The organism is Polyangium jinanense (assembly GCF_028435265.1).
GTDB lineage: Bacteria > Myxococcota_A > Polyangia > Polyangiales > Polyangiaceae > Polyangium > Polyangium jinanense.
Window position 1 is genome coordinate 1 of record NZ_JAGTJK010000021.1, and the last position, 115343, is coordinate 115343.

Below are 115343 nucleotides of genomic sequence, written 5' to 3' on the forward strand. Positions count from 1 at the left end.
TGCTGGGGGATGTTGGGTTTGAGAGAGCTTAGCAGTTCCGCAGACGGCGAGGGCGGTCGTAGCGTTGAGCAACGGCATTGCTGGCAAAGATGCCATTCGAGACGCGTGCCCCGCGAACGAGGGCCCGGAGGGTGGTAGCTCCAGGCCCTTCCTTATTCGCCGTGGTGGCGCGATCCGTCGGAACATCATGCGCCCCTGGGTAAACTCACGCGGCGGGCATGAAACCCCCCGGCGCAGTCAACCTGGTTGGGGTTGGCGGTCAACCTGGTTGCGGTTCCTGGTCCTGGTCGACCTGGTTGCGGTTCCTGGCGGTTCCTGGTCCCAAGACGCGTGCCCCGCGAACGACCGAGGGCCCGGAGTGTGGTAGCTCCAGGCCCTTCCTTTTCGTCGTGGTGGCGCGATCCGTCGGAACATCATGCGCCCCTGGGTAAACTCACGCGGCGGGCGTGAACCCCCCCGGCGCGGTCAACCTGGTCGGGGTTGGCGGTCAACCTGGTTGCGGTTCCTGGTCGGGGGCAAACTCACGCGGCGGGCGTGAAGCCCCCCGGCGCGGTCAACCTGGTTGGGGTTGGCGGTCAAACCTCGTTGCGGTTCCTGGTCAGCGGTTCCTGGTCAACCTGGTTGCGGTTCCTGGTCGGTTGGTCAACCTGGTTGCGGTTCCTGATGAATGCGCCCGTGTGGAACCACGTCTTCGTGAGCACCGGCGGTAGATGAAAGCCTCCTCCGTCGGCGTCCAGAGGGACATCCCCCTCTTGGATGTCTACCTAGCGGCCCCGAGCACGCGCTCGATCTGTTCCCGATCTTGGGTCGGGAACAATATCCTGAGGAACGGACGATCGGTGTCGCGCCTTCTATCCAGAACGTCCAGAAGACACTCCAGGTAGGTCGTCAGAGTTCCTTGGTCCAGTAAAGGTAGACCAATGTGATGAAGTACTACCGTGTCTCGATCGATCCAAGACAGATCACTCAAACAATCAACCAGCGCGTCCCAGTTGTTGCCGAAGTACTCTGGAAACGAGAACTTATGTGCCAAGACCCGAAAGAGATCCTCTCGCGATCGAATCTCGGCTCCGTAAACGACAACGTGATCGGGTGCAATCTGGTGATTGCCGTACTCGAACCTGGTAGCACTGTGCATTGGTAACCTCAATCCAGCCGGATGAAACTTCCGTAATGATCTGGCGTGTAGTAGATCTCGCCACCGTCGCCCACCACGATGCGCTGTGGCCCGGGACCGGACACACCTGGTGTGGGATGAACATACTCCCGGTAGTAGTCAGGGCGTTCAGACGGCAGTTTGCCCTCCCTGTTTCTGAACACAGACCCATCATTTTTGTGAGGAAAAGAGCCCTTCGAACGAATTCGGTCTAGAGTGGGCTTCAAGTCGACAGTGCCCGTCATAGGAGCAGCTCCCTTAGGCTTGACGGTAACACCTGACACAAGATGAGTCTCCGACTTCGCTGTTTTGGTGGCGTCTGTTTCTAGTACCTCCTTCTTGCCAGCGCCGCCGCCTGCTTCTTCCCCATCCTTTGGTGAAACCCCCCGGCGCAGTCAACCTGGTTGGGGTTTGGCGGGGGTTTGGCGGTCAACCTGGTTGCGGTTCCTGGTCCTGGTCAACCTGGTTGCGGTTCCTGGTCCCAAGACGCGTGCCCCGCGAACGACCGAGGGCCCGGAGGGTGGTAGCTCCAGGCCCTTCCTTTTCGCCGTGGTGGCGCGATCCGTCGGAACATCATGCGCCCCTGGGTAAACTCACGCGGCGGGCGTGAAACCCCCCGGCGCGGTCAACCTGGTCGGGGTTGGCGGTCAACCTGGTTGCGGATCCTGGTCAACCTGGTTGCGGTTCCTGGCTTGCCGCGGTCAACCTGGTTGCGGTTCCTGACGTACCGACCGCAACGTCTCGGCCGTATTCCGGCTGCGCTTCCACTGCGCCACGCTCTCCGCCCACTCTGCTGCCCTCCTTCGTACCATCCGGACCTCCAGCGAACTGACGCCAGGATGGGCGGCGGCGAAAGAAGCGGCCAGACGCAGATGGTCGGGTGCTTACAAATAGCCGGCACGACCCACGTTACAGTTTCTCGGCGCTGATCCAATATCCCTGCGGACTCTCCCACGCGGCCGACATAACCGTCACTTGAAGGTGGAGCACCTCTTCGTATGGCTCAGTGCTTCTGTCGACTCGTGACACAGTACGCGCGCCACGGCTTCGTGCGCCTCGGCTCCCTCGTCCTGTTCCTCAGGCCGCTCTTGCGCGGTTCGTGAGATCAGGTCTAGTTTTCGTGACGGCGCAGTGCCGGATCACTTGTCCCGAACTCGACATAGTTCCTTCTTGCTTGATTCAAGCTCACCGCATTGGCGCCGCCTTCGCGATCTGGCATTTGATCCTGAATTGGATCGTCCTCCCATCCGCATACGTCACAGATTTCATAATGCCCCCGATCTGGCAGTGTGAGAAGGCCACAGCAAGGGCATGCGCAAAGCTGCTCACGGGCCATACTTTTCCACCTGTGCCTTCCAATATGCCATTCCATCTACTTCAGGACGAAACAGCGTCTCAATTGTCCCGTCCGGCTTTCCTGTTGCGAACTCGTTGGTCCGGACATTATATCGGAATCGTGTTCCTTCCCTTGGCGTAAAACCCAAGACATCTCCTCCCGGCACTGGATCCGAGTTGAGCAGATTACGCGCCCGTTTCGCGTACCCTTCCTTGGTGATGTTTCCAGCGCCCCACTCATGCTTATGCTTGTCAAAGTGTTTGTCGAGTTTTTTCTGCGACGCGAACTGGTTCGCTCGCCATTTAGGCGGGGCCAGCAACTTCGTCGGCTTGGGCCCCGGAAGCATCCGAAGGCGGCTCGCCAGCGATCTCGCTGCATTAAAGGCCTTGACGAGACCCTGAACAACGAGGGTTGCACCCATTTGAATGCCGCTGGCAGCCATTTGCAACACGGAACTCTGGGGGCCACTCGTGCTTTTTCCTCCCACGATTCCGTAGGGACTAGCTCCTTCCTGTGAAAAATTGTGGTCGAGTTCCGAGTTGACAATGCCGGCGAGTAACGCGAGCTTCTCGGCCAGCTTGTCGAGGTGCGTTCTATCGGAGGCACCCGATTCTGCGCTCGTACCGTTTCCTTCGGCGTTGCCCGTTCCCTTGCCGCCCGGTCCATGGTGCTCGCCTGAACCCTTCGGGACATCCGCGTCGCCCGGTCGTCCGGAGCCCGGCGGAGCCGGCGGAGATGGAGGAGGGCTTGGGGGCGAAGGCGGGAGCTGCGGCTTCGGTGGCTGCCCGGTTCCAGTGCCGCCTTTAACGTAGGTACCTGCTTTATGTCCGGGTTGATTGAGATAACCGACCCTCGCACCTTTGGGGATACGCGCCGTAGGTGGGTTCTTGCGCAGCGCATCGATCTGCTCCTGCGTGAGACGAGGTGCTTGGGCGTCCGTGCCACTAGGATCAATTAGTCGAATTGGGTTCCCATTCACATACGTATACAACCCCGGCCCATCCACCATTCCCGCGGGATCCGCTGCCGTCCACCTCCCGAGCCAGGGCGCATAGTACCTCGCCCCGTGATAGTAGAGCCCCGTCTCCTCGTCCTTCTCCTTGCCCGTGTACCTGTACCTCTTCGCGCTAACCTCTACCCCACTCGCCACGGCGTGGTAGGCCGTCGTCCCGTACGGATGGTACTCCTCGTAGCTGATGACGAGCCCGTCCTCATCCAGTTCGAGCGCAGCCGAGCCGAGGTGATTCCCAAGCTGATACCGCACCCGTGACGTCACCACGAGGTTCGGATCCGACGCATCGACCGTCTTGGTCTCCACCATCATGATCCGCCGCGCATCATCCATCACGTGGAGCGTCTCCCGCTCCAGCACGACCCCCCCGAGTTCATGCCTTCGATACACCTCGAAGGCCCCGAGGTAGATCCTCTCCTCGACGATCCCGCTATGCTCCCAGACCTTCCGCACCCGCTGCCCGCCGGCATCGTACGTGAAGTAGACCGTCCCTCCACCGCCCTTGTCCACCTCGCGCTTCTGATCCTTGAAATCCCACACGATGCCGTCGAGATGCGGCACCGACGTCATGCTCCCGTGCTCGTCGTACGTATACGTCGCGGAAAACTCGGTCTCGTCATCCCCCGGCAAGCTCGTCCCGAGCAGCCTATTGCTCGTCGCCGCGATGTCGTACCGCCGCGTCCAGCTCCCCGTGCTGCCCTGCGCGGCATGAATCATCTTCAAGATGTTGCCGACCGCGTCGTACTCGAAGCTCTCGGCATAGTTCCGCATTGCCTGCGGATCATTCGGATTTGCCGCATTCACCAGCGGAAACCCATTCTGATCCTGTTGGATGTCCGAATTCTGCCCCGAGTGCTCCCGCCCCGTGGCCACGATTAGCCGGTAGATCGCATCATACTCGTACTTCCAGACCGGCTCGACCAGCTCGCTGTTGTGGTAGAGCTCGTCCTGCGCCAGATCGGCAATCTCGACGATGTTGCCTACCGGATCATACGTGTATCGCAGGTCCTGCAGGAGCTCACTGCCCGAGGTCCGCGTCGTCTTGAGCCGCGTCAGCCGGTAGGTCAGCGGGTCGTAGCTGTACTCCGTGATCACCCCGTTTCCGTAGACGATCTTCTCACGCTGCCCCTTCGCATCGTAATCGATGTCATCGACAAACGTCGTCCAGGCGCTCGCGCCCCGAATCCGCGCTTCCACCTTCTCCAGCAGACTCGCCTCGTTGTACGTCGGCTTGATCTCGCTCTGGTCCGGCATGGTCAAACTCGTCGGCCGATTCAGCGCATCGTACGCCGTCGACTGCGTGAACACCTCCGTCTCGAGCGCCACCGTGCCCGACCAATCGAGCTGCGTCGAGTAATTCTGCGCGAGCTGCCGCTGGCTCTCCAGCAAATTCCCCTTGAAATCATACTCGACCGAGGTGACGACCCCGGCCCCATCCTTCACCTGATACACCTTCCCGCGCAGATTCGCATCCTCCGGATCCGTCTGCCCCTCGCCGTACACCGTCACCTCGGCGAGCACCTCCGGATCCGACCCCTTCTGCACCCACAGCCCCGTCGGCCGATTCAGCGCATCGTACACCGAGCGCACCACGTGCCCCCGGCCATCCCACCCCCGAATCGGATTCCCGAGCACATTCGCCAGCGTCCGCCGCTCTCCAGAATCGCAGCTCTTCTGGTACAGCGTCCGCCCGAGCATGTCGAAGACATACTCCATCGCCGTATTCCCACGGGCATCCACGATCTTCCGCGGATTCCCCTCGATATCGAGCACCGCCTTCGTCGTGTACGGTTCCGGGCCCCCGTTATCCTCGACCCCGCGCACCGGCCTGCCCAGCACGTCGAAATGCACCAGCGCCGGCGTCCCCGCATGCTCCTCGGTCAACTCCGCCGCCCGCTGCTCCTGCGTCGAAGGCGTCGGCGTCGCGCTCGGCTGCCTCGCGGCATACCAGGGGTTGCCCGTTTCGAGCACCGTATCGTTCCCGTCCCAGCTCGCCTGCTCCCAGGGCGTGAACGTCACCCGCGAATGCGTCCCGTTCGGCAGGTCCGTTTGGATGAGCCGGCCGAGCGGGTCGTAACGCAGGATGGGCGTCACGCCCCACTCGACGAGCTCCTTTTCGTCCTCGTATTCGTGGGTGGCCGTGAAGAACGGCTCGTACTGCTTGACGGGATTGCCCTTGTTGTCAATGACCACGCGCCCCGTGCCCACCCATCGCGGCGAGGCGGTGGCCAACACTACCGCGCCGTTCTCGTCCTTGACAAGCCCCCCGTTCTCGTCGCGCACCGGCGCCGGACCGGGCTCGGCCTGCACCTTCTTCAGGATCTCACGCCCGAGCCCGTCGAGGTACGTGTAGCTGTGCTGCCACGGCGTCAGCGCATCCCCGTGCCGCTCGCGCGCGGCGGCATGCACGACGTTGGGTTTGCCCGTCGTGCGCCAAACGTCGAGGTCGTACTCGAACGTCGTGGTTGGGTCCTCCAGCGTGTCCCCGTCGTTCGAGCCGACCTTGCCCATCACGGCCGTCGACATGACCATCCCGAGCTCGTCGAGCTTCACGGCACTTCGATTTCCGTTCGGGTCGGTGACGAGCGTGGGCCCGAGGACGCGGTAATCGTTTGTCGCGGTGACAGTATTCCCGAGCGAGTCCTCGGCGGACGTCATGAGCAAGTCGTGGGTGTCGTACGTGATGGTCGTGGGATTGCCAATCGAATCCAGGATCTCGACGGTTAAGTAGAACTTGTTCGGATCGAATACCTGGCGGCCGGTTCGCACCCAGCAATTGCCGTTCTCCTCGATGTACCCGCCCTCGGTGAGCATGGCCGAGGTCACGCGCGTGCCGTAGGCCGTTGGGCGTCGCCTCGTAGGAGATCGCAACGGCGGCGTTCGCGGCGCCGAACACCTCGCTGAACGAGAAGAGCGTGCTTCATGTCCTGCGGGATGTTCCGCCCTGTGTACACAATGCTCGCCGAGCGTATCACGTGGACGAATGGATCGACCTCGAGCGCCAGCATATGCACCACGCGAGGATCAAGCGCTTGCCTCCGCCCGTGCCCAGAAGGGTGATGAGTACGCCTCTGCCGACCTTGGCAACTGCGACGGCCTCGACGCCTGCCATCCTGAACACTACCTCGTGATCATTCTGATAGCTGAAGGACGGCGTCGGAAGTGTCCCAACCCGGGGACCGCCATACTCTCTCACCACGCAGACGCAACCGCGTAGTGCGTGCTATCGCCGTCCTCCGCCATCGGTGTAGCACTTTTAAGTGTCGAAATCTATTGGTGGGCCACCACATGCAACAGGAATCGCCTAAACTCCGGCCAATCCGCGAAGCCATTTTTGTTCACTCCGCTGATCGGCACGCGAACGACACTACCATTGTGTAGCAGCAGATCGACCCAGCGCACGGTGTTCTTGTCTTCGAATGGTAGTGTGCGAACAATGTCGCGGTACATATGTCTCTCCCACGTTCTGGCTTCTCGTAGGATATAGAAGGCTGTGTCCGTAAAGAAAACACAGTCCGACTGATGGACGTACCATCCCAAAGGGTATTCGTCGTGTCCAATTGGCGGAGGTGGGTCTTTGTCCTCTAGGTTTGCGTCAAAGGGCTTAAACCTGTCCTCGAAACTTGAGAATGTCTTCCTGGCCCAGTATTGCGTGTTTTCTTTTTCTGTCATGGGACCCATGAATGTTACCTCGGAGGAAGGATTACTTCGATAATGTGGTGCATGCCTTCTTGTCTAACCGAATAGCCTGGGCGCGATGCCAATGCACGTAAGAGTTTTTCGTTATAGAAGACCGCTTTGAACTGCATGCGCGTGGCACCATATGTGCGTGCCCTTTTTATGAGGCCAGCCATCACCTTAAATGGTCCATCAACCATGCCCTCGATGTAGCCCACTTCGACTTTCATTACTCCATCTTTTACCGACCAATAAGCATGGTCGGTAATCCACCACCCACCTTTGCCTTTGATTCCGAAGTCCTCTTTTGTTAAAATCCCCGACACCTCGGGCGTCGAGGGTTTGGGGGCTGGGAGCATCTTTCTGGTCGTCAGCCACCTGGAGAGTCGCAGCGCCTTTCCAATGATCTGGGCCACAGCTGATGCCCCTAACTGAACGCTACTCGCTACGACCTGCAACGCCGGATTCGCTGGACCATTCGGATTTTTGCCTCCTACAATGCCATAAGGACTCGCGCCGTCTTGTTTGAAATCGTGCGAAAACTCGCTATTGATGAGCCCAGCAAGTAACGCCAGCTGCTCAGCGCTTTTCTCAAGTTTAGTCCTGGGCTGTGCGAGCCCCCCCGATTCTGCGCCTGTACCTTCGGCGTTGCCCGTTCCCTTGCCGCCCGGTCCATGGTGCTCGCCTGGCCCCTTCGGGACATTCGCATCACCCGGTTGTCCGGAGCCCGGCGGAGGTGGAGGAGGGCTTGGGGGCGAAGGCGGGAGTTGCGGCTTCGGTGGCTGGCCGGCTCCACCGCCACCACCGCCACCTTTAACGTAGGTACCCGCTTTATGTCCGGGTTGATTGAGATAACCCACCCTCGCACCTTTGGGAATACGCGCCGGAGGCAGTCTATCGAGCTGTTCCTGCGTGAACCGAGGTGTTTGGGCGTCCGTGCCGTTAGGATCAATTAGTTGAACTGGGTTCCCACGCACATAGGTATACAAACCCGGCCCATCCACCAACCCCGCCGGATCCGCACTCGTCCACCTCCCAAGCCAGGGCGCGTAGTACCTCGCCCCGTGGTAGTAGAGCCCCGTCTCCTCATCCCGCTCCTTGCCCGTGTACCTGTACCTCTTCGCGCTTACTTCCACCCCGCTTGCTGCTGACTGGTAGGCTGTCGTCCCATAGGGGTGGTATTCCTCGTAGCTGATGACGAGGCCGGCCTCGTCGACTTCTAGGGAAGCGGAGCCCAGATGGTTGCCAAACTGATACCGGAGCCTCGGCGCCGGCGTGAACGGCGGCGCGTTCGTGTCGACCGTCTTCGTCTCCACCATCGCAGTTCGCCGCGTGTTGTCCATCACATGGAGCGTCTCCCGCTCCAGCACGACATTCCCGAGCTCGTGCCTCCGGTAGATCTCGAACCCCCCGAGGTAAATCCTCTCGTCGACGATCCCGCTATGCTCCCAGACCTTCCGCACCCGCTGCCCGCTAGCGTCGTACGTGAAGTAGACCGTCCCCCCGCCGCCCTTGTCGACCTCGCGCTTCTGATCCTTGAAATCCCACGCGATGCCAGCGAGATGCGGCATCGACGTCATGCTCCCGTGCTCGTCGTACGTGTACGTCGCCGAATACTGCCCCGGTGCATCCGCAGGCAAGTTCGTCCCGAGTAGTCGATTGCTCGTCGTCGCAATATCGTACCGCCGCGTCCAGCTCCCCGTGCTGCCCTGCGCGGCATGAATCATCTTCAGGATGTTGCCGACCGCATCGTACTCGAAGCTCTCCGCGTAGTTCCGCATCGCCTGCGGATCATTCGGATTGGCCGCATTCACCAGCGGGAACCCATTCGCATCCTGCTGGATATCCGCATTCTGCCCCGAATGCTCTCGCCCCGTCGCCTCGATCAGCCGGTAGATCGCATCGTACTCGTACTTCCAAACCGGCTCGACCAGCTCGCTGTTGTGGTAGAGCTCCTCCTGCGCCAGGTCGGCGATCTCGACGATGTTGCCTACCGGATCGTACGTGTACCGCAGGTCCTGCAGAAGCACGTCATCCGACGTCCGCGTCGTCTTGAGCCGCGTCAGCCGGTAGGTCAGCGGGTCGTAACTGTACTCCGTGACAACCCCGTTCCCGTAAACGATCTTCTCCCGCTGCCCCTTCGCATCGTAATCGATGTCATCGACGAACGTCGTCCAACCACTCGCACCCCGAATCCGCGCCTCCACCCTCTCCAGCAGACTCGCCTCGTTATACGTCGACTTGATCTCGCTCTGGTCCGGCGTGGTCAAGCTCGTCGGCCGATTCAGCGCATCATACGCCGTCGTCTGCGTGAACACCTCCGTCTCGAGCGCCACCGAGCCCGACCAATCGAGCTGCGTCGTATAGTTCTGCGCGAGCTGCCGCTGGCTCTCCAGCAAATTCCCCTTGAAATCATACTCGACCGAAGTGACGACCCCGGCCCCATCCTTCACCTGATACACCTTCCCGCGCAGATTCGCGTCCTCCGGATCCGTCTGCCCCTCGCCATACACCGTTACCTCGGCGAGCACCTCCGGATCCGCCCCCTTCTGCACCCACAGCCCCGTCTGCCGATTCAGCGCGTCGTACACCGAGCGCACCACATGCCCCCGGCCGTCCCACCCCCGAATCGGGCTCCCGAGCACATTCGCCAGCGTCCACCGCTCTCCAGAATCGCAGCTCTTCTGGTACAGCGTCCGCCCGAGCATGTCGAAGACATACTCCATCGCCGTATTCTCACGGGCATCCACGATCTTCCGCGGATTCCCCTCGATATCGAGCACCGCCCTCGTCGTGCACGGCTCCGGGCCCCCGTTATCCTCGACCCCGCGCACCGGCCTGCCCAGCACATCGAAATGTACCAGGGCCGGCGTCCCCGCATGCTCCTCGGTCAACTCCGCCGCCCGCTGCTCCTGCGCAGAAGGCGTCGGCGTCGCGCTCGGCTGCCTCGCGGCATACCAGGGGTTGCCCGCCTCGAGCACCGTGTCGTTTCCGTCCCAGCTCGCCTGCTGCCAGGGCGTGAACTCGACCCGCGAATGCGTCCCGTTCGGCAGGTCCGTTCGGATGAGCCGGCCGAGCGGGTCGTAACGCAGGATGGGCGTCACGCCCCACTCGACGAGCTCCTGTTCGTCCTCGTATTCGTGGGTGGCAGAAAAGAACGGCTCGTACTGCTTGACGGGATTGCCCTTGTTGTCAATGACCACGCGCCCCGTGCCCACCCATCGCGGCGAGGCGGTGGCCAACACTACCGCGCCGTTCTCGTCCTTGACAAGCCCCCCGTTCTCGTCGCGCACCGGCGCAAGACCGGGCTCGGCCTGCACCTTCTTCAGGATCTCACGCCCGAGCCCGTCGAGGTACGTGTAGCTGTGTTGCCAGGGCGTCAGCGCATCCCCGTGCCGCTCGCGCGCGGCAGCATGCACGACGTTGGGTTTGCCCGTCGTGCGCCATACGTCGAGGTCGTACGCGAACGTCGTGGTTGGATCCGTGAGCGTGTCCCCGTCGTTCGAGCCGACCTTGCCCATCACGGCCGTCGCCACGACCATCCCGAGCTCGTCGAGCTTCACAGCGCTGCGATTGCCGTTCGGGTCGGTGACGAGCGTGGGCCCGAGGACGCGGTAGTCGTTTGTCGCGGTGACCGTATTACCGAGCGGATCCTCGGCGGACGTCACGAGCAAGTCGTGGACGTCGTACGTGATGGTCGTAGGATTGCCGAGCGGATCCCGGATCTCGACCGGCAAGTAGAACTTGTTCGGGTCGAACACCTGACGGCCAGTTCGCACCCAGTACTCGCTGTTCTCCTCGATGTACCCGCCCTCGGCGAGCATGGTCGAGGTCACGCGCGAGCCATAGGCCGCGGTCAAGAGCCCGGGCGTGAAGGCAAGCGCGTACGTCTCGTAAGGCAGCGCGAGTGCGTCGATGGTGCCGAAGGGCAGCGCCGCGGGGGAAGAGCCGGACAGCGTCGTGCTGTCGTAGTAGACCTGTCGTACCCGCTCGACCAGGCGCTTTTGCATCGTGCTGCTGTTGGGCGTCGCCTCGTAGTCGATCGCGACGGCCGCGTCCGCGGCGCCAAGCACCTCGCTGAACGAGAACAGCGTGCTTCGTGTCGTGGAGAGCCCCGTGAGCTCGTACGTTCGCGTCTCCTTGGGCACTCCGAGGCGGTACCAGCTCGGCTGCTTGTCCTCGTTGACCACGTCGCTCTCGGTCAGGGTGGCTAAGAGTCCCTGCTCGGGCATGTCCTGCGGGATGCTCCGCCGGGCGTATGCAATGCTCACTGAGCGCTCCACGTGCCCGAACGGATCCACCTCGAGCACCAGCGTGTGCACGACGCGCGGGTCATCGGGATCGCGCTCGTAATGCACCTCCACGCTCTCGCGAACCCACGCGTGGAAAGACCCGAACGCCTTCGCCGTCGCCGATTGCAGGCGCCGGATCTCCGCGCAGCTCTCCGTCACCACGTACGGGTGCGACTCCGCCTCGGAACCATCGAGCGCGTAGACCTCCGTGCGGAGGATTTGCCCCTTGAGCGCCCGGCAGGCCTCACGCAGGTCCCTCGGCGACAACCCCGTCTGCAGCACGGCATCGGGCAATTCCGGTCTCTGCCCGTCACCGGCATAATACTCTTTCTCGAACTGCTTCGCGATCCGGCTCCTGTCGATGAACGCGCCCGTATGGAACCACGTCTTCGTGAGCACCGGCGGCAGGTGGAATTCCTCCTCCACCGGTGGAGCCTCCGCGAAGAGCCCCTTTCCGCGCTCGGCCGAGAACGACTCCGCGTCGTATTGCTCGACGAGGCCAAACCCCCGGAACTCTCGCTCCGCGCCGTCGTAGTACCCGTGATGATACTTGTACGTACTGACGAACCGCGCCTTGCTGACTGCGTCGAACGTCTCCACACGCGTGAGCACGTGCACGGGGAACGACAGCCGCGTCACCCACGGCTTTCCAGCCTTCAGATCCTCCAGGTAAAACTTCGTCGAGGGCGCATACTCGAGCTTCGTCTCGGCCCCGAGGTTGTTCTTGACCGACGTGAGTAGATACGGCTTCTTGCTGCCCAAAAGATCGATGTACCGCATCGGCGGCTTCGCCACGCCCCGCCACGGCGATGACCACACGAGACACGCCGTACCGGACCCGAGCAGATCGACCACGCCCACGGTGGACATGGAATCGGCCGTCGGGAACCCCGGCATTCGCACCGGCTCACTCCAGCCGTTCCCCGCCTGGTTGAACACGATGACTGCACCTTCGCCGGCTACGTACACGATATCCGTGGTCCCGGTCCCATCGATATCGCCGAGGCGAATCCGGCGCGGATCGAACGTGTGCGAATCATCGAACAGCGGCGCCTTGCTCATCTGCACCTTGGCGCCGAACCGCCCATGCCCGAGGTTCGGCCAGTAGCAGATGCTCCCATTACGGACGCGCACGATGTCGGGCAAACCGTCCCCGCTCATGTCCGCCACGAAGATCGCCTGCGTCATGTCCGCGAACACGAGCGTCGGGCTCTTGTCCTCGTCGTAGACCTTCGGCAACACCCGCGGCGGGCCCCATCCGCCCTTGCCGAGCGACGGGTACCAGAGCTGTACGTGATCGGTCGTGACCAGAATGTCGTCGAGTCCATCGCCGGAAAGGTCGATGAAACGGACCCGCGGGTCATTCCAGTTGACGTTCGGCTGCGAGGGGAACGGCACGAAGGGCCCCCAGCCGCCCTCTGGCGTCCGCTCGTGATAACCCGAGGTCCCCTCTGGTGTGAGCTCCACGAGGCATTGCCGCCCCTCGCTCCCGACGTCGAGGAGCTGCGCTCCGCCGCCCGACGCCATGGCCGGCCGGCTCGCGAGCAAGCGCGCCGGCGCGAGGTGCCCATCACCGAGGTTTTGCTTGTAGTAAAATGCCCCCTGCTGCTCGCAGAGCACGCCGGGAATGCCCTCGCCATTGAGATCGACCCATCGTGCGGTTTGTCCGTCCACACCGCCAGGTAGGTCTTCGAGGCTTCGTGGATCGAGGAGTTTGACGGCGGTCTGGAGCTCGGGCAACGAATACCCGAGATCGAGCGGCGGCAGGGACTTTTTCGAGTAGCCGCTCTGCGTCTTGATGTACCCCGACTGCGTGACCGAAACGAGCCGGGTGAGCGCCGGCCCCTCGGCATACGTGAAGTCGGTGGAGCGCACGAGCACCGGATCCTCACCGAGCTCGGGGAAGTGGTGGAACATCAGCACCCGCCGGCAAAGGCGGTACGTGCGGATCTCGAAGGTCGAGCGATAGCTCGAGAACGGATCCTGCCGGCAGGGCCATGGATTCTCCTCCGCGGGCGTCGGCGCCACGGCACCGTGCTCGCCGTAATCGAAGACGACCTCGAAGAGGAAGTCCTGTGCCTGGAAGGGCACTGTATTCCCGTACCGGATCCGCTTCAGGTAGCGGTTTACGACCGGCGCGTCCCCCGAGAGCCGTTGCCTCTCGTAGACGGCATTCGGCACATTCGCGAAGTCCTCAGCCTTGTAGTCATATACGATGACGTTCCCGAGCGCGTCCTCGGTGCGCTCGAGCAGCCACGAGAAGACCTTGGTCGGGGCCGCAGGGCTCGTGATACGAGCCCCCTCGGACTGGCCATAGACGCTCGTGACGTTGTCCTTCGTCGTGGCTCGCCAGTAAACGTTGCCGTCCCCCTTCTCCGTGACGCGCTCGATGCGCGCGAAGAGGCCTTCCACCCGGGGGCGATACCGCTCGATGCGCTCGACAGCGTCGTCCTTCGGGACGTCGCGCACCCAGTTGCCTTGCCCCTCCTCATCGAGCTTGGGCACGAGGTCTTCCGCGCCCGACATGATGAACACGTCGGATTCGCGGAAGTCCTCGTACTCGGGCAAACCACGCTCGGTCTTACGAGAGATCGAGGGCACGGAGAGCCGAAAGCCCACACCAAAGGGCCCATTGCCACCGCCGGAATCGTACGCGACGGCGAGCTCGGGCCCGAACCCGCCGCGGCCAGGCGACACCGCAATCGGGACCGTGAGGGATCCCGTGCCGCTCACCAGGCTCGCGGCGAACTTCTCGCCGAGTCCACGAACCGCGCCGCCCCCCTTCGGAAGCGACGGGCTCGGGGCCTTGACCGCCTCGGGCGCGGTCGTCTTGGGCTTCGGTGCAAAACCTTTCTGCTCCATGGCGTGCCCTCTCTCCTGTTTCAGCGTCGCTTCCGAGCCTATTGCTGCTGGTACTCGCAGACGATCCAGATGTCTTCGAGCTTCGTATCCGCCAGCGTGACTACCTTCAATTTCCAGGGCGCGCTCTCCGCGAGGATTGGCTCTGCGGCCGGCATGTCATCCACCAGCAGAAGGTCGCCATACTCGCTCTGAGAAGTCTTCAGCGTCAGGTTCGGCGTACCCGAGAACGGTGCGCCTGGCGATTGGAGCTCGGCCGATAGCTGGGTGGCCGCGCCGCCCGATCGCTTGGCGAAGACACGCACCCTCGTGATCTCGAGGTTGCGCTCCCCGAGCAGCGGTTGGAAGAGCCGCGAGCCGAGTGGCAACGAAAGGACATACTCGACCGGAGCTCCCTGGCCCGTGATGAACACGTGCCATGCGTCGGGGAAATCCGTCTTTGCGCTGAAGAGCCGGAAGCCGGTCGGGCCGTCAGCGGTACCCAGCGCGTTCAGCGCCGCCGTCTTGAGATTCTCGCCGCCCTCCCGCGCCGTGTAACGCACGTGCAGAACCACGTCGTGCACAGCCGTCGGGTCGAAGCGGTTCGTCCCCTTGTCGAGCTCCATTCGCCACGTGCTGTCCGAGCCCGCGCCCTCGAAGGGCAGATACCGTTCGTCGCGGAAGACCAGCTCGAAGAGCCCGGCGTCGCTCTGGCCACTGCTCGTCACGATGGATGGGATGGATCCATAATGGTCGAGGAATCGAGCATCGGGCCCGGATGCGCCGGTCTTCCGAGGATAGTTGGCGGCCAGGCTCGGGGTCGAAGCGACCTCGCTGTTCATCCTCACGCTGCTCTTCAGCAACGTGAGCTTGCTGTTCACCCCGGCATAGGGTCCGTTCACGACCGGCACCGTCATGCTGACGGACTTGATGCGCCTCAAGTAATGCCCCGGCCAATCCTGATCGAAGAGCGCCTCGGGCAGCTCGACCTCGCATTGGCCCGTCTCGCGCAGCTTCAGGAGCGCCAGCGGGGCAACCTCCGCGAGCGAGACGTGCTTCGTGATCTCGTACTCGCGCCTGTTCTGCTCCAGGTACGCGACCTCCATGCGCCGAAGGTCGTGCTGGAGCTTCTCGCCCATCATCAGGCCCTTCTTCATGCTGTCCCAGGGGACGAACTGGACGTAGCTCGCCTCAGGCTGCGCAAGCTCGAACTGGAACGCCCGTTCGGCCCGCTTCGCGAGCTCGTACGCCAACTTGTAGCCCTGGAAGTACACGGCTGAGGCCTGCGATACCATCCAGTCGTAAAGCTCCTCGTTCGTGTGCTTGGTGCGCAGGTACTCCTCGACCTCTTTCGCGTTCTTGACGGAGAGCTCGTGGTTCTGGAGCTCCTTCTTTGCGATATCGAGGCGGATCTCCCCGGCGACGATCTGCCGATCGATTTGCTCGAGCTCCTTCTGCGCAAGCCGCTCCTGGAGCTTCCACTCCTCCCAGCGACGCTTGTAGCTGGCCGCCGTCGCACTCCGCGACGCATCCGCGTGGTGCATGCTTGCAAGCAGGGAGTGGAACTGCGCGCCGGCGTCCAGAACGCCGCCAAGTTGGACGCCGCCGAACTCGCTCTTCACCTCCGGAGGGAACGGTCCCCCAATCGTAATTTGAGGAACCAGCTTCAGCACGGAAGCGAAGGTTTGTGCGATCCCCGCATTCATGGTCTCGAAATTGGCCCAACCCGTGAGATTCGCCTGCATCTCCTCTTCCGGAATCATGTACTCGATCCGGTTATAGAACGTCAGGCGCTCCTCGATGACCGCCCGCGAGCGTCGAATCGCCGCCAGCGACTCCATGGCCTCGTCGACCTGGCGCTTCCTCGTCTCGCGCACGGCCGTGAGCACGTCGAGCTCGTGCCTCGATCGCAAGATCGAGAGCGTCTCGCCGTCCCGTTTTTCGAGCGCCGCGAGGAGCGCGCCACCCATGGCAATCACGCTGCTCGTGAACTCCAGCGCCTTGGGCTGGAGCACCGAGAAGCGGTAGAGGGGCAGCGGGACGTTGACATCCGACAGCAGGGCGCCAATGTCCACCCCGGCCGCCGTCGCCTGCACGAGCAACGCCGGATCGATCGGCGGCTCGAACAGCGGGAGCTGCCGCACCGTGCCGTCGATGTTCATGCAATGGCGGATCTTGAACAGCCTATCCGCCACCGTGTCCCAGAGCCCGAGCAGCTTCTCGTTTTGCGGCACGCAGAAATAGAGCGTCAGGAGGGCCGGCGGTGGCTCGCGTCGCGTGCATAGGGCGTTCGGCGCCGGCGGCGGCAAGATGCTCTCGACGACGAGCGCATTCGAGAACTCGTCGATGCCTGGCTCGAGGTCCGCATACGTGCGGTCCGATGCGGCCTTCTCCTTCACGAGACGCGGGCGCTCACCGAGAATCTGCGCGGCCAGGATGTAGAGCTGCGTTGCCTCGTTGATCGACTCGAGCGTATCGCGCTGGAACAAGCTATCGCCCCAGGAAAGGAGGTTCTCGACGTACTTCATCACGACCGCCTTCTGGTAGGCGAGCGGTCGCATACGTGCGATCAGGTGCGGATTGAACGGCGTCTCCCGCCAGCGTGCGATTTGCGCCACCATGTCCTGCGTGGCTCCCGATTCGGAAGAGAGCCCGAAGAGCTCTGCGATGAGCTGGGCATTCGGGTTCTCGACGCTCGTTTGATTGCCCGAGAGTTCTTCGAGCTGTGCCTGGATCGAGGCGAGGTCGACGTTCTCGCGGAAGGGACGCACGTACCAGTAGCGCTCCGGCCCGTCCCCAGGCGCCCCGCCCGTCGGGTCGAAGATGTAACGGAACCAGCGGTCCGCCTCCTCGAAGCGGCTGTTCTTCGACAGGCGCGTGGCGATGAGGAAGGGCGCGTGGAAAAACAGCTCCCAGTTGTATTGCGAGTATGCGCCTCCGTAGGAGAAGTCGACCGTCTCCTTGGGGAAGGGCTGGCCTGCATGAGCCTGCGGCGCGTAGGACCCCTCGATGGGTGCCCAACGGCCTTGGATCGGCGACTCCTGCTCGGACCAGCGCAGCAGCCCGTCCACCCCTCCCTTCGCGACGAGCCGCGTGAAGTCGCAGGTGTAGGGATGGTAGAACAGGTGGAATCGGTAGAATCGCTCGATCTCGTAGTCGACATCGAGATCGAGCTTGGGCTCGTTGGCCCACTCGAGGACCACTTCATCGAGGTCGTTTGCTGCATCGCCGACGATTGGCGCCTTCCCATTGGGGATGACCTTCGCGAGATCCTTCCACGCAGTCGCCGTGCGGCGCTGAAGATCCATGAAGAACACTCGCCCGAAATCGCTGAGGAACAGAGACTCCTGCGAGCGGTGCGGGCTCAACTGGACGAATTCGCGATTTCTGTCCTGGAGCATCCAGTACCGGTCCCCCGTCCTCCTGAGCACCGGGGCGCTGATCGACCACTTGTCCCCCGATGCCGAGCCCGATGTGTGCATCGGAAGCCTCACGGCCTGCGAAATCCCCTGCTGCTCGACCTCCTCCTCCTCGTTGTAGAAAGTAAGGAGCGCCTTGTCCGAGTCATAGATCTCTCTCAAGCCCATGAACAGCGGCGTTGCATACTCTGGAGCCCAGCCATGGAACCACATACCCTCGTCCCAGGCGTCGTCCTTGGTGAAGGTTCGTGATTCCGAGGCGGCCTCGATCACCCCCGAACACGGCCCGATTTTGAACCTCCCTGCGACCGCGTACGTAGCCAGGTAGCTGATCTTGATCCCGTACCAGTTCACGAGGCAGGTCACCGTCAAGTCCGTGCCGGTGCTCTCGACCATGAAGGAAATCCACTTGCGCTCGATCGTGGGGCGCACGGTGATGCCCAGATTCGCGGTGGTCTTGATCGGCCCCCAAGCGCCATCTCGGAGCTCGCTCCACGCGAGCGTGATCCTCCAGTACTTGCGCGTAGACGAGTCGTCTTTTTGGGTGCCGTCAGCTCGCTCCTCGAAGATGGGCCAAAGCAGATGCAGCCTGCGGTTCCAGATCGTGGCGAGCAAGTGGTCCCCCGGGATATCGAGGTCGATCTTCTCCCACGCCGTCCAGTACTCCGAATCGATCCGCTTGCGATAATAGTAGCGGTGCGGCGGCGCGGCCGTCCTCGCGATCACGTGAAGGACATCGACGTCGTCTTCGAGCTCGTGGCACATCGCTGCCACGTCGAGCCGCCCCACCTCGTGCAGGCTCTCGAGGTACTCGAGGTAGGCAGATTCGGCCGTCTCCGCGTTGATCTCGCCCTGGAGCAGCCGGCTCTCCAGCGTCTTGAAGAACGGCGTCTTGTCGTCTCGGAGCTCCGGCTCGATCCAGTTCTCCGGATAAAGGAAGACCTTGCGGTTGGCCTCCCAAACGCGATAGCTCTTCAACCATTGCCATTCACGGGCCGCCTCCTCGTCGAGCTCGACCTTGTCTTTCTCGAGCAGGAGGAATGCGCGCTGGACGAAGGTCTGGACGGAGCTGATGGCCTGCTTGATGCGGGAGGTGAGCTGGCACGGGCTCATCTCCACGTCGATGAGCAGGTCCTCGAAAAGCTCGTTCGGACTCGCGTAGTCCCGCTTCGCGACGAGATATCCGACGAGCGCGTTGCGCTGCTTCTCGCGCAGCACGTCGCGCAGCGGGCGGGCAACCTCGCTCCAGCGCGCGTCGTCGTGCTTGGCACGCGCCACGCGCTTGATGTCGAGCGCGACATCGGCATGGGTAGCGTCCTCGACATCGGCCCAGAGCGTGCCTTGCGCGGCGGACGCGCCGAGGCGGCCGAGGAGCTGGAAGGCGCGGTGGAGGCAGAGGAGCCCCTTCTCGTCGCGGAGATCCGATAGCGTGAAAGCAAAAGTCACCGTGATGAGGTGCTCGACGCCGTCACGCGGCCAGCCGGTGCGCGCCGAGAGTTCGTCATAGAAGGCCGCGGCTTGCCCCGCATTGCTTTTCGCGAAGATGGCCAGCAGATCCTCACGGCCATTCCGCAGCGTGTCGCGGAAGGAGGCCAGGTCGACGAGACGCAAGAGCTTTGCGAAACGCTCCTGCCGGTCCGAGTCTGCGTCTTGCTCCCCGAGCAGCAGGGTATTCAGATCGAGCGTTGCGTCCGTCGGGTACGGCGAGGCCAGCTCCGACGCGTGGAGCTTCAGCCGCTGGATGACCAGCGCGGCCTTGTGAAGGAGCCGGACGGCGTTTTGGCGTTGCGCCTCCGTCGCGACAGCGGGCGGGACGTATTCGACTGCCGCATTCATTTCCGGCAGGAAATCGGATATCGCGGAGGCCGCCTCGATGGCAAAGGACCCGAGCGCCTCCGTGAGCAGGTGCTCGACCATCTCGGCGTCGAGCTTCATCTCGGTCGCGAGCTTCTGCTTGACGACGCTCTCCGCCCGCACCCTGCGCTGATGGTTGAGCAGGTACGCAAGGGCATACGCGAACCGCTGGTCTACGTCCGCAAGGAGCGGCCCGCCCACCTCGCTCGACAGACCGACGAGTTTGTCCTTGGCCTTTGCGACATCACTGCCGAAGAAGGGGGTCAGATGCAGATCGATGAGTGTGCGCTGCTCCGTCCGCGTAAGCGCCGAACGTCCGTTGATCACCGCAACGATCGCTTCTGCCTTCGCGGCGCGCTCGGCTCGGGTTTCCCCGGCGAGGAGCTCCTCCAGACGCCCGCGGGTAGAATCGCCCTCGGGATCCGGGACGACAACCGTTTCGGCCACGACCTTGTCGAGGGCCGCCTTGATGTCCTCCACGATCCGCTGGAGGACAGCATCGGAGAGCGCCGCTTGCGTCCCCGGCGGCGGGGCGTGCCGGACCAGGAAATGCAGCTCGGCAATGCTGAACCTGGACCGCCGCACCTTCGCCACGAGTTCGACGAACGCCCGCGTGGTGGCCGGCACGGCTAGCGTTTCGGAGTCCACCGTGAGCGCTCTGAGGCCAGAGAGCGAAAGCAGCACGAGGAGGTCGGGAATACTGAGGCGCAGACCCCTCGCCAGCGCGACGATACGATGAAGCCGCGAGAGGTTTTCCACGGTCAGGAGCGCGTCTGCGGTGAGCGGGCTCGTGACGCCAATGTGCTTCTCGGCAACTTCGGGCATGACGAGCAGCGCCAGTTCCACGGCGCTGATGCGCAACCCCGCGAGAATGCCCGCGGCATGATTGAGGAGGAGCAGGGGATTCTGCGGATCCGGCTCACCAAGAGCCGCCTCGAAAGCTGGATCGGCCGTGAGGGCCTTGTTCAGGAAAAGCTCCTCGTAGAGCGACTTGCCCCACTCCTCGCTCGAACGCGTCCCGATGTTCCCCCAGAACGAGAGGAGCACGGGCAGCGGCAGATCGAGCTCCTTCCGCAATGCCACGATACCAGCCACGTCGCGCACGACCTTCGCGTCGATGTCCGTCGCGCCGAGGGAGGTGAGCGTCCAGTCGAGCTCGGTGATGCGGAAGCCGAGCCGCTTGCGCAGGCGAAGGAAACGGTGGATCCGCCCGAGGAGCGCTGCGTCGAGCCCGTCCAGCAATTTCGTATCGATATCGCAGCCCGTCTCGGGGTTCAACTTCACCGTTGGCGAGGCGGCCGGATTCACGTATTTCGTGGCGAGCAGCTCCCGAAGTTCATTGAAGGAAAGCCCTGCCTGCTCGAGGAACCGCGGGACGGGCGCGAGCTTCTGGACCCAGTTGACCTCCGGCATTCCCCAGCACGCATACGCCGTGGGGGCCCCCGAGGTTTGTTGCGTGACGATCTCCCACTCCCGCTTCGACATGCGCAGGCGCTCGCGCGCGATCTGGTCGCTGACATCGCCAGAGGGCAGCTTCATTGCTTCGACGAGCTCGTGCCGGGGAACGCCGAGATGTTCGAGGTAGACTCGTGCCTCTTCATCCCACAGGTGGAACGGCAAATCGAAGGGATGGACCGCAGCGGCGAGCCCGGCGTAGGCCGCATTGCGCGCCGCGAGGTATTTCACCTCGGGCTCGGCCAGAAGCTCCTGCGGCGTCCCCGCGCTCGTGATGTCCTGCGTCCCGAGATAGTCCAGCCCATCCAGCTCGTTGGCAACGACGGCCTCGAGGATCTCGTTGACGAGATCGATATAAGGCAGGGTCGTGTCCGTGTTCTTGCAAGAAAGGAGGAGCCGCGCGATGTCCGGCCTTCGTGCAGGAGGCGCATCCGTGTCCCCCGGAAGAGCACCGATGAGGACGTCCCGGGCCGACCAGTAGGCTGGGTTTTGCTCGGTGCTCTCCGGCGTCTCGATTTTCGAATCGTGGCGGTCGAGGAACTCGAGCAGATCCACGAGGTAGGCCGCGGGGCCATACACGGACCTGCAATGCTCGCACACGCAGCCATCCAGAGAGCCGAAGAGGGAGGTCCAGTCCGCGATGTTCTGTTCCTCGTTGGGGGTGGCGAGCGTCACGAGGTCCGGGAGGGTCGCGATTTTCGGCCCATGGAAGCTGCTGCCGTACTTGGCGAAGAGCGCGGTGGAAGCGGACGCGATCCAGCAAGCCCTGCCGAAGATCGCCTCGGCTCGTTCGATTCCAAATTCGGAGCCGAACTTGGCGACGAAGCGGCGTTTGCCCATGCGGTGGATGCGCTGCGCCGAGTGGAGATCGGCCTCGAGGAGCGGCTTCATCTCACGGTGCCGCGGCGTGATGTGGAAGATCCGCTCCATCTTCTTCAGCCGCTCGGTCGTGGCGGCGACATCGCTCACGCCCGTCATCGCGCCGCTCGTTTCCGCGAGGTACTTCGATACGCGCATCGAGCCGAACTCGAAATTCGGGTTGTGCTCGAAGAACACGCGAATACCAGACCCGGCCACCTCGTCCCGGATGACCCGGTCCGCGATGACCGCGGTGGGGAAGGCCGCCTCCATCGTGCTCAGGAGGACGTTCGCGTAATTCTCCCGTCGATGTTCTGGCTCTGTGCCCGGCGTATCCTGTGCGGGCCCAATCGGCGCTTCGCCGCCAATATCGAAAATCGTGAACCAGTCAGTTTTGTCGTATTTGGCGATGTCACGAATACTCGTCAGGGTACCCGCGCTGAAACGCGAAGCGAGCTCACGGATGAGCCCCGCGTGGTAGCGCGTGAGCGCGCCGAGCTGCATCACGAGCTTGAGCTTGTCGATGGTCGCGGGATCCTCGAAACCCTCACGCGCGGAGAGCTTCGTCCAAAAGTCATCGACGGTCCCTTTCCCTTGGTGTTCGATGACCGCGCGCGCGAAATCCTCCTCCAGTCCCCCGAGCTCGACCCCGTTGAAGATATGGGCAAGCGAGCTGGGGCCACCCACCCGCGATCCGGCAGCGAGTGGTGCCATTCTGACGACGAATTTCTCGATGATGTCGTCGATGTTCGCGGTCGGTAGAGAAGGAATGATATTCTCTCCCATGGCCTGCTCGAGTGCGCGCCGGAGGGTGCTTCGGCGCTGCGAAAGGAGCTCGCGACGTGTCTGGGGCAGACCTTGCCGCAGGAGCGCGTAGACAAGCGCCACATTGACGTCGGGATGGTAGTCGACATCGATCTCGTCCTCGAGACGAACCGCCTTTACGAACAGGTCGACGAGATCGCGCTCTTCGCCGGTCCTGCAAGCCACCAGATCGATCAGGGTCGAGATTTCTTGCAGCTCCAGTACCCGTTCGGGATCGATCAGCACAGCCCGGCTGAAGACAGACTCGACGTGTTTGGCCACCCTGTGGACCTCGGAACGTCCGCGCGATCTCGCGTTATTTGCCACGAGGTCCACGTGCGCCGTGGCGGGAGCACGACAGACTTTTACGGCGACCGTCGAATCTGTCGTCACAGTCGCCCGTACCAGGAGATTGGCATGGGTACCGTTCGCCGGCGTGTAGGAGATGCAGAACTGCCCCGACGAATCCGTGGTATCGTTACCCAGGGGCAACTCATTCAGGAGCGGCGGCTCGGGCGGCTCGGGCGTCGGAGGTGTCGTATTATACACGACGTCATAGGCGGCGACCGGCTTTCCAACGAGAGGTGAGCCATCCGAGTCCGTAAGCCTTCCTCGCACGACCAGCTCGGAGGGTTGCCCCTCCCTGGTCGCACCGAGGTCGACAGCGATGCGGATGCGCTGCGCTGCGGCAGACGGCTGCCAGGTGACGGTCAGCGGCTCGAGCTGCTGCCAGGTGACGGTAGGCGGCTCGAGCTGCGGCGTGGCCGTGAAGAGATGAAACTTGAGAGCAGGCCTGCGCGCGAAAAACAGCGAGTCGAGGTACGTGTCGGTCACGGTGATGGCAAAGTCGCCAACCTCGTCGGTCTTCGCGACGGCTACGAGGTCCCGGCAGATGCCTTCCCGATCCCACAGCTCGACGCGCACGGCGTCGACACCTTTGCCCGTTGCCGCATCGACGATCCGGCCGTGGAGCCGGTAAGCGATATCCGTGACGTTCTCCAGTTCGAGCTCCTCATTCATATGCTCACCGCGCTCCTTTGATCGAGTGACGCCGCCTTCACAGAGGCGAGCAAAGCCATGCCAGCCCGAGGCATAGACCATCGGGCAAGGCGCCCCACGAGCACACCACGGCCCCTGTCGTCGCATGAATTGCGGCGAGCACGAGCTTCGACATGCGCACCACAATCCGCGAGATAGACGCGACCCATGCCCTGCGTCCACCTCGTGGTGGCGATGCACACGCCTCTTGTAGACCTATCGATACATACCCCGGGGCGAAATGTCGCCCCGCGTATTCATGTTCTCACCTTTTGCAAAATGGACCACTCCCGCCCTCGAAGAGCGCCGAGAAAAACTCTGCGCATCACGAGGTAGGCACCGACCGCGCGGCGACGCGATGCACGACGACCCACGGTCGAACCTCACGAATCGGCAGGAATAAAATTCCCTGTCCTACCGAGGTGCGAACGCGGGGCGGCGGCAACGTTTATAAGCCACACGTCGGCCAGGCTCCCGAGCATCGGGCGCCCGCATTTTCCTACAGATGTAATTGGCAGACGGCTGGGGTTCCGTCCAGGGGATTGATCTGGGTCCGTACGGTTCTGGAGGACATGTGGGTACGGTGTGGTCCCCTGTCACCCAGGCCGGAATGCCAATCGATGCTGGAACGGCCATTTTCGAGCACGCTTCCGACTGCGGGGGGCGATGCTCGGATGGCGTAGGACACGGAATGTCCTATGCGTTGGGTCGTTCAACGATCATTTTAAAAGTCAAGGTCTTCAACACGTCGAGGAGGGCGTGAGGGGCGGTGATGACCTTGCCGTGGCGCTCATTGCGGGTCGCCGGACGCCAGGGGGTCGGAAGTGGCACCTGGTCGCGCGAAAGGGCGTGCGCCGGCGTCTGCGAGACGCGGATCCAGCAGGTTACGCCGGGTCAGGGGTGACGGAATCCGAAGCGGAGGCGGGAGCAGGGGCGGGAGCGGAAGCGGAGGCGGGGTAGGGCCAGGGCTCACGGCTCCACGCGGCAGATGAGCGCAATCCGGTTGGGCGAGTGCGCCACCGGCCCCTTTCCATAGTACCGCACCATGGCCTGGTCCTCCGACAGGCAAGACATGGTCGGCGTATTCGGCTTTTCGACGTAGCAAAACCCGTTCGCCACGGCCTCGTCCATGTTGTCGCTGTGCTGACAAGCGACGAGCGCCTCCCCGGTGAGCCTCGGGATTTCGCACAGGCAGCTATCCTCGAAAAGCGGGGCGACGAGGGCCCGAAGGTGCGCGTTCTCCGGGGACGGTGGCACCTCCCACGGGCCATTGCAGTCGCAAATGCCGTCGCGATGCTCCACGACGACGGTGCACTCGGGCTGCCCGTCGCCGTCGAGAGGCAATGTCTCGTCGAGGCAGCGACCGGCGATCCACGTGTCTGCGGTGCCGCCAAGATCGATGCCGAGGATGGAAAAGGGCGACGACTCCGTATCCACATCCACATTCGCTCCGCAGCCGGCGAGGGCCAGGATCAGCGGAACGACGGAAGCTCTGTTCATCAAGATCATGGCGTACGCCATAGCATGCCGCCGCACGCCAGGCTATTTCGTTGCCCCCTCGACGAGCGCGCGCCAACGGTGGTGGCATACATGCCACCCTGTTGCCGTTGAGAAGCGACGCCTGCCGGTGAACGTTCCTCGCTTTCGGGAGCAGGTTCCTCATCCTGCTTGGCGTGGCGAGCCGGTTGTAGTGGACATCGTTCTCCCTGGGCTGGCGAAGGATCGGCCACCGCGTGGCGAAGGATCGGGCCTCCCTCACCGTGCGAAATTCATAGAGATCGACCCTCGGGCAGCGGTATGTTGCTCTCATCTCCGTGCCTACCCTGCTCCGCGTCGGATCTCTCGGCTCACGCTTCGCCCTCGCCTGCATAGCGCTCGGCGGGGCCCTCGGCCTCGGCAGCGGCTGCACCTGCTCGGGCTCGGACCAGGCCGCCGTCGATGCGGGCGCTGCGTTGCCGTCGGCCTCGGTCGCATCCGCTCCTTCCGCGACGACGCCGCCTCCCGCCGCGAACGTCGCGTCGATCGGCCCGCGTCAAGGCGCCGTGCTCGCGCGTGGCGTGGGCGAGGACGCGCTCTACGTCGCGGACGAGGATCACAACGTGCTCCGGCGCGTGGCCTTGCCCTTGTCGCCGGCGGGGACCGGCACGGCGCTTCCCATGCCGGGGCCGCCCGCGCAGGTCGTGACCTTGCCCGGGCGTGTGCTCGTGACCATTCGCGATCCGGGGCTGCTCGTGGAGTTCCGCGCCGAGCCCGGCGGGTCGCTCGCCGAGACATCGCGCGTAAAACTCCCGGCCGATGCGTGGGGGCTCGCGGTGACGGCGGATCAATCACTCGCGATCGTGACGAGCGCCTGGACGCACAAGATCAGCGCTGTCGATCTGCGTAGCCACGAGGTTCGCTGGACGGTCGACGTCGCTCGGGAGCCGCGGGGCATCGCGCTTCGGAAGGACGGGCAATCCGCGTACATCTCGCATCTCACCGGCGGGCCGCTCACCCGGATCGACGAGCTCGGGAGCAGCACGCCCACGGTCCGGCGCGTCGATCTGCCTCCTTCGCCGTTGCGCACGCCCGTGGGGAAGACGCTCAATGCGTCGCTCGGGTATGCGCTCGCGTTTTCTCCCGACGAGAGCCTGCTTTTCGCGCCGCGGCACGCGCTCGGCGCACTGGGGGAGATTGCGTGGTTCGGGGCGGCCACGGTCGATGTGCTCGTCACGGGCTCGGACAAACCCCTCGCGCCGCTCCATCGCGAGCACACCACGCTGATTCGGGCCGTGGGGGAGGGGCCGGCGCCCGAGCTGCAAATCCCCGGCACGAGCCTCGCTCCCCTCACGCAGCCGCGCGCCATCGTGTATCGGAGCCGCACCGACACGCTGCTCGTCGCGGGCGAAGGCGACGATCGGCTGGTGGAGCTCGACGCGCTCGCGGTCGATCCGACCCTCTCCGTCGTCGCCACCTACGAGGTGGGGAGCGAACGGGATCCCGCGCTGGGAATCGCGAATCGGGGCGGGGCGCCCGCAGGGATCGTGCTTTCGGAGGACGAGGCGACGGCGTTCGTCTTTTGCGGCGCGACGTACGATCTCGTCGCCATTCCGCTCGCGCCGCACCCGTCGCGCGGCGCGTTGCATAGCGATAAGCCGCCCGCGCCGACGCTCGTTCGTCTCGCGGAGGATCCGCTCGGCGGCGACGCGGCCCTTGGCCGCCGGCTCTTTTACAATGCCACGGACCGTTTGATGAGCGGAGGCCTCGGTTGCGCCGGCTGCCATCCGGAGGGGCGCGACGATGGGCACGTGTGGCACGAGGCGAAATTCAATACCGAGGACGGGACGAACGTGAATTTCGTCGGTTCGGCCGAGAACGTGCCCGAGACCGATCGGGTGCGCGGCATACCGCGCCGGACGCCGATGCTCGCGGGTCGCGTAAAATCGCCCGGTCCGTACGGCTGGGTCGGCGAGAGCCCCGATCTCATGGCGCGGCTGCGCGCGGGCTTCGGCCTGCATCGGTGGGGAGGCGTGCCGAAGCACGAGCCGCAGAACCTCGACGCGCGCGCCATGCGCATCGCCGCGTTCGTGCGGGCGGGCCTCCGGCCGCCGCCGCGCGAACAGCGCGCGCTCGATGCGGTCGAGCAGCGCGGAAAAGAGGTTTTCATGAAGGACGCGGTGCAATGCGCTCGTTGCCACGTCCCCGAGACGGAGTACACGGATCGGCAGGTCTATCCGCTGCCGAGGCTCACGCGCCGGTCCAATTTCGATGAATTGAAGACCGGTGAGCTCCGCGTCCCCTCGCTCCTGTACCTCGAAGGTCGGGCGCCGTACCTGCACGACGGGAGCGCGGCGACGCTGGACGAGCTCATCGCGAAGAACAACGATCGCATGGGAAAGACGAATCAACTCTCGAGGGAAGAGCGAGACGCGCTTGCCGCGTTCTTGCGCACGTTATGAGAGCCATCCCCCTCCCCATTCTCGCGCTCGTGGCGGCGGCGACCGCGTCCTCGCCGGCCCCGGCACAAGCCCCGCCCGCCGCGTCCGCTTCGGCGGCGGCGCCGGGGGATGCGGTTTCGCTCGAAGTGGATCCGCCGGGTACGGAAAAGACGAAAGCGCCCACGTTCGATGAATGGGCCAAAGCGACGAAGGTCCGGCTGACGCGCACGGGCCCCGCCGCGGCGCCTTGCACGGCGTATCGCGTGCGGGAATGGCTCAAGGTGCGATGCCTCGGGACGAAGCCGCATGCGATGGTGGTGCTCGGCGGGGACGCGGCCGAGGTCTCGTTCTGGATCGATCGCGACGAGCGGCAGGGCGGCGAGGTGCAATTTCCGATGCGGCGTGGTGATCGCCGCGTGGTGCAAATCTGGACGGGCGGGGTCGACGCGGCGGGGGTGTTCAAGGCGAAACCCTCGCTGGTCATTCAAGAGCATTGGCTGGAAGATCGCGCGGCACCCACCGTGACGGCGATGTGAACGACGGAGACGCGGAGGCGAAACGATGTCGGTGAAACGATGGACGAACGCATTACACGGGGCGCACGCGGGGGCGGTCGCCATGGCCCCGTTCGCGTGGGTGACCGCGTGTCTCTTGGCCTCCGTGAGCGCCTGCGGCGGCGCGGGTGAGCCGCCGCCCGCGGGGCCCTCGAATGTCGCGGCAAACGCCGACCAACCCGCGGCGCCGGCCGCGACGCCCTCGGCAAAGGCCGAGCCGGCGCCGAGTGCTGCCGCCACCACAGCCGCGCCGGACAACACGGCGGGCCCCGTGGCCAGCGCGGCGCCGGCAACGACCGCGGCGCCGGCGGCAACGACGCCCGCTCCCGCGAGCGTGCCGGACACGGGCGGCTGTCCGGCCGGGATGGTCCGCATCAAGGGCGGCAGCTTCAAGCTCGCCGCGATCAAGGCCCAGGTGACCGTGAAGGATTATTGCCTTGACGTGAACCTGGCCACGACGGATCAATATGCGGCGTGCGTGCAATCGAAGAAGTGCAACGACGGCGCCGTCAAGGTTTGTGATCCCTCGACGTACGGCGTGGAAGGGAAAGGGAACCTGCCGATGATCTGCATCGATTTCGTGCAGGCCACCGACTATTGCAAAGCGCAAAACAAGCGCCTTCCCAGCGGCGAAGAATGGGAGTGGGCGGCGCGCGGCGGTCCGGAAGGTTTTACGTATCCGTGGGGGAACGAGCCGCCCGCCGAGCAGCTCTGCTGGTCCGGAAAAACGAAGCGCGACGGCCCCTGTCCGATCGGGAGCTTCCCCGCCGGCGCGAGCCCGCAAGGGGTGCTCGATCTCGCGGGCAACGTCTTCCAGTGGACCACCACGGGCAACGATGTCGTGAGCTCGGCCCGCTTCGGCCGCGGCGGGAGCTGGCGCGACAGTGGGGACGAGGTCAAGGCGGGGAAGACGGCCGTGTTCAAGACGACGTACCGCTGCGGCTTCCTCGGGGTCCGCTGCGCCATCAGCGCGCCCAGTACGCCCTGACGCCAATCAAAATCCCGCGTCTTTCTCTTCACGCGCAAAACGTTCGAGCTCGCCGAGGACCCATCGCGCGGTCTCCTCGGCGCCCGCACCGTCGAAATGCAGGCCGTCGGGCCGGATGGGCTTGCCCTCGCTCTCGACACGGCAAGCGGGCGTCGGGCAGACGTGCCCCATCAAATCGAGGACGGGCCATCCACGCTTTCGGGCGGCGCGCTCGAGCATACCGTTGAGGCAATCGACGCGGGCCGGGACATTTCCGTAACGCCAGTCCTTGATCGGATACGGGACCCGCGTCAGCACGATGCGACCCGCGTTCGTGCCCATTCCGTCGGCCAGTGTGAAGATGCGCTTTTCGTACGCGTCCTGCCAGGCCGGTTCGCAGGCCTTTTCATTGAAGAAGGCGCCACCCATGACGAGGAGCGTCATGTCGGGGTGGAGCTCGGCGGCGTCCTCGATCCAGTGCTCCGAGCAGCTCGTTCCCCGCACGGGTTTTCCGTTCTCGATGCGTATCTTGGCCTCGAAAATGGAGCAACTGCCGACCCCACGAACGGCGACGAACGCGCCGGCCTCGTCCTGCCGATACCGCAATGCCATGCCGAGGAAGCTCGCCACCGAGTCGCCGACGACGAGAAGGCGGAGTGTGTCCGGCGGGAGTGCCTCGCGGGGCGGGAGAGCGGCGGTCGGTACGGAGAATGGCGTGGGGTAAACAATGGGCGGAGGCGGCGGCAGAGGGGACGACGCGGCGGTGGAGGCTTCTGGGGGGGGCAGCGGTGGGGTGGGCGCGGGGGGGCGGCGAAGGAGGAGCCATGCAGCCGCGGAGAGCCCGAGCAAGCAAGAGAATGCGAGGACGAGGTGGAGGGACGTACGCACGCGAGAGGCGAGCCGCCGGGGGCCCAGGGGAATGGGCCGCGGCGCCACGGTCGCACTTCCTTCACGGGAGCGCAAGGTCGGCGGGGGCCCCGCGTCGGATCACGACTTTCTTGTTGCGGCGCTCACCCCTTTTGAGGTATTCGTGAGCATTGGCCTTCACCACACGAGCCGGAGAATTCTGCCCATGTCTGTCACCATCGAACGCGTCATGCAATCGTACGACCCCCGCAACCCCCTGACCCGTGGCGAGGTGCGGACCCTGCTCCGGGACTCGTACTTCGTGGCTGGCAACGCGGGGCCAGCCGGCCACGCGGAGGAGCACATCGACGGCGGCGACGAAGGGCGGTTCGACCGCGAAGCCGGCTACGTCGCTCGTGAAGCGCACTCCGTGTTCATCGACGAGGACGACGCGGTGACGGGCCTCTACCTCGCCATCGGCTCCGCGGCCGGCCGGTATGCGATGCGCAGGCTCCAGAACGGGCAATGGCAAGGTGCGGCGATCCACGTCGCGGCCTTGCACGCCACGCGGATGCGTGTCTACGAACAAAACCCGCTCTTTGGTCTCCTGCACGTCGAGGCGGATTGCCGGAGCATCACGGCCGTCATCCGCCTGCACGGGCATCTCATCCGCCGTCTGCACGTGCAGACGGTTTTCCCCCGCGATGACGCGAGCGTCCTTTCCCGCCAGGGGGCCAACGTCGACAGCGTCGCTTCGCAGACGCCCAACGGAGAGACGGTCTCCTTCGCCGGCAACGCGCGGGTGGGCGGCGCGGGGGGCGGCGGGGGCGATTATGGGCTCGCCCGGCTTTTCCGCTGAGCTCGCCCTCAGGGCACGTACGACAGCGGCCCCTCTCGTTCGAGCAGGAAATAACTCGGCGTGCCCACCCGGGCGAGGCCGAGATCGAGGTACGTCCAGCCGAGCAGGCGATCCACGCGCCCCTCGTCGAGAGAGACCAGCGGATCCCGCCCGAGGCGAATCGGATCGAGGCGAGGATTCTCGCTGCTGTGGTTGTAATCGATCACCAGGCCGTGCCGCGCGGCGACGGGCATGTCGTACGCGCGCCCGTCGCGTACCTCGTAAAAGCCAAAACATCGAGGTTTGCCCTCGGCGTCGCGCATGGGCTCGCGCGGGCCGTCGAGCCCTGCCTGCTGCATGCGGACGTTCCATCCGCGCAGCGCGCCCGTCCTTGGATCGCGGTGGAAGGTTTTCCGGAACGTGAGCCACGTGATCGCGACGATCGGCGCGGGGAGCCCGAGCGAGACGCCGCGGTATTCGCTGTCGTCGAGCGCGCTCGGATCGATCGCGTGACCCTGCTCCAGCAGGGATCGGAGATCGGCGTGCGAGAGCGTGAGGAAGTCTTGCGTGTTCATGCCATCACCGCTTCGTATCGGTACGCGCCCAGATCGATGTCGCCGCAGAGGAGCGCCGGGATCGCCTCGCGCCAGGTCGCGGGCAAACGCGCGCACCAGCGCATGTATCCAGTGAACGAGATGTCGGGATCGTCGGCCTCGTGCGGCGCGAGGCGCACGCCGTGCGCGCGCGCGTGCTCCGCCGCGGCGAGGAGATTCTCGTGGTACCCCTCGAACACCACGAGATCCCGCAGCCATTCGGCGCGCGGATCCTCGCCCTCGACCACGCGCCGCGCGCGCTCGTGAAGCTCTTCGAGCCCGCCCGGGTGAAGGGCGAGGATCTCGAGATCGTAGGCGAACTGGTTCACGTCGTGGTGCGCGCCGAGCAGGTGGCGGAGGATGCGCTCGCGTGAGCTCGCCAGGCCGGAGAAATCGAGCGGGGCGATCGCGCGCTCTCGCAAAAGGAAGGGGAAGCGGAGCGGGCGATACGCGAGGAGGCGCGCGCGGAACGTGGGGCGCACGTGGTGTGCGGTGCAGGTGCCGATGGTCTCGGGCCGCTTTACGAGGCGCACCCACATACGAATCACGCCGAGCGAGACCTGCACGAGGTTCGGCGCGCGCGGGACGAGGCCGGCTTGCTCGACGCGCGCGAGGTTCTCGGCGATGCGTCGGGGAAAGAGCAACAGCGCGCCGGTCCAGAGCGGGTCGTCTCTCACGATGACCTCCTCCTTTGCGTCCTTAACACCTTGACGATGCAAAGGACACCGGTATCGTCGCGCCGTGCAATCGTCCTCTGGGCCAGCGTGTCTCTGATCATGCAGCCGCGTTTCCTCTTCCTCACCGGTGAGCCCGCCGCCACGCTGCCGCTCCTGAAAGAGCGGCCGACCTGGGCCCCCGTGCTCTCCGCGATCACCTTCGACGTGATCGCCGGCCGCCTGCACCGCCGGAGGAGCCCGACCGACGATTTCCGTGGCGTCGTGTATTTCGCCGACGTCCGCGACAAGGACGTCGAGCAGCACAACCTGCGTGTCCTCGCGGAAAACGAGATTCCCTGCTGGCCCGATCCCGCGGCCCTTTCCGCCGCGTCCCTGCGTCATGCGGCGCTCGGCCGGTGCGTCGCCGCGGGGCTCGTCGATCATCCCGTCGTGCAATCCCCATTCACCCGCGAGCCGCTCCTACCATTTCCTTACGTGCTCAAGATCGGCGAGGAGCATCGAGGGGAGGGGAAGTACCTCATCCGGTCGGCGCGGGACATCCCGCGATGGGACGGGATCGCGAGCGCGGAGCCGTTTTTCGAGGGAGAATCCGTGCGCGTGCTGATCCTCGGCGAGCGCGCGTTCGGCGTGCGGATCCAGAATGAGGGCACCTGGATCAAGAACGCGCCCGGCGCTTCGTTCGAAGCGTGGGAGCCAGACGAGGCCATCGCCACGCACGCGCGGCGGGCGGCCCGGCTCTTCGGGCTCGAGGTCGCCGGGATCGATTACGTGATCGATCGAGCCGGCCCCCATTTCATCGAGCTGAACCCATTTCCGCGCGTCGGCCTCTCGAACGAGAGCGCCGCCCTCGCGCGAGACATCTTCCGCCGCGCGATGGACCCCGTCGAGGCCTCCGCGAACACGTCCGGCCGGACCGACTGAGCCAAGCAATCGCCCGCCGTCCGCTTGTCGAACCCGCACGACGGACCGATGCTCCGGCTGAGGAGGATGCCATGCGACACGTGCTCTTTGCCTTGTTCGACGACGATACGGACGCCGAGCGGTGCCTGCACGCCGTTCGCGCGTTGCCCGGGCTTTCCGAGGCGTGCACCGTGCTCCTGCATCACGACAAGGTGAACCGGCACGACGTGCCGCTCGCCGAGACGAGCGCACGCGAGGGCGTCGCCACCGGCGCACTCGTCGGCTCCGCCGCCGGCGGCCTCCTCGGCGGGCTCGTGCTCGGTCCGCTCGGCTTCATCGCGGCCGGTCCGCTCACCGCCGCGCTCTTCGGCATGCTCGGCGGCGGCGCAGCCGGCGCGCTCGGTGGCGGGCTCACCGGCGCCGGCAAGCCCGATCCCGTGATCGAGGACGTCGAGCGCGAGGTGAAGGCCGGCAAGGTGCTCCTCACGGTCGAGGTCGAGAACATGGACCAAGCCGATGAGGCGGAGCAAATCTGCCTCGCCCACAACGGGCGCATCGCGCGCAAGCCCCTCTTCGGCTTCTGGAGCCACCGGCTCCACCGGCGCGACGTGGCCTGAAAGGTCCTCCGATCGTCTGCGAGAGCGCCGAAAGGATCGGCGCTCTGCGAGATCGCACAGCGAGCTCGCCTCGGGGGGTGAATCGTCCGGGCTTTGCCTGGACGAGAGGGGGACGCGAGGCGTCCCCGTCGGGAATGAGGGCTGGTGCGTGTGCCCCGGACGTGCTAGGTCGCGCGGCCCTCTTTCCCCCGAACTGCGCCATGGCCCTCAAAGTCGCGATCGTTGGTCTGCCGAACGTCGGCAAATCCACTCTGTTCAACGCCCTCACCCAGACGGCGGCCGCGCAGGCCGCGAACTACCCGTTCTGCACCATCGAGCCGAACGTCGGCGACGTGGCCGTGCCCGAGCCGCGGCTCGACAAACTCGCGGCGCTGGCGAACTCGAAGGAGATCATCCCGGCCCGGATCAACTTCGTCGACGTGGCAGGCCTCGTGCGCGGCGCGTCCAAGGGCGAGGGCCTGGGCAACCAGTTCCTGGCCAACATCCGCGACTGCGACGCCGTCGCGTTCGTCGCCCGGTGCTTCCAGAACGACGACGTCACGCACGTCGAGGGGCGTGTCGACCCGCTCGCCGATCTGGACATCATCGAGACCGAGCTGATGCTGGCGGACATCGATAGCCTGGAGAAACGCATTCCGAACCTGGAGAAGCGGATCCGGGGCGGGGACAAGGAGGGCGCGAATACCTTGCGTCTGCTCAAGCTCGCGCTGGAGCAGCTCCACGCGGGCCGGCCGGCGTTCACGGCGAAGGTGGACCCCGACGATCAGAAGGCCTGGCGCATGCTGCAGCTCTTGACCGCGAAGCCCGCGCTTTACGTGTGCAACGTCGACGAGGCCGCCGCCGCGACGGGCAATGCCCTGTCGGCGAAGGTGGCCGAGCGCGCGGCGAAGGACGGCGCGAAGTCCGTGGTGATCTCGGCGCAGATCGAGGCGGAGGTCGCCCAGCTCGGCGCCGCCGAGCGCGCAGAGTTCCTGGAGACCCTGGGGCTCGCGGAGCCCGGCCTGAATCGACTCATCCGCGAGGCGTACGCGCTTCTCGGGCTCCAGACGTACTTCACGGTCGGCCCGAAGGAGGCGCGCGCCTGGACGATCCCGATCGGCGCAACCGCACCCCAATCCGCGGGCGAGATTCACACGGATTTCGAGAAGGGCTTCATCTGCGCCGAGACCATCGCGTTCGACGATTTCGTCAAATTCGGCGGCGAGAGCGGCGCAGCGCAGGCCGGCAAGATGCGCAAAGAAGGGAAGGCATACGTCGTCAAGGACGGCGACGTGATGCATTTCCACTTCAACGTCTGACTTCCTTCTTGGTGCCGCCGCGCCGGGGCGCCGCCCCGGACCCCGCGGGGGCTGTTCGCCCCTCGACCCGAACCAGGGCAAGCCCTGGACCGTTCGTGGAAGAACTGCGCGATGCGCAGTTCTTCCCACAGGCCGGTGGCAAGACCCGGGACAGCGTTGCCAGTCACGGCGGTCTTGGTTGGCAGGGTCGTACCTGGCCTTGACTCGGCCTGTTCGATGAACTGCGCATTGCGCAGTTCATCGACCCCGGGTCCAGCGCTTGCGCTGGTCCGGGTCCAGGGGCGGATAGCCCCTGGTGGGGCCTGGGGCAACGCCCCAGCGAAGCGCCTCAGGACCAGGGGACGCCGAGGACGTGCGCTTTATGCTTCCACCGGGCGGGCTCGCCGGTGTGGCTCCCGCTCGAAGGGGGAGGTGCGCCATGACGAAGGGTCTACCGTTTGTATTTGCGGCGATTTCGTTCTTGTTCGTGCTGCCGGCGTCGGCGGCGGAGGACGCGTCGGAAAACGCGGAGCTCGCGGAGGACGTGCAGGATCTCGTCGTGCCACCGGCGCGTAGGATCTGCCTCCAGCCGATCGCGAGCGGCCCGTGTCGCGCGGCCTTCCGTCGGTATGCCTTCAACAGCGCCGTTGGTCGCTGCGTGCCTTTCATGTACGGCGGCTGTCAGGGGAACATGAACAACTTCGAGTCCATGCACGCCTGCCAGCGCACCTGCAACCGCCCCCCATTCCGGTGGTGAGATGAGCAAGACGCGGGGGCCCGCCAAACCCCCGCACCTTCGCGCGGATGTTTACTTCGGCCCGTCCAGCGTGCAGAACCCGTTCAGGCAGATGTTGTCCGGGCTGCAGCAATCGGCTGCCGTCGTGCACTTGTCGCCCTCGTTCGAGCACATGCCGTTCGGGGGCGTGTCGCCGCAGACGAGTGCGCCGCTGCCCATCGGATCGGGCGAGCAGTAGCCATTGCAGCATTGATCGCCGGACTCGCAACCGGCGCCGTCGGCGCGGCAGGGCTCTTGCACCCAGAAGCCGCGCGCATTGCCGGCGAGCAGCTCCTGCGCGGGCAGGTAAAATGCCGGGTGGCTCCCGTCCACGCCTGCCGGCGAGTTCAGATCCACGGCTGCGACCCAGAGCTTCTTCGGCGTGATGTTCGTGAAGAGGTTGACGCCGCGCGGATCGCTGCAGAACGGCGGGATCGTCGCGACGTTGCCGTACATGCGGCGGCTCGTGAAGACCACCCAGGCATAACCGCCCGAGGCAATCGGGTTCACCGTCGGCTCGTAGTTCAGGTTCACGTCATCGCCGTGATCGGCGTTGATGCCTCCGACCTGCGTGCCGTCGCCCGTGCAGGTCATTGCAACGGGCTGGGCGAGCTTCGGCAGGTACACATTGCCAGCGTCCTTGCCATTGAGCTGATCGAGCGGCACGGGCGCGCCGCCGTCGTCGCGGACCATCGCGATGTAGGCCTTGGCGCCCTTGCGCGTGCGCAGATCCCCGAGGGTATTGCCGTCGACGCCCGCCGCGGTCTGCTGATGATACACGACGGTCTTGCCGTCCGGGAAAAACGCCGCCCAGCCGGGCCGCGTCTCCGCCGGTTGTCCCGTGTTGTCCACGACGACGAGCGGATTCGCGAAGGCGTTCGTCGCCGCGTCGAAATCCATCAAGACGAGCTTTTGCCGCGGGTTCGTGATGGACGCGCTCGCCATCGGGTTGAACACGACGCGCTTGCCGTCCGGCGAGAACGACGGCGTGCCGACGTTGGTCGAGACCCCGTTCAGCCCCGAAACCGGCTGGACGGTGCCATTGGCCAGCGAGACGAGCTGCCCCACCGTCGTGAGTGCCAGCGCGCCGTCCGGCGTGATGCCCGGGAACGAGCTTCCATTCGGGAGCGACTTCTCGGTCACCATGTCCGGCGCGATATCGTAGGCCCACGGGATGGAGCCGCCATTCGACGTCGCGACGAGGCGCGAGCCGTCCGCCGCGACCGAATGGCAGACGCGGCACTCCGCCTCCGATCCGCTCTTGCCCGCCGTGAGCTTGGGCGCCGTGTCACCGACCTTGATCGAGAGCACCGCGCCGCCGAACATGCCGTCGCCGCCCACGGCGCCGGTCAGGTTTTTCGCGAGCTTCGTGCCATACGAAATGTAATAAATGGCGCCCGAGAGCCGCCCCGGCGCGACGGTCCACGTCTCCTGGATCGGCCCGTACGCGACCTCGCCTTTCGCCACTGTCAGCCGCACGACGAGCTGATCGGGCGAGCCGTCGAGCGTCTTTCCGCCGGCCGTATTCGTCGCCATGGCCCAGATGTCCTGCGGGATCGGGTGGCGAATGAACGAGCCTCCCGTTTGCACGAGGATCTGCGGTTTTGCGAAGGTGCCCTTCCACGAGAACGAGCCGCTCGTGGTCGAGAGCTCGATCTTGATGGCGTCGACGCTGCCGAGCGTCGAATCCCATTGGAGCAGCGGCGCCGTCATGCCGCGCGGCCAGACCGTGCGGTCGTACGGATAGATGAATTTCAGCCCCTCGGCCTGCCCATTGCTGCTTGGCGCGTCGAGCGCGGCGACCACGACGGGATTGTCGACGCCGACGCCGAGGCCCTCGCCGCCGACGCCGCCGACGCCGCCGCCCTCCGTGAGCTGGGGGATCGTCGTGGCGATCTGACCCTGCTGGGCGGGGTTGTTCGGGTCCGCCCCATTCTGTTGCGATGTGAGCTTGACCAGGAGATTACGCTCGAGGACCTGCCCGTTGAGGCCGGCCCGGACGCGCACGACGCCGCCGGCCGTGCCCTTCGGCGTGAACGTCGCCGTGCTCGTCGGTCCCGCCGTGATGCTTCCAATCTCGCCGCGATCGACGCTCCAGCCCGCGCTGATGGGGTTTCCGTCGAGGTACGAGGTGTACGTGACCGTCGGGGTATTTTGACCCGCAACGACTGTGATCTCCTGCGGCGCGCTCGGCAGGACATCGAAGCCCTGCGTTTGGCTGCCGCCGCTTCCGCCCACGCCCGACGAGGAGCCGACGAAAATATCGCCGCCGTCCCCGCCGATGCCGCCGTTCCCCCCGCTGTTCGAGCCGCCCGCGCCGCCGCTGCCGTTCGAGGAGGTGCCCCCTGCGAGCCCGGTGGAGCCGCCGCCCCCGCACGCAGCCGTGAGGACCGCCGTGCCGAGGGCTGATACGAGTACAATTCCAAGGCGAGATCGTTGCAACATAAAGGCAATGCTACAAGGGAGGAGAACAAGGTCGCAAGGGTGAAGGTTGCCCGCGTGCGCGGCACGGGCTTTGCCAAAGTGCCGCCGTATGAGCTGGAGAGCGCGCCCTCTCCAATGAGCAGTGCTTCACGCCGCCTTGCGAGACGGTCTGTCCGTCGGGCGAGACGTGCTCCTCCGATACACCGAATGGCCTGTTCTTCCGGGGCACCTCGCTCTTCGACGACATGTTCGGCGGCGTCCTGCACGCGACCGCGGAAGGCGGGACGCAGGCTTCGTCGCAGGCGGGATGTCGCTCCTCGATCCGGAGGCGGAAAACCTCGGCCTAGCGCTGTTCAAGGACGCGGGCGTGTTCCTCGGCCTCGCGCTGCGCGATGCCGACGGCATGCGCCTCGTCGACGAGAGCACGAGCATCACCATCACGGGGGACGCGAAGGAGGATGGGGATTTGTCGACGTGGGATCGGCGCTTCGTGACGGTGGGTGCGAGCGGGACCGTGAGCGCGAGCGTGGTGACGGGCGACGGAACACCGTTCGAAGTGACGATGCCCATCGTGGACAAACTCGACGATATCGTCGCCGTGAAGAATTTGGTCAGCCCGGACCTCGCGCAGCCGTTGCCCGTGGGCTTGGAGCGCAACGTGTGTTTCCGGGGCATCTCGAACGGGCGCGCGGTGGCGGGCCTCTCCGGGTGGATGATGTCGGGCGAAGGCTCGATCGAGGTGGAATACGTCACCGAGACGTGCGGGTTGGTCAAGGCGCTCGCGGCGGGAAAGGCGACGATTTTCGTGGAGGTCGGGGGCGTGAAGAAGAGCTTCCCCGTGACGATGGCGAAGGCTGCCAAGGCGGACACAGCGCCCGCGGAAAAGACGTCGGGCGAGGAACTCGTCGGCCTCACGCCCGGCGAGCGCGCGCGTCACTGAGCGGATTCGAAAAGGTGCGTCGCGGCCAGGGCCTCAAGGCATGGCCGGGACGACCGCGCAATGGCCGGTCACGCAATCGGCCTTCCATTCCGACGGATAAAGAGGGGCGCAGGGCGGGCAGCCAAACTCGGGCGGGCAGACAAGATCGTAAATCGCCTGAAGGGAGCTCGACGCGACCGCGACGAGGTCGGGCACGCCCCCCGCGCAAGGCTCGCAGCAACTCAAGCCGAGCCGGAGCGTGCAATCGGCGGCGGTCGTGCATTCGCTGAAGGCGTGCTCCGCGACGTCGGCCTCCGCGCAGCTACCGGCCTCGCAATACGCGAAGAGGCCGGGGTTCGGCGCGCCCGCGCAGGCGGGGCAGGCCGAGGGCTCGGGACAAACGAAGGTGTTGTATTCGTCGACCTGATCGACGTGCACGGGCTCGACGTCGGCGAGCGTGGGTTCGCTGCACGTGCCGCAGCAGGTATTCTTGACGAGGGTACACTGACCCGGTCCGCTGCAGGCCCCGAAATTCGGAGCGCCGCCGCCGCCGCCCGCGCCGCCGCTGCCACCGCTGCCGCCGTTTCCGCCGTCGACCTCGCTCCCGCAGGCCGCGGGGAGCGTGGTCACGAGGAAGGCAGAAACCAGAAGGATTCCCCAATTCGATCGAGGTCGAAGCATGAAGGCCAGCCTACGAACCCGCGCTTTCCCGGGGCAAGGGAGAAGTGCGCGAGGGATGTCCTTCCTGGATCCGTCTCGAGGTCCCGTCGTGGTAAGATGCCGGATCCCGGCGCGCGGGCTCGACCGGCGGCCGAGGAGAGGGTAGTCCTCGTCTGGCATGAAGCAGGGGCATCAGCAGCAGCGGTACCGCGTCCTCGATCGCCTCGCGTCCGGCGGCATGGCCGAGGTGTTTCTCGCGGAGAGCGCGGGGATCGAGGGATTCAAGAAGCGGGTGGCGATCAAGAAGGTCTTGCCCCACCTCTCGGAGAAGAAGCGCTTCATCGCGATGTTCCTCGACGAGGCGCGCCTCTCGGCGAACCTCACGCATTCGAATGTCGCCCAGGTATTCGACATCGGCGTCGGCGATAACGCGTACTTCATCGTGATGGAGTACGTCGATGGCTCGGACCTGAAAGCCGTCATCGAATACCTCCGCAAGATGAAGCGGCCCTTCCCGGTGGAGGTCGCCGTCTACATGGCCGAGAAGATCTGCGACGGCCTCGCCTACGCGCACGAGGCGAAAAACCCCGAGGGGCAGCCGCTTCGCATCGTGCACCGCGACGTCTCGCCAGCGAACGTGCTCATCACGAAATACGGCGAGATCAAGATCGTCGATTTCGGGCTCGCAAAAGCGACGAGCCAGCTCGAGAAGAGCGAGCCCGGCATCGTGAAAGGAAAGTTCGGCTACCTCTCGCCCGAGGCGACACAAGGGCTCGAGGTCGACGTGCGCACGGACGTGTTCGCCGTGGGGATCATCCTGTGGGAGATCCTCGCGCAAAAGCGGCTCTTCCACGGCGACAACGATCTGCAGACGGTGATGCGGGTGCGCGAAGCCGTCGTGCCGCCGCTCGCGCAGCTCAACAAGGACGTGCCGCCGGAGCTCGAGAAGATCATCCACCGCGCGCTCGCCCGCGATCCGGAGAAGCGCTACCCGAGCGCGCGCGAGCTCGGCCGAGCCCTGAACGGCTTCTTGTTCAAGTTCGGAAGGCCCGTCGGCGCGCACGACGTCGCCGAGCTCGTGAGCGGGACCGTGGCGCTGCGTAAAACCACGGACCAGGAAAAAGACACGACGCTGCACAAGCTGATCGAAGCAGCGCTGCTCGAGTTCAACTCGCTGCAAGACGACCCACGGCCCGGCGCACCGAGGGAGAAGTCGAAGCCGGAGATCAGCGCAGCGGCGCCGCCCCCCGAAGAGCGGCCGCGCGGGCGCGTGTCGCACTTCGAGGACATCGGCAAATGGGCCGAGGAAATGGATCTCGCGCCGCTCAGCGGCGAGGGGCGCGCGTCGCGGGTCGGTCCAGTGTCCGCGCGGAGCGAGCGCGAGCCGGAGAGCAAGCCCGTCCCGAGCAAGCCTGCCGAGAGCACGGCAGCCGAGAGCACGGAGGCCGAGAACAAAGCGGCCGAGAGCACGGAGGCCGAGAACAAAGCGGTCGAGAGCACGGCAGCCGAGAAGAAAGGCGCCGAGAGCTTGCCGACCGAGAGTCTGCCGGCCGCGACGGTCAAGGCGACGCCACAAGCCAAGGCCGAGGAGAGCGCGCCGGTCGAGAGCCTGAAGGCCGAGAGTCTGCCGGCCGAGACGGTCAAGGCGACGCCGCAAGCAAAGGCGGACGAAGGCGCGGTCATCAGCGAGCCAGCCGAGACGGTCAAGGAGACGCCGCAGGCCAAGGCCGAGGAGAGCTCCATCGAGAGCGCGCCAGTCGCGACGAGGACGCCGTCGCCCAAGCAGGAGAAGGACGTCGCGGGCAAATCCGGCAAGGCAGCGAAGGCGGGCGCGAAGGGGAAGAAGGGCGCGGCCGCGAAGCTCAGCAAGGAGAGCACGGCCGCTGTCGCGAAGAAGGCGCCCCTCGCGAAGCCCGCCCCCGCCGCGAACAGCAACGTGATGTGGCTCTACGTCGCCGCGGCGGTTCTTCTGCTCGCAGCGAGCGCGTACTACGGCGGGCTGTTCGGGCCCTGAGCGCGTTTGGCCGGAGCACGGGGCTTCGGCATCGCGCGACCTGGGACGCCTTGCCGACCGATCGGCGGGACCTCGACGGCCACCGTGAGCCGCTGATCGCCGCGCCACACCTCGCCCGTGATCACCTTCGCGTTGTGCTTGAGCGCGCCCGCGACCGCGCCGATGACCACGCCGACCGAGGTCGCCGGCGCGCCGCCGATCCGCGTGAGCACGTCGCCATCGCGGAGACCCGCGCCGAAGCCACCCACGCCCTGGAGCGCGATGCCCGCGGGCCTCGGTCCGCTTGCGGGCACGGGCACGCCTGACGGGACGACGCCGCTCTGCACCGCGCGCGCCACGACGTCGGCGCGGACATGAATTCCGCCGCGCGGCGCGGGGGTTCGTACGGACGAACCTTTCCTCGCGGGGGCAAGCGTTTCGCTCGGCGGCTCGGCGGGCGCCGGAAGCACGTCGAGCCCGGGCACGTGGGGCAGGTCGAGGCCGAGATCGAGGGAGTCGGGGCCGTGCAGAGGTGCGTCCGTCTCCTCGGCGTTTCGCCAGACGAACGCGCGATCGAGCGCGTCGGCGAGCCGCGCGCCGAGGGAAGCGGCGCCGCGGTCGACGAGCGCACGTGTCGCGAAAGGAAGGGTGACGAGCGGAAGGGCGATCAGGAGCGCGGCGAGCAAGCGAACGAGGCCCGTTCGCCGCTCACCGCGGACGTTCAAGGCAGGAAGCGGATCAGCTTCCTTCCTCGTCGTCATCCTCGTCATCATCCTCTTCTTCGTCGAGCTGCTCCTCGAGCTTGCGAAGCGCCTCGTCTTGCTCGTTGACGGCCGGCGCAGCGCGGCCTTCCTGGAGCGCCTTCTGCCGTGCCTTCTCGGCGGCGGCGCGGGCTTGCGCGACCTTCTGCATGACGGCCGGCTTCGGCGCCATGAGCAGCGTCATCGTGCGCTGCTCCATGACGGGACGCACCTCGACGTTCGCGACTTCGTCGCACTGCTGCACGATCCAGTCGAGCTGCTCCTGCGCCTTCTCGGGGTGCGTGATCTCGCGACCGCGGAAGCGCACGGTGAACTTGACCTTGTGGCCGGCCTCGATGAAGCGCAGCGCGGCGCGCGTCTTGAACTGGAGATCGTGATCGTCCGTCTTCGGGCGGAGCTTGATTTCCTTGATCTCGACCACGCTCTGCTTGCGCTTCGCCTCGCGCGCCTTCTTCTTCTCGTCGTACTTGTACTTGCCGAAGTCGAGGATCTTGCAGACGGGCGGATCGGCCTTGGGATTGACCTCCACCAGATCGAGGCCTCGCTCCTGGGCACGCCGCAGGGCCTCGTGGGTCGGCATGATGCCGAGCATCTCGCCCTCTTCCCCGATGACCCGGATCTCCGGAACCCGGATTCGCTGATTGATTCGGATCTGCGGTCCTCGCTGGGCCTGTCGAGGGTCGAAGCGTCGCATGCTCATGTGTGGTCTCGCTGTCTCCTTGCTTGTGATCTACTGGCAATCCACGGTCAGCCGCGCTTGCCCGTCGGGATGACGGGTGCAGGGCCTACACAATCTCGCCCGGATGGTCCGCGTTATCAACGGGCGGAAGCTGCCTCCGGGCCCGAAGTCACGCCCGGCGCTCGTTCTCCACCGGGGAAGGCCGGTGGGGAGGGCAGCCGTGCGGGCAGGGCGACGAGGACGGCGCAGAGGCGCGGCGGCACGGGACTTCGTGCCGCGCTCGGCGCTCTCCGCTTGGTTCGGGGGGGCGACGCGTCCTGCGTGCGGGGGCGGCCTTTGCACGCCCGACGTCATGTGCACGACGTGAGCCGCTCGCTCGGCGTGCGCCGCGGTTCCGTTCTGACTGACCCCAAAGGTCCTCACGAGGACGGGCAGGCGGCATCCGCCATGAGGCGGGAACCTGCAGAAAGGTCCTCGTATCGAAACTTTGTAGGCGCGGCCGGGTTCGAACCGGCGACCCCTACCGTGTCAAGGTAGTGCTCTACCACTGAGCTACGCGCCTGTACCGCTTCCTCCGCCGCCCCGCCGATGTGCGGTGCGTCGAGGGAGGCGCATCGGTACCAAGCCTTTTCGGTCTGGTCAAGAAAAAAAACGAAAGGCAGGGTTCGGGAAGGGGGGCCGGGAGGTGGGGGCCGGGGAGGGGACGACCATTTGTTCCAGGGTCTCCGGCCGTTCCTTGCGTGGAACCTCGATCGTGGGTATGGACGGCCGCTTTCCGAATGATCGGGGGCTCGCATTCGGGGAGCCAAGCTTCGTCCCCGTGGAGGTTACCGCCTCGTGACCACGCTGTTTTTGTCTCAGCCGACCACCGTCTCCCCGGGCCAGGGCGCACCGCCCGCGCCCGCCCCTGCCCAGCCTTCCCAGGGCGCTCCCACGCAGACGCCCGAGGGCGGAGGCGGCGGCGGGCAGCCGTTCGGCGGGATGACGATCCTCTTCTTCTTGCTGCCGCTTCTCTTCGTGTTCCTGATGACGCGGAACCAGTCGAAGAAGCAGAAGGAGCTCGAGGCGGCCCTGAAGCCGGGCGACAAGGTCGTCACGCAGTCGGGGCTCATCGGCAAGCTCATCGAGGTCGGGGACAGGACGGTCAAGCTGGAGATCGCGCCCGGCGTGAACGTGCAGGTCCTGAAGGCGGCCATCCAGGGCGTGGACGGCGAGCCGAAGCCCGCCGCCGAGGCGAAGGACAAGGCGCAGGAAAAGAAAGCGTAGCGCGCGCGCTTCGGCTAAGAAGGGCTCGCGACCGCCCCCCCGAGTCGACCCTCCCATGATCTACAACATCCTCCAGTACGCATTCGCTGGCCTCGGCGCGCTGTCCATCGCGCTCGGCGCGTGGCAGAGGTCGAAGCGCGGCGTCTTCGTCATGTCGGCGATCGCCTCGTTCTGCGCCGCGATCGCCGCGCACTACCACGTGTTCTGGGCGACCGCGACCTTCGGGCTCAGCGTCCCGTGGGCGTTCTTCTGCGCGCTGCCCACCATCGATCTCTCCTGGCGCATCAAGAGCGGGTTCGTCCTGTTCCTCGCGCTCGGATCGTGGCTCAGCATCTACCCGACGTACGCGGACGAGCGATACGGCCGCATCGATCGATCGGGCCTCGGGCCCGAGGAGCGCGCGAAGGTCGAAGAGGACGCGCGCGTGGGCAACCGTGGCGTGCGCGAGTGGCTGCTTTCGAACATCGAGTTCCGCCTCGTGCGCGGCCTCGATCTGAAGGGCGGCCTCAGGCTCGTCTACACGGTCGACGTCGACGAGGCGATCAAGGACAAGCGCGACCGGTACTACGACGAGGTTCGCCAGGCGCTCGCGCGCTCCTACGGGATCGTCGGGGCGGAGCAGCAGGCGTCGGTCGACGATCTGAAGAAGCTCATCGGCAAGGTTCGCGTCGAGAAGTCGCGCGAGCACGCGGGCACGCTCTTCATCAACTTCGAGAACGCGGCGGACGCGGACAAGGTGAACGACGAGTTCATGCGTCCGTTCCAGGAGATGCAGCGTCAGTTCTCGTCGGATCGGAAGCGGGTCACGCTGCGGATCAAGGGCGAGATCGAGAGCCAGATCCGCGAAAAGGCCGTGGCGCAGGCGAAGGAGACGGTGCTCCGCCGCGTCGACAGCATGGGCCTCAAGGAGGCCGGCGTCACCACGCGCGACGAGGACATCATCATCGAGATCCCGGGCGACAACGACCAGACGTTCGCCGAGATCCGCGAGATCGTCAGCCAGACGGCGCGCCTCGAGTTCAAGCTGCTCGACGACGAGGTGAACTTCTTCGAGACCGAGGTTCGCAACCCGAAGAACAAGGAAGTGAAGGGCCTGCGCTTCCAGCAGGAGCAGGTCTCGGTCGGCCCTGGCAAGCAGAAGGTCAACACCTACGCGGTCCTCGAGCACATGGAGGGCGAGGACATGCGGCAGGCGCTCGCGCGGCTGCGCGAGTGGACCTCGACGTTGTCGGTGCCGGACGATCACGAGATCGGGTTCGGCAAGTACCAGTCCTACGACGAGGAGAAGGGCACGGTCGAGGACGTCGGCTGGCGGACCTACTACCTCTTCAGCAAGGCCGAGATCACCGGCGACATGGTGAGCGACGCGCAAGCGATGCCGGACCCGAGTGATCGAGGTCTTGGCGGCTGGCTCGTGCAGATGAAGATGACGAGCGTCGGCGGCGATCGCTTCGAGGACATCACCGCGAAGAACATCAAGCGCCGCTTCGCGATCATCCTCGACGAGAAGGTCGAGAGCGCGCCCGTCATCCAGACGAAGATCCCGGGCGGGGTCGCAACGATCACGATGGGCTCGGCGAACGTGGATCAGCAGATCACGGACGCGCGCAAGCTCGAACTCGTGCTGCGCTCGGGCGCGCTGCCCGCGCCGATCTCGCCCTCGAACGAGCAGCGCATCGGTCCGTCGCTCGGTCAGGACGCGATCGTGCAGGGCGCGAAGGGCGGCCTCGCCGGCGTCATCCTCGTGCTCCTGTTCATGCAGGTCTATTACAGCCGCGCAGGCGCGATCGCGAACATCGCCGTGCTCTTCAACATGGTGCTCCAGGTGGCGATCCTCGCGATGTTCGGCGCGTCGATGACGCTGCCCGGAATCGCGGGCCTCGTGCTCACCGTCGGCATCGCGGTCGACGCGAACGTGCTCATCAACGAACGCATCCGCGAGGAGCTGCGGCAAGGCAAGAGCCCGCGGGCGGCGGTGGACGTGGGCTACGACAAGGCCTTCAGCGCCATCCTCGACGGGCACGTGACCACGCTGATCTCGGGCCTCATCCTCGCGCAGTACGGTTCGGGTCCCATCAAGGGCTTCGCCGTGACGCTCATCGTGGGCATCGCGGTCAGCCTGTTCACCGGCGTCGTCTGCACGCGGCTCATGTTCGATTGGGCCGTGCGGGCTCGCAAGGTCAAGAAGCTCCACCTCGGCTGAAGGCGCAGCACATGGAATTCATCAAGCCTGGGAGACAGTTCGACTTCATGGGCAAGCGCTGGCTGTTCATCGGCCTCAGCGCGCTGCTCCTGCTCGGCTCGATCGTCTCGTTCTTCAAGCCGGGACCCCACCTCGGCACCGACTTCAAGGGCGGCACGGAGCTCGAGGTCGCCTTCCTCAAGTCGACGGAGGCGGGCGACATCCGCGCGGCCGTCGAGTCGCTCGGCTTCGAGGCGCCGGACGTCATCCGCGTGAAGGACAGCGGCGCCGAGGATACGCACCGCTACCTGATCCGCGTGCAAGAGGTCAGCGCCCTCGGCGAGGAGCAAAAAGAGGCGATCCGCCAGAAGCTCTGCGTGCTGCCCGAGGGCACGGCGCCGAGCGCGGACTACGAGGCGCGCTGCCCCGCGAACGCGCGCGCCAGCGAGATCAAGTTCAGCCCCGGCGGCGACAAGGTCACGATGCGGTACGAGGTCGAGCCCGACCTCGCGGCCGTACGGGCACAGCTCACGGGCATCCCCGGCGTGGAGCTCCGCGCGGGCGAGAACAACCCCGTCGTCGTGAGCACGCGTGACCACAAGGTCGAGGCGCAGCTCAAGTCGCGCGGCGATCAGCTCCTCGACGGCCTGCGCAGCAAGCTCGGCGCCGACCGCGTGCCCGAGCGCGCGCTGCGCGTCGAGTGGATCGGCCCGAAGGCGGGCGCGCAGCTCCGCGACGCGGCCATCCGCAGCATCGCGATCGCGATCGTGTTCATCATGGCCTACATCGCGTTCCGGTTCGATCTCCGGTTCGCGCCCGGCGGCATCCTCGCCCTCGTCCACGACGTCGGCATCGCGCTCGGGGCCATGATCATCACGCACCGCGAGATCACGCTCTCCACGGTCGCCGCGATGCTCACGATCGTCGGTTACTCGATCACGGACACGGTCGTCGTGTACGACCGTATCCGCGAGAACCTGACGAAGCACCGGAACATGTCGTTCTCGTCGATCATCAACCTGTCGATCTCCGAGATGCTCGGACGCACGATCATCACGTCCGGCGTGACGGCGCTCTCGATGGTGTGCTTCCTCGTGTGGGGCACGGGCGTCATCAAGGACTTCGCCTTCGCCCTGCTCGTCGGCATCCTCGTCGGCACGTACTCGTCGATCTACGTGGCCGCGCCGTTCACCGAGTGGATCGACAGCAAGTTCTTCGGCGGCCAGGCGACGACGCAGAAGAAGATCACCCGCACGAAGGCCGTCAAGCGCGCCGACGCGGTGGTCTAAACCTCGCTCCTCCCCAGAGCCCACGACGCCCCGCGGTGCGCACCACCGCGGGGCGTTTCGTTTTTCCAGGAACCAACGCGCCAAAAAGGAAGGTTTTCCGACCGGCATGGACTCCGGACGAGGGCTGCGCTACGCGTGGGCCCCACGGATGTTGAGCGAGGCCGCGTGGGTACAGGCGACGGATCCCGAGGCTCGGAGCCTTCTCCTTCCGTCCACCACAGCGAACCCGGGGCGCGAGGGCGCGATCCGTGATCCGGGCGCGGCGTCCGTCGAGGCGCTGGAGCTTTCGCGGGCGCTCGGGCTCTCGATCACGGTCGCCGACGCCTTGTTCCGCGCCGGTCGCCGCGCCGACGCCGAGACGCGCCTCTTCCTCGATCCGCGCCTCGCCCACCTCACGCCGCCCGACGCGATGGCCGATCGCGAGCTCAGCGCCGACCGCCTCGCGCGGGCGATCCGCGCGCGCGAAAAGGTCGCGGTGTTCGGTGATTACGACTGCGATGGGATCACGTCGTGCGCGATCGTGACCGAGGTGCTGCGCGCGCTCGGCGGCGATGTCGTGCCGCTGCTCGCGACGCGCAAGGACGGCAGCTACGGCTTCAACGCGAAAGCGCTCGAGCGCGTGCGGAAGACGGGCGCGACGCTGCTCGTCACGTGCGACTGCGGATCGAGTGATCACGAGCGGCTCGCGACGGCGCAACGCCACGGCATCGAGACGCTCGTGATCGATCATCACCTCGTGCCCGCGGAGCCCTTGCCCGCGATTGCGTTCTTGAATCCGCATCGGCCCGAGTGCGGCTTTCCGTTCAAGGGGCTCGCGTCGTGCGGGCTCGCGCTCTCGCTCGGCGCGGCGGTGCGTCGGGCGCTCGGCGCGAACCTCGACATGCGGCAGTGGCTCGATCTCGTGGCGATCGGGACCGTGGCCGATGTCGCGCCGCTCGTCGGCGACAACCGCGCGCTCGTGCGGGCGGGACTCGCGGTGCTCAGCCAAGGCACGCGTCCGGGCCTCCGGGCTCTGGCCGAGCTCGCGCGGCTGGATCTCGGGCATGGCGTGAGCGCTGACGACATCGCGTTCCGCATCGCGCCGCGCCTCAACGCGCCGGGCCGGCTCCAAGATCCGGACCTCTCGCTCGCGCTTCTGCTCGAACGGGACAGCATGCGCGCGGCTGGGATCGCGGCGACGATCGAGCAGCTCACGGCGCAGCGGCGCGCGATCCAGGAGGAGATGATCGGGCAGGCCCTGCGCGAGATCGAGGCGAACGGGTGGGCGAAGGAGCCGGCCATCGTGCTCGCGCGCGAGGGGTGGCATCCAGGGATCGTGGGGATCGTGGCGGGCCGTGTGGCGTCGAAGTACGGCAAGCCCACGATTGTCGTGGCGCTCGACGGTGGATCGGGCCGCGGATCGGTGCGCGGGCCGATGGGGTTTCCGCTGCACGACGCGCTCGTGCTCTCGCGCGCTGGGCTCGTCGGGTTCGGCGGGCATCAGGCCGCGGCGGGCGTCGAAGTGCGGGCGGATCGGGTCGAGGCGCTGCGCGCGCTCTGGTGCGACGCGGCGATCGCGCTTGGCGCGGTGAACTTCGGGTCGCTCGAAGGCGAGGCGGACGTTCGCCTCGACGATCGGGACGAGCCGGCCGTGGTGGCGCGTGATCTCGAGCGGCTCGAGCCTTGCGGGCAGGGCAACCGCGCGCCGCGTGTGCTCGTGCGTGGGGCGCCGGTGCGCGTCTCGCGCATCATCAAGGGCCACTTGAAGCTCGAGATCGCGCTCAAGCGGCACGTGATCGGCGCCTTCGGGTACGAGCTCGGGAGCCTTTCGCAGGGCCTCGCGGGCGGGCGTGTGGACATCGTGGGCCGGCTCCGGCGCGACACGTTCCGGGGCGGCAGCGCGGTCGAGATTCGCATCGATCGCGTGGAGCGAGCGAGCTAGGAGGGATGACCGTGAGCGAGCCGATCATCCGGTTCCGCGACGTACGCAAGGCGTTCGGCCCGAAGGTCATCTATCGTGGCCTGAACCTCGAGGTTTTCCCGGGCGAGACGCTCACCGTCATCGGCGGATCGGGCGTGGGCAAGAGCGTGATGCTGAAGCTCTTGATCCGCCTGCTCGAAGCCGACGGCGGGTCGATCACGTTCCACGGCGAGGACATCACGCAGATGAAAGAGGCGAAGGCGCGCCTCATTCGTCGTCGGATCGCGATGCTCTTCCAGGGCGCGGCGCTCTTCGACTCGATCTCCGTGGGCGAAAACGTCGCGTACGGGCTGCACGAGCACTATCGCGACGAGATGACCGAGTCGCAGATCGCCGAGCGTGTCGACTGGGCGCTCTCGCTCGTGGGTTTGCCGGGTATCGAGGCGATGCGGCCCTCGGATCTCTCGGGCGGCATGAAGAAGCGCGTCGGGCTCGCGCGGGCGATCGCGGTCCAGCCCGAGGTTTTGCTCTACGACGAACCGACGACCGGCCTCGACCCGATCAACACCGAGCGCATCAACCACCTGATTCGTGGGCTCAAGAAGGCGCTGGACGTGACGAGCATCGTGGTGACGCACGACATGAAGAGCGCGTTCACGATTTCCGACCGCATGGCCATGGTGCAGGCGGGCGAGATCATCCTGTCCGGCCGGGTTGAGGACTTCCAGCGGTCGACGGATCCGCGGGTGAAGAACTTCATCAACGGCATCGCCCCGGTCAACGAGGACGTCGAGACGCTCCTCCGTGCGTGACGACGGGCGCGTCTTCGCGCAATATGGGGGAGCAGATGAACAGGTCGCGCGACGTCAAGGTCGGGCTCTTCGTGCTGGCGGGGCTGCTCTTCTCCGCGCTCGTGATCTTCTTGATCGGCGATGAGCGGCGCTTCTTCAGCTCGTCGGTGAAGTTCACGACGACGTTTTCCGATGTGCAGGGCCTCAAGCCCGGCGCGCCGGTGCGCATGGGCGGCATCGACATCGGCAACGTGAAAAAGGTCGGCTACCGGCCAGGTCAGGCCGAGGCCGTCGTTTACGTCGAGCTCGACGTCGTGAAGGCCGAAGCGGAGCGCATCCGCAAGGACAGCATCGCGCGCGTCGCGGCGAAGGGCCTGCTCGGCGACAAAATGATCGAGATCTCGAAGGGCAAGTCGCCGGAGGCCGTGCCGCCGGGCGGAGAGATCTCGAGCGAGGAGCCCACGGATCTGATGGGCATCGCGCAGGGCATGACGTCGAAGGCCGACGCGGCGCTCGGCAACATCTCGAAGATGAGCGAGAGCCTCGCTGACGAACGGCTGCACCAGGATCTGCGCGGCAGCGTGTCGTCGATGAACAAGCTGCTCAAGGACGTGGCCGAGGGCGAGGGGTACCCGAAGAAGCTGCTGACGGACAAAGAGGAAGCCGAGCGGATCTCGCGCACGCTGCAGAACCTCGACCGAGCGGCCTCGGAGCTCGCGCTCACGCTGGCCGAGGTGCGCGGTGTGGTGACGCGCGTGAAGTCGGGGCCCGGCTTCGCGCACGAGGTGATCTACGGCGACGGCCCGCAGAAGGAGATCGCGCAGTTCGGCGCGGCGGCGGGCGAGGTCGCGAGCACGCTGAAGGGCATCCGCGAGAGCGACAGTTTTGCCCATGACGTCCTTTACGGTGGCAAGGGCAACGGCGCCGAGGCCCTGGCCAACGTCACGGCGATGACAGCGGATCTGCGGGCCATCGTTGCCGACGTGCGCAAGGGCAAGGGCACTGTGGGCGCGCTGCTCGTCGATCCCTCGATTTACGAGGACGTCAAAGCGATCGTCGGCAACGTGAGCCGCAACGACATTCTTCGCGCGCTCGTGCGGTACTCGATCAAGCACGACGAGAAGAAGCCGGGTGTCGAGGTGACGCCGGGCAAAGAAGAGTCGGCGGCGCAGAACAAGTAAATAAGCGCTTCATGAAGCGGCCCGCGTGGCGCCCTTCGTGGGCAAGGCCGCGCGGAGGCGCGTGGCGCCTTCGTGGATCTCACGTTCGTCGAGCGCAGCGAAGCCGGCCCGGAAGAAGGGGCGCGAGCGGCCGTCGAAGGCGAACCTTCGCGCCGGGTGAATCACGACGCCACGATCGAGGGCGCGCGCGGCCCAGGTGTCGACGTCGAGCCCCGGCGCGACGCGGACCCACATGGCCATGCCGCCAGGCGGCGGGGCGAGCTCGACGGCATCGCCGAGGTGTTTCCGTAGCGCCTCCGTGAGGACGTCGCGCCGCGCCTGGTAGATGCGGCGCATGCGACGCGCGTGGCGCTGCACCTCGCCGTCTTCGAGCAGCTCCGCCACGGCGCGTTCGAGCGCGAGATCGCCCTGTCGATCGACGAATGTGCGGATCGCGGCGAGGCGCCCCACGAGCGGCGCGGGGGCGACGACGAAGCCGATGCGCAGGCCCGGCGCGAGGATTTTGGACAGCGTGCCGATGTAGACGACCACGCCCGCTCGATCGGCGCTCGCGAGCGGCAAGACCGGGCGGCCGTCGTAGTGGAACTCGTGATCGTAGTCGTCTTCGAGGATCGCGATGCGGTGCGCGCGCGCGAGGTCGAGGAGGCGGATGCGGCGCGCAGGCGAGAGCAAAGCCGTCGACGGGTACTGGTGGTGCGGCGTGACGTAGACGGCGCGCACGGGCTCGCGGGCGACGAGCGCGGCGAGTGCGTCGACCGAGAGGCCATCGGTGTCGACGGGGAGCGGCACGAGGCGCGCGCCCGTCTGCGCGAGCGCTTCCCATGCGGGGCGGTATCCGAGCGCCTCCACCGCGACGACGTCACCGGGCCGGAGTAGCGCGCGCGCGCAGAGATCGAGCGCCATCTGGCTGCCACGCGTGACCAGCACGTCCTCCGCCGATGCGCCGAGGCCTCGCACGGCCGCGAGCATGTCCGCGAGCGCTGCGCGAAGACGCTCGTCCCCGCGCGCATCGCCGTACTCGAAGAGCCGCCGCGCTGAGCTGCGCAGCACGCGCCGGTACGCGCGCGCGAGAATCTCCGTGGGCAAGAGCCGCAGATCCGGCATGCCCCCGGAGAAGACGATCGCGCCCGGCGGTACCTCGTGTGCCCAGCCGGCCGCGGAGACACGCGCCGGCAGATCGAAGCCCGCGCGCGCCGCGATCGTGCCGGGCGTGGTGGGTGAGGCGCGGCGCCGCGGGACGTCGGGCATCGTGGTGGAGACGTAGGTCATCGTCGCGTTGCGGGTCTCGACCCAGCCTTGCGCGGCGAGATCGCGGTACGCCGCGACGACGGTGTTGCGATGGACGCCAAGCGATCGCGCGAGCGCGCGGCTGCCGGGGAGCGCAGCGCCGGGCCGGAGCCTGCCGCGGCGGATGTCCTCGATCAGGGCGCGCGTGATCCGCACGAAGAGCGGGACGTCGGGGGAGGGATCCAGGGCTAGCTCGAAGGGATATTCGCGCACCCAACTGGTCTACCCGATTTTTGGACACTGGTCCTTTTGAGGGTACCAGCTCCGGCTCACCTTCCGGCCATGCGTAGGGAGATCTTCCGGATGGATCGTGCGAGCGCGGTCGCGCTCCTCGCGCGCGCGCCCGTGGTGCACCTAGGCTCGACGACGCACGACAGCGAGCCCGTGCTGCGCGTCGTGCACGGCGTCGTCGTGGGGGACCACGTGCTCTTTCACGGCGCGCCCGTGGGCGAGAAGATGGACGTCATCGGCCGGCGCGCCGTGGTCTCGGCGGAAGAGATCGTCGCCTCGATCCCGAGCTACTTCGTCGATCCGGAGCGCGCATGTCCGGCCACCACGCTCTACCGGAGCGTGCAGGTGCACGGGACGGTCGAGCGCATCGAGGCGCCGTACCTGAAGGCCGCCATGCTCACGGCGCTCATGAAGAAGCACCAGCCCGAAGGCGGGTACGTGCCGATCGACGCCGAGCATCCGCTCTACAAGAAGGCCGTCGCGGGCGTGCTCGTGCTCGGCGTCTCGCTCGAACGACTCGATGGCAAAGCGAAGCTCGGGCAAAACCGCACGCCCGCGGAGGTCGGTCGTATCCTCGATCTGCTCTGGGCGCGCGGCGCGCCGGGTGATGTGGCAGCGATCGATCTCGTGCGCGCGGCGAACCCGTCCGCGGCGGTGCCGTCCTTCCTCGAAGCGCCCGCGGACACGACGCTCGTGTGTGCGATGGGGGAAGCGGACGCCGACGAGGCGACGGCGCTGCTCGTCGGCACGTACTGGTGCGAAGGCACGCCGCCCGATCGCATTCGAAAAAGCCTGCTTGGTTCGTCTGCCTGGGTCGGCGCGCGGGATCGATCGGGCACGCTCGTAGGGACGGCGCGCGCCATCGCGGACGGCGCGCGGCGCGCCTGGATCTACGACGTGATCGTCGCGAACGCGTGGCGAGGCCGCGGGCTCGGCCGCGCGCTCATGCGACTCTTGCTCGACCATCCAGCGGTGCGCGGCGCGGAGACGGTGCTCTTGCGCACGCGGGATGCCATGAAGCTCTACGAGCCGTTTGGCTTCCGGACGCGGCACGTGCACCGGACGGATGGGCGGGAGGTCCACGAGATGATCCTCGGGCGAACGGCAGCGAACGGAGAGGCCGTCTGTCCGCTTGCGTCGGCGGAGAAAGGCACGTAGTGCAGTGAGAAGGATCTCTAGAGATGCCTCGTAAGCTCGCTGATCGTCTCTCCGCCGTGGCCCCGAGCGCCACGCTCGCGATGGCCGCTCAGGCCGCTCGCCTGCGCAGCCAGGGCCACAAGGTCTACCCCTTCAGCGTCGGTGAGCCGGACTTCGAGCCGCCTCGCCACGTGCTCGACGCCGCGAAGGCCGCCATCGACAAGGGCGTCTCGCATTACACGGCCGTCACCGGCACGCCCGAGCTCAAGGCCGCCATCTGCGCCGCGACCGAGCGCGACCGCGGCTACCGCCCCGCGCCGAACGAGATCACGGTGTCATGCGGCGCGAAGCACGCGCTCTTCAACGTGGCCCTCGGCCTCTACGAGCCCGGCGACGAAGTCGTGATCCCCGCGCCGTACTGGGTGAGTTACCCCGAGCAGGTGCGCATCGTCGGCGCGACGCCCGTGATCGTCGAGACGCGCGAGGATCAGGGCTTCCGCATGGATGCGGCGTCGCTCGAGCGCGCGATCACCGAGCGCACGAAGGCCATCATCCTCTGCACGCCATCGAACCCCACGGGCTCGGCTTACGCCGAGTCGGATCTGCGCGCGCTGCTCGACGTCGTGCGCCGCCACGACCTCTGGCTCGTCGTCGACGAGATCTACGCCGACCTCACCTACGACGGCTTCCGACACGTGTCGGTGCCCGCGATGGCAGAGGATCTACGGAGCCGTACGATCATCATCTCCGGCGTGAGCAAGACGTACGCGATGACCGGATGGCGCATCGGCTGGAGCATCACGCCGCCCGAGCTCTCGAAGGTGCTCGACGTCGTGCAGAGCCAGAGCACGACGAACGCGACGGCCGTGGCGCAGGTCGCGGCCGCCGCCGCGCTCTCGGGCCCGCAGGACGCCGTGCGCGAGATGCGGGATGCCTTCGCGAAGCGCCGTGATCGTATGGTCGAGGGCCTCCGCAGCCTCCCCGGCGTGCGCTGTAGGATGCCCGAAGGGGCCTTCTACGCGTTCGCCGACGTTCGGGGCCTCTACGGCATCCCGTACAAGAACGGCACGATCCAGACCGACCTCGACGTCGCGATGTGGCTGCTCGAAGAGGCGCACGTCGCGAGCGTGGCGGGCACGCCGTTCGGCGCGCCGGGCTATGTGCGGTTCTCGTACGCCTGCTCGGAGGGCGACATCGAGGGAGGAATCGAGGCCATCCGCGCGGCCGCCACGGCCGCCCGTGGCGGGGGCTGAACTTTCCGAGCGTCCCCATCATCAAAACACTTGTCGGACGACATGGCTTGAGCTAGTCATGTCGCCGTCGTCGAGCCGCGGCGGGAAGTGACCCACGCCCCGCCAAACTCTCGAACGGGCGCATAACTCAGCGGTAGAGTGCATCCTTCACACGGATGAAGTCACAGGTTCAAATCCTGTTGCGCCCACCCCGTACCCAACCTCGTTGACCTTGCTCCCCCCCGGAGCCCTCGCGAGGTTACTGCTTGGATGAGCCGGCCTGATCGAGGCGCTTCGTGATGGCGTCGATCGTCGCGCGAAGGTCCTTGCGATCACCGAGGCACGCGAAGCAGTCGGCTTGGCGGTGCCAGCTGCAGCCCTTTGTCGCGAGCAACGGCTTGAGGTGCCCGAGCGCGCGCTCGTCGCCTTCCTTGGCCGCGCGCGCGAAGAGCTTCTTGCGATCGCATCCCGCCGCCGCGCGAAGATCGTTCGCGACGAGCAGCCCAGGCCCGGCAAGCTCCTTGACCTTGGGATCCGTGAACAACCGGGTCGCGCGGTCCTTCGGAAACTTGCCGAGGCCCGACGCGCTGAGGAGCTCGTAGAGCAGCTCGGGCCCACGCGGACCCATCTCCTTGCCCATGATGTCGAGCGCCGTCGCCGCGACGTCCACCGGACCGTTCGCCACGATCAAGAGCGCCTGCTTGACGTCCGGATCCTTCGTCATCTCCGGCGAGACCACGAGGAGCTTGCGCACGGTCGTCATCGCCTTGGCGTAGTTTGTCTTGTCGCGCGTGTACGCGCTGACGAGCGCGCGAAGCACATCCGGATCGTCGGGGTACCGCTCCACGAGCGTCGCGAGCGCAGTCGCGCCCTTCGACCGCGCCGCATCGAGCTCCTCCGCCGTCGCGCGATTCGTCTTCGTCGGCGGAGGATCTTTCGTCACGACCGGCGTCGACGCCACGATCACCACCGGCGCTGCATCCTGCGCCGAACCCGCGTCGTTCACCTCCGCCGCGGACGAACTCTGCTCGAGCGCGTCGATCGGCGCCGTGCCACGCAGCATGATCGCGAGCGCGACGATGCCCACGACGCCAACGAGCCCCACGCCCGCGAGCGCCACGGCCAGCGCGCCTCGACTACGCGTCGGTGCAGGTCGCGCGCGCGGCGCCTGCCCCGGCAACGCCGGCGCATACACGGTGGCTGCCTCGGCGATCACGCCGCGCTCTGCGCCCTGCCTGGAACCCGACGACCCAGCGCCGCTCATTCAGGTCCGCATGATACGCGGCGACACGCGGCGCGCACCATGCCGCTCGACGGGTTTAATAGATGGACACGATGCATCCGCCCGCGCTGCGAAGTGCGGGGCAGGCACGAGGTGGCGAGGAGGAAGCGGGAGCGGAAGGGGAGGGGAGGGCGTCGAGCGAAGCGCGGGCGGCCGGATCGCAGCCGCCCGCGGCGGATCACTCGTAGTCGTCGCCGCCCGAGGGGGGCTTGGGCGCGGCCGGCGCCGGCTTCGGCTTCTCTTCGGCCGGCGGCGCGGCGGGCTTCGGCTCGGCCGGCGTCGCGGCGGGCTTCGGCTCCGTCTTCTTCTCGGTCTTCGGCTCCGCGGTGGGCGCCGCCGTCGCGGGGGGCGCCGCTGCGCTCGCCGTCGTGGTGGGCGCCGCGTTCGCCGAGGACGCAGGCTCCGCCGCGTTCGCCGAGGCCGCAGGCACGACCTCCGGGGTCGGGGCGGGCGTGGGCGCCGCCTTGACCTCGGGCTTGACCGTCGGCTGGACCTGCGGGGTGGGCGCGGGGGGCGTCTCGTTCTTGCTCTGGCCGAGCGCGAGGAAGAGACCGCCGCCGATCGCCGCCGCGATGAGCAGGATCGCGAGGATCCGACCGCTGCCGCCGCTGCTCTCCTCGACGGGCTCGGGGGGCGGAGGCGCCGCCTTTGCCGCGGCCGCCTTGGGCTTCGCGCCGCCGCTCTTGCCTTCGCCGGCCTTCGCCTTCGTGCCGCGCACGTCGACGGTCTTCGCCTCGCGGCGGTCTTCGCCGTCGCTCTTCTTCGTCGTCGAGCCCGCCTTGCTCTCGGGCTTCTTCGAGACCGGCTTCTCGGAGTCGGCCTTCTTCTCCTCGGCCTCGGGCTCCTCGGCCTTCGCTTCGGCCTTGGGCTCCTCGGCCTTCTCCTCGGCCTTGGGCTCCTCGACCTTCTCCTCGGCCTTGGGCTCTTCGGCCTTGGGCTCCTCGGCCTTCGCTTCGGCCTTGGGCTCCTCGGCCTTCGCTTCGGCCTTGGGCTCGGCCTTCTTCTCCTCGGCCTTCTTTTCCTCGGCCTTCTTTTCCTCGGCCTTCGGCGCTTCCTTGGCGAGCTCGATCTTGCCGCCGCTCACGTCGTCGAGCGAGCTGCCCGTGCCCGCGAGCGCTTGCTTCAGGAGCTCCGCGGCCTGGCGCATCACGGTGCGCTCCTCCGGCGGCGGCATGTCCTGCTCGGGCGTCGTGGACGGGAAGAACCCGCCGCCGCCGCTCGACTCGCTCTTCTTGTCGTCGGCGCCCGTCGTCGGCCTGCCCGCGGCCTTCGCCGCAGCGCCGACCGCGCCGAGCCCGAGCATCGTCGATGCGCGCGGACCGGTCTTCGCCGCGGCCGCCGTGGGCGCCGGCGTCGCCGCGCCGTCACCGTCGTCGCTCGAGCCTTCGGGTTTGCCCGCGTCGTACGCGTTCGGGCCACCCTTCTGGTTGTCGACGAGGCGCTGGATCATCGCCTTCGATTCGTCGTCGATCTTGATGAACTTGACGCCCATGCCGGCGGGCGACTCGTCGGTCGCCTGATCCGAATCACGCTTCCAGACGACGCGTCCGACGCCGGTCAGCACGGACTTCTCCTCCTGGATGCGGATCTCGAATTTGAGCAGCGTTCCGGGGGGGAAGGGCGACGTCGACGTCGTCTTGATGAAGATGCCGCCTTTGCTGACGTCGTGTGAATGGTTCTCGATGAACTCGTCGACGGTGGCGCTCTTGTAGCGCACGGTCATCGAGAGCACCTTCGTCCGGGCGTCCTTACGAGTGTCCTCAGCCATCAGGGTAGAGCTCCCATCTCGATCAACGAAGGGTCGCTCCGGGTCGCCCCGGCGCGAGCAGCGGCGCGGATGTTACCTTGAGGTCGCGCACAAACCCAACTACGTTGTAACGGCCTCCGGCCGGAAACTTTCCGTGCCCTCGTTTGCCCAGAGACGCCCGCACGCTCGGGCTCGCTCGCCGATCCCGCGGATCGAGCGCGCCGCGCATGTGTCGCCTCTACGATAGAGATATCATTTCCGCATGTCCGTTCGGGACCACTTCCGCGCGCACGGACGAAAGCGCATGGAGCTCGAGGCAACCCTCCTCGACCAGGAGGGCCGCGCCCGCGGCGTCACCATCCGAGATCTCGGCCTCGGCGGCGCCGGCATCGAGCTCCTCGAGCGCGACAATTCGGCCAGCGCGGGAAACGAGCTCACTCCCGATACGTCCGTCACCCTCGAAGTGACGACGCCGTCGCTCTGGGACCCGCTCCGCTTGAACGGCACCGTCGCCTGGATCCGCCGCGGCACGCCCGGCGGTCGTCGCACGCGGGTCGGCATCCGCTTCGAGCACCACGACGCAGGCACGCTGCTGTCGTTGTTCCAGATCCTCTCGTAGCTACGCACGAACGACACGAGCGTCGCGTGGAGCGCCGCGCGATCGTTTCGACGTTCAGGAGAGCAGCCGCGCGCGGTGCCCTTCCTGGTTGTAGCGGACGGCGTAGAGCCCGCCGAAGAGTGCAGACACGCAGATGGCGAACACCCAGAACAGAGGCGCGAAGATCAAGCTCGCGCCGAGCACGCGTCCGAACACCATCACGAGGAGCGACGCGGCGAGCACCACGCGCAGCGGCGCGGCATACGCGAGCCCGATCCCTGGGACGAGCGCGCCGAGCACGACCGCGAGCGTCACGCTCTTCCGCCTCACCGTGAGCAGGCTCGGCGGCTCGTACGTCATGGGCATGGCGCGATCGGCCTGCATCGGCCTTGCCTCGCGCCTGCGTGGGCGCGGCGCGGTCGTGGAGAGGCCGCGGACGCGGTAGACGACAAAACCCTCGTTCTCGTCGACCTCGAGATCGAGCAGGCCCTCGCGAGCCATCCTGTCGAGCCCGCCTTGCACGCGCGCGGGTGGCGTCCGCAGGTGCGCGACCACGTTGGCCACGGTGAGCGGAACACCGCGGCTGCCGAGCTCGATCACCTCGACCTGGAACCTCTCGTAGTTCACCGACGATCTTCTAGCGCTCGTCGGCGAAGACCACAGCGCCTCGAAGATCGTTGGTGTACGGACGAATTTTCGTGGAAGAGTCGGGTCGCACGTCGGGGGACGTGGACAGAATCAGAAGGCGAAGACGGGGCCGAGGGAGGGCGCGATGACCACGGAGAACGTGGTCAACATGAACATCGCCTTGATCTCGGCAGTCACGCCGAAGTTCGGCGTGATGGCGTAGGTCGCGCCGCCGCCGACCGAGATGAAGTTGAGGCCCGAGATCTGGTACGCGTCGAGCTCGCGCTGGACGGAGGACCGGGTGCCCGTGCCCGGGCACTCCGCGTCATCGTCCTCCGGCGCGATCGCGTCCTCGCCGTTCTTCTGGAGTCGGTCGCAAACGGTGACGGGCACGGACGCCGAGACCTTCGCGAGGCCGACGCCGATGAAGCCGAACGGACGGATCTGGCCCTGCTCGAACTGGCTGCCCCCGAACGAGTACCAGGCGCGCAGCTCGCCGTGGATGGGCGGGAAAGCGACCATCTGCGGGTGGAGCGCGTTCGGCGGCTGCTCATCGGACGAGGGATGCCCGCCGAACGCGATGCCGAAGCGGACGCCCGCGCCGAACGCGCCCGGGCCGGCCTTGGCGAACTCGCGATCGTACGAGGCGAAGGCGCGGCCGCCGGCGAGACCGAAGCCACCCTGGATGCCGTTCGTTCCCGTCGCCGAGATCGGATCGCCGAAGAAGCGATCGGTCGTGCCGGCGTGGAAGCAGTAGTACGTGTCGTTCTCGCCGGAGCAGACGTTCTCGGCGCTGCTGATCAGCATCAGGTCGAGCTGACCGCCGAGCCCGATGATGTTCTTCTTGCCCTTGCCGGCGGGCTCGGGGCCTTCGTCGCCGCCCTCGCGCTTGCCCTCTTCGCACTGGCCGTTCTGGCAGATGAGCCCGGCCTGGCACTCTTGATCAGCCTCGCAGGTCGCGCCCCAGCCCTTCTCGCCGCGCTTCTCCTCTTTGGAGGTCTTCTCGCAGCCTGGCAGGCCCGGCGGACAGTCTTCCTTCGCCTTGCACTGCCGCGGGGGCTTCTTGCCCGGGAGCGAGGGCTCGTCGCCCTCGAGCTCGCGCTTGATCGGGACGCGGTACGGATCCTTCTGCGAGCCCGCCTTGAGCTGCTCGCCGCCGTCGTCCGTGACGACGATGTAGTACTTGATGTCGCCCGTCGTGGTGACGTCCGAGCACGGGATCTCCGCGCCCCAGCCCTTGCCGACGCGCTGCATCTCGAGCGAGATCCACTTCGAGGCGCCGAAGGGCTTGTACCGGAGCGTCGCCTTCTCGACCGTGACGTCGTCGCCGACCTCGATGAACACGGGCACGGGCGTGTTGACCGCCTGCTCCGCGATGGGCGTGTGCTCGAGATCCCCGCCGGGCTTGTCGCCGCCGTCCTCGCCGCCGTCCTCGCTGCTCGGCGGGGGCTTCGACGGGCCGGTGGGCTTGCTCGGCTTCGCCTGCTTCTTGGCCTCTTCGAAGGCCTTCGTCAGCTCGGGCGTGGTGAGCGACTCGATCAGCGTGGCGGAAGGATCGGCCTTGAGGGCCTCGATGAACTCTTCCTTGGCCTTGTCGAGCTTGTTCGAGCCGCCGTAGACCGTGCCGAGCGCGACGTGCAGCTTGCCCACAACCTTGGGGCTGCAACCATCGTCTCCGCACTTCTTGAGCGCATCCTTGAGCTTCTTCTCGGCCTTGTCGAACTCGACGGCGAGGTAATCCTCGTCCATCGCCTGGTCGTGGAGCTTGAGGGCCTCTTTGTCCTTCTCGCCTGCCGCGAAGGCTGTGCTCGGGTAACCACAAAGGCCACCCACGAGGACGGCGGAGAGCGCAAAGGCAGCGAACGACCCAAACGGACGAAGATACACGGCGGTCTGTCCTCCGGGAGGAGCGAGGGGGGAGGGCTGGTCGGTACCGAGGTTTTACTTCTGACCTTCGGTCCGGACAAATTGAACGCGTCGATTGAGCGCGCGATTCTGATCGGTCGTGTTCGGAACGATGGGCACTTCCATACCGTAGCCGTGCGACGTGAGCCGGCTCGGGTCGATGCCCTTCGCGACGAGATACTTCAAGACGGCCGCGGCGCGGCGATCCGAGAGCTTCTTGTTATACACGGCCGAACCCTTGTTGTCCGTGTGGCCCTGGATTTCGATCTTGATCTTCGGGTTGTCCTGAAGAACCTGCGCGACAGCGTCGAGGATCGCGAAGCTGTCTGGCTTGATCTTGTCCTTGTCGAACTCGAAGTGGATCTGCTGGGTGATCTTGATCTCCTTCTCCGTCACGATGACGAGAGAAGGCTTCTTCGGGCACCCAGGCTTGTCGCCGCCGACCACGCCCGGCTCGTTCGGGCACTGGTCCTCGAGATCGACGACCGTGTCCTTGTCGTTGTCCGGTTCGGGGCAGCCGTCGACGTCTTCGTACCCGTCCGGATCCTCGGGCTCGTTCGCGCAGCTCTTGCCCGTCGAGGGATCCTTGTCCGCGTCGTCGAGGATCGTGTCGAGATCGTTGTCGAGCTCGGGGCAGCCGTCGTCGTCGAGGTAGCCGTCCTTGTCCTCCGGCACGAGGACGCAGCTGTCCTTCGAGTTCGGAAGGCCGTCGCCGTCCGTGTCCGGATCGTCGGGGCAACCGTCCTCGTCCTGAACGCCGTTCCACGTCTCGGCCTCGCACGGGCACTTCGTGTCCTGCGGATCGAGGTAGCCGTCGCCGTCGCAATCTCCAGGAGGCGGCGGCGGGGGCGGCGGCGGCGGCGGCTCTTCCTCGACGAAGCCACGCTCCGCGCACTTCTGCGGCGGCGAGAGATCATAGGCCGCGTGCGCGTTCGCGCGCGCGATGTCGAGGTGCGCCTTCGCCTTGAACAAGAAGCCCTGATCGAGCTCCGTCTCCGCGAAGGTGAGGTGGCTCTTCGCCGTCGCGAGCTCGCGCGGCGCGCAGCGGATCGCGCCGTTGCGCTCGGCCTGCCCCGCGACCTTCGTGAGGCCCTCGATGTCGCCGCGCATGACGGAGACCTGCGAGCACGAGGCCTGCCCGATCGCCATGACGACGAGCGCCGGCAGCGCCCAGCGCCCGTGCGAACGATCCACCGGCCGACGAGCCGGCTTCTGCATCTTGGTAGCGCCGCGCGTGCTCTTCATCGGCCCGATCCTTCGTGCGCCTGCTTCGCGAGAACGATGGCCTTTTCGGCGTACTCTTCCGCCGTGCTCGCGAACTTGATCGCGTCGCCGTAATCAGCGGTCGAGGCCTCTTCCATCGCCTTGTGGAGGTGCTCCTTCGCGTACCAGAACTCGTAGGGCGCGTAGCGCTCGGCGCCGAGCGCCTCGGCCGTCTCGAGCTTCGAGGAAGCGCTGCTCGAGGTGATCGCGTAGATCGATCCACCACAGCCGGTCGCGCCGACGAGGGAGAAGATCCCCACCGCTGCCAGGAGCCCAGTTCGGAACCGCCGCACGTGCGCCTTCACGATCGCGTTCTTTCTGGAGCGACGACGGAACCGATCCGTCGCTCCCATCCGTGTCCGGGACGCTATCAAGCGTGCGCGTCGCGCGTCAACGGTGCTGTGACACGCGGGATACGGTCAAAGTCGGCGGAATACCGAGACCACGACGCCGAGCAGCATCGTCGGCTTGAAGTCCGAGGCCCGCACGAGGATCGGGGCCATCTTCGAGTTCGCCGGCTGGAACCGGACGTAGTCCTTCTCGGGGAAGTAGTACTTGACCGTCGCCTCGTCCCCGATGAGCGCCACTACGATCTCGCCGCGCTGCGCCGTGGCCTGGCGCCGCACGAAGATGTAGTCGCCGTTCAGGATGCCGGCCTCGATCATCGAGTCGCCCGTGACCTTCAAGCCGAAGATCTCGCGGCCGCCCCGCACGAGCATCCGATCGATGCGGACCGTGTCGATGAGGTGCTCCTCGGCGAGGAGGGGCAGACCCGCGGCAATCCGGCCGACAACCGGGACCTCGAGGAGGTCGTCCTCGGGCGCCTCGGGCATCGAGATCGGCTCGTCCGCTCGGGCGTTCGCGGCCGACATGTCCTTCGGCCGCAAGGCGCGGCTCTTCATGTCCTCCCGCGTCAAGTATCCCTTCCGCTCGAGCGCGCGCAGATGGTCGTTCACCCCGTTCGTGGAGCGAATGCCCATGTGCGCGCCGATCTCTCGCAGCGTGGGCGGATACCCCCGCTCGTTGATGGACTGGCGGATGTAATGCAGAACCTGCTGTTGGCGCTCGGTGAGCCCTTGCATCGCAGCGCCTACCCTACTGAACGGGCGGTGGGGTGTCAAAACTCCTGCTTTGTTTCTTACGGGAGGGATTCGGGGACTTGCGCGGGAGGCTGGATCCACCGGGCTCGCTAGGTCGCGGGGCCGCGGCGGGCGTTGCGCCCTTCGATCATGGCGCGCAGCTCCTCGATGTCACCGGCGTGCGCGAGCGCGTCCTCGAGCGAGATCAAGCGGCGCTGGTAGAGGCCGTGGAGGCACTGGTTCATCGTCTGCATGCCGCTGCCCGCCTGGCCCACCTGCATCTGCGAGTAGATCTGGTGGAGCTTGTCCTCGCGGATGAGGTTCCGGATGGCCGCGTTCGGCACCATGGCCTCGATCGCGAGCGCGCGACCTCCGCCGATCTTGGGCACGAGTTGCTGCGTCATGACCGCGGCGAGCGTGAAGCTGAGCTGCGCACGGACCTGCGACTGCTGGTGCGCGGGGAAGACGTCGATGATGCGATTGATCGAGGAGACCGCGCTGTTCGTGTGCAGCGTGGCGAAGACGAGGTGGCCCGTCTCGGCGATCGTCAACGCCGCCTCGATGGTCTCGAGATCACGCATCTCGCCGACGAGCACGACGTCCGGATCCTGGCGGAGGATGTACTTGAGCGCGTCCTTGAACGACGCCGTGTCGGCGCCGACCTCGCGCTGGTTCACGACCGAGAGCTTGTGGTTGTGGATGTACTCGATCGGGTCCTCGACCGTGATGATGTGCAGGCGCTGCTCGGAGTTGATCTTGTCGATGATGCTCGCGAGCGTGGTGCTCTTGCCGGAGCCGGTAGGTCCCGTGACCAGGACGAGGCCGCGTGGCTTGTTGGCGATCTCGGCGGCGACGGGCGGCAAGCCGAGATCGTCGAAGCTCAGGATCTTGAAGGGGATCTGGCGGAACGCGCCCGCGACGGCGCCGCGCTGCATGAAGATGTTGGCGCGGAAGCGGGAGATGCTCGAGAGGCCGAACGAGAGGTCGAGCTCGTTCTTCTTCTCGAAGACGATCTTCTGATCCTCGGTGAGGACCGAGTAGCAGAGCTCCTTCGTGTCCTCGTCGGAGAGCGGCGGGAGCTTGAGCGGGACGACCGAGCCGTCGATGCGCAGCAGCGGAGGCGAGCTCCGCGTGATGTGCATGTCGCTCGCCCCCTTGTCGACCATGACCTTGAGGAGCTGCTGGATCGTGTAACGGAGGGGCTCGCGCCCCGGCGTCTCCGCGGTCATGGCTAGTCTCCCATCGTGACGCGACCGACCTCCTCGGTCGTCGTCATGCCCTGCATCACCTTCTCGATGCCCGCCATGCGCAGGGTCATCATCCCGTTCTTGATCGCGGCCGTCTTGAGCTCCGCCGTCGAGGCGCCCTGAAGGACGAGCTCCTTCAGGTTGTCCGTGAAGCGCATGACCTCGTAGAGCGCGACGCGGCCCTTGTAGCCCGAGCCGTTGCACGTCTTGCAGCCCGCGCCCTTCATGAGCTTGGCGGTCTTGATCTGCTCGGGCGTGAAGCCGAAGTCGGCGAGGTTTCGCGGATCGGCCTTGTACGGCTGTTTGCAGTCGGCGCAGTTCTTCCGCGCGAGGCGCTGCGCGAGGACGAGGTTCACGCTCGCCGTGATGAGGAAGGGCTCGATGCCCATGTTGAGCAGGCGCGAGATCGTCGACGGCGCGTCGTTCGTGTGCAGCGTCGAGAGCACCATGTGGCCCGTGAGCGCGGCCTTGACCGCGATCTCGGCGGTCTCGAAGTCGCGGATCTCGCCGACCATGATGATGTCCGGGTCCTGGCGCAGGAAGGAGCGCAAGGAGGCCGCGAAGTTCAGGCCGATGGAGTCCTGCATCTGCACCTGGTTGATGCCGTGGAGGTTGTACTCGACGGGATCTTCGGCGGTGCTGATGTTCGTCTCGATCTGGTTGAGCTCGCTCAGCGCGGAGTAGAGCGTCGTGGTCTTGCCGGAGCCCGTGGGGCCCGTGACGAGGACCATGCCCCAGGGCTGGTTGATCGCCCACTGGAAGTCCTCGAGCGGCCTCTTGTCGAACCCGAGCTTCGTCATGTCGAGCTGGAGGTTCGACTTGTCGAGGAGGCGCATGACGATCTTCTCGCCCCAGATCGTCGGGCAGACGGAGACGCGGAAGTCCATCTCCTTGCCCTTGCCGAGCTTGAGCTTGATGCGGCCGTCCTGCGGCAAGCGGCGCTCCGCGATGTCGAGCGAGCTCATGATCTTGAGCCGGCTCGCGATCGCGTTCTTGAGCTTCATCGGAGGCTGCATCTCCTCCACGAGCACGCCGTCGATGCGGTACCGGACGCGGAGCTTCTTCTCGTACGGCTCGATGTGGATGTCGCTCGCGCCCTTCTTGATGGCGTTGAGGAGGATCGCGTTCACGAGCCGGACGACCGGCGCGCCCTCGGCCGCCTTCTCGAGCTCGAGGACGTTGACGTCCTCGGTGTCGACCGTGAAGTCGACCTGCTCGTCACCGAACTCGGCGAGCATCTCGTCGTACGAGGGGCCGGCAGAGTAGGCGCGCTCGATGGCCTGGGTGATCGCGCCCTCGGAGGCGACGCGCGGTTCGACGATGGAGCCGGTGAGGAACTTGATGTCGTCGATCGCGTGGAGGTTCGTGGGATCCGCCATCGCCACGACGAGCGAGGTGCCCGAGCGGAACAGCGGGATGATCTTCTGCTTCTCGCAGACTTCGCGCGGGACGAGCTTCAGGACTTCAGGATCGAACTCCGTGCCGTCGAGGTCGGCGACGGGGACGCCGTACTGCGTGGCGAGGAAGCTCGCGATGTCGTCGTCGGACAGATAGCCGAGCTTCGTCAGCACCTGACCCAGGTTGGTTCCGCTCTTGCGTTGCTCTTCCTGCGCCTGGCGGAGCTGCTGCAAGCTGATGAGCTTCTCGCGGACGAGCAGCTCGCCCAGGCGGGTCTGACCGGTCGTGAAGTTGGACATCGAGCCTCCGATGGTCCGCGGAGGGAAGGGGAGAGTCAACAGGTCTCGCCCAGCGCTTCCGAGCCGCGCTACGATGCCGGCAGTGGGTCTCTTCGATCGCTTCCTGGGCTGGGGCGAGGGCCGACGAGCAAAAGAGGCGCGCGCCCGGGAGCTCGCCGGTGACCTCGCTTCCGCGGCCACGCTGTACGTCGAAGCCGAGATGCCGGACGACGCGGCGCGCGTGCTGCTCTTGCGCGCCGATGCCGAAGGATCGGTCGAGCAACGGATCGCGTTCTGCGACGTCGCCGCGCGGACCGCGAAGAACGAGGAGATCCAGAAGCGCGCGCTCGGCCGCAAGGCGCAGCTCACGCTCGACGTGATCCGCGCCCGCGGCGGGGCCTCGCTGAAGAGCGAGCTCGCGCGTGTCGCCCGTGATCTCGAAGGCGCCGGGCAGCTCGAACGCGCGGCCGAGGTCTACGCGGAGCTCGGGGACGCCGAGTCGGAGATCCGGGTGCTCACGGAGATGGGTGCGATCGAGAAGCTCGAAGAGCGCCTCAAGGTCTCGCATGCCGAGTCGCGCAAGGTCCGCGAGGTGACGGACGTGCGCAGGCGCGTGGCCGATCTCGACAGGACCGCCGAGCGCCGCGCCGCGCTCGAGGTCGCGCGGGCCGCGCTCGTCGAGCGAGACGACGACGTGGTCGCCGACGCCGCTCGCGCGATCCGCGCGCGCCTCGCGACGGGGCCGCTCGTCGATCTGGAGATCGGCGGAAAACTCTTCCACGTGGCGCTCGGCGAGGAGGCAACGATCGGCCGCGGCGAAGCGACGATCCTCGTCGGCGCGCGGGCCGTGAGCCGCACGCACCTGCGCATCCGCCGCGAGGGGAGCGAGATCTTCGTGGAGGATCTCGACACGCGGAACGGGACGATGCTCGCCGGCGCGCGGATCCAGGGAGCGATCCCGGTGGGCCAGGGGATCCGCCTGGAGCTCGGCGGAGAGGTGCCGTGTGGGATCGACCGGCCGACGGCGTCGCCCGAGCGAGACCTCGTGCCCAACGGCGTGATCGTGACGGTCGCTGGAACACGTTTCCTTGCGCCGCTCGGTCCGCTCGTCGTGGGCGCGCTGCACGTCGATCGGGTGGTGCACGGTGACAGTGGGTTCGTGGTGCTGCGGACGCCGAGCGGAGCGCCGCGGCCGATCCTGGGCGAGTTCGAGCTCGCCGCCGAGGTCGAGCTCTGCATGGGCGACGAGATCCGCGCGAGCCGCGGCGGGCCCGTGGTGCTGCGCGTGGCCGCGGGGAGCCGCGAAGGGAGTGGGGGCGGCGTGTGAGCTTGTGGCGGAGGATCAAGGGGAGGCTCTTCGGCGAGAGAGACGAGGCCGCGGGCGAGGAGGCCGCACGCGGCGCGGACGCGCGCGCGAAGCCCGCCGTCGAAGAGACGCGCGGCGAGCGTGCTCGCCCCGTGGTCGACGAAGCGTCCGCCGAGCTCGCGCTGCTCGCGCGCGTGGGCGCGCCGGATGGCCCGAGCGAGGAACAGGCGATCCTGCTCCTGCGCAAGGCGCGCGGGACGGTGCGCGAGGCCGAGGCTGCAGCGCGCGTGCTCGAAGCCGCAGAAGATCATGCGGTGCCCGAGGCCGTGCGGCTCGCGTGCGCGGACATCCTCGCGGCGCGCGGCGACGAGAAGGGCGCGCTCGAAGCGCTGGCGAACGCGTCGAGCACGCCGGCGCTCTTGCTCGCGGCGGATCTGCACGCCTCGCTCGGCCAGCTCCCGCGGGCGCTCGGCACGATCGAGCGCGTGCTCGCGCGGAGCATCGACACGCCGGGCGCGCGGGAGCGGCACACGCGTTGGCGCGCGGCGCTCGGCGCGGCGCCCGGTCCAGCGCGTCGGCTCGACGAGGCCACGGTGGTGACGGACGCCGGCGCGCGCGCGCCGTTTCGGCTCTTGCGCGAGGTCGCGCGTGGCGGCGCCGGGACCGTCTACGAAGCCGAAGACGAGCTCCTCGGCAGGCGCCTCGCGTTCAAGGTCTACCATCGGCGTGGTCGCGACCGAGAGCACCTCGAGCGCGAGGCGCGGCTCGCCGATCGGATGCGCGGACCCGGCGTGATCCGCGTGCTCGACGCGGATCCAGAGGAAGGCTGGCTCGCCCTCGAGTGGATCCCGCGGGGCTCGGTGCGCGACGTGCTCGCCCGGGGGGATCTCGCGGCGCTCCTCCCGATCGATCGCTGGGCGCTCCCGCTCGCTCGGGCGCTTGCGCGGCTCCACGCCGGGGGGTTCGTCCACGCGGACGTCAAGCCGGCGAACGTGCTCCTCCGGGACACGGGCGAACCCTTGCTCGGCGACTTCGGCATCGCGCGCCCGCTCGGCGCCCGCGGGGACGGAGGCAGCGCCGGCTACGTCTCGCCCGAACGTATCGCCGGCCGAGCGAGCGACCCCCGCGACGACGTGTACGGCTACGGCCGCGTGCTCGAAGACGTGCTCCACAGGCTCGGGGAGCGGGGGCTCGCCACGGAAGAGGCCGCGCGGTGGCGCGCCGTCGCCGACACATGCATCGGCGCGGACGACCGCCGCCCGGCGAACGGTACGGATCTGGTCGGGCGTCTGCCCATGGCGCGGGCGAACGGCACGTGAGCCTCTCCGTCGCCGGTGCGGCCCAGGATACCGGAAGCGCCTGGTCCACGAGGGCTTGTCGTTCGCCGCGCTCTCCGCGCCCGAGGCCTGATAGATTGCCTGCTTCGATGAAGGCCCGCGGCCCGGGAGCAGCCTGATGCGTTTGGCGATCGTCGCGACGCCTTCGCTCCTCTCCGACATGCGCGCCCCGCCGGGCGCGCTCGACGGCGACATCCTCCGCTCGCGTCTCCCCCTGGAAGACACGGCGTTCGAGGTGGTGGACATCGATCCACACGTGGATCTCGCCGAGCAGCTCGACACGCTCTTCGAGGAGCGCAAGCCGGGCCCGGAGGACGAGATCCTCTTCTATGTCTCGAGCCCCGTCGCGGTCTCGGTCGATGGCGAGTTCTTCCTCTGCCTCGATCCCGAGAACCCGCAGACGGGCGACGCGCTCGCGGACGTGGTCGCCGTCTTTCAAGATCACGCGTCGGGGCCTGTGCTCTTCGTGCTCGAGTGCCGCCACGCGCCCGCGCCCGCCGATCCGTTCCGCAGCGCGACCGTGGTCGCTGCGGCGAAGGACGCCGTGAACCCGCAGCGCAGCGGGATCGAGCTGCTCATCGCGGCGCGTCCCTCGTCGCCCGCCATCGAGGAGCGGCCGTCGCCGTTCACGCGCGCGCTCATCAACGCGTTCGACGACGCGGATGCGGAGACCGGTCTGCTCGCGCGGATGCTCTACGAGCGCATCAAGGAAGGGCTCGTCGGCGTGGTGCCGTGCTTCGCGCACGCGCGTGGCTGGACGCCGTTCGCGCTCATCCAGGTGCCCGTCGGAGCGGCGATCTGGAAGGACGCGGGCGTGCCGGCGATGGCGGACGCGCCCGCGACGCTCGACGCGGACGCGCTTTCGCTCGGCGAGCGCCTCGAAGAGGTGACGCTCGAATCGGAGGCAGCCGAGACGCTGCTCGGAGCCCTCGGCAAGCCGCTCGCGCGCTCCGTGCGCGTGGAGGCCGTCGATGCGCCGCCGCTCCGGGAGATCTCGCCGGAGAACATGCCGTCGAGCGTGGACGTCGTGGTCGACGATGCCGCGTTCGGTGAACGCGGGCCTGCGACCACGTTGCGCTCGCGCATCATGCCGAGCTCGACCTCGCCCGAGGCCAAAGCGCCCGAGCCCGCGCCGGAGATGACGCCGGAGATCACGCCGGAGATCACGCCGGAGATCACGCCGGAGTCCGCGTCCGAGATCGCGCCCGAGCCTGCACCGGAGATCGCGCCCGAGCCTGCACCGATCCTTCAGGCGAGCGACCCCTCTGCGGCGTACGTGGCGACGACGTTGCCCGAGGATCGATCGTTCACGCGTCCCGAAGCGTCGGTCCCTCGCGTCATCATCCAGGAGCCTTCGCCTCCGTCGGTCGCGCCGGCGACGACGCCGAGCCCGCAGGCCGAAGAGATCACGCCTGCGCCCGCGCCGCGCATCACTGTGGTCCCGGCGATCCCCGAGCCCTCGGCGACCACAGTCCCATCGCCCCGCGCGTCCTCGCCGCCGGCCGCGCCGAGCACGACGCCGAACGCGTCGCCTGCGCCCGAAACGCCGCCGGCGGTGGAAACGTCGCCTGCGGTGCGCCATCGCGATGCGGGCGACGCAATGCTCGCCTCGAAGGAGCACGAGGGCGCGCTCGCCGAGTACCGAAAGGCGCTCGGCCACCTCGCGCCCGGCGACACCGAGGAGCGCGCCGAGCTCTACGTTCGCCTCGCGACCGCGAAGTGGAGCCAGGAGAAGCGCAAGGAGGCGATCTCGAACCTCGACAAGGCGCTCACGCTCCGCCCCGAGTACCGCCCCGCGCTCGAAGCGCTCGTCGTGCTCAACGTGGCCGAGCGTGATTTCCGCGCTGTCCACGCCGCCGAGGAGCGCTTGCTCGCGACCCTCACGAGCCAGACCGAGCGCTTCGAGCACCTGATGGAGTTCGGTGAGCGCTGGGAGAGCATCGGCTCCGATTCCGCGCGCGCCCGCTCGTCGTTCGAGCGCGCGCGCGACATCCGTCCCGAGGATCTCGTGGTGCTCGGCAAGCTCCGTCGGCTGTACGAGCACGCGAGCGAGATCGACAAGGCGATCGAGACCCGCCGCCGCATCGCGGAGCTCACGCCGGTCCCGCGGGACCGCGCCGCGACGTACCTCGAGCTCGCGACCTATTGCCAGGGCATCGGCCGCGACGAGCTCGCGATCGAGATGCTCGAGCTCGCGATCGACAGCGACTCCAGCATGCTCGAGCCGCTCGACACCCTCGCGCGTATCCTCTCGGAGCGACAGGAGTGGAGTCAGCTCGAAGCGATCTATCGGCGCGCGCTCTCCCGCCTCGATCGGCTGCCGCAGGGCGAAGCGCGTCGCCGCGCGGCGTGGGAGATCGGGCGGCGCCTCGGGCTCCTCTTCCGTGATCACCTGGAGGATCCGCTCGTCGCGCTCGCCTACTTCGAGCGCTCGGTCGACGAGCGACCCGACGATCTCGGCGGCCACCTCGTCGTCGCGGACCTCGCCCGCACGATCGGCCGGCACGAGCGCGCGCTCGTACACCTGCGCGACGCGGCGAAGCTCGATCCGCAGCGCGCGCAGTCCTACCACGACATCTTCGACGTCGCGCAGAAGCTCCGGCAACCGGACGTCGCGTACACGGCCTCGGTGGTCACCGCGCACCTCGGCATCGCCGAGTCGCGCGAGCGCTTCCTCTACGACGAGCACAAGCCGAACGGCGTGCCGCGTTTCCTGAGCGCGATGCCTGCCGAGGGCTGGGATCTTTTGCGGGACGAGCGAAGGGACACGCTCACCGAAGGCGTGCTCGAAGCGATCGCGGGCGCCGCGATCGCCGCGCGGCTCGAACAGCTCGGAAGCGAAGGAAGGCTCCCGGCGCTGGATCCGTCGCAGAAGCAGGACCTCCAGCGCAGCACGATCTCGATCGTCCGCTCGTTCGCCTGGGGCAGCCATTTCCTCGGCGTGACGCCCCCCGACGTGTACGTGCGCGAGGACGCCGCCGTGAGTCTCGTGGCCATCCCCGCAGCGGACGCCACGGTCCTCGCGGGCCAGCACGCGCTGCGAGGTCGTACGCTCGCGGAGCTCGCGTTCCTCGTGGGCCGGCACCTCACGTACCACGTGGGCCATCACCGGCTCCTGCTCTTCTATCCGTCGCTCGAAGAGCTCAGCGCGTGTTTCGTCACCGCCATCGCGATCGCGCTCCCGAACGAGCCGATCCCCGCGAAGGTCCGTGACGTCGTGCTCGCGTTCAAGCCGCACTTCGAAGCGCACCTCGACGAGGAGCAACGCAAGGCGCTGGAAGATGCGGTCTCCGCGTTCGCCGCCGCGAGCGTTCGTCCCGACCTACCGCGCTGGGCCGCGGCCGTGGAGCGATGCGCGACGCGTGCGGGTTACCTGCTCTGCGGCAGCCTCGACGTGGTCGCGACGTTGCTCCGCGCCGAGCCGCGCGGCGCGCTCGATGCCGAGACGAAGATCACCGATCTGATCGGATTTACGGTCTCCGAGGCGCACGCCACGCTGCGCGAGGCGATGGGGATCTCGGTCCAGCCTTGAGGGACGCGGGGGCGCGAGGCGCGCCCCCTGTTCGCGTCACTCCTTGCCCTTGAGGTACGCGAAGTACGCGTCGTGGCTCGGGGCGCGGCCGAGGAAGCGCGAGATCATCGTCCGCTCGTCCTCGCCGCCGCCCTTCGACAGCACCTCGGTCCTCCACGCTTCGGCCGTGGCCGTGTTGAGCAGGCCCTCCTTGCGGAAGCGCGTCAGCACGTCACGCGACAGGCTCAGCGCCCACTGGTAGCCGTAGTAGCCGGCGTCGTAGCCGATGAGGTGCCCGAAGCTCGACTGGAAGTGCGTCCCCTTCACGTACGGGAACACGTCGACCTTGCCTTGCACCTCCTCCACGACCTTCGTCGTATCGAACGGTGTCGCGCGGGCGTGGAGCTCCTGATCCAGCGACGCGAGGAAGAGCTGGCGTTGCGTGGCGAGCGCGAGCCCGAACGTGCGCGCCTTCGTCATCGACGTGAAGAGCGCATCCGGGATCTTCTCGCCCGTCTTGTAGTGCCGCGCGAACGTGTCGAGCACCTCGCGCGACCACGCCCACTCCTCGAACATCTGCGACGGCGCCTCCACGAAGTCGCGCACCGCGTTCGAGCCCGAGTACGTCGCGAGCTCCGAGCGCGTGAGCAGCTGGTGCAGCACGTGGCCGAACTCGTGGAAGAACGTCGTCACCTCCTCGTGCGACATCAGGCCCGGCTGGCTGCCTTCCGTCTTCGGGAAGTTGCACACGAGCGCGGCCATCGGCTGCTGCCACGTCCCATCGGACAGGCGCTTCGCCGTGCGCACGCCGAACATCGCCGCGTGCTTGTACTTGTCGGCGCGCGCGTAGAGATCGAGATAGAACTTCCCGATCTTCTCGCCCTTCGACCACACCTCGTACGCCGTCACGTCCGGGTGCCACGCCGCGGCCGGCACCTCGCGGTACTCGAGCCCGTACATCCGCGCGGTGATGTCGAGCAGGCCCTTCTTCACCGCGCCGATCTCGAAGTACTCGGCGAGCGCCTGCGAGTCGAAGTTGTACTTGGCCTTCCGGACCTTGTCCTCGAGGTAGTACCGATCCCCCGGATAGAGGACGTCCGTCTTCTTCCCACCGAGCCGCACGTGCTCCTTGCGCAGCTCCTCGAACTCGCCCTTCACCGGGTCCTTCAGCGCGGCCGAGAGGTTGTCGAGGAACTCGCGCACGTTCTTCCGGCTCTTCGCCATGCGCGGCTCGATCGCGTAGTCCGCCCAGGTCTCGTAGCCGAGCAGCTTCGCCTTCTCGGTCCTCCGCGCGAGCAGCTCCTCGAGCAGCCGCACGTTCTGCTTTCCGCCGCGGTTCGTGAACTTCACGTAGAGCTCGAGCGCGAGCTTGCGGTTCTTCGCGTACGTGATGAACGGGAAGTAGTCCGGGTAGTCCGTCGAGATGCGGACCTTCTGCTTGTCGTTCGGCTTGTGGCTCGCGACGTACTCCTTCGGTAGGCCTTCGAGCTCCTTCGCGTCGACCTCGATCCACTCCGTCGAGGCGCCGATGTTCGACATGAACTCCTGGCCCTTCTTCGTGATCTCGGCGTTCAGCTCGCGCAGCCGCGCCTGCTTCTCCGGGGAGAGCTCGAGCCCGTTGCGCCGGAAATCACGCAGCACGTCGGCGACGAGCCGCGCGCGTTCGCCTTCGAGCTTCTCGCCCTTCTTCGCGTAGGCCTGGATCACCGCGGCCACATCCGCGTCGAGCCAGAGCGACGTCTGGAACGCGTCCGTCTTCGGCTCGCAACCCTTCGCCGCCTCGCGCACCGCTGCCTCCGGGTGCGCCACGCCCATCAGGTACGGGAACTCTCCGGCGCTCGCGAGCTCGAGGATCACGTCGTCGAAGCGACCCACCGTCGACGCGAACGTGAGCTTGTCCGCAGGCGCGCCTTTCAACGCCTTGATGTCGTCGACGAGGCCCTTCGCCTTCGCGAGGTGCTCATCGCAGAGCTTGCGCGCGCCATCCGGCGTCATGGCGATCGCCACCGGATCGAACGCAGGCTTGGCAGCGGGCGCGGGCGGCGGATCCGCAGGTTTCTCTGTCGTCGCTGCGGCGCTCGTCTTCGCCGTGTCCGCATCCGTGTTCGGAGGCGTCACGGGCTCGGGTGTCGAGCCACCGCAGGCGAGGAGGGCGAGAGCGAGCGAGACCAGGGCGAAGCTCGGGGTACGCATCGAGCGCCCGTATACCATTCGGAGCGCTTTGCCAAAACCCGCCTGCGTTATCCTCGACGCATGCGCCTTTCGACTCTCTTCGCCCTTCTCCTGACCTTCGTGATCTCCGGCTGCGGCGACCGTTCACCCGAGGAAAGTTGCGCCGTCATTTGCCAGAAAAACGCGCTCTGCCAGCCCGGCTCGAGCGAGTCGCTCTGCACGTCGACGTGCGTCGAGCTCGCGGCCGAAGACTCCGCCTACGCCGCGTCCCTCTCCACCCAGGCCGACTGTTACGAGGAGCAAGCCTCGTACTACGAGGACGAGAAGGGCGTGTGTGTCGCCATCGAGGGCGGCGCTTGCCAGGCCACGCCGCAGTGATGCGGCGCAACGCGTTTCACGGCTCGGACTGGAACGGATAGGGCACGGCGCGCGGGGGCTCGAAGTTCTCTTTGATCACGCGCGGCGACGTCCAGCGCAGCAGGTTCAGCACGCTGCCTGCCTTGTCATTCGTCCCCGAGGCGCGCCCGCCGCCGAACGGCTGCTGCCCGACCACGGCGCCCGTGGGCTTGTCGTTCACGTAGAAGTTGCCGGCCGCGCGCCGCAGCGCCTTGCTCGCCTTCTCGATGAACACCCGATCGCGGGCGAACACCGCGCCCGTCAGCGCGTACGGGCTCGTCTCGTCGCAGAGCGCGAGCGCTTCGTCCACCTTGGCGTCCTCGTACGGCCACACCGTCAGCACCGGGCCGAAGAGCTCCGTCTCCATCAGCGTGTGCTTCGGATCGTCCGTCTCCATCACCGTCGGCTCGATGAAGAAGCCCTCCGTGTCACTCCACTCGCCGCCGCAGATGAGCCGCGCGCGCCCGCCCTTCCGTGCCTCCTCCACCGCGCTCGTGATCCGCGCGTAGGCGCGACCATCGATCACAGCGCCCATGAAGTTCCGGAAGTCCGCGACGTCGCCGACGCGGATCATCCGCGTGAGCTCCACGATCCGCTCCTTCAGCGCCGGCCACATCGACTTCGGCACGTACGCGCGCGACGCCGCCGAGCACTTTTGTCCTTGGTACTCGAACGCGCCGCGCACGAGCGCGACCGCGAGCGCCGTCGGATCCGCGCTCGCGTGGGCAAACACAAAATCCTTGCCGCCCGTCTCGCCCACGAGCCGCGGGTACGTCCGGTACCGATCGATGTTCTCGCCGATCTTGCGCCACATCCACCGGAACACCGGCGTCGAGCCCGTGAAGTGCACGCCCGCGAGACTCGGGTGCTCGAGGGCCGCCGTCGTCAGCTCCGCCGGATCTCCCATCACGAGGTTGATCACGCCGTCGGGCAGCCCCGCTTCGCGGAAGAGCGCCATGATCCAGTGCGCCGAGAGCAGCGCGTTCTGCGACGGCTTCCACACGACCGTGTTGCCCATGATCGCCGGCGCCGCGGGCAGGTTCGCCGCGATGGCCGTGAAGTTGAACGGCGTCGCCGCGAAGACGAACCCTTCGAGCGGACGCGGCTCCATCACGTTCCACGTCCCGGGCAAGCTCTCGGGCTGCTCCGTCGCGATCTGCCGCGCGTAGGCCACGTTGAAGCGCAGGAAATCGATGAGCTCGCAGGCCGCATCGATCTCGGCCTGATGCGCCGTCTTGCTCTGCCCGAGCATCGTCGCCGCGTTGAGCAGCGGCCGGTACCGCGTCGCGAGCAGCTCCGCCGCGCGCAAGAACACCGCCGCGCGCGCCGTCCACGGCAGTTCGCTCCACATCTTCGACGCGCCGAGCGCGGCTTCGATCGCCTCCTCCATGTCGCCGCGATTTCCGTCGTGCGCGCGTGCGAGGAGCAGGCTCCGCTTGTGCGGCGCGCGCACTTCGGTGAGGCGGCCCGAGAAGACGTTGTTTGCCCCGATCACCATCGGGATCTCGATCGTCTCGCCGGACATGCGCGCGAGTGCGGCCTTGAGCTCCGCGCGTTCGGCCGTACCGGGCGCATAAGAACGCGTCGGCTCGTTGACGGGATGGGGCGTGTTCACGATCGCGGCCTGCATGGCGCGCGAGTCTACCACTGCGATCCGCGGTGGCGCTCCCGTGCCGTGCCGAGGTCCGTGCCGTCTTCCCAGGGCTCGCTATTCTCCCGTGGATGCAGATCCACCGGACTCCGCCCGAAGCGATCCTCGACCCGACCACCCAGAGGCCCCGGTTCGGCACGTACGTCGGGGGGCTGCCGCCCGTCGTCTTCGGGGCTGCCGCGAAAAACCCGCTCACCCGCGTGCGCCGCGAAAAGCGTTGGTTTTACGTGGCCCTCGCGTCCGACGAGCTCATCTGCGCGGCCGCGATCATCCGCCTCGGCTACGCCGCCAACGCCTTCGCCTTCGTCGTGGATCGCCGCGAGGGCCGCACCCTCTGCGACGAGACCAGCAAGGGCCCGCCGTTCAGCGCCTTCGTCGGCGACAGCGGCGGCGAGGGCTGCCTCGCCTCCTACCACCTCGGTGGAAACCACCTCTCCGTCTCGAGGCCCGTCGGCCAGAGCGATTACGTCATTGACGTACGCATGCAGGGCCTCGAACTCCAGGCGCGGCTCGGCACCACACAGGCGCCGCCTGCGCTCGGGGTCGTCGCTGCGCTCCGTGAGGGCCTCTTCTCGACCACGGAGAAACGCGCGCTCCTCACGGCTTCTGGCTCGCTCGTCGCCAGGGGCCGGAAGTTTTCGCTCGACGGCGCGCTCGCCGGGTACGACTTCACGGCGGGCCTGCTCGAACGGCACACCGCGTGGCGATGGGGCTTCGGCCTCGGCCGCACCTCGGATGGCAAATCCATCGCGTTGAACCTCACCGATGGGTTCGTCGGTGATCGCGAGTGTGTCGCGTGGATCGACGGCGAAGTCGTGCCCCTCTCGGCCGTCCGATTTTCGTTTGACCGCGAACGACCTCTGTCGAGCTGGCAGGTCCGCGCGCCTGACGACAGCATCGATCTCCACTTCACCCCGAGCGCCCTCCACGCTGAGCGGCACGACCTCGGGATCGTTCGGTCGCGGTTCCTTCAGCTCGCCGGCGAGTTCTCGGGGCGCATCCTCGTCCCGGGGCGCGAGCCGATCCGCGTCGATCGGCTCGCCGGGGTCACCGAGGATCAGGACACGTACTGGTGAGGGGGTTTGGGGCGTAGCTCGGCTTGTCCGAGCGTAGCCCCAAGCGTTGAGGGGTTTGGGAAGGGGCGTGGTCGAGGTCAGGAGACCTTCACGCCCTTGTCCTGGATGAGCTTGAAGAAGCCGGCTTCGTCGAGGAGCTGCGTCCCGTACTTCTTCGCCTTCTGCGCCTTGCTCGACGTCGAGTCGGCTTCGGCGCTGACGAGGTAGTTGAGCTCCTTCGTCACACCCGAGAGCACGCGCCCTCCGTTCGCCTCCACGAGGTTCGTCAACTCGCCGCGCGGCCGGGTCAGCGCGCCCGTGAAGCAGAACGACATCCCCGCGAGCGGCCCCTCCTGCTCCTGCGTCACGGGCACGATGCCTTGCGCGATCAGCCGCTCGATCTCGGCTTTGCGGCCCTGGAGCCCGCGCACGATCATGCCGGCCTTGATCGGACCGAGCCCCGAGATCCCCGCGAGATCCTGCTCCGTCGCCGCGAGCAATTTTTCGATCGTCGTGTAGCCCGACGACACGAGGAGCCGCGCCGTTTGGATCGCAAACCCCTCGATGCCGAGCGCCGCCAGGAACACGGGGAGCGTCAGCGGCAGCCGGCTCGTGAGCTCGTCGAGCACCTTCTTCGCAATCTTGTCGCCGCGTCGCTCGAGGTCCGCGATCTGCTTCGGCTTCAGCTTGTAGAGATCGCCCGGCTCCTTCACGAGCTTCGCCTCGACGAGCTGCTCGATCAGCTTGTCGCCCCACTCGAGCGCGCCGATCGCGTCGATCCAGTTGTGGATCCGGCCCTCGACGAGCGCGGGGCACTCCTGGTTGCGGCAGAGCAGGTACTCGCCGCTCGTCACGAGCTCGGCCGAGCAACGACGGCAGCGCGTCGGCGGCTGCTCCGTCTTGCCGCCCTTCTCCACCACTTCCTCGACGTACGGGATCACGTCGTTCCGGCGTGACACCAGGACCTCGTCGCCCACGCCGATCCCGAGCGCGCGCACGTTGCCCACGTTGTGCAGGCTCGCGCGCTGCACCGTCGCGCCCGCGAGCTCCACCGGCTCCACGATCGCGACGGGCGTCACGCGCCCGCTCGGTCCCGTGTCCCAGAGGATCTCCACCACCTTCGACACCTTCGCCTGCGACGCGAACTTGAACGCGACCGCGCCGCGCGGCCTGCGGTTCACGTCGCCGAGCAAGGTCTGCGCGGCCGTCGAGTTCGCGCGCACGACGAGCCCGTCGATCTCGTAGTCGAGCCCCGCGCGGATCTCCGACGAGTACTTCCGGTAGATCCCGAGCACGTCCTTCAGCGTGCCCTTCGCGGTCCACGGCGTGCCGAAGCCCTGCTTGCGCAAGAACGCGATCTTCTGCTCCTCGGTCGCGACGTCGAGGTGATCGGCGAGGTCGTAGAACAGCACCGTGAGGTGCTCGCAGCCCTGGCCGTCGAAGCGCTTCGACGTGCCCGCGGCGGCGTTCCGCGGATTCGCCACGCCCGGGAACGACTTCTTCATGTCCGACAGCTTGAGGATGATCTCGCCGCGCACGCTGAGCGTGAGTTTCTCCTTCAGCTTTTGCGGCACGCCGCGCATGCGCGCGACGTTCGGCGAGATCCGCTCGCCCATGATCCCGTCGCCACGTGTGATCGCGTCGGCATACTTGCCGTCGCGGTAGATCACCTCGATCGAGATCCCGTCGAGCTTCTCCGCGACGAAGAGATCATCGGAGATCGCCTTGCCGCCTTCCTTCACGACGAGCTCGTCGCAGCGCGCGGCCCAGGCTTCGAGCTCGCCCTCGTTCACGACCTTGTTCAGCGAGCCCATGGGGATTTCGTGCCGGGCTTTTTCCCACTCGGTCACGGCCACGGGGGAGCCGACGCGCGCCAGCACCGGGTGCGTCGGGTCGAGATCACGCAGCTCGTCTTCGAGCGCGTCGTAGGCGGCGTCCGAGATGTCGGGTTTGCCGGCGTAGTAGCTCGCGCGGTAGCGCTCGATGCGCTCGGCGAGCTCGTCGATCCGCGCTCGCACGGCCGGATCCGGCTGTTTGTCCCAGCCGTGGTGCAGGTGCGTCATCCTCGTGTCCTCCCTAAGTCGCTTCGAACGTCACTCGAACACCACCTCGCCGCGCCGCGCGGCGGCGAGCATGTCGTCCATCCCCATCGCCAGCGGCGCGGGCAGCTCTTCGTCGCGGAAGAGCCGCGCCTCGCGGATCTCCAGCCGGTTCTTCGGCGGCCGGTTCGGCGCGCCCACGCGCGCGGACACCACGATCGTCACCGCGTGAAACCGGATGTCCCGATCCGGCCGCGAGAACACGCCGACCATCGGGCCGATCGTCACGTCATCGACCCCGGCCTCCTCGTCGAGCTCCCGCACGACCGTCGTCCGCAGGGTCTCGCCCCACTCGACCGTCCCGCCGGGCAGCGCCCAGGTCCCCGTGTCGGCGCGGCGCACGAGCAGCCACCTCCCGTCCGCCGTCCGAGCGGCCACGGCCACGCCGACGACGGGCCGCTTGAGGAGGTGGCGCACGATCTCTTGCGCCACGCCGAGCACCGACCGCGGCAGGTACGAGAGGGGCCCCATGGGGCGCGCAGAATAGCGACCCATCCGGGGCCGGGAAGGGGCATGCGTGAGCTCGGGTCGATTTCAGTGGACGGTCCTCGCACTCGACACACGCGACCCCGTGCGAGGTAGGCTTCCCCGCATGCGTGAGCCTCTCGTCGCCGCGGCGGTGCAGATGAACAGCCAGGCGGACCTCTCCGAGAACCTCGGCCGGGCCGGGCGCCTCGTGGCCGAGGCTGCTTCCCGCGGCGCGAAGGTCGTGGTGTTGCCCGAGAATTTCGCGTTCATGGGCGGCGATGACGACGAGCGGCTGCGCGTCGCCGAGGACCTCGACGCGAAGGACGGCGGCCGGATCCGCACATTCCTCGCAGAGAACGCCACGAAACACGGCCTCTGGATCCTCGCGGGCGGGCTCCCCGAGCGCTCATCCGATCCGAAGCGCGTGCACAACACCTGCGCCGCGGTCGCGCCTTCGGGCGAGGTCGTCGCGCGGTACCGCAAGATCCACATGTTCGACGTCGAGGTCGGCGACGGCCAGCGGTACCGCGAGTCGGCCTCGTGCATGCCGGGCGACGAGGCCGTCGTCGTCGACGTCGCAGGCACGCAGATCGGCCTCTCGATTTGCTACGACCTGCGTTTCCCCGAGCTCTATCGCGAGCTCGTCTCCCGCGGCGCCGAAGTGCTCATCGTGCCGGCCGCATTCACGCTCGCGACGGGCAAGGATCACTGGCACGTGCTCCTCCGCGCGCGGGCAATCGAGGCGCAGTGCTACGTGATCGCGGCGGCGCAGTGGGGGAGCCATCCGAAGGGGCGCAGGACGTACGGCAAGTCATGCATCGTGGACCCGTGGGGCGAGGTCGTCGCGCAAGCTTCGGAGGGGGAAGGAATCGTCGTGGCGACGCTCGATCCAGCGTATCTCGCGCAGGTGCGGGCGAGCCTGCCTTCGCTCCAGCACCGACGGATCGGGGTTGTTTCGCGGCAGACTTGAGAAGACTCCCAAAGTCAGCGTACCTTCCAGGATCGTGGGACGTTTTCACCTTGGGGTCATGTTCGTGCCGCTCCTCGTGGGCTGCGCCGGCGGCAATGGTGGGCAACCCGCGGAGGGAGCCGCGAACGGCGCGGCAGTCGAGGCGGACAAACCCGCCGAGCCCGAGCTCGTGGGCGTGAAGAAGAAGCTTCAGGGGACGTGGGAGATCGTGCGGTACACGTCGGAGCACCCCATCCCGAACGAGGCGATGCCACTGATGGCAGACCTCTTCGAGTCGCTGCGGATCGGGTTCGAGAAGGACGCGCAGAGCGTGCGGACCTCGAAGACGCCCGACGAGAGCGCGCCCTATCAAATCGAAGGCGAGTCCGGAGACGCCTTCACGCTCCGAGGAAGCGGAGGCATGTTCGACGGCGCAAAGTGTCGGTTCCTCGGCCCAGACGAGTGGGAAGTCACCGATCGCGGCAAGACCTGGCCCGGCGTGAGCGTCCTTCGTCGCACTCGACGCTAAACCTGCGACACCCGCTCCGCATCGCGGAGTCAGAGCCGCGCCACATCGTCCGCGCTGAGCGGGGCTTTGCCCCGCACCCCAGCAGGGGGCTGTCCGCCCCCTGCACCCCGGACCAGGCACGGCCTGGACCGAGGGCCGAGAAACCGCGCGATGCGCGGCTTCTCGGACGGGCCCGTGGCAAGACCACGAACGACGTTGCCAGTCGAGACAGCAGCGCTGCCGTATGTGCTTGAGGACGTCTTCCCTGTCGACAGCGCGCATCGCGCGCTGTCGCCCCGCGTCCAGGGCTTGCCCTGGTCCGGGTCCAGGGGTGGACAACCCCTGGTCGGGGTCCGGGGTGAAACCCCGGGCGCTACGTTGTGGGGGAGGGGCGGGGGCGTTGGCCGAGCAAACGCGGCTCAGCGCTTCGACAGCAGGGCGCGCAGCTCGGCGGGCCTGCGGAAGCCGATGCGACGGGCGACATCGCCTTCGCTCATGCCATCGGCGAGCAGCTCGCGGGCCTTCTGGGCGCGCACCTCATCGTAGAAGACGTGAGGAGAGCGACCGAAGGCGGCGCGGAATTGCCGGGCGAAGTGGAACTCCGACAGGTCGAGATCGAGGGCGACCTCGTACGAGCGGATTCGTTGACCGGCTTCGGCGGCGGCCCGAATGCGCTCGCGCGCGACGCGCATGCGCTCGGGCGTGCTCTTCGGGATGATTTGCGACGGCTGCGGAGCGGGGATCTTCGGCAGCGTCTGCGTGATGGGGGCCTGACGGACCGCAAATGGCGGCATGGACGAGGCCGAGGGGATACGGGCGACGGAGGGTGCGTTCAGCATCGTCAAAGGAAGCGCATCGCTCACGGGAACCTCTCCTTGCCACGGGGAATCTCGCCGCTGCATGCGGCGCCGTGACGGCATCTCGACGTTCTGCCTTTGCAACCCTCGGGCCGAACCTCGTCAGGGGGGGTGACTGGTATCTAATTTTACCATACAGGCATACCAATCTCGAATGCGCATAATCAGGCCTGTTGGCTGGGGACCAGGTTCGGGCAATAACTCGGAGCGCAAATGTGCCGGGATTTTGCGCGGATCTGGTGATCCTTTGGGCGCGTAGAGGGGCTGCACGAGCATCGTTTCGACCCTTGCGCCGTCTCACGCTCAGGCCTAACCCTGCGTATGAGCGGCAGGATCTCGTGTTGCGCCGAGTCTGCTCAACTCGCGCAGGTTCGGCTCCGGATGGCCGGGTGCGGCGCGATGGCGCGGCGCCACGGTTGCGCAAGCGCTGGGCGCGCGTGATCCCGGACGCACGGGCGGTGCGTGGGGACGAACGGCGGAAGTGAGGGGTAGGGGCGGGGGGAGGCTCGGGATCAGACGTCGATTTCGGCGGTCTGGGCTCGGTCCATGATGAACCGGAACCGGGCCGAGGCGTCTTTGCCCATGAGCTCGTTCAGGATGCGATCGGTCTCGAGCTCGCCCTCGATGACCACGCGCAGGGCGCGGCGGCGGCGGGGGTCGAGCGTCGTGGCCTTGAGGTCCTCGGCGGGCATCTCGCCGAGGCCCTTGAAGCGGGAGATCTCGGGCTTCTGGCCCTTGGGCAGCTTGACGAGGATGCGGTCGCGTTCCTTCTCGTCGAGGGCCCAGTGCGTCTCTTTGCCGGCGTCGATCCGGTAGAGCGGGGGTTGCGCGAGGTAGACGTGGCCGCCGCGGATGAGGCCCGGCAGGTGGCGGTAGAAGAACGTGAGGAGCAGCGTGGCGATGTGCTGCCCGTCGCTGTCGGCGTCCATCAGGAGGAAGATCCGGCCGTAACGGAGCTTCGAGGCGTCGAAGTCCTTGCCGAAGCCGCAGCCGAGCGCGCTGACGATGTCCTGGAGCTCCTTGTTCGAGAGCACCTTCGAGGTCGAGGCTTGCTCGGCGTTCAGCACCTTGCCGCGCAGGGGCAGGATCGCCTGCGTGCGCCGGTCGCGGCCCTGTTTGGCGGAGCCACCTGCGCTGTCGCCCTCGACGATGAAGAGCTCGCTTTCGTTCGGGTCGGTCGAGCTGCAGTCGGCGAGCTTGCCGGGCAGGTTCAGGCGGTGCGAGACGGCCGTCTTGCGGACGACCTGCTGCGTCGCCTCGCGGCGGGCTTCGCGGGCGCGGGCGGCCAGGATCGCGCGCATCACGATCGCCTCGCCGGCCGTGCCGTTCTCGAGCAACCATTGCTCGAGCGCGGGGCGCACGATGCCTTCGACAGCGGGGCCGGCCTCGGGGTTGTTCAGCCGGTCCTTCGTTTGCCCCTGGAATTGCGGCTCCTGGATGTAGATCGACAGGAGGCCGACGATGCCCTCGCGGATGTCCTCGGCGGTGAGCGTCACGCCCTTCGGCTGGATCTTCTTGGCCTCGATGAAGGCGCGCACGGCCTTCACGATCGCGGTGTTGAAGCCGCTCTCGTGCGAGCCGCCGGTGTGCGTCGGGATGCCGTTCACGTACGAGCGCATCGACTCGTCGGGCGACTCGGTCCAGAGCAGCGCCGCTTCGAGCCGGATCTCGCCGTCCTTCACGACGTGGAACATCGACGCGTGCACCGCGGGCTTGCCTCGCTGTGTGACGAGCTTCGGCAGGTAGTCGGCGATTCCGTTCGGGTGCACGAGCTCGACGGTCTCGCCCGTCGCCTGGTCCTTGAAGACGATGATCAGGCCGCCGTGCAGGTAGGCCTTCGCTTCGAGACGCTCCCTGACGGTGTCCGCGTCGAACGATGCTTTGTCCCCAAAGATTTCCGGATCGGGGCGGAAGTGCAGGATCGTCCCGTGCTTGCGGGTCGCGGCGCCGCGCTTCAGCTTGCCCGTCGGCGTGCCTCGGCTGAAGGCCTGCACGTGCTCGAAGCCGTCGCGCAGGACTCTCACCTCGAGCTCGACGGAGAGCGCGTTCACGACGCTCGAACCGACGCCGTGCAGGCCGCCGGAGACCTTGTAGTTCGAGCTCGCGAACTTGCCGCCGGCGTGCAGCGTGCAGAGGATGAGCTCGAGCGCGGGGCGGTTGTACTTCGGGTGGACGTCGACCGGGAAGCCACGGCCGTCGTCGGCGATCGTGGCGCCGCGCCGATCGGCGTCGAGCGTCACCTCGATGCGCTTGGCGTGGCCGTTGATCGCCTCGTCGACCGCGTTGTCGACGATCTCCCAGAGCAGGTGATGATAGCCGCGCGTGTCGGTCCCGCCGATGTACATCGCGGGGCGCTTGCGCACCGGCTCGAGGCCCTCGAGGACCTCGATGTCCTTCGCGGTGTAGCTCGATCTGGAGGTGGGCTGCGGAGTAGCGGTCGTTGCCATGGTCTAGCTCTCCTCCTCGGACGGTTTGCCGAGGACGGGCGTCGCGACGGGGGGCGGGACGAGCCGGACGACGCGGTCCTTCTTGGCGAAGACCTGCCGGCCGAACTCGCCGCGCGCGCCGATGACGCTGTCGGGGACCAGGTTCGCGACCTTGCCCTTCTCGGTTTCGGCCTGGATGACGTCGCGATCGTCGAGCATCGCGCCGACGACGCGCTCGCCGTCGTCGAGCTTCATCACGATCGCGCCCTTGCCGGCGCCCGAGAGCACGCCGATCTCTTCGACGGGCACGCCGAGCGCGTAGCCGTTGCTCGCGACGCACACGACGGCGCGGCCGGCGCTCGGGAGCAGCACGGCGAGAATGTCGTCGCCCTCGTTGAGCTTCGCGAACTTGCGGCCCGCGCGGGTGCTCGGCTCGCGGTGCTGGCGGAGCGAGAAGCGGAAGCCCAACCCTCCACGCGTGAGCGCGAGCGCGAACGGCGGCTCGGGCTCGGCCGCGCCCTCGGTCGGCGCGGAGAGCTCCTCGCCGAGCGCGCGCGGATCGAGCGACATCATCGCGACCATCCGCTCGCCGTCGGCCAGCTTGAAGAGCTTCTGGACCGGATCGCCGTAGCCCGTCGAGGGCGGGATGTCGTGGATGCGGCAGACGTAGCAGGCGCCGAGGTTCGAGAAGAACGCGACGGCCGAGCGCGTCGAGCCGGCGACGGCCGCGAGCACGCTGTCGCCCTCGCGCAGGCGCGTCGCGGACGGGTCCTTGAGCTCGCGCACGCGCTTCACCCAACCCTGGGAGCTCAAAACGATGTTCGCGTCCTCCGCGACGATGAAGTCCTCGGCCTGGAACTCCGGCTCGTCGACCGCGCCCATGATCTTCGTGCGGCGGCGATCGCCGTACTTCTCCTTCAACTGCGCGAGCTCGTCGCGCACGAGGTCCCAGCGCCTCGTGTCGCTCTTGAGCAGCGCCTCGAGGCGCTTGGCCTCCGCGCGTTTGTCCGCGAGCTCCTTGCGCACGACCTGGATCTCGAGCCGCGCGAGGCGGTAGAGGCGCAGCTCCAGGATCGCGTCCGTCTGCTCCTCCGAGAGCTCGAAGCGCTTCATCAGCTTGCTCGCGGCGTCCGCCTTGCCTTCGCTCTTGCGGATGATCGCGATCACCTCGTCGAGCGCGTCGAAGACGATCTCGAGGCCCTCGAGGACGTGGATGCGCGCCTTGAGCTCGCCGAGGTCGAACTCCAGCCGCCGCGTCACCGTCGAGTACCGGAACGTGAGGAACTGGTTCAGGATCTCGTCGAGCCCGAGGCGCTTCGGCGCGGACACGTCGGGGTTGTCCGTGGGCACGAGGCAGGTGAGGTTCACCGGCACGTGCACCGCGAGCGGCGTGTGCTTGTAGAGGTACGCCATCACGAGCTGCGGATCCGTCCCGCGCTTCGTCTCCAGAACGATCCGCACGACGTCCGTCGACTCGTCGCGCACGTCGAGCAGCGGCGGCAGCTTCTTCGAGATGATCACCTCCGCGATCTTCTCGACGATCGCCTTGCGCTCGACGCCGTACGGGATCGACGTGACCACGAGGAACGAGGGCCCGCGCTTCGAGTCGTCGTCCTCGATCTTCCACTCGCCGCGCAGCTTCAGCGAGCCCTGGCCCGTCGTGTAGACGGCCTCGAGCTCCTCCTTCGTCGCGTGGAGCTGGCCGCCCGTCGGGAAGTCCGGACCCTTGATCTTCTTCAAGAGCCGGCTCACCGGTAGATCCCGCTGGTTCGAGAGCTCGATGCAAGCGTCGAGCACCTCCGCGAGGTTGTGCGGCGGGATGCTCGTCGCCATGCCGACGGCGATGCCCTGCGAGCCGTTCACGAGCAGGTTCGGGAAGCGCGACGGCAGGATGACGGGCTCGCTCTTCGTGCCGTCGTAGTTCGGTCGCCACTCGACCGTGCGCTTGCCGAGCTCGCCGAGCAGCTCCAGCGCGAGCGGGCGGAGCTTCGCCTCGGTGTAACGCATCGCGGCGGGTGCATCGCCGTCGATCGAGCCGAAGTTGCCGTGGCCCGCGACGAGCGGCGCGCGCATCACGAAGTCCTGCGCGAGCCGGACCATCGCGTCGTAGATCGCCGTGTCGCCGTGCGGGTGGTACTTACCCATCACGTCGCCGACCACGGCCGCGCTCTTGCGGAAGCGCCCGTCGGGGGCGAGGTGCAGGTCGTGCAGCATCGCGTAGAGGATGCGGCGCTGCACCGGCTTCAGGCCGTCGCGCACATCGGGCAGCGCGCGCGACGTGATGACGCTGAGCGCGTAGTTCAGGTACTTGCGCTGCGCCTCTTCCGCGAGCGACGTGTCGGGCACCGGGGGAGGCGGAGGCGGCTCGCTGCCGCCCGGGGTCTTGGGGGCGCGCCGAGGCCTCTTCTGACCACCCTCGCCATCGAGGGGAAACGGGACCTGCTGAGCAGGGGGCACGGGCGTTATCTCCAGGGGTGGGGAGGCAAGGCGCGGCCGCCTCGGCTCGCGCGCGCCCCCCAGGGATCGACGGTGTACCCGCGTTCAGTGGGCCGCAGGCAGGGGATGCCATTACCCACGGAGCGCCGCTCGGTCAAGCCACGGCGGCACGGACAGGGCGGGCACGCCGGCCCCGAAAAGCGTTCGTCCAGAGGGATTCTGCGGGCGAATATGCGCCCCGTCCCCATCGATCCGGCCTCCCCCCGACGGACGCCCCTCGTCCCGGGCGCCCTACCGTCCACACATGGACATGGAAAACCAGTGGGTCCCACCTTGAGACCTCTGGCCCGCTGGGCTACGGGGAGGCGCCTCTTGTTTACGACGCCCACCCCACCCAACCGCCTGACGAGCCGGCTCCGGCTCCTGTGGACGAGCGCCTTTCTGGTCGTTTTCACGATCACCGGGCTCTCGCCTCGGGTGGCCTTCGCGCAAGGAGGCCCGCCGCAAGGCGCAGCGCAGCCTCCCGCGGCGAAGGATGCGGCAGGACAAGGCGACGAAGAAGGCGCGGACGAAGGCGACGACAAACCTACGGCGCCGAACGGAAACGGCACTGCAGCGCCCGGCGCGCGCCCGGAAGAGGCCGCTCAGCCGGCGCCGACGCTCGCGCCTACAGAGGCCGAGCTCGCGCGTGGTCAGTCCGTCGCGCGCGTGGTCATCGCGGGCAACCGTCGCATCTCCGCGGACGACATCCGCGCTTATCTCGGCACGGCGCGCGTGGGCAAACCCTTCACGCCCGAAGGCCTTTCCCGTGACGTGCGCGAGCTCTGGGACTCGGGCTTCTTCGAGGACATCGAGGTCGACCTGACCCGACGCGACGACGGAGTCCACCTGCGGATCCTCGTGCGCGAACGTCCGAACATCAAGACGATCGAGTTCGACGGCAACCAGAACATCAACGCGGAAGACCTCACGGAGGCGCTCAGCGTCGAGGTCAAGAGCGGCACGATCCTCAGCTACAACGCGATCCGTCGCGGCATCCAGAAGCTGCGCGACAAGTACGCGGAGGAGGGCTACTTCCTCGCCGAGGTCTCGTACGAGACGGTCCCGCAGCGCGACAACGAGGTGCTGCTCCGCTTCAAGATCAAGGAGCACGAGCGGGTCACGGTCCGGCGCGTCACGTTCATCGGGAACAACAACATTCCCGACTCCGAGCTGCGCGAGGTGATGATCACCGGACAGGGCAGCTTCTTCGACTTCGGCACGGGCGGCGCGTTCCGGCAGGACGCGTTCGAGCGCGACGTGCTCGTGCTCTCGGCGCTCTACTACGACCGCGGCTTCCTCTCGGTGCAGATCGCGACGCCACGCGTGATGCTCACGCCGGATCGCACGGGCATCGAGGTGACGCTCACCATCAACGAGGGCCCGCGCTACAAGATCCGTCAGCTCCGCGTCTACGAGCGCGACGCCGAGGGCAAGGAGATCGAGCCCATCGGCGGCCGCAGGCGCCTGCGTGAGATGATTCGCGCGAAGAGCGGCGACTGGTTCAACCGCGCCGAGCTCGCCGCGGACCTCGGCCTGATCCAGACGATGTACCGCGATCAGGGCTACGCGAACGTGGAGGCCCCGCCCGCGACCGACCTCGATCCGGAGCGCCAAGAGGTCGACATCATCGTCGCGATCCGACGCAACCAGCCGATCAAGATCGGGCGCATCGAGATCCGCGGCAACACGAAGACCCGCGACAAGGTCATCCGGCGCGAGATGGAGCTGCTCGAGGAGCAGCTCTTCAGCGAGTCGAAGCTCGAGCGCAGCAAGCGCCGCATCACGATGCTCGGCTACTTCGAGCGCGTCGACATCTCGACCGAGCAGGGCGACGACGCCGAGCACATCAACATCAACGTCGAGGTCGTCGAGAAGCCGACGGGCACCTTCCAGGTCGGCGCGGGCTTCTCCAGCATCGAGAACTTCATCGCAACGGCGCAGGTCCAGCAGCAGAATCTCTTCGGTCGCGGCCAGTCGCTCTCGCTGCAGGCGCAGATCTCGGGTCTCCGTCAGCTCATCGACGTCCGGTTCTTCGAGCCGTACCTCTTCGACACGCAGTTCTCCGCGGCGATCAGCGCGTACGATCAGCTCCGCGTCTACGGCGACTTCTCGCAGACCTCGCTCGGCGGCGCGCTCACGCTCGGCTACCCGATCATCCAGCCCGAGCTCCGCGTGTCGCTCACGTACACGCTCGAGTTGAACGAGACCTCGACGCAGACGACGTCGACACTCTTCGGCACGGCCGGCACGTTGAGCAGCTACTGGCAGAGCGTGCCGCTCGCGAACGTCTACAACAACGGCATCACGTCGAGCATCCGGCCGACGATCACCTACGACACCCGCAACAATCAGCTCTTCCCGTCGTCGGGTATCTTCCTCCAGGGCTCGGTGGAGCTCGCCTCGAAGTACCTCGGCAGCGAGCAGCAGTTCGTCCGGTTCCGGAACACCGCGCGCTTCTACTACCCGATCCGCGACTGGCTCGTCTTCAAGGTGAACAGCGAGGCGGGCGTGGTGACGAGCCCCTCGGCCGAGGGCGTGCCCTTCTTCGCGCGCTTCCTCCTCGGCGGCATCCTCGACCTCCGCGGCTTCCTCATCCGCAGCGTCGGCCCGCGCCTGTCGCTGACCGAGACGCTCGATCCGAACGGGCGCCCCCGCGCCAACGGGACGAACATCGGCGGCAACCTGATGTACTACCAGAACGCCGAGCTCGAGTTCACGATCCTGGAGCAGGTGGGCATCCGCGGCGTCATCTTCACCGACCTCGGCAACGCCTGGAACCTCGAGCGCAACTACTGCGAGGCGAACCCGGCGTCGCCGTACGCCGTGACGAACCCCTGCTTCACGCCGGACCAGCTCCTCAACGTCCGCACGTCCTGGGGCTTCGGCTTGCGCTGGTTCTCGCCGCTCGGCCCGCTGCGCTTCGAGTACGGCTTCCCGTTCAAGCCGCTCCCGTACGAGCAGGCGAGCCGCTTCGAGTTCACCATCGGCAACTTCTTCTGAGAGGCTGCGCTGCATCGACCGCATCGCGGTCGATGTACCAACAGTCCAGGGCTTGCCCTGGTTCGGGTCCAGGGGCGAACAGCCCCTGGTCGGGCCCGGGGTGAAACCCCGGCGCTACGCTCAGGACGGCTGCAGGGGCCCTTTCCCGCGCCCTCCGGTTGCCCGTCCGCGTTCCTGTTGGTAGCTCCATGGACGATGCGCCCTAGCCCCGTCCAATTCGTCCTGCCTCGCCCTGGCAAGGCCATCAGCGGGATGATGATCGCCATCACCGTCCTGTGGGTCGGCCTCGCGCTGAGCATCAACTGGGTGGAGGTCGGCGTGGGCGTCGCCCAGTTCATGGCCGGCACGACTGCGGGCGTGCTCCGCGGCCAGGTCTGGCGCCTCTTCACGGCGCCGCTCTTCCACGACACGTCGAGCCCCGGGCACTTCCTGATGACCCTGCTCGGGCTCTACTTCCTCGCGCCCACGCTCGAATCGCGATGGGGCGCGCGGCGCATGCTGATCTTCCTCTTCGGCTCGGGCGCCTTCGCGTTCGCCACCCAGGTCGCCGTGGGCGCGCTCGTGCCCAAGCTGAGCCAGGCCATGTGGTTCGGCGGACTCGGCATGATCGAGGCCGTCGCCGTCGCGTGGGCGCTGCAGAACCGCGACGCGCAGGTCCGCATGTTCTTCGTGCTGCCGGTGTCGGCCGGCGCGATGGTCGCGATCATCTTCGTGCTCTCCGTGCTGAACGTGATCGCGCTCAACCACCACACGCCCGAGGGCCTCGTGACCCCGTTCGGCGGCATGCTGGCCGGCTGGCTCTTCGGCGACCGTTCGCCGCTCCGTCGGTTCTACCTGAAGCTGCGCCTGCGCCAGATCCAGGCGCAGACGGCGGCGCTCCGTGCCGAGGCCGCCGTGAAGGCCGAAGCTGCCCGCGCGCGCCGCGCTGCAGGGCCCCCGCTGCGCGTGATCGAGGGCGGCTCGAAGGCGCCCCCGAAGGACAAGCGGTACCTCAACTAAGGGCGACGCGGAGCGACCCAGCGTGTGGGCCTAATGCGCCGGGATCGTCGCGCACGTTCGCACGTCGGCGAGCGTCTTCGCGTGGCTGAGACAGGAGAACTCACCTGACGCGCGAGGCTTGCCGACGAGGTCGCGCTTGCAGTCGGTGACGAACGACTCTTCCAGTCGTTGCCCTTCGCTCTTCACGACGGCGACGGCCTTCTCCGCCGAGGGACTCGCCGCCTCGGGGTACTTCGCCTCGGCGGTCCAGAGCACGCGCAGGTGCTCGCCCACGGCCTTGCAGTCGTTCTCGGTCACGTTCCGCGCGCAGCCTGTCGCGAGGCACGCCAGCACGAAAAAAACGAGGGGCGCTCCCCCTGCGAACGATCGCTTCGGAGCACCCCTCGTATTCATGGCGGGAGTTTAAGCCCGCCGGCTCGGGCCGGACAAGCTCAGCTATCGATGAAGCTCTTGAGCTGCTTCGAGCGGCTCGGATGGCGGAGCTTGCGCAGCGCCTTGGCCTCGATCTGCCGGATGCGCTCGCGCGTGACCTCGAAGTCCTGGCCGACCTCTTCGAGCGTGTGATCGCTCTTCTCGCCGATGCCGAAGCGCATGCGGAGGACTTTTTCCTCGCGAGGGGTGAGCGTCTTGAGAACCTTCCGGGTCTGCTCCGCGAGGTTCATGTTGATCACCGCCTCGGCGGGCGAGATCACGCTCTTGTCCTCGATGAAGTCGCCGAGATGCGAATCTTCCTCCTCGCCGATCGGGGTCTCGAGCGAGATGGGCTCCTTCGCGATCTTCAGGACCTTGCGGACCTTGTCGAGCGGCAGCTCCATCTTCTCGGCGATCTCCTCGGGGGTCGGCTCGCGGCCGTATTCCTGCACGAGGTAACGCGAGGTGCGGATGAGCTTGTTGATCGTCTCGATCATGTGGACCGGGATGCGGATGGTCCGGGCCTGATCGGCGATCGCGCGCGTGATGGCCTGCCGGATCCACCACGTTGCGTACGTCGAGAACTTGTAGCCGCGCTTGTACTCGAACTTGTCGACGGCCTTCATGAGGCCGATGTTCCCCTCCTGGATCAGGTCGAGGAACTGCAGGCCGCGGTTCGTGTACTTCTTCGCGATCGAGACGACGAGCCGGAGGTTTGCCTCGACGAGCTCGGCCTTCGCGCGCTCGGCCATGCGCTCGCCTTCGCGGATGCTCTCGTAGGTGCCCCGGATGGCCTCGACGTCGATGTTGAGCTCTTCCTCGACCCTCTTGAGCCCCTTCTGCGCGTTCTTCAGGGTGGACTCGAGGTCGAGCAGATCCTCGCGCGAGACGTTCAGCTTCTTCGCGAGCCGCGCCTCGGCGAGCTTGTTGCCCTTCACCTTCGCGAGCTCGCGTCGGAGCTCGGCCTTGCTCATGCCCGTGCGCTTCTCGATCTCGGTCGCGCCGGCCTCGGCCTTCTCCACCTTCGAGATGAGGCCCTTCAACTTCTGCACGATCTTGTCGATCGTCTTCTTGTTGAGGCGCATCTCCTCAAGCGTCGTCACGAGCTCGCCCGTGGTCAGCACGACCTCGGCGTCGAGCTGCTTGCGACGGCCGTCGGTCTTGACCTCCTTGCGCTCCTCGAGCAGGTCGGCCTTCTTCTTGTCGAGGCGCTTGACCTTGTCGATGAGGCGGATGATGCGGCGATCGGCCTCCTCCTCGTCGAACTCCTGATCGTCGCTCTCCGCGTCCTTGATGAGCTCCTTTACGCGGATCTTGTGCTTCCGGAGCTTCTCGCCGAGGTCGATGATCTCGCGCACGGCGATCGGTGAGTCGAGGATCGCGGCGTTGACCGACTGCTCGCCCTGCTCGATGCGCTTGGCGATCTCGACCTCGCCCTCGCGCGTGAGGAGCGAGACGCTCCCCATCTTGCGCAGGTACATCCGGACGGGATCGTTCGACTTCGAGTAGTAGTCGACGTCCTCTTCCTCGCGATCCTGCGTGACGACGAGCTTCTTGTCGCTCGCCTCTTCGTCCGCGATGCGCTTCGGCGCGATCTTCACCTGCGTCGCGCCGTCGACGATCTCGATGTCCTCGTCGCCGAGCGCGCCGACGACGTCGTCGAGCTGATCGGGAGAGACGTCCGCGGGCAGCGCGTCGTTCACCTCGTCATACGTGAGAAAGCCCTTCGTCTTGCCCGCATCGACGAGCTTCTCGAGCGCCTTGCGCGGATCCGACTTCCCCGCCCCATCCGGTGCCTGCGGCCTCGTCCCGCGGTCCCCCCGAGCGCCTTGTGCGACTCCGCCGCCACTTTTCCCCGCGCCCGATCCGCTTGCCCGACCCGCAGACTGCTTGGCCTTGCTCGCCATCCCATTCGCTCCACCGGGCCCACGCCGGGCCACGTGCTTCAAGGAACCACACCGAGAAAAAAACGTTCGTCACGCTCGCGCGGACTCATGCGCGCGCAAAAAACACGTCAGCCGAGCCCCAACTTGGCCTTGGCCTTGCGCACCGCTTCACGAAGCAGCGCCGCTTCGCGCTCCACATCCCCCAGTGGCGCGACTCGTTGAAGCTCGTCCACCGTCGCGGCTTTCTCGCGTGACAAGCTCAAGCGTCTCAACTTCCCTGCGTTCTTTAAGAGCTCTTCCCTCGCCACATCGGCCGTCTCGAAGACGGGCGACGCGAGCCGTCCAGCCGCGAATGCTTGGATCGACGCCGGGATATGCGCAAGAAATTCGTCGGGAATAAGTTGCGTTTCCGCCCCGAGGGACTGACGCACCGCGCCAGCGGCCAATGCGAGATCGCCATCCAGCACGTCGAGTGCCTCCATCACTTCAGGGTCGTCGAGCAGAACGGGATGGTCGAGAAGTGCACCCAGGATGTACTCCCCCACGTCGTGGATCTGGGAACGCGAACGCGCCCGGTGACCCGGCACCGTGGTCTCGGCCGCGCGGAGCTCCATGGGCTGTTCTGTGTCGTACCTCGTTGCCTGTTCGAGGAGCTGTTCGACTTGACGCAGATCGGCCGGCGCCGTGCCGCCCACGATGAGTTTCGACGACAGCCGATCGGCGTACGTCTTCAGCATGAGGCGCTTCACGGGGTCCTTTTGTTCCCCGAGTAAGTTTGCCACCGCACGCATGCGCGCGAGTTTGCCGTCGGTCGTGGCGTCGTTGAACGAGTCGTTCTGGAGCGCGTCTTCGATGAGGTGCTCGTAGAGCTCCTTCGCGCTCTTGAGGACGCTTTTCAGAGCCTCGGGGCCCTTGGTTCGTACGAGCTCGTCGGGGTCGAGCTTCGCGGGCAGCGTCGCGGCGCGTCCTTCGAGGCCGCCCTCGTGGACCGGGATGCGCGCGGCCCACGTAGCCTTGCGCCCGGCGGCGTCGCCGTCGAAGAGGATCGTCACGGTGGGCGCGAAGCGCTTGAGGAGCTTCGCCTGCGTGGTCGTGAACGCGGTGCCGAGCGGCGCGATGACGTTGCAGATGCCGCGCGCGTGCAAAGAAAGGACGTCGAAATTGCCCTCCACGAGGATCGCCAGGCCGTCCTGGCGGATCGCGTGGCGCGCCTGATGCAGCCCGAAGAGGTGCTCGCCCTTCGTGTAGATCGGCGACTCGGGGCTGTTCATGTACTTCGCCGGCGACTCGCCCCCGTTCGATGGTTGGAGCCCCAAGCGTCGCATCTCGTCGGGCGTGGGCTCGGGGAGGGCCCGGCCGCTGAACGCGATGACGCGGCCTTGCACGTCGGTCACGGCGAACATGAGGCGGTGCCGGAACCGATCGTAAAACCCCGTGCCCGTGCCACGCGCGACGAGCAGGCCCACCTTCTCGGCGAGGACCGGCGAGACACCTTGCCGCTTGAGGAAGTTCGCGAGCCCGTCCCAGCCCGGCGGCGCGTAGCCCACGCGAAACGCCTGCAGCGCGTCGGCCACGGGGCCCGTCGCCTCGCGCGTGTCGAGCGCGCGCCGCGCGAGCTCGCCGAGCGCGTAGGAGGCGAGGGGATGCGCGCTCGGACCACGCATGCTCTGCTCGAAGAACGTCGCCGCGAGGTGGCTCACGGCGTACAGATCGTCGCGCGCGCGCCGCGCCGCGTTCGCCTCGCGCCGCTCCGCTTCGGTCGCGGTCTCGATGATCTCCACGCCGCTTCGCTCGGCCAGCGCGCGCACCGCCTCGACGAAGTTCATGCCCTCGACCTTCATGACGAAGTCGATGGCCGTTCCGCTCTCCTTGCAGCCGAAGCAGTGGAAGATGCCGCGCTCCGGGTTCACGTGGAAGCTCGGCGATTTTTCCTTGTGGAAGGGGCAGAGCCCGACGAACGAGCGACCGCGCCGGGTGAGACGAACGGTCTCGCCGACGAGCGACACGAGATCCGTGCGCTCTTTGACCCGCGCGATCGTATCGGCGTGAATCATCGTCCTAAGCGATCAGGATAACGACGAACGCGCCGATCGTCCCGAGCCCTCGTCTCGAGATCGACCGGCGCGCTTGGTGTTCGTGACGCGCGATGCGCCTCCGGACGTGGAGGCTCTTTCAGGCGTCGGGGAAGGCGGAGCCCGGCTTCTTGTGATCCGTGAGGCTCTCGTCAGGGGTCTGGCCCTCGACCATCTCCTCGACGGGCGGCGCTTCGGCGTGATCCACGAGGAAGCGCGTGTCTTCACGCACGAGCGGCAGCGGCGGATCCCCGATGAGCTCGAGCTGCGTGGCGAGCCACTGCTCCTCCTCGATGAGCGAGCGACGCTTCGGATCCGTGAGGTCGCCCTGCCAGTGGTCGAGCTCCGCGTCGACCTCCTTCAGGCGCAGGCGAACCCGGACGACGTCGACGTCGTCCTTCTGGACGTACTTCTCCGTGAGGAGAAGCGCCTTGTCGCCCACGACCTCGACGAACCCGTGCGCGACGGCGAGGCGATGCTCCTTGCCGGCTTCGTGGTACGTGACGAGGCCGGTGCGGAGCGCCGCGAGCAGCGGCAGATGGCCCGGCATCACGCCGAACTCACCCGCCACGCTCGGCGCGGTCACGTCCGTGACCTCCTTGCGGAGCGCGACGCCCGTGGGCGTCACGATCTCGAGCACGATGGTCTCGGCCATGATCAGGCCCGCTTGCCCTCGGCCCGCGCCTTCACCTCATCGATGCCGCCGGCCATGTAGAAGTCCTGCTCGGCCACGTGATCGAGCTTGCCGTCGATGATCTCCTCGAAGCCCGCGATCGTGTCCTTCAGGCTCACGAGCTTGCCGTCACGGCCGGTGAACTGCGCGGCGACGAAGAACGGCTGCGAGAGGAACTGCTGGATCTTGCGGGCGCGCTGCACGACGAGCTTGTCGTCCTCGCTGAGCTCGTCCATGCCGAGAATCGCGATGATGTCCTGCAGATCCTTGTAGCGCTGCAGGGTCTGCTGCACGCGGCGCGCGACCGAGTAGTGCTTCTGGCCGACGATCTGCGGGTCGAGCATCGTCGAGTTCGAGTCGAGCGGATCGACGGCCGGGTAGATGCCGAGCTCGCTGATCGCGCGCGAGAGAACGGTCGTCGCGTCGAGGTGGGCGAAGGCCGTCGCGGGCGCGGGGTCGGTGAGGTCGTCGGCGGGGACGTAGATCGCCTGCACGCTGGTGACCGAGCCCTTCGTCGTCGACGTGATGCGCTCCTGGAGCGCGCCCATTTCCGTCGCGAGCGTGGGCTGGTAACCGACGGCGCTCGGGATACGGCCGAGGAGCGCGGACACCTCGGAGCCGGCCTGCGTGAACCGGAAGATGTTGTCGACGAAGAGGAGCACGTCCTGGCCCTCCTCGTCGCGGAAGTACTCGGCGACCGTGAGCGCCGAGAGCGCGACGCGGGAGCGCGCGCCGGGCGGCTCGTTCATCTGGCCGTAGATCAGCGCGGCCTTCGAGATGACGGGCGCGCCGGACTCGAGCTTCGACTCGCTCATCTCGAGCAGGAGGTCGTTGCCCTCGCGCGTCCGCTCACCGACGCCCGCGAAGACCGACACGCCGCCGTGCGCCTTCGCGACGTTGTTGATGAGCTCCATGATGAGCACGGTCTTGCCGACGCCGGCGCCGCCGAACAGGCCGATCTTGCCGCCCTTGCGGTAGGGCGCGAGCAGGTCGATGACCTTGATGCCCGTCTCGAAGATCTCGACCTTCGTCGACTGATCGACGAACTTCGGCGGATCCTTGTGGATGGGCGCGAACTTCTCCGCGTTCACGGGGCCCGCCTCGTCCACGGGCGCGCCGACGACGTTCAGGATGCGTCCGAGGCAAGCCGGGCCGACCGGCATCATGATCGGCTTGCCCGTGTCGCGGACGTCCATGCCCCGCACGAGGCCGTCCGTCGTGTCCATCGCGATCGTGCGAACCGTCGACTCGCCGAGGTGCTGCGCCACTTCGAGCGTGAGGTTGTCGGCCTCGCCCGAGATGCTCGGGTTCGAGACCTTCAGCGCATTCAAAATCTTCGGAAGCTGGCCCGCCGGAAAGTCGACGTCGACGACGGGGCCGATGACCTGGGTAATCTTTCCAACCGACATGGGGCGGGGCTCCTCCAGCGAATCGCCATGACGACGAACGCGCGCGGCCACTACCACGGCCATCGTGGACTGTCGAGGGGTCCGGAGCGGATGAACAGGGGTTTCTAACCCTTCATCGCCGCAATTCGGGCGAAATCCTCGACCGCCAGCGTTTCACCACGCACGTCGAGCGAGATCCCGGCTTCCCGGGCGCGCGCTTCGAGCTCGTCCTTGGACCAACCGTAGAGCGAGCGCCAGGCATTTCGCAGCGTCTTTCGCCGCGCGCCGAACGCCGCACGGACGGCATCGCGAAACGCCTCGGTCTCCGCAGCACGCGGCGGCCTGTGCGGCGCGAGGACGACCACCGCGGAGTCGACGTCGGGGCGCGGGTAAAACGCGCCGCCGCGCACCGTGAGCAGGCGCTTCACGTCGAAGGCCGCCTGCACGAAGACCGTGAGCGCGCCGTAGGTCTTCGAGCCTGGCGCCGCGATGAGCCGATCGGCGACCTCGGCCTGCACCATGAACACCGCGCGATCGACACGATCGGCAAGCCCCGTCGCCCGTTCGAGGAGCGCACCGGTGATCTGATAAGGCAGGTTGCCCGCGATCACGTGCGGGCGCGGGCCGACGAGCTCGGCCGCCCAGTCGACGGCGAGCGCGTCGGCTTCGATGATGGAGACGCGACCTTCGGCGATCGGCGCTTCGAGCTCGGTCGAGAGGAGCGGGACGAGATCACGGTCGCGCTCGATCGCCACGATCTTCGCGGCACGTTCGAGCAAGGGGCGCGTGAGCGCGCCGAGGCCGGGGCCGATCTCGAGCACGGTGCCGCCCGGCGGCGTGGTCGCGGCTTCGGCGATCGCGCGGGACGCGGAGACGTCGACCAGGAAGTTCTGGCCGAACCTCTTCTTGGGCGAGAGGCCGCGCGAGCGGAGGCGTTCGGCGATCGACATGGCAGGTTCGTGCTCTCGGAGAAGGTTCGTTGGTGTTCCAACCGATGCGCGGACGGCGACCTTTCGTTCAGGTCGCCTTGGGGTCCGCGGCGTCGGGGCGCTTCGTCGTCGTGGCGCGGATCTTCGTGACGCGCACGCCGAGGCGGCGGAGCACGGCCTCGCTGCGGCTGACGGCGACACGCGTGCGGACGAGCACGGCCTCGGCGGCGACCCCGGCGGCCTCTTCCCACGCGACCCTTCGCGGTCCTTCGGCGACCTCCTCCGAGGCCGAACCGTCCGCGCGCGTCGGCGGATCCCAGGGCGGGAGCAGGCCCGGATCGAACTGCGGCATCGACCAGGTGACGGACGCCGAGTGGCGCGAGAGGCGGCGCAGGGCGTCCATGACGGGTTTTTCCTGCGCGATCTCGGAGGGCGCGGGCGCGACGACGTGCACGACGCTCGGTTTGGGCTTGCTCTTGACGATCTGCGAGAGGACCTCCGCGAGCATGAAGCCGGATTCGTGGCGCTCGGCCTCCGCGCGGGCAGGCGACTCGATGCCGTAGGCCGCGAGGTAGCGGCGGAGCGTTCGCTCGCGCGGGCTCCGGCCCTCGGGCGGAGGCGGCGCGAACGGCGCGCGGGGACGAACCGCGTCGGCGCGCGACGCGAGTCGGTCGAGATCGCCGCGGCGCAGATCCGAAAGCCCTCGCGCGTCGAGCGGACGGAGGTGCTCGAGGACGCGCACGGCCACGTCGGCCTCGTCGAGATCGCTGCGCGAGGCATCGTGCGTCCCTGTCGCCGTGACGAGCAGGTGCGCGAGCTTTTGCCCATGCGCCGGTCCCTGGTCAGGCAGGACGAACGCGCGCACGGTGGATGCGTAGACCGCGAGCCCGACGCGATCACCACGCGAGAGGTACCGCGCGCAGATCGACGCGGCCTCGTCGATCGCGAGATCGAGCGGCGCGCGGCCGAGCGGGCCAGCCCAGAGCTCGACCGAGGCGTCGAGCACGACCCACACGACGTCCCGCTCCTCGCGTTCGAAGTCGCGCACGAGCAGGATCCCGCGCCGCGCGCTCGCCTTCCACGCGATGCGCCGGAACGGATCTCCCGGCTGGTGTTCGCGCAGCTCGCGCATATCGCTGCCTTCGCCGCGGGCGCGGCCGGGCCTCCCGCTCGACGCGAGCAGCTTGCTTCGGCCGCCGCGCGGGGAGGGGAGCCACGCCGCGAAGGGGCGCGGCAGGACCTCGACGCCGAAGGGATTCGCGAAGGTGAGAGGAACCTCGAAGAGCCCGGGCGCGCCGTGCACTTCGAGTGCGAGCCCGTGCACGCCGTGTTGTCCCACGCGCGGTGCGTGCACCGAGACTTTCACCTTGAGCCGCCCGGAGGCCATGACCTCACCCGCCGAGGGCTCGATCGTGATCTGGAGCTGCGACGAGGCGATGGGCCGGAGGCGCACGTACCGCGCGGCGAGCGTGTCGCGGTTTCGCACCTCGGCTTCGATCTCGATCGTGCTGCCGCGGCCCGTGCGCACGACGCGGCGTGGCCCGCTCCAGAGCATCTCGAAGCCGGCGGCGCGGATGCGCGAGACGGAGACGAGCGTGACTGCGCGGGCGAGCGCCATCGCGAGAAGCATCGCTCCTCCCCACCCGACGATGGCGGGCTCGCGCGCGACGAGGCCGACGCCCGCGACCGAGATCGCGGCGATGCTGAGGTGCGCCGCCGTGCGCGTGGGAAAGAGCTGCATCGCTAGACCGGCCGCACTGCGCGACGGTAGGCCACGCGCTGCACGGCGTCCTCCACGACCGCGTCCCGAGCGCGCGAATCGCCCTCGGCCTCGGGCACGAGCACGAGCCTGTGCGAGAGCACCGCCGTCGCGACGCCACGTACGTCGTCCGGCGTGACGAACGGGCGGCCCGCGATCACGGCCGCGCTCTTCGCGGCCTGCACGAGCCCGAGCGTCGCGCGCGGTGAGGCGCCGAGCAGCACGCGCGCGTGCGAGCGGGTGAACGTCGTCAGGCCGACGGCGTACTCGTAGAGATCGTCCTCCACGTGGATCCGCCGCGCGATGCTCTGGAGCGAGAGGAGCTCCTCCACGCTGAGCACCGAGCGGGCGCGCGGCGGCTCGGCGTTGTGCGCGCGGAGCATCGCGACCTCGTCCTTCGCGTTCGGGTAGCCGATGGCGACGCGCACGAGGAAACGATCGATCTGCGCCTCGGGCAGCGGGTACGTGCCTTCGAGATCGATCGGGTTCTGCGTCGCGAGCACCATGAACGGCGCGGGCAACTCGAACCGGTCGCCTTCGATCGTCACCTGCCGCTCCTGCATCGCCTCGAGCAGCGCGGATTGTGTCTTCGCGGGCGCGCGGTTGATCTCGTCGGCGAGCACCACGTTCGCGAAGATCGGCCCCGGCCGCAGCGAGAACGTGCCCTCCTTCGGCGAGAGCACGTACGTGCCGGTGATGTCTGCAGGCAGGAGATCCGGCGTGAACTGGATGCGGCGCACCGAGGCGCCGAGCGCCGATGCATACGCCTTCACGAGCGTCGTCTTCGCGACGCCGGGCACGCCCTCGAGGAGCACGTGGCCCTGCGCGAGCAGCGCGGTGAGCATGAGATCCACGGTGCGCGAGGGACCGATGTAGACGCGCGTGATCTCCCGGCGGAGCGCGTCCAGCCGCTCTTTGGCGGCGGCGATCTCCTCGATGGCGACGGCCTGGGTCAAGTGGCGCTCTCCTCTGCGGGTGCGGGCGGGCTCGGGGTTCGTGAGGGGTCGCTCGTCGGGCTCGTTCCCGCCGGGCGATCAGAAGTCTTCTCGCCGTTCGCGGCGCCGTGGCCGAGCGGCTCGGGGGTGATCGCGCCCGCCTTTTCGAGCACGTCCCTCACGACGGCGGCCGCGTGCCGAAGCGCCGCGCGGGGCACGCGGACCGGCTTGCCTGCGACGACGGAGGCTTCGGCTCTTTGCATCACGGCGAGGACCTCTTTCAAGGCCGAGCGGCCACGCTCGTCAAGGCCTCCTGCGCGCTCGGCCGCAGAAATCACCGCGTCCGCCGACGGATCGAGGGGCGCGTTGAGCTTGTGCGAGAGCGCCTCGACGAGCGCGCTCTTGAGCTCGAGCAGGAGCAGCCCCGGCGGCGAGGACGGGGCCGAGAGCAACGCGAAGCGCCCGGCCACGCCTCCCTGCGCGACGAGCGGCACGGGCCGCGCGAAGCGAGGTTGCGGGCTCTTGTACGGGCGCCCTGCGGCACGCGCCACCCACGCGGCCACGCCGAGCACCGCAAGGAGCGCGAGGAGCCAGTGCGCCCAGGTCGGCAGTCCGCTTTGACGTGCCTCCGCCAGCGCGTCTCCGATCGAGCGGAGCTGGCCCTCGATGTCCTTGCGCAGCGTCGACTTGCCGCCGAACGAGCCCTCCTCGGAGAAGCGGTTGGCGACGATGAAGAGCCGGCCGCCTTGCCGTTCGCCGCCGTCTTCGTCGACGAGGTAGTGCGAGAGCCCCACGGCGAACGAGCGGTTGCCGGGGTAGCGCAGCATCTGGTTCATGAGGCCCGAGGGATCGCTCAGCGCGAAGAGGCGGCCCTTGCCGACCTGGCCTGCGACCGCGACGATCGTCGGGGGCTCGCCGACGGCGCGCACCTCGAGCACGGGCGAAAGGTTCGGGTGGCGGAGCCCCGTCGCGTGGTTCGTGACGAACTGCTGCACGCTCGCCACCACCGGATGTGGGCCCGTGAGTTGCCCCTTGTCACCGGTGAGCACGGGCTCGGCGATCGCGAGCTGGGGGTTGTTGCGCAGCGCCGCCACGGGGCGCGAGGGCAGCGAGGTCCGCTCGATGTGGAAGCGCCGCAGCGTCTCCTCGCCTCTGCCGTAGTCGTCCACGATCGCCAGGCGCCCGCCGGCCTTCATGAAGGCCGCTGTTTCTTCGGGATCCATGCTCTGGAGCGGGTGCAAGACGAGCACACCGTCGTTCGGCGTGACCTCGTTCCAGTCGAGCACGGCGACGGCCTTGACGCGTCCGTCGCCGAGCTCGTTCACCGCGAGCCCGTAGAGCTCCGAGCAGCCTTCCCACGTCGTGTCCGCGACGTCGAAGGCGGCGGCGTGTGCGTCCACGGAGGCGAGGCCGATGCCGAGCGCTGCGCAGATCACAAGGGAACGGCGCGCCTGCTTCGCCGAGCCCCACACGCGCGCTTGGAGCTTCGGCGACGAGGACGAAGCTCGAGAGGCGTGCGCTGCATGGCGCTCTAGCTCCGGCGATCTCACGCCATCCTGCGTCATAGAGGCGGCGAGCATATCACCGTCGTCCCGGGCGATAAGCTTGACCCCGTTACTCTCATTGCTAGATTCGACTCGTGAACGGGCCCATTCTTGCTAGGCACGTTCATCCGAGCGACGCTACACGCGGTGCGGAGGAGTCCGGATGCTACCTCCTTTCATCATCGAACAAATCCGACAACGGGAAGAGAGGGAGCGCCGGCAGCGTGAGGAGAACCGACCGCGCCTGGAGCTTCCGCTCGAGCGGTTCCCGGCTCCGCGTCGACCCGGAGGCGGGTCGAAGGAGCCTCACGAGGATGAAGACGACCCGAATCGCGGCGTGATCATCCTCGAGATCGGCTGATCTCCCGTCTGTCCTCTCGAAAACGCCGCGCGTGCCCGCGTGGCGCTTCTTCCCTCGTTTTCACCCGAACCCCATGTTTTTCGCGGCCGCGGGGTGCGTCCGGGCCGCAAGTTGGCAAGAACCTCCATGCTGAGGACCGGACGGGACGAATTTGCGTCTTGTCGGCCTTGACCGGTGGGGGGGTTCTGCCTACCCTTCGCCCCCCGTTCCCCTGGCGTGGTGCGTCGGGGGACGCGAATGCGCGCGGGTCATGCCCGCACCCGGCAAGCGCCGGATCTCCAAGAAGACCGAGGTTCACCGATGGCCGTTCATATCCGCCTCGCCCGGGCGGGCACGAAGAAGACCCCGTTCTACCGTATTGTCGTCGCCGACCAGCGTTCTCCGCGCGGAGGCCGGTTCATCGAACGTTTGGGCACGTACGACCCGCGTCGCAACGAGATCCGCCTGGACACGGCTCGCGTGAAGCACTGGCGCGACGTGGGGGCGCAGCCCTCGCACACGGTCGAGCTTCTGCTGAAGCGCCCGGACGTCGTCGCGGCGACGGTGGCGAAGTAACGAGGCATGGCGCCGTCTCCTGCGTCCTCCACCATGCTGCTGGATCTCGTCGCGCTCATTGCGCGGTCGCTCGTGGATCATCCCGAGAAGGTGACCGTCCGCGAGGTGACGGGAGACAGGTTCCCGCGCATCGAGCTCAGCGTGGCGCGTGAGGACATCGGCAAAGTGATCGGCAAGGATGGCCGCACCGCGCAATCGATCCGTGCGCTCCTCAACGCGGCCGCCAGCAAGGCGGGCCTCCGGGCCCACCTCGACATCCTGGATTGATCCCGCGTAAGCGCGCCACGAACGAGGCCGAAGCCCCGCGACGGTTCGTCGCCGTCGCGGAGATCGCGCGTGCCCACGGGATCCAGGGCGAGGTCCGCCTCAAGCTCTATCACGAGGGCTCCGAACTGCTCGGGCAGCGGCCGACACTCAAGCTGCGTCTCCCCGACGGCGCGGAGCGCGCGGCCGACATCACGTCGATCCGGAGCGCGAACAAGGCCGTGCTCGTGCGGCTCGCGGGTGTCGCGGATCGGGATGCCGCCGAGGCGCTGCGCGGGGCGATCCTGCTCGTCCCGCGCGACGAGTTCCCGCCGCTCGAAGAGGGCGAGTTTTACGCGTGCGATGTCGAAGGCGCGCGCGCCGAGCTCGGCTCCGGCGAAGTCATCGGTCGCGTTCTCACGCTGGCCTCGTACCCGAGTTGCGAGGTGCTCGTCGTCGAGCGCGCGGACGGCAGCAAGATCGAGGTCCCGCTGCTCGACGACTTCGTCGAATCCGTGGACACCGACGCCGGGGTCGTCCGGCTCGTCACGCTCGACGGCCTGACCTGACGAGGCGCGCGCATGCGTGTCGACATCGTCACCCTCTTCCCCGAGATGTTCGAGCCATTCCTGTCGACAGGGATGGTCGGCCGCGCAGCGCGCGCAGGCGCGCTCGACGTGCGTTGTGCGAACTTGCGCGAGCACGGGCTCGGTCGCCATCGCAGCGTCGACGACACGCCGTACGGCGGCGGCTCGGGCATGGTGATCCGCGTCGACGTCGTGGTGGAGTGCATCGAGGCCCTCGAGCAGAAGGCGCGCGAGGGACGCGAGGGCGCGGACGCCACGCGCTCGCATCGTGTGTTGCTCTCGCCGCAAGGGAGCGTGCTCGATCAGCGCAAGGTCGAGGCGCTCGCTGCGCTTCCGTGGATCACGCTCGTATGTGGCCGTTACGAGGGCTTCGACGATCGGGTGCACGCGTTCGTCGACGAGGAGATCTCGCTCGGCGACTTCGTGCTCGCGGGCGGCGAGGTGGCGGCGATGGCGATCGTCGACGCTTGCTCGCGGCTCTTGCCCGGCGTGCTCGGCAGCGCGGACTCGGCGATGCACGAGTCACACAGCACCACGATGGACGGGCTGCTCGAGTATCCCCACTACACGCGACCCGAGGAGTTTCGCGGGATGAAGGTGCCCGAGGTGTTGAAAGGCGGTAACCACGCGGCGATCGCGGCCTTCCGGCGCGAGCAGGCCGAGGCGCGCACAGCGGCGCGCAGGCCCGATCTCCTGGAGCGGGCGAAGCGCCTGCGCGCCGAGCGGAGTTCGTCGTGACGAAGGTCGCGCTCGCTCTGGTTCATCACCCCGTGCTCGATCGCGGCGGGGAGATCGTGACGACCGCGATCACGAATTTGGACCTGCACGACATGGCCCGGAGCGCGCGCACGTTCGGCGTGCTTGAGCTGTACGTCGTGCACCCGGTCGCGGCGCAGCGGCTTCTCGCCGAGCGCATCCGCGATCACTGGGTGAACGGCTCGGGGAAGAAGCGCATCCCCGATCGCGCGGATGCGCTCGACGTGCTGCGGATCGTGCCGAGCTTGGAAGACGTGTACACCTCGCTCGCGCCGGGCGTGGGGCGCGCGGGGATCGAGCTCTGGACGACGGCGGCCTCGGCGAAACGTGGGCCCGTGACGAACTATCCCGACGGGCGTGCGCGTCTCTCGCAAGCGGACAAACCCGTGCTGATCACGTTCGGGACGGGGTGGGGCCTCGCGGGTGAGCTCGTCGCGTCGGCTGACGTTCGCCTCGCGCCGATCCACGCGGCGAAGGACACGGGCTACAATCACCTGAGCGTGCGCGCGGCGTGCGCGATCGTGCTCGATCGGCTGTTCGGGTAGCTCGATCGCGGCGCGGGCGGCGCGCGGGGAGGCAGGGCGGATGTCCGCGAGCGACGTCGATCAGCGGATCCGGGAGCGAGCCTTCGAGCTCGGCTTCGACGTGGTCGGCGTGGCGCGCGCCGATGAGCCGCTCGACGTCGAGCACGATCGCTACCGCGCGTTCATCGAGGCCGGGATGCACGGCACGATGCGCTACCTCGAAGAGCACGTCGAGGCGCGGCGAAGGCTCGACACGGAAGCGATCCTCCCGGGCGCGCGGAGCGTCGTCTGTGTCGGTCGCCGTTACGCCCGCTCGGCCGAAGCCGAGGCGCATGATCCAGAGGTCGCGCGCGGGATCGCCCGCTACGCGCGTGGGCAGGACTATCACCTGTTTCTTCGCAAGAAGCTGCGCCGGCTCGCCGAGTTCATCCGCGAGCTCGGGCCTGGCATCGACGCGCGTCCGCTTTGCGACATCGAGCCGGTGATGGAGCGCGCGTGGGCCGCGCGCGCAGGGATCGGGTTCGTCGGAAAAAACGGGCTCGTGATCGTCCCGGGGCAGGGGAGCTTCGTCATGCTCGGCGAGGTCGTCACGACGCTCGTGCTCACGCCGGGCGTGCCGATGCACGAGCGTTGCGGAGCGTGCACGCGTTGCCTGGATGCATGCCCGACGGGCGCGTTTCCCAAGCCGTTCGTGCTCGATGCGCGTCGGTGCATCTCGTACCTCACGATCGAGCAATACGAGGCGCCGCCCGAGGAGCTCCGCGCGAGGATCGGGGAGCACCTCTTCGGTTGCGACGTTTGCCAGGAGGTTTGTCCCTACAACCGCACGGCGCCGCCGCCCGACACGCGCACGCAGCAGTTTCATCCGCTGCCGCGCTGGTCCGAGACGCGGCTCTCGGATCTCGCATCGATCGAGGAGGAAGCGTTCCCCGAGACGATCCAGGGGACGCCGCTTCGGCGGGCGCGTCGCGGAGGGCTCGCGCGGAACGCGGCGATCGTCGCGGCGAACAGGCTCGCGCGGGATCCCGAGGGGCCGAGCGCAGAGGACGACCGGAGGACCTTGGAGCGGGCCGCAGCGCATGACGACGCGGCGGCGCGCGAGGTCGGTGTGTGGGGGCTTTTGCGGATCGGGAAGGTTCTCCCGGAGCCTGGATCCAGCGGCCACGACGAGGGCGTCGTCGATCCCGACGCGCCGCCCTTTGCGCCGCGCCGCTGAGCCGCTAGGTGGGCCCCGTGGGGATCGGTGACGACCTCGGCAAGCTAATCGACGATCTGCGCCGGCACGACTCGGTGCTCTGGCGTCGCGCGCTCGACGCAGGCGTGACGCACGGCCCGCGTCCCTTCGTGCGGTACGCGCCGCCGCTGATCGGGCTCGCCTTCGGGATCGCGCTCGGGCGTCAGCGGCGTGCGGTCCGGAAAAACCTCCGGCGCGCGCTCGGGAAGCGGAACGTGCTCGTCGAGAACGTCGACGTCGCCCGTGTCTTCGCGAGCTTCGCGAGCTGTTTGACGGAGGCGTTTCTCGTGGGGCGCGAGCGTCCCGAGCGCCTCGTGGGGCTCTGCGCGTCGGACGAGAACTACGTGCGCGCCACGTCCGAGGGGCGCGGCGTGATCATCGCGACGGCGCACACGGGCGGCTGGCAAGCCGCGGGCCCGATCCTGCGCAGCGTGCACACGGCCGACGTCGTCGTGGTGATGGCGCACGAGCGCGACGAGCGCGCGGAGGCGCTCACGGACGACGCGCGCGACAAGGCCGGTGTGAGGATCGTGCACGTGGGGACGAGCCCGCTCGACGCGCTGCCGCTGCTCTCGCACCTGCGGCGCGGCGGCGTCGTGGCGGTCCAGATCGACAGGCTCCCGAAGGGTATGCGCGGGCGCGAAGTCACGCTCTTCGGCGAGCCGTTCGTCGTTCCCGAGGGCCCGCTCTCGCTCGCCGCCTTGAGCGGGGCGCCGATCGTGCCCGTCTTCACGCGGCGGCTGGGTTACATGCGCTACGAGGTGCGGAGCTGTCCGCCGATCTCGCTGCCGCGCCGGCCCAGCGAGGACGAGCTCTCCCTCGCCGCGCGGCGCGTCGCCGCCGCGATGGAAAGCTTTTTGCGCGAGAACCCCACGCAGTGGTTCCACTTCGAGTAAAGAGACCCCGCCATGGCAAGACTCCACGTGGGCGTGCACGCGCTCCAGGGCGACATCAAGAAGTACAAGGATCAGCTCGATCTGGTGGAGATCCGCCCGATCGACACGTCGCTGCCCGGCGCGCCCGGCTTGCGAAAGTGGCGCAAAACGGCGCCGCCCGCGTTCGTGTTCAGCGTGGTCTTGCCGCGCGTCGTGGCCGAGCTCGTCCCCGGCAAGGAGCTCGACGACGCGCTCGCTACCTCGCTCGAGGTCGCGACGACGCTCGAAGCGCGCTGCATCGTGCTCTCGACGTCGACCGAGATCCGACCGACCGCCGCGAACAGGAAGCGCATCGCCGCGCTCTTCGAGCGCATCCCGGCTGAAGGCGCGCTCCGCTTCTGGGAGCCGCGTGGCATGTGGGAGCGTGAAGACGTGATCGACACGGCACGCGCCGCCGGCGTGCTGCCCGTTTTCGATGCTGCGCGTGACGATCTGCCGCGCGGCTCCGTGGTCTACACGCGCCTCCGATCGCTCGGCGCGCAAGCCATGCTCTCGGCCGCCGCGCTCGATCGCGTGGCGAAGAGGCTCGGCGAGCGTCGGGACATTTTCTTGGTGGTCGAAGGAACGCGCGCGGCGGCCATCCGCGCGAAGACGACGCTCGTCGCCGCGCTCGCGCGAGCAGGCCGCGCGCCGGAAGCGGGATCGATCGCGGCGCCGGTCGCGCCGATCGTGCGTCCGCTCATCGCGGAGGACGAGGAGCAGTGATCCGCGGCGCTCTCGCACTCGCACGCTCGGCGACCACGCAGGGCCCGGCCCAGGCCGTGCTCGACGCAGGTGGCAGCGCCGCCGACGCGGTCATCGCAGGGTTTTTCGCAGCAGCAGGTCAGGATGCCTCCGTGCTCCTCTCGCCCGTCGTGGCGATCGTGGCGGGCGGAGGCGCCGGGGCGCGCGTGATCGACGGACGCTCGCTTCAGCCGGGAAAAGGCGCCGCTCGCCCGCGCGGGTGGAAGACCGAAAAAGAGATCCCGACGGGCGCGTACGTGGCCGTGCCGCGATCGCTCGGGCTCGTCGCGATCCTGCATGCGGCGCGAGGTCGATCGGGGCTCGGGGGGCTCGCGCGGGCCGGCGTCACGGCGGCGGAGGCCGCAGGCGCGACGAAACGCGCAGCGCTGCTCAAGCGCGTGGGAGCAGCAGGGCCCCTCGCGCTCGCCTCCGAGGAGGCAGTGAGCGCGCTTCTCGCGGCGGGAGGGCCCGTGGCGGGCGGCATCCTGACGGCCGAAGATCTGGAGAGCGCGATGCCGGAAGACGTGCCGGCCCGGTCGACGTCGCTCGGATCGGACGTGACAGCGCTCAGCGTGCCCTGGGATGCGCCGCTCGGTCGGCTACCCGTGGCCGACGCGATCCTCGCGTGCGACGGTCGAGGCCTCGTCGCAGCGCTAGTTTTCGTGCCGACGCGGCGCGAGCAGGGCGTGCTCGTGCCAGAGCTCGAGCTCGTGCTCGGCCGGCATGCGCAGCCAGTGCGGCGCGGCGTTCCACGGACATCGCCAGGCGCGCCGCTCGACATGCCAGCGCCGCTCGGGATCGTGAGCAAGGCCGGGTTTTACGCGGCGGTCGCGCTGCTCGGGAAGGCGGGCGTCGACGTCGCAGCGCTGCGGCCGCTCGCAGAAGGCTGGCCAGCGGAGACGGCCGTCGCAGATCTGCGCGAGCAAGCGGGCGCATTCACAGCGATGGCGCTCCTGCGGGATGCGCGCGACGCGCGGTTCCTGGTCTCGACCGGAGACGGGGCCGCGCGATCCGACGAACCCTGAGCAGGTAAGCGTAGCGCCGGGGTTTCACCCCGGGCCCGTCTGGTCAACGATGGGGCTACGCTCGGCAAGCCGAGCTACGCCCCAAACCCCGGGCCTGTCCGCCCCTCGACCCGCACCAGGGCAAGCCCTGGACCTCATCCATCGACCGCGGTGCGGTCGATGGATGAGCAGACAAAAAGCAGGCGCGCCCCCGAATGGAGGCGCGCTGTTCCGCGAGGCGCGGCGACGAGCCCAGGCCAGCGGCCTAGAGCGTGATGCCGTACCGCTTCGCGTACGCGACGACGCCGAGCTTGTCGATGCTGCGGATGTCGCGCGTGGTGAGGCTCAGCGTGACGTAGCGCTTGAGCTCCGGAACCCAGAGCCTGCGGGTCTGGATGTTCACGTTCTGCCAGCGCTTGGTCTTGATGTTCGAGTGGGAGACGTTCTGCGCCAGAAGCTTCCGTTTCCCAGTGATGTCGCTCTTCGCCATGACGTCCTCAGCAGGCATTTCGCGCGCGTCTCGCGCGGGACCCGTCGCTCGGGGCTGCGGAAAGTGGCGGAAGAGGCCGGGCATGTCAAGCACGAGTGCAGTGTTTCCATCTCGAACGTGCGGGCCGGCCACGGCGAACGCTTCAGGAAGGGCGCATTCCCTTGGGGAGCGGCGGCGTCGCATGGCGGGGATCGTCCGGCCAGGCGTGTTTCGGGTAGCGGCGCCTGAGCTCGCGCGCGATGGCCGGGTAGTGCCGCTCCCAGAAGCCGGCGAGGTCGGTCGTCACCTGGACCGGGCGCTGGTTCGGCGCGCAGAGGTGGAGCACGACCGGCACCCGTCCCCGCGCCACGCGAGGGCCCTCCGCCAAACCGAAAAAGTCCTGCAGGCGCGAGGCCGCCGAGACCGTGCCGTCGGGGCCATATTCGAGCCGCAGCCTTCGTCCGCCCGGTAGCTGCATCGTCTCGGGCGCCCACTCGGCCACGCGCCGCGCTTGCTCCGCGGTGAGGCGCTCGCCGAGCGCCGCGCCGAGATCGGCCTCTCGCAGCTCCGCAAAGCTCTGCCGGCCCATGCAGAGCGCGCGGAGCGTCCCCACGATCGCGGGCTCGTCGAGCACGGGCAGGCCGGCTTCGGGGCAGTGCGTCCGGACGAACGCGACACGCGCGAGCCATGTATCGAGGCCATCGCCGCGGACGAACGTGCGGTATCCGCGAGCGCAGGCCGCCTCCGCGAGGGCCTGGCCGATGCGCTCGATCGAGGCGGGATCCGTGGCCGCGACGCGCGACTCCTCCAGCACGAGGCCCTCGTACGCGAGACGTCGCGTGACCTCCACGCGCTCCTGCGCCGCGTTCCATCGCACGTCGGTCGTGTCCGTGATCGCGTCGGTGAACAGGTCGAGGAGCCAGTCGGCCTCCACCGCGCTCGCAGCGCGCACGACGACGCGGCCCTTCGTGCCCTCCGTTCGTTCCTCGACGTCGACGGCGACCACGTACTCCTCCGCGCCGAGCACGCTCGACTCGGCGAGCACCGCCGAGCCTCCCGTGGCGAACACGATCTCGCGGCCACTCCGTCCCGTCGCGGTTTCCGGTCTGCGCATGCGGCCCACGCGATCGGGGTAACCCGCGAGTGTCGCGAGCAGGAGAGCGCGTTCGCGATCGAGCGCGCTCGCAGGGCGCAGAGCCTTGCGATGATCGACGAGGCGCGCGAGCTGCTTCACGGCGCGATCGACGGCGAAGACACGCGTCGGATCCAGGCCGAGCGCGCGAAGTCGATCCGGCGCGTGCCCTTCGAGCTCGGCCATCTCCAGTTGATCGAGCGCATGGAGCAGATCCGATCGGTGCTCCTCGACGCGCCCGCCACCGCGACGCGAAGACGCGCCCGAGACGCTCACCTCGCGCTCGCCGAGCAGCGCCGCGAGCACGCACCCTTCCTCGGCGACGCCACGCGCCTCGGCCTCCACGATGAGCCGCGCCTGCCGCGGATGCGCAGGGAACCGAAGCATGCGCCGGCCGAGGGGCGTCACGCGGCGCGCCTCGTCGATCGCGCCGATTCGTCGCAAGAGCTCTTCGGCGGCGGTGACGGCGGCGCGTGGCGGTGGATCCAGGAAGGGCAGCTCTTCGAGCGGACCCACGCCCGAGGCGCAGAGCTCGAGCACGGTCTCGGCGAGATCCACGCGCAGGATCTCGGGCGCGTCGTGCTCGGGGCGCGCGAGCAGATCGCCGCGCGTGAAGAGACGCAAAGCTCGGCCCGGTCGTGTGCGTCCCGCGCGACCCGCGCGTTGTGCCGCCGAGGCTCGCGCGATCTTCGCGACCTTGAGCGTCGGCAGGCCCGACCACGGCGCATACGACGCGACCCGCGCAAGTCCACTGTCGATCACCGCGACGACACCGTCGATCGTCACGCTCGACTCGGCCACGTTCGTCGAGAGGATGATCTTGCGGCGATCGGCCGGACGCACCGCGCGATCCTGCTCGGCCGGCGTGAGCATCCCGTGCAGCGGCAAGACGAGCAGTTGCTCCGCGTCCGCGATTGGCCGCAGCGCCTCGCCGGCGCGACGGATCTCCGCGGCGCCCGGCAAGAACACGAGCACGTCGCCGTCGAGCCCCTCGCGCACGAGACGCCGCACCGCGGAGGCGACCTGCGCTTCGAGCGGACGATCGTCCGAACGTTCGAGGTGCTCGATCGCGACGTCGTACATCCGGCCCATCGACCGTACGATCGGCGCGTCGAGCCACGCCGCGATCGGATCCGCTTCGAGCGTCGCCGACATGACGACGAGGCCGAGATCCTTGCGGCGCTCGCGCGTGAGGCGCGCGAGGAGCGCGAGCGCGACGTCCGCGTGCACGTGCCGCTCGTGGAACTCGTCGAGGACGACGACCGAGACGCCTTCGAGCGCCGGATCTCGCACGAGCCTGCGCGTGAGCACGCCCTCGGTGACGAAGCGGATGCGCGTCGCGGAGCTCGACACATCCTCGAAGCGCATCGTGCAGCCGACGGTCTCGCCGAGCTTCTGGCCCATCTCCTCGGCCACACGCCTCGCTGCCATCCGCGCGGCGAGGCGCCTCGGTTCGAGCACCAAGATCTCCCCCGCACCCGCGAGCCCGGCTTCGAACAGCGCGCGTGGCACGCGGGTCGTCTTGCCCGCGCCCGGAGGCGCCTCCAGCACCAGCCGGCGACGTTCGGCGATCGCTGTACAGATCTCGGGGAGCGACGGCTCGATCGGTAAGGTCATCACGCAGCCTGCGATCGCCCGGTACGCTCACGCAGCAGGGCGAGAACGGTCTCGTGATCGTCCGGCGTGAGCGCGATCTTCACGAATCCGCCCCGGTCAATCACGATGCATCGATCCTTGCCGGGCCGAGCCATGTCGAGGTGGAACCAGATGGGCGTGAGGCCCATGCCCCAGATGCGCAGCTCGCCCGTGAGCAGGCCCATCCGCTTCTCGTCCACGCGCCGGATGTCGGCATACGGGATCCGCTTCTTGCCGAGCGGGAAGTAGTATCGCTTGATGGTGAGGGCATCCTCGTCGCAAACGACGTGCTTGTCTTCGTACAGGACAGCCATGAGCGGGACCTGGGGGCAGGTGACCCTGGAGACAATACCCCCCGCCCCTCGCGCGGGGGAGGTGGTGCGGCGATCGGAGCGGCTCGATCTGGCCCGCACCCGGGTCTCGATGTAGAAGGGACGAACGGACCCTTCGGGGCCGGAGCGAGTGAAATCATGCGAGTGCTCGTCTGCGAAGATCAGGACGCCATCCGCCGGATGATCGAGACGCTGGTCGGTTCGAGCGGTCACGAGGTGGTGGGCGTCGCCACGGGAGCGAAAGCCGTGGAGCTCGCCTCGACCGAGCGGTTCGACATCCTGCTGCTCGACCTCATGCTCCCCGGCGCGCTCGACGGCTTCGAAGTCTGCGCGCGCCTACGCGCTCACGAGGCGACGAAGGATCTGCCGATCTTCGTGATCAGCGCGATGGACGACCCGGAGTCCCGCGCGCGCGTGCGCGACGCCGGCGCAACCGCGTTCTACGCCAAGCCCTTCCGGCCGCTCGAGCTCCTGAAGGACATCCAGGCCATCGCGGCCAGCCGCAAGTGACGCGAACGAGCCGCTGATCAGGCGGTTTTTTCGTACGTGCCCACGAGCTCCGCGTGCTCGAGCACGTGCCCTTCCATCGCACGCTCGAGCTCGGCCTTCGTCGGCGTCCCGAGGTCCGGCAAGATCATGTCGAGCGCGTAGAGCTTGTGGAAATACCGGTGCCGCCCGATCGGCGGACACGGGCCGCCGTACGCGTCGCGGCCCCAGTCGTTTTTCCCCATGTGCGCGCCCGTAGGCAGCGAAGCGCCCGCGGATAGGCCCGTCGTGGTCGGCGGGAGGTTGTAGACGACCCAGTGCACCCACGTCCGCTTCGGCGCGCGTGGATCCGGCGCGTCCGGATCGTCCACGATGAGCGCCAGGCTCTGCGTGCCCGGCGGGACCGACGAAAACGCGAGCGGCGGGGATCGATCGTCGCCCTCGCAGGTGTGCTCCTTCGGGATGTGGCCGTTCGGCCCGAACGCGGCAGACGTGATCGTC

The 115343-nt window shown here is 67.5% G+C and carries 83 protein-coding genes and 2 tRNA genes (1 of these 85 running past the window's edge); 39 read left to right on the plus strand and 46 right to left on the minus strand.

The window, feature by feature from the left end; translation table 11 throughout:
• Positions 1–760: 760 nt before the first annotated feature.
• The 8 genes from KEG38_RS56090 to KEG38_RS30530 form a co-directional block, all read right to left on the minus strand.
• The gene (locus tag KEG38_RS56090) at positions 761–1138 is read right to left on the minus strand and encodes a barstar family protein (RefSeq protein ID WP_372518200.1); all 378 of its coding nucleotides are present in this window, start codon (positions 1136–1138) and stop codon (positions 761–763) included.
• 8 nt (positions 1139–1146) lie between these two features.
• On the minus strand, positions 1147–1401 hold the full coding sequence (locus KEG38_RS56095) for a guanyl-specific ribonuclease (RefSeq protein WP_372518201.1): 255 nt from the start codon (positions 1399–1401) through the stop codon (positions 1147–1149).
• A gap of 866 nt (positions 1402–2267) precedes the next feature.
• Positions 2268–2528 carry a CPCC family cysteine-rich protein gene (locus tag KEG38_RS56100; RefSeq protein WP_372518202.1) on the minus strand — a complete coding sequence of 87 codons (261 nt, stop codon included), beginning with the start codon at positions 2526–2528 and terminating at the stop codon, positions 2268–2270.
• On the minus strand, positions 2482–6330 hold the full coding sequence (locus KEG38_RS55680; protein ID WP_272423441.1) for an RHS repeat-associated core domain-containing protein: 3849 nt from the start codon (positions 6328–6330) through the stop codon (positions 2482–2484). The genes KEG38_RS56100 and KEG38_RS55680 overlap by 47 nt, the downstream gene beginning before the upstream one ends.
• 444 nt (positions 6331–6774) lie before the next feature.
• The gene (locus tag KEG38_RS30515) at positions 6775–7176 is read right to left on the minus strand and encodes a hypothetical protein (protein ID WP_272423442.1); all 402 of its coding nucleotides are present in this window, start codon (positions 7174–7176) and stop codon (positions 6775–6777) included.
• 14 nt (positions 7177–7190) lie between these two features.
• Complete coding sequence (locus tag KEG38_RS30520; RefSeq protein ID WP_272423443.1) at positions 7191–14336, minus strand: SpvB/TcaC N-terminal domain-containing protein; 7146 nt, start codon at positions 14334–14336, stop codon at positions 7191–7193.
• Between the two features lie 38 nt (positions 14337–14374).
• Positions 14375–23722 (minus strand): Tc toxin subunit A-related protein, encoded by a 9348-nt coding sequence (locus KEG38_RS30525; protein WP_272423444.1) that lies wholly within the window; start codon positions 23720–23722, stop codon positions 14375–14377.
• 987 nt (positions 23723–24709) lie between these two features.
• Positions 24710–25249, minus strand: a complete 540-nt coding sequence (locus KEG38_RS30530; RefSeq protein WP_272423445.1) for a hypothetical protein — start codon at positions 25247–25249, stop codon at positions 24710–24712.
• A 305-nt stretch (positions 25250–25554) separates the two neighbouring features.
• On the opposite strand from KEG38_RS30530, the gene KEG38_RS30535 reads away from it, so the two are divergent.
• The 3 genes from KEG38_RS30535 to KEG38_RS30545 are packed head-to-tail and all read left to right on the plus strand — an operon-like array spanning position 25555 to position 29199.
• On the plus strand, positions 25555–27678 hold the full coding sequence (locus KEG38_RS30535) for a c-type cytochrome (protein ID WP_272423446.1): 2124 nt from the start codon (positions 25555–25557) through the stop codon (positions 27676–27678).
• Positions 27675–28193: a hypothetical protein gene (locus KEG38_RS30540; RefSeq protein ID WP_272423447.1), complete on the plus strand. Its 519-nt coding sequence runs from the start codon at positions 27675–27677 to the stop codon at positions 28191–28193. Before KEG38_RS30535 ends, KEG38_RS30540 begins: the two co-directional genes overlap by 4 nt.
• A gap of 25 nt (positions 28194–28218) precedes the next feature.
• Complete coding sequence (locus KEG38_RS30545; RefSeq protein WP_272423448.1) at positions 28219–29199, plus strand: formylglycine-generating enzyme family protein; 981 nt, start codon at positions 28219–28221, stop codon at positions 29197–29199.
• Between the two features lie 6 nt (positions 29200–29205).
• Here the strand turns inward: KEG38_RS30545 and KEG38_RS30550 are convergent, their stop codons facing one another.
• Complete coding sequence (locus KEG38_RS30550) at positions 29206–30066, minus strand: SGNH/GDSL hydrolase family protein (protein WP_272423449.1); 861 nt, start codon at positions 30064–30066, stop codon at positions 29206–29208.
• Positions 30067–30250: 184 nt separating this feature from the next.
• On the opposite strand from KEG38_RS30550, the gene KEG38_RS30555 reads away from it, so the two are divergent.
• Complete coding sequence (locus KEG38_RS30555) at positions 30251–30883, plus strand: hypothetical protein (RefSeq protein WP_272423450.1); 633 nt, start codon at positions 30251–30253, stop codon at positions 30881–30883.
• A gap of 8 nt (positions 30884–30891) precedes the next feature.
• Here KEG38_RS30555 and KEG38_RS30560 read toward each other — a convergent pair whose 3' ends face one another.
• A complete protein-coding gene (locus KEG38_RS30560) occupies positions 30892–31437 on the minus strand; it encodes a hypothetical protein (protein ID WP_272423451.1) in 546 nt (181 codons plus the stop codon).
• A complete protein-coding gene (locus KEG38_RS30565) occupies positions 31434–32132 on the minus strand; it encodes a hypothetical protein (RefSeq protein ID WP_272423452.1) in 699 nt (232 codons plus the stop codon). Before KEG38_RS30565 ends, KEG38_RS30560 begins: the two co-directional genes overlap by 4 nt.
• Before the next feature lie 99 nt (positions 32133–32231).
• On the opposite strand from KEG38_RS30565, the gene KEG38_RS30570 reads away from it, so the two are divergent.
• From KEG38_RS30570 to KEG38_RS30585, 4 genes are all read left to right on the plus strand, one after another.
• Entirely contained in the window at positions 32232–33053 is an 822-nt protein-coding gene (locus tag KEG38_RS30570; protein ID WP_272423453.1) for an ATP-grasp domain-containing protein, read from the plus strand.
• Positions 33054–33124: 71 nt separating this feature from the next.
• Positions 33125–33649 (plus strand): hypothetical protein, encoded by a 525-nt coding sequence (locus KEG38_RS30575; protein WP_272423454.1) that lies wholly within the window; start codon positions 33125–33127, stop codon positions 33647–33649.
• A gap of 200 nt (positions 33650–33849) precedes the next feature.
• The gene (ychF, locus tag KEG38_RS30580; protein WP_272423455.1) at positions 33850–34947 is read left to right on the plus strand and encodes a redox-regulated ATPase YchF; all 1098 of its coding nucleotides are present in this window, start codon (positions 33850–33852) and stop codon (positions 34945–34947) included.
• 418 nt (positions 34948–35365) lie between these two features.
• Positions 35366–35683 carry a BPTI/Kunitz domain-containing protein gene (locus KEG38_RS30585; protein WP_272423456.1) on the plus strand — a complete coding sequence of 106 codons (318 nt, stop codon included), beginning with the start codon at positions 35366–35368 and terminating at the stop codon, positions 35681–35683.
• Positions 35684–35734: 51 nt separating this feature from the next.
• Here KEG38_RS30585 and KEG38_RS30590 read toward each other — a convergent pair whose 3' ends face one another.
• The gene (locus KEG38_RS30590; RefSeq protein WP_272423457.1) at positions 35735–38146 is read right to left on the minus strand and encodes a TolB family protein; all 2412 of its coding nucleotides are present in this window, start codon (positions 38144–38146) and stop codon (positions 35735–35737) included.
• A gap of 286 nt (positions 38147–38432) precedes the next feature.
• Here KEG38_RS30590 and KEG38_RS30595 point away from each other — a divergent pair, with 286 nt between their 5' ends.
• Positions 38433–39065, plus strand: a complete 633-nt coding sequence (locus KEG38_RS30595; RefSeq protein ID WP_272423458.1) for a hypothetical protein — start codon at positions 38433–38435, stop codon at positions 39063–39065.
• Positions 39066–39098: 33 nt separating this feature from the next.
• On the opposite strand, the gene KEG38_RS30600 is transcribed toward KEG38_RS30595, so the two are convergent.
• Positions 39099–39725 carry a hypothetical protein gene (locus KEG38_RS30600; RefSeq protein ID WP_272423459.1) on the minus strand — a complete coding sequence of 209 codons (627 nt, stop codon included), beginning with the start codon at positions 39723–39725 and terminating at the stop codon, positions 39099–39101.
• 157 nt (positions 39726–39882) lie between these two features.
• Between KEG38_RS30600 and KEG38_RS30605 the strand changes: the two genes are divergently transcribed.
• On the plus strand, positions 39883–41718 hold the full coding sequence (locus KEG38_RS30605; RefSeq protein ID WP_272423460.1) for a serine/threonine protein kinase: 1836 nt from the start codon (positions 39883–39885) through the stop codon (positions 41716–41718).
• On the opposite strand, the gene KEG38_RS30610 is transcribed toward KEG38_RS30605, so the two are convergent.
• The 3 genes from KEG38_RS30610 to KEG38_RS30620 form a co-directional block, all read right to left on the minus strand.
• Positions 41694–42458 carry a hypothetical protein gene (locus tag KEG38_RS30610; RefSeq protein WP_272423461.1) on the minus strand — a complete coding sequence of 255 codons (765 nt, stop codon included), beginning with the start codon at positions 42456–42458 and terminating at the stop codon, positions 41694–41696. The genes KEG38_RS30605 and KEG38_RS30610 overlap by 25 nt on opposite strands.
• Positions 42436–43158, minus strand: a complete 723-nt coding sequence (gene infC, locus KEG38_RS30615; RefSeq protein WP_272423462.1) for a translation initiation factor IF-3 — start codon at positions 43156–43158, stop codon at positions 42436–42438. Before infC ends, KEG38_RS30610 begins: the two co-directional genes overlap by 23 nt.
• A gap of 469 nt (positions 43159–43627) precedes the next feature.
• Positions 43628–43699 (minus strand) — tRNA-Val (locus KEG38_RS30620).
• A 275-nt stretch (positions 43700–43974) separates the two neighbouring features.
• Here KEG38_RS30620 and yajC point away from each other — a divergent pair.
• The 6 genes from yajC (at position 43975) to KEG38_RS30650 (ending at position 51746) form a co-directional block, all read left to right on the plus strand.
• Positions 43975–44403, plus strand: a complete 429-nt coding sequence (gene yajC, locus KEG38_RS30625) for a preprotein translocase subunit YajC (RefSeq protein ID WP_272423463.1) — start codon at positions 43975–43977, stop codon at positions 44401–44403.
• Positions 44404–44458: 55 nt separating this feature from the next.
• On the plus strand, positions 44459–46606 hold the full coding sequence (gene secD, locus KEG38_RS30630) for a protein translocase subunit SecD (protein ID WP_272423464.1): 2148 nt from the start codon (positions 44459–44461) through the stop codon (positions 46604–46606).
• A gap of 11 nt (positions 46607–46617) precedes the next feature.
• Positions 46618–47874, plus strand: coding sequence for a protein translocase subunit SecF (gene secF / locus KEG38_RS30635; RefSeq protein WP_272423465.1), 1257 nt, complete (start codon positions 46618–46620; stop codon positions 47872–47874).
• Between the two features lie 106 nt (positions 47875–47980).
• The gene (gene recJ / locus KEG38_RS30640; protein WP_272423466.1) at positions 47981–49795 is read left to right on the plus strand and encodes a single-stranded-DNA-specific exonuclease RecJ; all 1815 of its coding nucleotides are present in this window, start codon (positions 47981–47983) and stop codon (positions 49793–49795) included.
• 5 nt (positions 49796–49800) lie between these two features.
• Entirely contained in the window at positions 49801–50586 is a 786-nt protein-coding gene (locus KEG38_RS30645) for an ABC transporter ATP-binding protein (RefSeq protein WP_272423467.1), read from the plus strand.
• Positions 50587–50621: 35 nt separating this feature from the next.
• Positions 50622–51746: an MlaD family protein gene (locus tag KEG38_RS30650; RefSeq protein ID WP_272423468.1), complete on the plus strand. Its 1125-nt coding sequence runs from the start codon at positions 50622–50624 to the stop codon at positions 51744–51746.
• Positions 51747–51755: 9 nt separating this feature from the next.
• Here KEG38_RS30650 and pdxR read toward each other — a convergent pair whose 3' ends face one another.
• Positions 51756–53246, minus strand: a complete 1491-nt coding sequence (pdxR, locus tag KEG38_RS30655; RefSeq protein ID WP_272423470.1) for a MocR-like pyridoxine biosynthesis transcription factor PdxR — start codon at positions 53244–53246, stop codon at positions 51756–51758.
• A 90-nt stretch (positions 53247–53336) separates the two neighbouring features.
• On the opposite strand from pdxR, the gene KEG38_RS30660 reads away from it, so the two are divergent.
• The 3 genes from KEG38_RS30660 to KEG38_RS30670 all read left to right on the plus strand — a co-directional run bounded on the left by KEG38_RS30660 (position 53337) and on the right by KEG38_RS30670 (position 55842).
• Entirely contained in the window at positions 53337–54422 is a 1086-nt protein-coding gene (locus KEG38_RS30660; RefSeq protein ID WP_272423471.1) for a GNAT family N-acetyltransferase, read from the plus strand.
• 23 nt (positions 54423–54445) lie between these two features.
• Positions 54446–55654, plus strand: a complete 1209-nt coding sequence (locus tag KEG38_RS30665) for a pyridoxal phosphate-dependent aminotransferase (RefSeq protein ID WP_272423472.1) — start codon at positions 54446–54448, stop codon at positions 55652–55654.
• Between the two features lie 116 nt (positions 55655–55770).
• A tRNA-Val gene (locus KEG38_RS30670) sits at positions 55771–55842 on the plus strand.
• 50 nt (positions 55843–55892) lie between these two features.
• Here KEG38_RS30670 and KEG38_RS30675 read toward each other — a convergent pair.
• Both KEG38_RS30675 and KEG38_RS30680 read right to left on the minus strand, forming a co-directional pair.
• Positions 55893–56897 carry a hypothetical protein gene (locus tag KEG38_RS30675; protein ID WP_272423473.1) on the minus strand — a complete coding sequence of 335 codons (1005 nt, stop codon included), beginning with the start codon at positions 56895–56897 and terminating at the stop codon, positions 55893–55895.
• A gap of 196 nt (positions 56898–57093) precedes the next feature.
• Positions 57094–58683 (minus strand): TIGR02266 family protein, encoded by a 1590-nt coding sequence (locus KEG38_RS30680; RefSeq protein ID WP_272423474.1) that lies wholly within the window; start codon positions 58681–58683, stop codon positions 57094–57096.
• 241 nt (positions 58684–58924) lie between these two features.
• Here KEG38_RS30680 and KEG38_RS30685 point away from each other — a divergent pair, with 241 nt between their 5' ends.
• A complete protein-coding gene (locus tag KEG38_RS30685; RefSeq protein ID WP_272423475.1) occupies positions 58925–59281 on the plus strand; it encodes a PilZ domain-containing protein in 357 nt (118 codons plus the stop codon).
• 54 nt (positions 59282–59335) lie between these two features.
• Here the strand turns inward: KEG38_RS30685 and KEG38_RS30690 are convergent, their stop codons facing one another.
• The 7 genes from KEG38_RS30690 to pilB all read right to left on the minus strand — a co-directional run bounded on the left by KEG38_RS30690 (position 59336) and on the right by pilB (position 67078).
• A complete protein-coding gene (locus KEG38_RS30690) occupies positions 59336–59887 on the minus strand; it encodes a hypothetical protein (protein ID WP_272423476.1) in 552 nt (183 codons plus the stop codon).
• Positions 59888–59998: 111 nt separating this feature from the next.
• Positions 59999–61774, minus strand: a complete 1776-nt coding sequence (locus KEG38_RS30695) for an early set domain-containing protein (RefSeq protein ID WP_272423477.1) — start codon at positions 61772–61774, stop codon at positions 59999–60001.
• 54 nt (positions 61775–61828) lie between these two features.
• The gene (locus KEG38_RS30700) at positions 61829–63037 is read right to left on the minus strand and encodes an OmpA family protein (protein WP_272423478.1); all 1209 of its coding nucleotides are present in this window, start codon (positions 63035–63037) and stop codon (positions 61829–61831) included.
• Positions 63034–63360 (minus strand): DUF4398 domain-containing protein, encoded by a 327-nt coding sequence (locus tag KEG38_RS30705; protein WP_272423479.1) that lies wholly within the window; start codon positions 63358–63360, stop codon positions 63034–63036. The genes KEG38_RS30700 and KEG38_RS30705 overlap by 4 nt, the downstream gene beginning before the upstream one ends.
• A 114-nt stretch (positions 63361–63474) precedes the next feature.
• Positions 63475–64137 (minus strand): transcriptional repressor LexA, encoded by a 663-nt coding sequence (gene lexA, locus KEG38_RS30710; protein WP_272423480.1) that lies wholly within the window; start codon positions 64135–64137, stop codon positions 63475–63477.
• A gap of 107 nt (positions 64138–64244) precedes the next feature.
• On the minus strand, positions 64245–65363 hold the full coding sequence (locus KEG38_RS30715; protein WP_272423481.1) for a type IV pilus twitching motility protein PilT: 1119 nt from the start codon (positions 65361–65363) through the stop codon (positions 64245–64247).
• 2 nt (positions 65364–65365) lie between these two features.
• Complete coding sequence (gene pilB, locus KEG38_RS30720) at positions 65366–67078, minus strand: type IV-A pilus assembly ATPase PilB (RefSeq protein WP_272423483.1); 1713 nt, start codon at positions 67076–67078, stop codon at positions 65366–65368.
• Positions 67079–67160: 82 nt separating this feature from the next.
• Here pilB and KEG38_RS30725 point away from each other — a divergent pair, with 82 nt between their 5' ends.
• From KEG38_RS30725 to KEG38_RS30735, 3 genes are all read left to right on the plus strand, one after another.
• Complete coding sequence (locus KEG38_RS30725) at positions 67161–68384, plus strand: FHA domain-containing protein (protein WP_272423484.1); 1224 nt, start codon at positions 67161–67163, stop codon at positions 68382–68384.
• On the plus strand, positions 68381–69682 hold the full coding sequence (locus KEG38_RS30730; protein WP_272423485.1) for a serine/threonine-protein kinase: 1302 nt from the start codon (positions 68381–68383) through the stop codon (positions 69680–69682). Before KEG38_RS30725 ends, KEG38_RS30730 begins: the two co-directional genes overlap by 4 nt.
• A 136-nt stretch (positions 69683–69818) precedes the next feature.
• Complete coding sequence (locus KEG38_RS30735) at positions 69819–73232, plus strand: tetratricopeptide repeat protein (RefSeq protein ID WP_272423486.1); 3414 nt, start codon at positions 69819–69821, stop codon at positions 73230–73232.
• A gap of 36 nt (positions 73233–73268) precedes the next feature.
• Here the strand turns inward: KEG38_RS30735 and KEG38_RS30740 are convergent, their stop codons facing one another.
• Entirely contained in the window at positions 73269–75404 is a 2136-nt protein-coding gene (locus tag KEG38_RS30740) for a M3 family metallopeptidase (protein WP_272423488.1), read from the minus strand.
• A 60-nt stretch (positions 75405–75464) separates the two neighbouring features.
• Between KEG38_RS30740 and KEG38_RS30745 the strand changes: the two genes are divergently transcribed.
• Complete coding sequence (locus KEG38_RS30745) at positions 75465–75761, plus strand: hypothetical protein (RefSeq protein WP_272423489.1); 297 nt, start codon at positions 75465–75467, stop codon at positions 75759–75761.
• A 16-nt stretch (positions 75762–75777) separates the two neighbouring features.
• On the opposite strand, the gene pruA is transcribed toward KEG38_RS30745, so the two are convergent.
• Positions 75778–77409, minus strand: coding sequence for an L-glutamate gamma-semialdehyde dehydrogenase (gene pruA / locus KEG38_RS30750; protein WP_272423490.1), 1632 nt, complete (start codon positions 77407–77409; stop codon positions 75778–75780).
• Positions 77410–77501: 92 nt separating this feature from the next.
• Between pruA and KEG38_RS30755 the strand changes: the two genes are divergently transcribed.
• Positions 77502–78506: a DUF2804 domain-containing protein gene (locus KEG38_RS30755; protein WP_272423491.1), complete on the plus strand. Its 1005-nt coding sequence runs from the start codon at positions 77502–77504 to the stop codon at positions 78504–78506.
• Between the two features lie 77 nt (positions 78507–78583).
• Here the strand turns inward: KEG38_RS30755 and ligA are convergent, their stop codons facing one another.
• Positions 78584–80548, minus strand: coding sequence for an NAD-dependent DNA ligase LigA (gene ligA / locus KEG38_RS30760; protein WP_272423492.1), 1965 nt, complete (start codon positions 80546–80548; stop codon positions 78584–78586).
• A 30-nt stretch (positions 80549–80578) separates the two neighbouring features.
• Positions 80579–81055 carry an NUDIX hydrolase gene (locus tag KEG38_RS30765; protein ID WP_272423493.1) on the minus strand — a complete coding sequence of 159 codons (477 nt, stop codon included), beginning with the start codon at positions 81053–81055 and terminating at the stop codon, positions 80579–80581.
• A gap of 121 nt (positions 81056–81176) precedes the next feature.
• Between KEG38_RS30765 and KEG38_RS30770 the strand changes: the two genes are divergently transcribed.
• Positions 81177–82022 carry a carbon-nitrogen hydrolase family protein gene (locus tag KEG38_RS30770; protein ID WP_272423494.1) on the plus strand — a complete coding sequence of 282 codons (846 nt, stop codon included), beginning with the start codon at positions 81177–81179 and terminating at the stop codon, positions 82020–82022.
• Positions 82023–82080: 58 nt separating this feature from the next.
• Positions 82081–82530, plus strand: coding sequence for a hypothetical protein (locus KEG38_RS30775; protein WP_272423495.1), 450 nt, complete (start codon positions 82081–82083; stop codon positions 82528–82530).
• 398 nt (positions 82531–82928) lie between these two features.
• On the opposite strand, the gene KEG38_RS55685 is transcribed toward KEG38_RS30775, so the two are convergent.
• The 3 genes from KEG38_RS55685 to KEG38_RS30790 all read right to left on the minus strand — a co-directional run bounded on the left by KEG38_RS55685 (position 82929) and on the right by KEG38_RS30790 (position 88249).
• Complete coding sequence (locus tag KEG38_RS55685) at positions 82929–83372, minus strand: helix-turn-helix transcriptional regulator (RefSeq protein ID WP_272423496.1); 444 nt, start codon at positions 83370–83372, stop codon at positions 82929–82931.
• Positions 83373–83878: 506 nt separating this feature from the next.
• Positions 83879–85813: a DNA gyrase/topoisomerase IV subunit B gene (locus KEG38_RS30785; protein WP_272423497.1), complete on the minus strand. Its 1935-nt coding sequence runs from the start codon at positions 85811–85813 to the stop codon at positions 83879–83881.
• 3 nt (positions 85814–85816) lie between these two features.
• A complete protein-coding gene (locus KEG38_RS30790; protein ID WP_272423498.1) occupies positions 85817–88249 on the minus strand; it encodes a DNA gyrase/topoisomerase IV subunit A in 2433 nt (810 codons plus the stop codon).
• Positions 88250–88600: 351 nt separating this feature from the next.
• Between KEG38_RS30790 and bamA the strand changes: the two genes are divergently transcribed.
• Together bamA and KEG38_RS30800 are read left to right on the plus strand one after the other, a co-directional pair.
• Positions 88601–91270 carry an outer membrane protein assembly factor BamA gene (gene bamA, locus KEG38_RS30795; RefSeq protein WP_272423499.1) on the plus strand — a complete coding sequence of 890 codons (2670 nt, stop codon included), beginning with the start codon at positions 88601–88603 and terminating at the stop codon, positions 91268–91270.
• 195 nt (positions 91271–91465) lie between these two features.
• Positions 91466–92269, plus strand: a complete 804-nt coding sequence (locus KEG38_RS30800) for a rhomboid family intramembrane serine protease (protein ID WP_272423500.1) — start codon at positions 91466–91468, stop codon at positions 92267–92269.
• Positions 92270–92299: 30 nt separating this feature from the next.
• Here the strand turns inward: KEG38_RS30800 and KEG38_RS30805 are convergent, their stop codons facing one another.
• From KEG38_RS30805 to KEG38_RS30845, 9 genes are all read right to left on the minus strand, one after another.
• Positions 92300–92662: a hypothetical protein gene (locus tag KEG38_RS30805; protein ID WP_272423501.1), complete on the minus strand. Its 363-nt coding sequence runs from the start codon at positions 92660–92662 to the stop codon at positions 92300–92302.
• Between the two features lie 38 nt (positions 92663–92700).
• Positions 92701–94587: an RNA polymerase sigma factor RpoD gene (rpoD, locus tag KEG38_RS30810; protein WP_272423502.1), complete on the minus strand. Its 1887-nt coding sequence runs from the start codon at positions 94585–94587 to the stop codon at positions 92701–92703.
• Between the two features lie 107 nt (positions 94588–94694).
• Positions 94695–96620, minus strand: coding sequence for a DNA primase (gene dnaG, locus KEG38_RS30815; RefSeq protein ID WP_272423503.1), 1926 nt, complete (start codon positions 96618–96620; stop codon positions 94695–94697).
• Positions 96621–96738: 118 nt separating this feature from the next.
• On the minus strand, positions 96739–97293 hold the full coding sequence (gene atpC / locus KEG38_RS30820) for an ATP synthase F1 subunit epsilon (protein WP_272423504.1): 555 nt from the start codon (positions 97291–97293) through the stop codon (positions 96739–96741).
• A 2-nt stretch (positions 97294–97295) separates the two neighbouring features.
• On the minus strand, positions 97296–98720 hold the full coding sequence (gene atpD, locus KEG38_RS30825) for a F0F1 ATP synthase subunit beta (RefSeq protein WP_272423505.1): 1425 nt from the start codon (positions 98718–98720) through the stop codon (positions 97296–97298).
• A 104-nt stretch (positions 98721–98824) separates the two neighbouring features.
• Complete coding sequence (rsmA, locus tag KEG38_RS30830) at positions 98825–99649, minus strand: 16S rRNA (adenine(1518)-N(6)/adenine(1519)-N(6))-dimethyltransferase RsmA (RefSeq protein WP_272423506.1); 825 nt, start codon at positions 99647–99649, stop codon at positions 98825–98827.
• Between the two features lie 67 nt (positions 99650–99716).
• Positions 99717–101369 carry a DUF58 domain-containing protein gene (locus tag KEG38_RS30835; protein ID WP_272423507.1) on the minus strand — a complete coding sequence of 551 codons (1653 nt, stop codon included), beginning with the start codon at positions 101367–101369 and terminating at the stop codon, positions 99717–99719.
• Positions 101370–101371: 2 nt separating this feature from the next.
• The gene (locus tag KEG38_RS30840) at positions 101372–102343 is read right to left on the minus strand and encodes an AAA family ATPase (RefSeq protein WP_272423508.1); all 972 of its coding nucleotides are present in this window, start codon (positions 102341–102343) and stop codon (positions 101372–101374) included.
• Complete coding sequence (locus tag KEG38_RS30845; RefSeq protein ID WP_272423509.1) at positions 102340–103758, minus strand: DUF4350 domain-containing protein; 1419 nt, start codon at positions 103756–103758, stop codon at positions 102340–102342. Before KEG38_RS30845 ends, KEG38_RS30840 begins: the two co-directional genes overlap by 4 nt.
• A 769-nt stretch (positions 103759–104527) precedes the next feature.
• Between KEG38_RS30845 and rpsP the strand changes: the two genes are divergently transcribed.
• The 9 genes from rpsP to KEG38_RS30890 are packed head-to-tail and all read left to right on the plus strand — an operon-like array spanning position 104528 to position 110809.
• Entirely contained in the window at positions 104528–104782 is a 255-nt protein-coding gene (rpsP, locus tag KEG38_RS30850; protein ID WP_272423510.1) for a 30S ribosomal protein S16, read from the plus strand.
• A 6-nt stretch (positions 104783–104788) separates the two neighbouring features.
• The gene (locus KEG38_RS30855) at positions 104789–105049 is read left to right on the plus strand and encodes a KH domain-containing protein (protein WP_232379670.1); all 261 of its coding nucleotides are present in this window, start codon (positions 104789–104791) and stop codon (positions 105047–105049) included.
• Positions 105046–105594, plus strand: a complete 549-nt coding sequence (rimM, locus tag KEG38_RS30860) for a ribosome maturation factor RimM (RefSeq protein WP_272423511.1) — start codon at positions 105046–105048, stop codon at positions 105592–105594. The genes KEG38_RS30855 and rimM overlap by 4 nt, the downstream gene beginning before the upstream one ends.
• Positions 105595–105606: 12 nt before the next feature.
• Positions 105607–106350, plus strand: coding sequence for a tRNA (guanosine(37)-N1)-methyltransferase TrmD (trmD, locus tag KEG38_RS30865; protein WP_272423512.1), 744 nt, complete (start codon positions 105607–105609; stop codon positions 106348–106350).
• A complete protein-coding gene (locus KEG38_RS30870; protein WP_272423514.1) occupies positions 106347–106913 on the plus strand; it encodes an RNA methyltransferase in 567 nt (188 codons plus the stop codon). Before trmD ends, KEG38_RS30870 begins: the two co-directional genes overlap by 4 nt.
• Positions 106914–106953: 40 nt before the next feature.
• Positions 106954–108108, plus strand: a complete 1155-nt coding sequence (queG, locus tag KEG38_RS30875; RefSeq protein WP_272423515.1) for a tRNA epoxyqueuosine(34) reductase QueG — start codon at positions 106954–106956, stop codon at positions 108106–108108.
• Between the two features lie 17 nt (positions 108109–108125).
• Positions 108126–109022: a lysophospholipid acyltransferase family protein gene (locus tag KEG38_RS30880; RefSeq protein ID WP_272423516.1), complete on the plus strand. Its 897-nt coding sequence runs from the start codon at positions 108126–108128 to the stop codon at positions 109020–109022.
• Between the two features lie 12 nt (positions 109023–109034).
• On the plus strand, positions 109035–109766 hold the full coding sequence (locus KEG38_RS30885) for a DUF72 domain-containing protein (protein ID WP_272423517.1): 732 nt from the start codon (positions 109035–109037) through the stop codon (positions 109764–109766).
• Positions 109763–110809 carry a hypothetical protein gene (locus tag KEG38_RS30890; protein WP_272423518.1) on the plus strand — a complete coding sequence of 349 codons (1047 nt, stop codon included), beginning with the start codon at positions 109763–109765 and terminating at the stop codon, positions 110807–110809. Before KEG38_RS30885 ends, KEG38_RS30890 begins: the two co-directional genes overlap by 4 nt.
• Positions 110810–111053: 244 nt before the next feature.
• Here KEG38_RS30890 and rpmB read toward each other — a convergent pair whose 3' ends face one another.
• From rpmB to KEG38_RS30905, 3 genes are all read right to left on the minus strand, one after another.
• Positions 111054–111278 (minus strand): 50S ribosomal protein L28, encoded by a 225-nt coding sequence (gene rpmB / locus KEG38_RS30895; RefSeq protein ID WP_272423519.1) that lies wholly within the window; start codon positions 111276–111278, stop codon positions 111054–111056.
• Between the two features lie 142 nt (positions 111279–111420).
• A complete protein-coding gene (gene hrpB, locus KEG38_RS30900) occupies positions 111421–114006 on the minus strand; it encodes an ATP-dependent helicase HrpB (RefSeq protein WP_272423520.1) in 2586 nt (861 codons plus the stop codon).
• On the minus strand, positions 114006–114338 hold the full coding sequence (locus KEG38_RS30905; protein WP_272423521.1) for a PH domain-containing protein: 333 nt from the start codon (positions 114336–114338) through the stop codon (positions 114006–114008). Before KEG38_RS30905 ends, hrpB begins: the two co-directional genes overlap by 1 nt.
• A gap of 156 nt (positions 114339–114494) precedes the next feature.
• Here KEG38_RS30905 and KEG38_RS30910 point away from each other — a divergent pair, with 156 nt between their 5' ends.
• On the plus strand, positions 114495–114866 hold the full coding sequence (locus KEG38_RS30910; protein ID WP_272423522.1) for a response regulator: 372 nt from the start codon (positions 114495–114497) through the stop codon (positions 114864–114866).
• A gap of 17 nt (positions 114867–114883) precedes the next feature.
• On the opposite strand, the gene KEG38_RS30915 is transcribed toward KEG38_RS30910, so the two are convergent.
• Positions 114884–115343 carry the 3' portion of a YbhB/YbcL family Raf kinase inhibitor-like protein gene (locus KEG38_RS30915; protein ID WP_272423523.1) on the minus strand. Its footprint extends 5 nt past the window's final position, so the window shows 460 of its 465 coding nt (coding positions 6–465); its start codon lies beyond the right edge, outside the window; its stop codon occupies positions 114884–114886.

Excerpts from the sequence above, each read along its gene's own strand:
- KEG38_RS56090 (WP_372518200.1), bottom strand. The coding sequence starts at position 1,138 with ATGCACAGTGCTACCAGGTTCGAGTACGGCAATCACCAGATTGCACCC.
- KEG38_RS56095 (WP_372518201.1), bottom strand. The coding sequence starts at position 1,401 with ATGACGGGCACTGTCGACTTGAAGCCCACTCTAGACCGAATTCGTTCG.
- KEG38_RS56100 (WP_372518202.1), bottom strand. The coding sequence starts at position 2,528 with ATGGAATGGCATATTGGAAGGCACAGGTGGAAAAGTATGGCCCGTGAG.
- KEG38_RS30515 (WP_272423442.1), bottom strand. The coding sequence starts at position 7,176 with ATGACAGAAAAAGAAAACACGCAATACTGGGCCAGGAAGACATTCTCA.
- KEG38_RS30520 (WP_272423443.1), bottom strand. The coding sequence starts at position 14,336 with ATGGAGCAGAAAGGTTTTGCACCGAAGCCCAAGACGACCGCGCCCGAG.
- KEG38_RS30525 (WP_272423444.1), bottom strand. The coding sequence starts at position 23,722 with ATGAATGAGGAGCTCGAACTGGAGAACGTCACGGATATCGCTTACCGG.
- KEG38_RS30530 (WP_272423445.1), bottom strand. The coding sequence starts at position 25,249 with ATGATCTTGATGAACAGAGCTTCCGTCGTTCCGCTGATCCTGGCCCTC.
- KEG38_RS30540 (WP_272423447.1), top strand. The coding sequence starts at position 27,675 with ATGAGAGCCATCCCCCTCCCCATTCTCGCGCTCGTGGCGGCGGCGACC.
- KEG38_RS30545 (WP_272423448.1), top strand. The coding sequence starts at position 28,219 with ATGTCGGTGAAACGATGGACGAACGCATTACACGGGGCGCACGCGGGG.
- KEG38_RS30555 (WP_272423450.1), top strand. The coding sequence starts at position 30,251 with ATGTCTGTCACCATCGAACGCGTCATGCAATCGTACGACCCCCGCAAC.
- KEG38_RS30560 (WP_272423451.1), bottom strand. The coding sequence starts at position 31,437 with ATGAACACGCAAGACTTCCTCACGCTCTCGCACGCCGATCTCCGATCC.
- KEG38_RS30570 (WP_272423453.1), top strand. The coding sequence starts at position 32,232 with ATGCAGCCGCGTTTCCTCTTCCTCACCGGTGAGCCCGCCGCCACGCTG.
- KEG38_RS30575 (WP_272423454.1), top strand. The coding sequence starts at position 33,125 with ATGCGACACGTGCTCTTTGCCTTGTTCGACGACGATACGGACGCCGAG.
- ychF (WP_272423455.1), top strand. The coding sequence starts at position 33,850 with ATGGCCCTCAAAGTCGCGATCGTTGGTCTGCCGAACGTCGGCAAATCC.
- KEG38_RS30585 (WP_272423456.1), top strand. The coding sequence starts at position 35,366 with ATGACGAAGGGTCTACCGTTTGTATTTGCGGCGATTTCGTTCTTGTTC.
- KEG38_RS30590 (WP_272423457.1), bottom strand. The coding sequence starts at position 38,146 with ATGTTGCAACGATCTCGCCTTGGAATTGTACTCGTATCAGCCCTCGGC.
- KEG38_RS30595 (WP_272423458.1), top strand. The coding sequence starts at position 38,433 with ATGTCGCTCCTCGATCCGGAGGCGGAAAACCTCGGCCTAGCGCTGTTC.
- KEG38_RS30600 (WP_272423459.1), bottom strand. The coding sequence starts at position 39,725 with ATGCTTCGACCTCGATCGAATTGGGGAATCCTTCTGGTTTCTGCCTTC.
- KEG38_RS30605 (WP_272423460.1), top strand. The coding sequence starts at position 39,883 with ATGAAGCAGGGGCATCAGCAGCAGCGGTACCGCGTCCTCGATCGCCTC.
- KEG38_RS30610 (WP_272423461.1), bottom strand. The coding sequence starts at position 42,458 with ATGACGACGAGGAAGGAAGCTGATCCGCTTCCTGCCTTGAACGTCCGC.
- infC (WP_272423462.1), bottom strand. The coding sequence starts at position 43,158 with ATGAGCATGCGACGCTTCGACCCTCGACAGGCCCAGCGAGGACCGCAG.
- secD (WP_272423464.1), top strand. The coding sequence starts at position 44,459 with ATGATCTACAACATCCTCCAGTACGCATTCGCTGGCCTCGGCGCGCTG.
- secF (WP_272423465.1), top strand. The coding sequence starts at position 46,618 with ATGGAATTCATCAAGCCTGGGAGACAGTTCGACTTCATGGGCAAGCGC.
- recJ (WP_272423466.1), top strand. The coding sequence starts at position 47,981 with ATGGACTCCGGACGAGGGCTGCGCTACGCGTGGGCCCCACGGATGTTG.
- KEG38_RS30645 (WP_272423467.1), top strand. The coding sequence starts at position 49,801 with ATGACCGTGAGCGAGCCGATCATCCGGTTCCGCGACGTACGCAAGGCG.
- KEG38_RS30650 (WP_272423468.1), top strand. The coding sequence starts at position 50,622 with ATGAACAGGTCGCGCGACGTCAAGGTCGGGCTCTTCGTGCTGGCGGGG.
- KEG38_RS30660 (WP_272423471.1), top strand. The coding sequence starts at position 53,337 with ATGGATCGTGCGAGCGCGGTCGCGCTCCTCGCGCGCGCGCCCGTGGTG.
- KEG38_RS30665 (WP_272423472.1), top strand. The coding sequence starts at position 54,446 with ATGCCTCGTAAGCTCGCTGATCGTCTCTCCGCCGTGGCCCCGAGCGCC.
- KEG38_RS30675 (WP_272423473.1), bottom strand. The coding sequence starts at position 56,897 with ATGAGCGGCGCTGGGTCGTCGGGTTCCAGGCAGGGCGCAGAGCGCGGC.
- KEG38_RS30680 (WP_272423474.1), bottom strand. The coding sequence starts at position 58,683 with ATGGCTGAGGACACTCGTAAGGACGCCCGGACGAAGGTGCTCTCGATG.
- KEG38_RS30685 (WP_272423475.1), top strand. The coding sequence starts at position 58,925 with ATGTCCGTTCGGGACCACTTCCGCGCGCACGGACGAAAGCGCATGGAG.
- KEG38_RS30700 (WP_272423478.1), bottom strand. The coding sequence starts at position 63,037 with ATGAAGAGCACGCGCGGCGCTACCAAGATGCAGAAGCCGGCTCGTCGG.
- lexA (WP_272423480.1), bottom strand. The coding sequence starts at position 64,137 with ATGCAAGGGCTCACCGAGCGCCAACAGCAGGTTCTGCATTACATCCGC.
- KEG38_RS30715 (WP_272423481.1), bottom strand. The coding sequence starts at position 65,363 with ATGACCGCGGAGACGCCGGGGCGCGAGCCCCTCCGTTACACGATCCAG.
- pilB (WP_272423483.1), bottom strand. The coding sequence starts at position 67,078 with ATGTCCAACTTCACGACCGGTCAGACCCGCCTGGGCGAGCTGCTCGTC.
- KEG38_RS30735 (WP_272423486.1), top strand. The coding sequence starts at position 69,819 with ATGCGTTTGGCGATCGTCGCGACGCCTTCGCTCCTCTCCGACATGCGC.
- KEG38_RS30740 (WP_272423488.1), bottom strand. The coding sequence starts at position 75,404 with ATGCGTACCCCGAGCTTCGCCCTGGTCTCGCTCGCTCTCGCCCTCCTC.
- KEG38_RS30745 (WP_272423489.1), top strand. The coding sequence starts at position 75,465 with ATGCGCCTTTCGACTCTCTTCGCCCTTCTCCTGACCTTCGTGATCTCC.
- pruA (WP_272423490.1), bottom strand. The coding sequence starts at position 77,409 with ATGCAGGCCGCGATCGTGAACACGCCCCATCCCGTCAACGAGCCGACG.
- KEG38_RS30755 (WP_272423491.1), top strand. The coding sequence starts at position 77,502 with ATGCAGATCCACCGGACTCCGCCCGAAGCGATCCTCGACCCGACCACC.
- ligA (WP_272423492.1), bottom strand. The coding sequence starts at position 80,548 with ATGACGCACCTGCACCACGGCTGGGACAAACAGCCGGATCCGGCCGTG.
- KEG38_RS30765 (WP_272423493.1), bottom strand. The coding sequence starts at position 81,055 with ATGGGGCCCCTCTCGTACCTGCCGCGGTCGGTGCTCGGCGTGGCGCAA.
- KEG38_RS30770 (WP_272423494.1), top strand. The coding sequence starts at position 81,177 with ATGCGTGAGCCTCTCGTCGCCGCGGCGGTGCAGATGAACAGCCAGGCG.
- KEG38_RS30775 (WP_272423495.1), top strand. The coding sequence starts at position 82,081 with ATGTTCGTGCCGCTCCTCGTGGGCTGCGCCGGCGGCAATGGTGGGCAA.
- KEG38_RS30785 (WP_272423497.1), bottom strand. The coding sequence starts at position 85,813 with ATGGCAACGACCGCTACTCCGCAGCCCACCTCCAGATCGAGCTACACC.
- KEG38_RS30800 (WP_272423500.1), top strand. The coding sequence starts at position 91,466 with ATGCGCCCTAGCCCCGTCCAATTCGTCCTGCCTCGCCCTGGCAAGGCC.
- KEG38_RS30805 (WP_272423501.1), bottom strand. The coding sequence starts at position 92,662 with ATGAATACGAGGGGTGCTCCGAAGCGATCGTTCGCAGGGGGAGCGCCC.
- rpoD (WP_272423502.1), bottom strand. The coding sequence starts at position 94,587 with ATGGCGAGCAAGGCCAAGCAGTCTGCGGGTCGGGCAAGCGGATCGGGC.
- dnaG (WP_272423503.1), bottom strand. The coding sequence starts at position 96,620 with ATGATTCACGCCGATACGATCGCGCGGGTCAAAGAGCGCACGGATCTC.
- atpC (WP_272423504.1), bottom strand. The coding sequence starts at position 97,293 with ATGGCCGAGACCATCGTGCTCGAGATCGTGACGCCCACGGGCGTCGCG.
- atpD (WP_272423505.1), bottom strand. The coding sequence starts at position 98,720 with ATGTCGGTTGGAAAGATTACCCAGGTCATCGGCCCCGTCGTCGACGTC.
- rsmA (WP_272423506.1), bottom strand. The coding sequence starts at position 99,649 with ATGTCGATCGCCGAACGCCTCCGCTCGCGCGGCCTCTCGCCCAAGAAG.
- KEG38_RS30835 (WP_272423507.1), bottom strand. The coding sequence starts at position 101,369 with ATGCAGCTCTTTCCCACGCGCACGGCGGCGCACCTCAGCATCGCCGCG.
- rpsP (WP_272423510.1), top strand. The coding sequence starts at position 104,528 with ATGGCCGTTCATATCCGCCTCGCCCGGGCGGGCACGAAGAAGACCCCG.
- KEG38_RS30855 (WP_232379670.1), top strand. The coding sequence starts at position 104,789 with ATGGCGCCGTCTCCTGCGTCCTCCACCATGCTGCTGGATCTCGTCGCG.
- trmD (WP_272423512.1), top strand. The coding sequence starts at position 105,607 with ATGCGTGTCGACATCGTCACCCTCTTCCCCGAGATGTTCGAGCCATTC.
- queG (WP_272423515.1), top strand. The coding sequence starts at position 106,954 with ATGTCCGCGAGCGACGTCGATCAGCGGATCCGGGAGCGAGCCTTCGAG.
- KEG38_RS30885 (WP_272423517.1), top strand. The coding sequence starts at position 109,035 with ATGGCAAGACTCCACGTGGGCGTGCACGCGCTCCAGGGCGACATCAAG.
- rpmB (WP_272423519.1), bottom strand. The coding sequence starts at position 111,278 with ATGGCGAAGAGCGACATCACTGGGAAACGGAAGCTTCTGGCGCAGAAC.
- hrpB (WP_272423520.1), bottom strand. The coding sequence starts at position 114,006 with ATGACCTTACCGATCGAGCCGTCGCTCCCCGAGATCTGTACAGCGATC.
- KEG38_RS30905 (WP_272423521.1), bottom strand. The coding sequence starts at position 114,338 with ATGGCTGTCCTGTACGAAGACAAGCACGTCGTTTGCGACGAGGATGCC.
- KEG38_RS30910 (WP_272423522.1), top strand. The coding sequence starts at position 114,495 with ATGCGAGTGCTCGTCTGCGAAGATCAGGACGCCATCCGCCGGATGATC.